Genomic DNA, 111,680 nt, shown 5'->3' with positions numbered 1-111,680 from the left:
GGGTCTTATTTTTTGCATGCGTATCCATTCCATTTTTATCCGAATGCAGGGTCTATATGCTCAAGTTATCTGTCCTACGAATGCCACCTATTGATGAAAAAGGCATAAGGAGAGATGAAGAGTGGGGATTGAAGTGAAAAAACGGCTCGTATCGGCTGATAAATATGCGTTAAAATGTCCGAATCCGATGACGCCGGAGTATATTACCATTCATAACACGGCAAACGACGCATCCGCCGCTAATGAAATCAGCTATATGACGGGAAACAGCGAATCAACGAGCTATCATTTTGCGGTTGATGACAAAGAAGTGATCCAGGGAATTCCGTTGGACCGGAATGCCTGGCATTCGGGAGACGGCACGAACGGTACCGGAAACCGAAAGTCGATTGCTATAGAAATCTGTTACAGCAAGTCAGGCGGCGAACGGTACAGAGCCGCAGAAGAACTGGCGATTGCGTTCGCGGCGCAGCTTTTGAAAGAACGAGGCTGGGGGATTGACAGAATCAGAAAGCATCAGGACTGGAACGGAAAGTACTGCCCGCACCGCATTTTGTCTGAAGGCCGCTGGGATGAAGTGAAGGCGAAGATTGAAAAGAAATTAAGCGGAAGTATGCCGGCGAAAAAAGCCTCTATTTCTTCTTCCGCCTCTGAATACCATGTGAAAAAAGGCGACACCCTATCGGAAATCGCCGCATCGCACGGTGTCAGCATAAAATCGCTGCAAAGCATCAACCATATCACCGATCCGAATCACATTACAGTCGGACAAGTGATCAAGCTCGCTCAGACGGGTTCTTCTTCAAAAAGTCAGGCTGTGCCTTCCTATCCGCTTCCATCCGGTGTGATCAAAGTGACGAAACCGCTGACGAAAGGGACAAACGTAAAACAAGTGCAAAACGCTTTATCCGCTCTTTATTTTTATCCCGATAAAGGAGCAAAAAATCATGGGGCGGACGGCGTTTACGGTCCGAAAACGGCAAATGCCGTAAAACGTTTTCAATCCGTCAGCGGATTAACGGCAGACGGAATTTACGGCCCGAAAACGAAGGCGAAAATTGAAGAAAAACTGTAATCAATAAAACGGAAGCTCCCCGGGCTTCCGTTTCTTCTTACATACAAACTGCGGCAAGGGCCTTTTGAATATCATAAATGCTTTCATCTTTTTTAAACTGCTTTGAGACAGCGGGAAGTTCCGCGCCTGAAATCCAAATTTTCAGCTCTGAATCAAGGTCAAAGCGGCCGGCGGTTTCTACGCTGAATCTGGAAATGCTCTTGTACGGAATGGATTGAATCTCCGTTTTCTTCCCCGTGAGTCCCTGTTTATCAACAAGAATAAGACGCTTATCCGTAAAGACAATAATATCTCGGACGAGCTTAAATGCGGCGTTGACATTCTCACCTTCCAGCAGAATACGGGCCAGTTCTGCTTTTGCTTCAGCCGTCGATATTGTCGACGCATTGCCCAGCAATCCATTGATGAACCCCATGATATATCCCCCCTGATACGTATTCTATCAAATCATACTATAAAAAGGTTTCCATTCCCAGATGAGTAGAGTAAACTGATGCTGACTGGAAAAGGAGAGCATGTTACACATGAAAGATAGATATGACAATTTCGCAGCCCTTTCTGCTGCTGAATCGGAATACAGAATTATTTATGAAGAAAAAGTGGGAAGTAAATGTATCGTCCTCGCTCCCCACGGCGGGAGAATTGAACCGGGTGTCAGTGAGCTGGTGCGGGCATTTTCTGACCAAAGCTCAATTTACTTATTTGAAGGGACGAAGCGGTGCAATAACCGTTCTCTCCACTTGACAAGCACACGCTTTGACGAACCCCTGGCTTTAGAAAAAGTGACCGCCCATCATTACGGATTGGCTTTTCACGGGTATCATGATCTGAAAAAGGCAAATACACTCGTCGGGGGCGCGGATCTGGAAAAAGCAAGACTGATTTGTGATCTGCTGCGTGAAGCGGGATTTGATGCCGAGCTGACAGAGAAGAATGATCGGCTGGCAGGTGTAAATCCCGGCAACATTGTCAATCGGACAAAAAGGAAAATGGGGCTGCAATTGGAAGTGAGCACGGCGCAGAGACACGCGCTGTTCAGCAATTTTGGCTGCCGGGGAGAAAAATATACGCCAACCGATCTGTTTTTTCGGTATGTAGAAGCCGTGAAGGCCGGTTTTTATGATAAATGAACAGGGGGCCTGGAGCTATGCGGCGCAAGAAGTGCTTGGCGGGCAGCACGGTGAGAACAGCGTCATGATGCAAAAACCTTTCCTGCGATTTAAAATGATGACATTCTGCCGGCGGAGAATCGCTAATTTTCAATAAAATACGGCGTTTTTTCTTCAGCGGCATGCAAGTGTGTCTGTCCGCTTTCATAATACCCATTCGGCCGCTTGTCGGATAACAGACAAGTGAGCCGCTTCTGAAATTGAATACCTGCTTTACGCCGTTCAAACAGCTCCAGCCTTTTTTCCGCAAATGATGCCGTCACCCGGAAAGCGGCTGCGATTAAAATAACGGCATGGCTTCTCCGCTGGGGAAGCTCCATGTTTAACAGCATAAAGGTCGGCACACAGAAGTGGTACATAAAATGGTTGGCCTGAAATTCCTGCAGTTCCCTGAACAGCTTGTTCATATGAAAATGGTTGCCGGTATGCTTCAGCACATGGCACAGTTCGTGCGCAAAATCCTGCCATTGCTCTTCGGGTGACTTTTTTTGGTTCAGGACGATGCTGTACATGCCGTCCCGCTTCAGCATCATACTGTGCGTATCTTCAAAATGAATCCAAATGTCAAGCTCCTTGGCAATCATCTGCATATCAATATGGAGAGGGGCGGTCATTCCCATGCGGCAATATAAGTTTTTGACGTATTCCTCAAGATGTGTTAAAAAATCGCCCAATTGAATACACCCTTTCGAACATATGTTCTTTTTTAGCGAGAAAGAAAAGCCCTGATCGGACTTTGAATCAATTCCCTTTTCTTTTAAAAATAAACATTCAGCTTTTATATCGGCTGAACGTTAAGCAGTTTAAAGGAAAAGAGCGGATTATTTATGTTTCGGCCTGCGGTTTTTCTCTTTTTCTTTTAAATAATTAATGAATTCAATGGCCTGCTGCTTGCTTTCCGGCGAAAAGTCCTGCATGTCCCGATATGCTATCTGCAGGTCGGGATCGGCAAACATGTCTTCATCTGAAGGTTCTTTTCCGGTTAACAAATAATCAGTCGACACTTTGAAATAATCCGCAAGCTTTTGCAGCGTGTCGTAATCGGGTTCAGATCGGCCGTTTTCATAATGAGAATATCTGGCGCGCGAGACACCGATATGATTTGCGACTTCTTCCTGCGTTTTCTTTCCTCTGAGACTCTTTAATCTTCCGCCTATCATCCGAATGACCTCTCTTTTTTCAACACCCTAAGTTACTTATGATTATAGATACAAAATGTATCAAAATAAAGAGATGATAAAAAAAGTATCAAAAAGGTCTTGATGATACGAAATGTATCGTATATAATCAACATCATAAGGATACAAAATGTATCAAAATACGATAAGAAATTGATCAGGAGGGTGAGAGATGCAGCCGATAATCATCCGTTTCAGCAGCAATCCGGCTGACCAGAGATGTTTAGGGAAAGCAGGCGGTTCGATATCTTTTACCGCTTGCGGACTTCCGGTATTCCGATTTGATAACCGATTGCAGTATGAACGCTATATAAGTCTGAAGAAAAACGGAGACGTCCAATATGAATCGTAAAAGCTACCCGTTTTTCATCTATTCCGGATTATTGAATTCAGAACATTATGAAAAAATAGGGTCCGCCATATGGCTGTTTTTATGGTTCATCAGCTCAACGACAAAGGAACACGTAAAAGACGGCGTAAAGTGGGGGATCGTCCTCGGTCATAAACCCGTAAAAGCAAAAGAAATGGCCGACGTATTTGCCGTCAGCGAAAAAACCGTCAGACGGTGGCTCGAGAGCTTGGAACAGCATGAATATATCAAAACCGTCCGCGCCCCTTACGGACTCATCGTCTCCGTAAAGCACTCGAAAAGATTCACGCCGAAAAAGACATTGACCCGTCCGGAAGTCACAGACCGGACAATATCGGCGGATCACCGGGACAAAAATGTCCGGAGAGAAATAGATATAACAAAAAATCATACTGCTGAAGAAGCGATTAACGACATTGCCGCCCATTTTATCAGATTAAGGTCTGCACAGGAGGGGCGGAGCGTATACCCCTCGCCCCGGGATTATCAGGCCATCGCCCGTATTGTTTCCCTCGGTGCGTCAGCACAAGAAGCAATCAAATGGCTCGGCGAATGCTTTACCGCTTTTGAACAGCGGCGCACCTCTTCAGCTGAAACGATCAAGGCTTTCAGCTATTGCGCCAAGTATATGGAAGACCGCTTGAATGCACGAATTGCGGGAAGGACAATCACAACAAAAAAAGAGAGGAATACGATACATGACAAAACGAACGATCGAGCAGATACTGGCCGACCTGAAAAACGGAAAACGTCCATTACTGGCGGACAGACCGGAAGAATCAGACGAAAGCCGCTTTGACTGTCCGCTCTGTAAAGATCAGGGCGGTTATCTCAAAAACCAGCTGGGAATGGATGTGTGGGTTAAGTGCCGCTGCGCCGCCGAACGAAAAGCAGAGCGCATCCTCAGCGCAAGTGAGATTACAGGCGCCTTTCGGAAGCTGGATTTCAAAGGATTTATCACGCGGGGCAAGCCTCAGGCAGTCGTCGACGCATATGAGTGCGCCCTTGAATATGTTGAAAACTTCGACAAGATTAAAAACTGCCGGAAAAACAGCATTGCCCTTTTAGGGCGTCCGGGATCGGGAAAAACCCATCTTTTGACCGCTCTCAGCAATTATGTCATGAGACAGAAGCAGACACCGGTGCTGTATTTTCCTTTTGTGGAGGGCTTTACGGATTTAAAAAATGATTTTGATCTGCTTGATGCAAAGCTTGGCCGTATGAAACAGGCGGATGTGCTTTTTATTGACGATCTGTTCAAACCGCTGAACGGAAAACCCCGGGCGACCGATTGGCAGATTGAACAAATGTACGCCGTCGTGAATTACCGCTATTTAAATCATAAGCCGGTTCTTATCTCGAGCGAGCTGGCCTGTGACGGACTGGTGCAGGTTGATGAAGCCTTGGGCACAAGAATTTATGAGATGTGCAGCGATTATTTAGTCATCATTAATGGCAATTCATTTGACGTAAACCACAGATTAGAGGGGGCGAGATAATGTGTAAGCTGTGCGGGCCGAAGAAGGTCATTGTGACGGAAACGGGTTTCGGCGCTGTCTTTCACCCTTGCCCGAACTGCAAAACAGGCACTGATTTAACGCCGGTCATTAAACGTCTTGAGCGAATGGTTCAAGACGCAAAAGTGAGGCTTGATGCACGTGTGCAAATATATTAAATGGCTTTTTTGCCTGCTGTTCAGGGCGAAACGGATAGAAAAGCAAATTGAAGCATGGCATGAGGCTGATGGAAAGTGAGGATAACCATTGCAAGAAAAACACAGCCCCGCTCCATGGCGGGCCGTACACAGCGGAGAAGAAAAACCCATTTACATTTATTCCGCTTACAGCGAAGCGGATAAAGAGAAGTTCCCTTATTCAAACGGAAGGCTCATCGCGGCCGTTTTCAACTTAAGTTCATACTCTCAGCAGATCAACGCGGCATTGATGGCGAAAGCCCCGGAACTTTTTGAGGCGGCCGAAACGGCTCTCCGCCTGCTCCGGGGAGAAAGTTCTGAAGAAAAAGAAGCGTTTATAAATCAGCTCGAAAGCCTCATACATGAAGTAAACATCCTGAAAAAGACGGAGGACGTAAAACATGAATCCTAAAAAACTGACCGACATTGAACATACAACATTAAAAAGCCAGCTGGAAGAAGGCAAGGTTCGGGTGATTATTGTAGACGGACTGAAAAAGGAAGCATGGCTCGCCGAAGCGCCGGAGCACGGCAAAACGCTTGTCGAAACGCGAAAAGGGGATCTGGCCCGGGTCGAATATGAAATCGGCTTTAAATTGAATTAAAAACAGAATACGTCCAAGACGGAAAGCCTGCGGACACTGATCAATCGCGCACATGCTGCGCATTGGTTGGTGTCCTTTTTTTGTTCCGAAAAAGAGGAGGATCTACATGGAAGACTTACTATTTGAATATAAACGCACGCTGAAAGAGACGAAAAAGTGGTACAAGCAGCTGGAGGAAGCCGATGAAACGGTGCTTACTTCAGAAGAACTGAAAGATAAAAAAATCATCAGAACAATCATTACAGATGTGGAATATGTCATCGAATGGCTTGAAAAAGGCCGGCAGCCCGGCATAAGAAGAGCGATAGACCGCAGAGACGCTTATCAGAGAATGCTGATTAAAGATCCGAGAATTATAGAAACCTATTCACAGGCGCTGATGTTTGAACCTTCCGCAAATGTGACTGAAGAAGACAGAATCAGACTGCGGGACGCATTAGCCGTTTTAACGGATAGAGAAAAAGAAATGCTGCTGCTCCACAAAGCGGAATGCTTTTCATATGAACGGATCGCCGCCTTGCTGAATGTAAAGAAATCAACCGTACAGACGACGGTCAAACGGGCGCTTCTAAAAATTCAAAAACAGCAAGAACAAAGAAATCAATCGCCTGCTTCATAAGTTGTCATACGTTTGCCACCTAGAAGTGAACAGACGATCACAAAAAGCGGCCCGATTAGAAGCCGCTTTTTATTATAGACAATCATGTCGGAGGTGGCGGTGATGCCGTAGCATGAAAAACGCAAAAAGAGAACAGGCATTTACAATCTATCAGTCTCATCAAGGCCGCATCACAAATCGCGCCCTTGCCGGCAAATCAGGCGTATCCGCAAGAACGATCGGCAGATGGAAAAAAGAAGGGCGCTGGGACGAGGCGCTCCATAAGAACGCGGAAAGCGGCGGAAAAAACAACCCGGGCGAAGGTGATGAGTTAAACGAACGCCAGCGGCTGTTTTGTCTTTATTATGTGAAAAGCTTTAACGATACAAGTCTTTACGATATGATGCTAAAAGCGTTAAAGCAGACAAAAAGCCAGACGGGGCGCAATTATCAGCTCTATTCAGAAAAAGGCAGGCTCGGCTTGCGTGAATGGCCGGAGCCGTCTGACATATGGGTGCTGGAAACAGGAGTTAATATCACAGGGTATCAATACAGCACCTCAATTGATGATACCGCAACCCGTGTCGTCATGCGGCTGCAAAAAGACGATAAAACCGTGAAGGCTTCCGCCTCAGACAGCGCGGGCATGAAAACATTCGGCGTTTTGCAGTATACCGAAACGGTTTCTGCATGTTTCATTTTACCTCTCTTGACAGTGAGGGAAAGGGAACGTTTGGGTATGTCATTGCCGTCGATTATAAAAATAATATGTTCACGAACTATTTGGATTTGAACTTGGGCTGGCAGGGCTGGCGGCGCCTCGTTACTGAACTTGATACTGAGAATGTACCTTGGATAAATGTTCCTTATAAAAATGGCGCTAAATCAGGAGACAGGCCGCTTCAATACCGCAAAGTGGGAAACACCCTTCACCTGAACGGACACGTTCTTACGGACAGAGAAGTGGTATTTGGGAGTGTGCCATCCTCTTGTGCGCCGGCCAAAGGCGTTGTAACGATGGTTGCAGCCAGCGGCACCACCGGTTACAGCAAATTTATTATTTATTCTAATGGAGATATGAAGCTGACGGGAATTATGGCCAATATAGAAAATAACGTGAACGGCTATTATATTGACCTTGTTTTGGCACTCACGTAAAGGAGCGAGAATATGAAATTAATATTTCCGTATGACAATGACAACATTTATACAGGCACTCCGGTTGAGCTTTATCCGGATTCTGAGACAGGAGATTATTTGATGCTGGCTAACGCTGCGGACTTTCCGCCGGAAATAAACGGCGAAGGCATGTGGCGCCCATTTTTTGATGAAGAGAAACAAGAATGGGTGGAAACGGCTGACGAAGTATATAAAGACAGCTTAAAAAAAGATACGGCTCCCGATTCAAACCAGCTTGCAGGCTTCGGCGGACAGCTGGCGAATGAGAAATTGGCCAGAAAAGCAGCCGAACAAGCGCAGCAGTCACTCGGCAGGCAATTAGCGTCTTTAAAATTAGAATTATTAAACGTAAAAGGAGAATGAAAAAATGAAGAGACTTAACTTTTGGGTTTACGCTTTGTTTTATAAGTGGGCCTCAATAGAAATGGTAAAACAGGCTATGGGCTATGATGACTGCTCTGCCGAAGATCTGGCTGAAGGTGTGGCCGCGAAGTATATCACGCCTGAGGAATTTCAAGAAATAACGGGTGAAACATACGAAAACTATAAAAATGCTGTGTCATAAGCCAAACGGCTTTTTTTATTTGTCATTTTTAATAAATGAGAAAAGGAGGACGGCCGATGAAAAAGCATTCATTTGAATTTCCCGCCGATCAACTTGGCAGACCCGGCGCAGTAAAAGCTTATCGCGGTAACAAAAACGATTATGTCACACCGGTTGCTGATTTGTCCGGAATGACAGAGCTTCTTACCAATACGCCGCTAGAAGCGATTGAAGTATACAGCCAATTCGGACAAGACCGTTTAGGAGCCGTCTTAATAGACAGAGCACAGGGGTGGGCTTATTCGGACCGCAGCGGAACTCTTTTTATCGAAGAGAGCGAGGATAACAATTCGTGGACGGCTTCACATTCTGTCGCAGTTAAAGGCGGAGTGCTGACCGCTTCGGGGTGGGTCAGCCTGACAAAAAGATATTATCGGTTCCGTTTTGAAAATGGAAATCAAAAGCAGTCCGAATTTGTTTTATACCAATCTGTCGGTACGGGCGGTGATATGGCGTTTTCATATACAGACGTGATTTTTCATGAAAATGCAGCAGAGGCGGGCGAGGGAAGCATCTTCTCGGCGGGCGCTTGGAAAAAACTTCTCGTCGAAATCACCGGCACGGCTGAGTCGGGCCATGTCGCGTTTTGGGGGAGATCCATCTCGGGAAAAAATGTGCCGATCAGAGGAATCAGGTCTGAAGACGGAACATCAGCCGCCGGTACATCAGGCACAGACGAAGTGTGGTTATTTGATATTGCCGGCTTTAAGGAAATCATCATGGAAATCAAGAGCATTTCCGGCGGGAGCCTTTCTGTCAAAGGCACGGCATTTTCTTAAGAATGAAACTTCCGAAGGGAGGTGAGAACAATGTAAGAGGGGGGAGCGGAAGTGCTTCTGGATGAACAAGCGGTGCAAAAAGAATTCGCAGGCATCAAAGGTGAACAAAAGGTGCTTGAACAGCGGGTGGCCGCATTAGAGCGGGTATCCGACCGGCAGGATCAGCAAATCATGACGCTGAATGAAAAACTGAACAAAATTGACGAAAACACAACATGGATTAAGCGGACCATTACAGGAGCGATCGTGACAGCAATCTGCACGGGCGTCATTGGCGGAGCCATCGCCATCATGTACAATCTGCTGCAAAAGTAGGGGGGAAACCGATATGAAATTCGCGGACAAAGGCACGGTCGTCAGGACGGTGCTTCTTTTGCTTGCTTTATTGAATCAAACTTTGCTGATGTTCGGCAAATCGCCGCTGAATATTCAGGAGGACCAGGTCAGCCAGCTTGCAGATACGCTGTATGCCGCCGGGTCGGCCGTTTTTACAATCATAACGACTGCCGCCGCCTGGTTTAAAAACAATTACGTTACAGCAAAAGGGAAAAAACAGCAGGCTTTATTAAAAATAAACAATTTATCGAAATAGGAGAGATGAGAATATGGTAAAAATCACACAGGATTTTATCCCGGCAGGAAACAATAACCGCCCAGGCTATGCAATGACACCGATTTACATTACGGTGCACAATACAGCCAATACCGCAGTCGGAGCTAACGCCAAAAGTCACGCAAGCTATGTGAAAAATCCCGATACACCGACAAGCTGGCATTTCACAGTCGATGATACGGAAATTTATCAGCATCTTCCGCTGAACGAAAACGGCTGGCATGCCGGTGACGGAAACGGGGACGGCAACCGTAAATCCATCGGTATTGAAATTTGTGAAAACGCAGACGGCAACTTTTCACAGGCCGTGGCAAACGCCCAATGGCTCATCCGCACATTAATGACGTCGCACGGCATCCCGCTTGCGAATGTCGTTGCGCACAAGCATTGGTCAGGAAAGCTTTGTCCGAGAAGACTGTTGGATACATGGGATGAGTTTAAAGCGGGAATCGGTTCTGGGGAAAGACAGACGTATACCGTCCAAAAAGGAGATACGCTGTCAGCGATCGCGCGGAAATTCGGCGTCAGCGTGGCCGATCTGCAGAAATGGAATAACATCGCTGACCCGAACCTGATTAAAGTCGGACAAGTACTGATCGTCAGCCCGCCGGTTGAAGCACTGTATTCTCTTCCGGACGAGGTGATTCAGCTGACAGAGCCGTACACGTCCGGTGAAAAGGTATACCAGGTGCAAAACGCGCTCGCCGCGCTTTATTTCTATCCTGAAAAAGGAGCTGTCAATAATGGCATTGACGGTATCTACGGTCCGAAAACCGCAGATGCCGTGGCCCGCTTCCAATCTGTAAACGGACTGACGTCTGACGGCGTCTACGGTCCCGCTGTAAAAGCGAAAATTCTGATGCAGCTTTAACAAAAAAGGCTGAGTCCCGTTCACATTGCGGGATTCAGCCTTTTTTCTTTTTTAACCGGTTCAATAGCCCGAGATTCCTCGCCCGCATCCTCAGCGAATAAGCGGAAAGCCCGAAGCGTCCGTAATCCACAAACTTTACGCGCCTGACAATTTTCTTCACATCATCACCTGTCGCATCTCTTTGTTAGTTTTATTATATGAAAGATAAGGAAAAAAGGAATAAGGACAAGAGCCGTGTCTCCTGTCCTTAGTGTAATCAAGCTTTTTTTTGTTTATACTTGTCAATCAGCCGCTCGTTTTCTTTGAAAATTCTGGCGGTATGAGGGCTGACCTGGTAACTTGCGATACTTGTCATTGAACGTTTTTTAAACATTTTGAACGGTTTCGCTCTTTTTTCCGGCTGCCCGTTTTGAAATGCCTGCTCCATTTAACCGTCACCTTCCTCTTCTATTGGCAGCATTAAATCATAAATGCTCGTTAGCGATGTGAAAAGCAAATAATCGAATTCCGTCAACAGGTTTTCCGACGTGAGTTTGATCACGTAATGGCGGTTCTGGACTGTAAACGGAATAAGCACAAGCCTGCCTTTTTGATCATAGTAGACGTCTTTACGGTTAAGACGGGACTGAACGTCTGCCGCATCAGGCATATGCTCCGTCAAGCGGTCCTTATCCGATTGTGCGGAATAGTCGCACAAGGAAGCCGTGACATTCATTTTTTCGGCATAAGCGGCCAGCAGTCTGCTGATGCCTTCCGCATAAGCTTCTGTACTTCCATAATATACATGGATCGGTTCATTTTTCAACAGATATTGATAGGTTTTCAGTTTTTCAAGATAGGAGTGAAGCATTTCGTTATTTTCTTCTAAAATTTCCCGCGTATCCGTCTCTAATTCATTGCCGGCGAGCTTTTTGATATACGCGCTCAAAAAGATAAACGCATCAATAAGGGCAAAGCAGACGGCAACAATCAAATATTGTCTCCATGCGGCAAAGAGCGATTCGGGATCATATGTCCAATAGACCATGGAGCCCAGTACAAATAGTAAATACCACGTTTTACGGATGGCAAACATTTTTTCTTTTACCTTTGCCTCATACCGCCAGGATGCGTACACATATAAAATGAGTGCGGCCGCCATCGTCCACACCATAATCTGAAAAAACAAAAGCATGAGCATCCCTCACAATTTGAAAAATGGTCTGCTATGTTCATTCTATGTCATGACATCATTTTCCTGTCACAAAAAAACCGCTTCTGTAAAGAAGCGGATGTCATCAGAAAAACAGATCTAAGATGAAAAAGGCGATGGCGCCGAGTGTACCTGCAATCGGCAGGGTGATGACCCATGTAATGAGCATCCGTTTAGCCGTTCCCCAGTTTACGCCTTTTACGCGGTGGGAAGCGCCCACACCGAGAATGGAAGACGAAATGACGTGTGTCGTGCTGACAGGGAGATGAATAAACGTGGCCCCGAAAATAATGGCTGCGCCGGTTAAGTCGGCAGATACGCCGTTTACCGGACGGATTTTCATAATTTTTCCGCCGACGGTTTTAATGATTTTCCAGCCGCCAATGGATGTGCCGAGACCCATTGCCAGGGCACAAGAGAGCTGCACCCAAAAAGGAATGGCATCACTTTTATGTAAATTGGCCGTCATAAGCGCCATCGTAATGATACCCATCGCTTTTTGCGCGTCGTTCGTTCCGTGTGTATAGGACTGAATGGCAGCCGTCAAAATCTGCACTCTGCGGAAGCGTTTATTTGTTTTCGCCAGATTGCTGTCTTTAAAAATCAGCTTCACGATCGAATATACGATAAAGCCGAGAACAAAGGCGATGATCGGTGATAAAATAAGTGCTTCGATAATTTTAATGAACCCTTTATAATTAAGAGTCGCAAAACCTGACGCTGCAATGGCCGCTCCGGCGATCGCTCCGATAATCGCATGTGAAGAGCTGCTCGGAATGCCGAAATACCATGTGATCAAGTTCCAGGCGATTGCGGCGAGTAGAGCCGCCAGAATGACAACTGACCCGTTGTCTAATGTATAAGGATTCACAATGTCCTTTGTAATGGTTTTCGCCACACCGGTAAATGTCATCGCTCCGAGAAAGTTCATGATGGCGGCCATGACGATTGCGTGCCGCGGCTTCAGCGCTTTTGTCGAAACTGAGGTGGCGATTGCGTTTGCGGTATCGTGAAATCCGTTAATGAAGTCAAATACCAAAGCGCATATGACAATTAATATCGTTAAAAGTAATAGAGTATCCATTATAACCCCTCGTTACGCGTTTTTCATAATAATGGTTTCAAGGTTATTGGCAACGCTTTGGCAAGAGTCGGCAATTTCCTCAAGCGTTTCGTAAATCTCGCGGTACTGAATCACTTTAATCGGATCGGTTTCTGTGCCGAACAGATTTTTTAATGATTTACGGTGCAGGTTATCACAGCTGTGCTCGTATTCCTTAATTTTAATGGCGTGAGGGTGAATGTCCTTCAATCGGTTTTCTGCAAGCAGCTCAATCGTGATTAAAATTTCCTTCGCGCACTCTCTGATGTATCCGCTGAACTTATCGATATGCTCATCGGAAGAAGTGATCGAGAAAATCTCCATCATTGCTGAAAAATGTTCGATTCCGTCAAGCACGTCATCGAGGCTGTTTGTCAGCTCAAGGATGTCTTCACGTTCAATGGGAGTGATAAAAGCTTTGTTCAGCTCTTTAATCATGACATGAACATGATTATCTCCTTTTGTTTCAAACTCTTTTAACGTATCGGCAAATTCCTTTAAAGTCGTCTGGTTCGTCACTTTAAAGTTGACAAAGTATTCTGCGGTTTCGTCTATGTTTTTTGCGATTTCTGTTAAAAGGAGTGAGAACTTATCTTTTTTTCTTTTTATCATTAAAAACCCTCCATTGTTTGAATGAGACAATGCACACATCAAATTATTATATAGCCTTTTGTCGAAAAAAAACAGATAAAGTCGAAAAAAACGCCTCTTGATTTTTTCGTAAAAACGTGTCTCATCCTGTTTTTCTTATGTTACCCACTTCGCCAAAAAAACGTAACATACTTCGAATTCAGACATCTTGCTTAAAAAGTATAACAAAAGATGTGAATTTGCTGTCAACTTTTGCACGTGATTTTGCCAGAAAAAAAACGGCTCCCGTAAAAGGAACCGTTTTTATCAGTTTTTTCTGCCGTTTTTCAGCCAAAAATAAAGCGGCAGCCCGGCGAGGCCGATCAAGAGGGACAGCGCGCAGCTCAGTGTATCTGTAATGATCGTGCTGATCAGCACAAACAGTGAACCCGCGATGGCCAAAACAGGAATGATCGGATACAAAGGCACGCTGTAGGCGCGCGGTTTTCCGCCGCTTTTTTTTCTGAGGATAAACACGGCGAAAAAGGCCATGACGTAAAAAATATAAATCATGAAAATAGAGATTTCAGACAGCTTATCGGGATTGCTGGCGATCATAAAAATAATGGCCAGCGCGATCTGAAATGACACGGCAATCCACGGGGTGCGGAACGTCGGATGAACCCGCGAAATCTGTCCGGCAAACGGCAGCTGTTTCCGTTCCGCCATCGCAAACGAGACACGCGGAAAAGCGAGAATCTTTCCGTTTAAACAGCCGAAGATGCTGACGATGATTCCGACGCTGATCAATTTTCCTCCGATGTCGCCAAACAGCATTCCGGCAGCGGTGCCGGTCGCATTTTCACCGAGTTTGACGATGTCGGTCGCAGGAAGAATGTGCAGCAGCGCAAAGTTAATGAAAAGATAAATGGCGGTGACGACCAGCAGTCCGCCCGTCATCGCTCTCGGGAGCAGCTTTTCCGGATTTTTCATCTCGCCGCCGAGTGCCGCAAGCAGAATCCAGCCGTCATAAGCAAACAAGGTGGCCAGTATGGCAGCGCCGAAATTCATGTCCGACATGCTGCTTGTAACGGCTGTGAAAATATGCTGATCGCCTTTCCAAAGGCCGAACACGATCATGCAGATAATCGGAATCAATTTGCCGACAGTCGTAATTCCCTGTACGATGCCGCCATATTTCGTTCCGATAATATTAATGATGCTTAAAAACAAAACGGCTGAAATCCCGATCAATTTAGACCAGCCGGAATCCCAATTGAACAAGTGCGCCATCAAAGATCCGAAATACAAGCCGATTGCTCCGATAATGGCCGGGCCGTAAATGATAATTTGAACCCATCCGCACAAAAAGCCCCAAAATTCGCCGTACACTTCTTCGAGATATGTATAAAGTCCGCCCGTTTTCGGAATCTGAGTGCCGATTTCCGCAACGGTCAATCCGCCTGCAAGCGTCAAAATACCTCCTAACAGCCACGCGATAAGCGCGGTTTTCGCATCACCGGAGTAGGCAAGCACGGCGCCTGGTTTCATAAATACGCCGGAACCGATGATGGTGCCGATAACAAGTGAGAGGGCGATGGTAAGGCCGATCTCTTTTTTAAGTCCGTTCTCTTCAATCTGCATATCCTTTCCCTCCAGATGTAAAATCGTCATGATGAAAAAACTATTTTCCATATTGTAAACCCTAATTGCTGAAACACGAATAAAATAAATTTTCTGATTTTGTTGTTTTCCCTAAAAGATAAAGGTTTCTGCTTTTGAGAAGGAAAAAATACCGTTTTAAAAGCGAACATTAATGGTTTTTTTATATCAAAGGTTCGTTATTTAGGGAGCGGCAGTCTGCAGACCGTCTGTGAAGCAGATGGGTTGACTTTACGATCCGGATAACATAAATTGTATATATAAATATCTCGAAATCGAGATAATTGACTGGAGGATAACATAATGAAAGTTAATGGAATACACCATGTATCAGCATTGACGGCTGATGCGCAGAAAAATTTAGATTTCTATCGGAACATCCTGGGACTGAAGCTTGTGAAAAAGTCCGTAAACCAAGATGAACCGACGATGTATCATTTGTTTTACGGTGATGAAACAGCCAATCCGGGATCTGAATTGACGTTTTTCGAGATTCCGCGGATTGCGCCGTTTCATGCGGGAACAAACAGTATTTCTTCAATCGGCCTGCGTGTCCCGGATGCACAAGCGCTCCAATATTGGAAAAAACGATTTGAAGAGCATCAGGTCTCTCACAGTGAGATCGTGAAAATAGCGGGCAGGGACACACTCGCTTTTCAGGATCATGAAGGACAGCGGCTTGTGCTGACAGCTGACGAAAAAGGAAAAGACATCGGTGAAGCGGTGAAGCAAAGCGGCATACCGGAAGAATTTTCTTTCCGCGGTCTTGGTCCCGTTGAATTGACCGTCCCGTATGCAGAACCGACGCTGCGTGTGTTAACCGATGTGCTGGGCTTCACTGAAATCGGGAAAGAAACGCATGAAGACCGGGGCACGGTTACGGTGCTCGAATCCGGAAACGGAGGCGCGCGTACAGAAGTCCATCTCATTGAAAGAAACGATCTTCCGCGCGAGCGTCCTGGAAAAGGCAGCGTGCACCATGTGGCCTTCCGCGTCCAGAATGAAGAGGAGCTTGCTTTATGGCACCGCATCATTACGAAAGAAGGTTTCAGCAACTCAGGCATTGTAGAGCGTTATTATTTCAAAGCGCTGTACTTCCGGGAGCCGAACGGAATTCTGTTTGAATTGTCAACGGACGGTCCGGGATTTATGGTTGATGAAAAACCTGAAGAGCTGGGCAAAACGGTTGCGCTCCCGCCTTATCTCGAACACCGCCGTTCTGAAATAGAAGCACGGCTGAAACCGATTCAGTAAATCAGAAATCATGACAGATGCCTCCCGGCTTGACGGGGGCATCTTTTTTTGCTTTTTTACCCGTTTTGTCATTCTTTTTACCTATTTGTAAACGGCAAAATAATTGTCTTTGTTTATTAATAAATTTTTCACATTTGGTTGTTACACTTGTTCAAAGTTAAACAAAAGGAGTGAAAACACAGGTGAAAATGAAAAAACGCGAGATAGACGCAGTCTTAATTCTCATTTTACTCGCTTCCGCATTCTTGAATATGTACAACATCTGGAATGACGATACGGTGAATCCTTATTACACCGCAGCGGTAACGAGTATGCTTCAAAGCTTTCATAATTTCTTTTACGCTTCATTTGACGCAGCCGGGTTTATCACGGTAGATAAACCGCCTGTTACATACCAGATTCAAACGATCAGCGCGCTGATATTCGGTATGCACGGGTGGAGCGTCATCCTGCCTCAGGCATTGGCGGGTGTAGGTTCAGTTCTATTCATGTACTTATTAATAAAGCCGACGTTCGGAAAAACGGCGGCGCGCATCGCCTCATTTGTCATGGCGTGTACACCGATCGCAGTAGCGGTCGCGCGGACGAACAATGTCGATGCTTTACTGGTCTTTTTCCTCTTGTTCGCCACATGGCTTCTCTTTAAAGCGATCAGAAAGGGCAGACTGATCTGGCTTTTGGCGGCATTTTTTGTCGTCGGAGCAGGCTTTAACACAAAAATGCTTCAGGCTTATATGATTTTGCCGGCCTTCTTGCTGTTCTATATGATTGCGGCAAACACCACGATTAAGAAAAAAATCATTTCATTGGTAAGCGCGTTAGCCGTTTTAGCAGCCGTTTCATTGTCATGGCCGCTCATTGTTGACAATATTCCTGCCAGCAAAAGGCCATATGTCGGAAGCAGCCAGACAAACTCCGTATTGGAATTGGCTTTCGGATATAACGGGATTCAGCGGCTGACAGGGCAAAGTTCCGGCGGCGGCCAGGGCGGGCCGGACGGAAACGCATCGAAAGAGATGTCTTCTTCCGGCGGTTCTTCACAAATGCAAAAACCGCCTGGCCAGTCTTCAAGCAGCAGTTCAGCAAGCGGAGACAAATCACAAAACGGCAGTATGACGGCACCTCCATCTAACGGGAAAATGCCAAGCGGCGGCGAAATGCCAAGCGGCGGTCAAGGAGGCCCTCCAAGCGGCGGAGATGGCGGCGGAGGCGGTCCCGGCGGCGGAGGAAAAAGCGGTACAGGCACCGGCTCGAAAATGCAATCAGGTTCAGGAATGTTCGGTACGGGAACCCCTGGTCCGCTGCGCCTTTTCCAAACGGAATTATCTGATCAGATCAGCTGGCTCCTGCCGTTTGCGATTTTTGGAATGGCCGGTTTATTGATCGCCGGGGCGAGAGAAAGAAGACGATTATCAGCAGAACAGAAGGAAACGATCTTTTGGGCAGCGTGGCTTGTGCCGATTGCCGGATTCTTCAGTGTCGCAGAATTTTTCCACCATTATTATCTCATTATGCTGGCGCCTCCGATCGCGGCACTTGTCGGTGCGGGATGGGTCGCCCTCGTTCATCTGTACCGCAAGCAGGCGGGATGGAAAACTTGGCTATTGCCGGCCGCTATTCTTGTGACAACCGGATTTGAGCTGTTTATCCTTAGAAACTACAATGATCAAATCGGCGCAGGCTGGAGCATCGGAGTAGGCGTTATCGGCGCAGTGGCAGCAATCGCTCTGTTCGTATTCAAACAGCGCCAAAAACCGCTCAGTTACTATGTTTCACTTGCAGCCCTTCTCGTCTTGATGGTCATGCCGATTTATTGGGCGAGCACACCGCTTCTGTACGGAGGCAACAGCTCATTGCCTGAAACAGGCCCTCAGCTCGCTTCAACAAGCGGAAAAGGCATGGGAATGGATAACGCATCTGTCAATACAAAACTGATCAACTATTTAGAGAAACACAACGCCGGAGCGGACTATCTATTTGCAACAACCGATTCCAACACTGCGGCGCCTTACATTATTAAAACGAAAAAAGCGGTCATGGCGATCGGCGGATACAGCGGGTCTGACCCGGCCATTACGCTGGCCCAATTTAAAAAGCTCGTAAAAGAAGGGAAAGTAAAATACTTCTTAGCATCCGGAATGGGCAAAGGCGGAAATAACGATATTGTGCAGTGGGTTGAGAAAAACGGAAAGAAAGTATCTTCAGATAAATGGCAATCAAACACAGATCAGAAAACGAAAAATAGTGATGCAGCTGATAAAAAAAGCAGCAAGGCCTCAGGTAAAAACAGCCGAATGAGCGGCGGGCCGGGCGGAATGAATCAATCAGCTTCACTATACGAACTTCAATCTGATGAATAGGAGGAAAAAACATGAGCAGACATATTCAATATTCAATAGTCGTCCCGGTTTATAACGAGGAACTCGTCATTCAGACAACCTATCAGCGTCTGAAAGAAGTGATGGATCAAACAAAAGAGCATTATGAATTGATCTTTGTCAATGATGGAAGCAAAGACCGCAGTATTGAGATTTTAAGAGAGCAAAGTCTGATTGATCCGAGAGTGAAAATTATTGATTTTTCCAGAAACTTCGGACATCAGATCGCGATCACAGCGGGTATGGATTATGCAGAGGGGAATGCAATCGCCGTCATTGACGCCGATTTGCAGGACCCTCCTGAATTAATCCTTGATATGATTGAGCAGTGGAAAGAAGGCTACGATGTGGTGTACGCCGTCAGAACGAAACGAAAGGGAGAAACCTTTTTCAAGAAACAGACGGCCTCTATGTTTTACCGGCTGCTGCGGAACGTGACTGATATTGATATTCCGCTCGACACCGGAGATTTCCGCCTGCTGGACAGAAAAGTCTGTGATGAGATGAAAAAATTAAAAGAAAAAAATCCTTTTGTCAGAGGGCTCGTCAGCTGGGTCGGCTTTAAGCAGACTGCTGTAGAATATGAACGAGATGAGCGGCTTGCGGGGGAAACGAAATACCCGCTTAAAAAAATGCTGAAGCTTTCCATGGACGGAATCACAACGTTCTCTCATAAACCGCTCAAGGCGGCAAGCTATGCGGGAATGATCATGTCCGGAGCGGGTTTTCTCTATATGTTTATTGTTTTATACATGAAGCTGTTTACGAACAGCACCATTACGGGCTGGTCCTCTCTGATTGTGATACAGCTGTTATTCAGCGGCATCGTTCTATTAATGCTCGGAATGATCGGCGAATATATCGGAAGGATTTATGACGAAGCAAAAGACCGTCCGCTCTATATCGTGCAAAAAGCGTACGGCATTAAAAACGAAAAGATTTATCGGGACCAGCACATGTCTTAACCGAAACACCCTGTCCGGCCAGCGGGCAGGGTGTTTTTATATCAGAAATAAAAGCCGCGGGATGACAGAATGTCCCGCGGCTTTTTTTATTCATCTGCGGCCGGTCTGCGTGTGCAGAGAGCGCATGATCAGTCCGGTTCCCGAAAGGTTCAGTAAAATGCTTGCACCAAGCGTCATTCCCCAAGCAGCGTTTTGCTGAGGAAGCTGAATGCTCAGCTGCAGCAAGATCAGACCGGTAACGACAAGCAAAAGTCCGGTTTGTTTCATGTGTATGTATCCTCCTTTGTACACTAAGTCATACGGCTGATCTAGGCCCTAAAGTTTCATCTGTATATAAAAAATCCAAGGCGGCTGCCTTGGATTTTTGTTAAGAAGATGTTTCTTCTTTTTGAGTCAGTTTCATTTTTTTCGTCATTTCCTTGCCGTTTCTGATAATCTTCACGTCAACGGTGCTGCCGACTTTCGTATTCTTGTAGAGAATATTGCGAAGTTCGCTGCCCGTGTCGGTTTCTTTCCCTTTTAAGCTGATAATGATGTCTTCTGCTTTTAATCCGGCTTTGGCTGCAGGTGAGCCCTGCGCCACTTCGCGAATATAAACGCCTTTATTCAGCTGTTTGCCGAAAAGCCCGAGTGTGCCTTCCTGATAGTTTTGCGGCACTTGTTCCAAGTCGATCATGCTCACGCCGATATAAGGGCGCTCCACCTGTCCTTTCGTGAGAAGCTCTTCGGCGATCGGTTTTACATCGTTGCTCGGGATGGCAAAGCCGATGCCTTCTACATCACTTTCGCTGATTTTCATGCTGTTGATGCCGATGATTTTGCCGTCTGTATTCAAGAGCGGTCCGCCGCTGTTTCCGGGATTGATGGCGGCATCGGTTTGGATGACGTTGATGCTTGACTCGCCGGCTGACGTAGAGATCGAGACGGTTCTGTTTAAGCCGCTCACGATGCCCTGTGTGACGGTGCGGGAAAGGTCTTTTCCGAGCGGATCACCGATGGCGATGACGGATTCACCCGTTCTGAGAGCGGATGAGCTGCCGAAGCTTGCCGTTTTTGTCACGTGTTTATCACTGATTTCTAAAACGGCCAAGTCTGTCAGAGAGTCGCTGCCGACGAGTTTAGCTGTTACATCGGTGCCGTCATATAATGACACTTTAAGGGAAGAGGCGCCTTCGACCACGTGGTTATTCGTAATGATATACGCTTTGCCGTTTGCTTTCTTAAAAATAACGCCTGAACCCGATCCCGTTTCCGCATCTTCACCCGATGAATTTGAGTTTGAATCTGAGCTTGATCCGAATCCGAATAAATCGGAACTGCTTTGCTGCTTCTGCAGATTGGTGATTCCGACGATCGCCGGTGAAATGTCTTCCACCATATTCGAAATGCTGCTTGAATTTGCCGATGAGCTGTTTGCCGATTTGCTGCTGCCGGAATCAGAAGATGTCTGCTTGGCGGTTACCGATGACGTTTCCTGAGCGGGAGCCGTATTGGAAGTATCTTGAGTCTGATGGTCTCCAAGCGGCGTAAATGTATAGATGCCGAGGGCGAGCCCTCCGCCGATCACTCCGCCGAGAAGCGGTCTGAACCAGCCGAAGCTTCGTTTTTTCTTGTCCTCGTCCGACGCGGAATATCTGGCCGGCTGCGGGTTTTCTTTTACTAAAAGGACTTCCTGTTCTTTTTGGTCTGTCCGATTTTCATCACGATAGTTATCCATCATGTTCACTCCGTTTCTCTATTTTCATCATAGCATGATTTGCCTATTATTACTGACTCCATCTTAAACAAAAAGTGTGGGATAATAATGAAAAGATTGTGGGAAATTGTGAAAAAGGCGTAATCGGACGGAGGCGCTTTATATTGACAATTTCCATCGGATTTGAAATAATAAATGAGATATTATGTTCAATCCTTCACATGAAAAGATATGAAAAATTCTGTCAAGCTAATGGGGGAAATCTGTTAGCTTTTTCACTTTGTTAAATAGTCAGAAAGGAGTTGTCAAATGAAAGAAAAACATCATTGGATTATTTCTCTGCTCGCTGTATTGGCGGTCGGGCCGGGGCTGATGTCGAATACCGCACTTTCGGCTGTCCAAAGCCTTGTCCGGCAGACGGTCGGCGGGGAAAACTTTGACTCTTTTCATCCGATTATTATCGGTAATATGGCATTTGCCTTATTCGTGCCGGCGGGGCCGTATTTAAGAAAAAGATTCGGCTCCCGGCCTGTCTATATGATTTCGATGGCCGCGGGTGTCATCGGAGCGCTCCTTGCTGCTGTGACAAATGATATTTATCCGCTCGCCGCGGGCCGTTTTTTACAGGGAGCTGCGGCGGGCACTATGCTGATGATTATGATCCCGATGCTGGTGCTTTCGTTTCCGATTGAGCGCCGGAATTACGCATTATTTGTGTTAATCGGCGGATTTTACGGGTCCGTCATTATGGGGACCGTTTTAGGCACGGCGGCGGCAAGCGCCGGCCATTGGCATTGGCTGTTCGGCATTTTTGGCCTGCTGTCTTTTTTCGGCCTCATTTTCAGTTATATGTGGCTGCGGGATGACGCTCATAAAAATGCTGAAAAATCTCCATTTGACGGCATCGGTTTTCTGTTAGCGGGTGTATCAGCCGTGCTGACCGCCTATACATTTATTCATCTGCCGAAATGGGGCTTTTCATCATGGCAGACATTGGCGGGATTTGGAGGAAGCATCGTCATTCTTCTGATCTTGCTGATCATGCAGTACAGAAACGAACATGCGCTGATTTCGATTAAACTTATGCTGATTCCAAAGCCGATTCTGGGTGTTTTCATGATCGCTGCGGGCAGTATTTCCATAGCGGTCAGTCTTTCTGCATTTCACGGGGAGCTTCAGACCGCATATCATATGTCACAAACTCAACTGATATTCCTATATGCGAGCCTTTTGGGAGGCGTGGCCATCGCCGCTGTCATCAGTGCATTAGCATATGATAAAGTCGGTCCGGGCATGCTCGGCATAACAGGCTCTGTTATACTGGTGTTCGTGAATTTCCAATGGATGACGGCGGATCATCATATACCGCTTATTCTATTTGCGGGGCTTTTCGTGATGCTGGCGGCCGGGACAGGGCTTATTGTGGCAGCCGGACTGATGGGAGCCGCGTTGGGCGGACCGCTTCCGGAACTGGTGAAACGCATGACGGCAGTTCAGTTTTTAAGGCTGTTCATTTATATGGGCGCACCTGTTTTAATAGGGTATTTTACGAAAAGAGATGCTTCCGGCATGCTTCGGGGCGCGCGCGGCACACAATCGCCGCATGACCTGCTGATGGGGACATACAGCGATTTGTTTCTTATTGCTTTCATCTTAAGCTTGCTTTTAGTGTGTTTATCATTTGTCATGAATGCGACCGGCATGGGGCATAAGCTGGCGCATAAACCGCATGCCGTCCGTAAGCAGGCTCCTGAACCGATCAGGCATCAGGTCATTCCCGATCGTGAATACAGAAGTGCGGTCAGACAGTTTCAGCGTCATCATATAAGCAAAAACGGTATGTAACTTTTTCTATCAGCAAACCCTTTTCCCGGTGAAAAGGGTTTGTTTTTTCCCATAATAGCAGAATGGTATATTGCATGTTTCATCCTTTTTTAATATAATTTGTTAGAATATTCATAATTTAATATCGAAATTTTAAGTAAAAAAGGAGGCATTACATGAAACTGTATCTATCTGTGGATATGGAAGGGATTTCCGGACTGCCTGATGAAACATTTGTCAATTCCCGCATGCACAATTATGAGCGCGGCAGGGTTCTGATGACCGAAGAAGCAAACTGGTGCATCGCAGAAGCGCTTAATAACGGATGCACGGAAGTGACCGTGAATGACAGCCACTCAAAGATGAATAATCTGCTCGCGGAAAAACTTCACCCTGAGGCAGAGCTGATTACGGGGGATGTCAAGCCGTTTTCCATGATGCAGGGGCTTGATGAATCGTATTCAGGCGTGATGTTTATCGGCTATCATGCGAGAGCGTCGATGCCGGGCGTCATGTCGCACAGCATGATATTCGGCGTCCGCCACTTTTACATAAATGATAAGCCGGTCGGTGAACTGGGGTTAAATGCCTATCTCGCCGGATTTTACGATGTACCGGTCATCATGGCTGCCGGAGATGATTGCGCCGCAAAAGAAGCGGAGGAGCTGATCCCGAATGTGACGACTGCCGCCGTCAAACAAACCATTTCAAGAACCGCGGTCAAATGCCTGTCCCCTCAAAAAGCCGGACGGCTCCTGACGGAAAAAACAGCCTATGCGCTCAAAAATAAAGATAAGGTCAAACCGCTGACTCCGCCTGAAAGACCTGTATTAGGCATTGAATTTGCCAACTACGGACAGGCTGAATGGGCCCATTTAATGCCGGGCACAGAAATCATCCCGGGAACGACAATCGTTCAATTTCAGGCAAAAGACATGCCGGAAGCCTATCAGGCCATGCTCGTCATGACAGAACTCGCCATGAGAACAACATTCTGTTAAAGGGGTGAACGGCATTGCTGCGGTATTTTATCAAACGTTTTATCGCCATGATTATGACCGTCCTCGTCATCACCACTCTGACATTTGTCATGATGAAAGTGATACCCGGCTCGCCTTTTAACGAAGAGCGGGGCACAAACGAAGCGGTCCAGCGAAATCTCGAATCCTACTACCATCTGAACGAACCTCTTATCACTCAATACGCCATCTATCTAAAATCCATTCTTACCTTTGATTTCGGTCCTTCAATTAAAAAACCGTCAGACAGTGTAAACGCCATGCTTGAACGCGGGTTTCCGGTCTCATTTGAGCTTGGGATAACGGCGATCATCATCGCTGTTATTTCCGGTCTCGCGCTCGGCATAATGGCCGCTCTCAGGCGCGGCGGCTTTCTCGATTATGCGGCCATGAGCCTTGCGGTGCTCGGGATTTCCATTCCGAATTTTATTATGGCTACGCTGCTGATTCAGCAATTTGCGGTTCATCTGAAATGGTTTCCGGCAGCTACCTGGACGAGTCCCGTTCACATGGTCCTGCCGACTGTTGCGCTTGCCGTCGGTCCCATGGCCATTATCGCGAGGCTGACAAGATCAAGCATGGCCGAAGTGCTGACTCAGGATTACATCCGCACGGCAAAAGCAAAGGGGCTTTCTCCCGTCAAAATTGTGATCAAACACGCATTAAAAAACGCTCTTATGCCTGTTGTGACAGTACTCGGGACGCTTGCAGCAAGTATTTTAACGGGCAGTTTCGTCATCGAGAAAATTTTTGCCATACCGGGAATGGGCAAATATTTCGTAGAAAGCATCAATCAGCGTGATTACCCGGTCATCATGGGAACGACCGTATTTTACAGTGTGATTCTGATCGTCCTGCTGTTTCTGGTTGATTTGGCATACGGCCTGTTAGACCCGCGCATAAAACTTCATAAGAAAGGGTGATCCTGATGAATCTCCCGCAAGAAACGGTAAAACACACAGAAGTGCCTGATGACTGGTTTCAGCCGGGCGCGGAAAGAAAGGGTGAAACCGAGTCGGTCAAGCGTCCGAGCCTGTCTTACAGTCAGGATGCGTGGCGGCGGCTTAAAAAGAACAAATTGGCGATGGCCGGCCTTGTGATATTATGCTGCCTGTTTCTATCGGCTGTGTTCGGTCCGCTGATATCACCGCACAGCGTGACAAGGCAGACGCTCGCCGAGCAGAATCTTCCGCCGTCTTTTTCACACTGGTTCGGAACCGATGAACTTGGCCGGGACGTGTTTACAAGAACGTGGTACGGAGCGAGGATCTCTTTATTTGTCGGTGTGATGGCGGCGCTGATCGACTTTTTGATCGGCGTTATCTACGGAGGCGTCGCCGGATACAAAGGGGGCCGGACAGACAGCGCCATGATGAGAATCATCGAGGTTCTCTACGGATTGCCGTATCTGCTCGTTGTCATTTTGTTAATGGTGCTGATGGGGCCGGGGCTCAGTTCCATTATCGTCGCTCTGACCGTGACGGGATGGGTCGGCATGGCGCGGATTGTCAGAGGGCAGGTGCTGAGGATGAAGCATGATGAACACGTATTGGCTTCGAAAACGTTTGGAGCGAAAACATTTCGGATCATTAAGAAAAATCTGCTGCCGAATACGATGGGAGCCATTATTGTCCAAATGACGCTTACGGTGCCGGCGGCGATTTTTGCGGAATCATTTTTAAGTTTTCTCGGACTCGGCATTCAGGCGCCGTTTGCAAGCTGGGGCGTCATGGCAAACGACGGGCTGCCGGCGATTTTATCAGGCCATTGGTGGCGGCTGTTTTTCCCCGCTTTTTTCATTTCCTTGACGATGTACGCGTTTAACGTACTTGGAGACGGCTTGCAGGACGCGTTAGACCCGAAACTGAGGAGGTAGGAAAAATGGCGCAGCAAGTTCTTTCCGTTAAAAATCTGCATGTTACTTTTTCAACATACGGAGGCACTGTAAAAGCCGTAAGAGGCGTCAGCTTCGATTTATATAAAGGTGAAACGTTTGCGATCGTCGGTGAATCGGGCTGCGGAAAAAGCGTGACGTCACAAGCCGTGATGGGTCTTCTTCCGAAACATTCGGCAAAGATTGAATCCGGAAGCATACAATTTAAACAGAAAGACCTTTGCCAAATGTCGGATCGGGAAATGCGGGGAATCCGGGGGCGCGATATTTCTATGATCTTTCAGGACCCGATGACGGCGCTCAATCCGACTTTGACCATAGGGGATCAGCTCTCAGAAGCGCTGTTGGAACACCGCGCCATGACAAGAAAACAAGCTGAATCCGAAGTTCTCGCCATGCTGGATCTGGTCGGTATCCCGGACTCGAAATCCCGCCTGAAGCAGTACCCCCACCAATTAAGCGGGGGCATGCGGCAGCGGATCGTGATCGCGATGGCTCTGATCTGCGAGCCGGAAATTATGATCGCCGATGAACCGACAACGGCTCTTGATGTGACGATTCAAGCACAAATCCTTGAATTATTTAAGAAGATTCAAAGAAAAACAGGCGTGTCTATTATTCTGATCACGCATGATCTCGGCGTCGTCGCTCAGACCGCCGACAGAGTCGCCGTCATGTATGCGGGGAAAATCGCCGAAATCGGCACGAGGCATGATATTTTTTACCGTCCGGCTCATCCATACACAAAGGGGCTGCTTCGTTCAGTGCCGCGGCTGGATATGGAGGATAGTGAGCTGTCGCCGATTGACGGGACGCCGCCTGATTTATTCGATCCGCCGCCGGGCTGCCCGTTTGCCGCCCGCTGCCCGGACAGGATGATCGTCTGTGAAAAGGTATACCCGGCAACAACCGTGAAATCCAAAAGCCATATCGTTAACTGCTGGCTTCAGGATCACCGTGCAGAGCGGCTGAAGCAGCAGCTGACGGCAGCAGAGGAAAAAGGGGGATTGAAATGAAAAAGAGATGGGCGATCGGTGTGATTGCTGTTGTTTCGTTTGCTTTGATGGGCTGTACAGCCAATGAACAGGCGGGGACAGAACCCGGCAAAGCAAAAGAACAGGGGGGTGAAACGGTGCTGCGGCTCAATAACGAAAATGAGCCGACCTCACTTGATCCGCCGATCGGATTTAATAATGTTTCCTGGCAGCCGCTGAATAACATCATGGAAGGATTGACGAGGCTCGGAAAAGATAATAAACCCGAACCGGCCATGGCGGAAAGCTGGAAGGTGTCCGCTGATAAGCTGACATATACCTTCAATATCCGTGATAACGCCGAATGGACAAATGGCGATCCCGTTACGGCGGAAGACTTCGTGTACGCCTGGAAACGGATGCTCGATCCGAAAACGGGCGCATCTTCCGCATTTCTCGGCTATATGATCAAAGGCGGGGAGGAATTTAACAGCGGAAAAGGCAAAAAAGAAGACGTGAAAATCACGGCAAAAGATAAAAATACGCTTGTCGTCACATTGGCGGCACCGCAGGATTATTTTCTGAGCGTCGTGTCCAATCCGGCGTATTTCCCGATTAATGAGAAGGTCGCCAAGGCTGATCCGAAATGGTTCACTGAAGCAAAAACCTTTGTCGGCAACGGGCCGTTCAAACTGACGGAATGGAAGCATGACGACAGCATGACGATGGTCAAAAACGAGACGTATTGGGATAAAAAGACGGTGAAACTGGATAAAGTCACATGGGCGATGGTCAGTGATCGGAATACCGACTATCAGATGTTCCAGTCGGGGGATTTGGATACCGCCTTTGTGCCGGCAGAGCTGAGCGAGCAGCTGATGGGAGGAAAAAATGTCCGCACGTGGGATCAGGCCGGACTCTATTTCTATCGTTTTAACGTAAAAATGGAGCCGTTTCAAAATGAGAAGATCAGAAAAGCGTTCGCGGCAGCGATTGATCAGAAAGAAATCACGGATTATGTGACCAAAAACAGTGAAAAGCCGGCACATGCCTTTGTATCCCCGGGATTTACTCAGCCTGACGGGAAAGATTTCCGCGAAGCGGGCGGCAGTTTATTAAATCCGGATGAATCAGAAGCCAAAAAACTGCTGGAAAAAGGCATGGCGGAAGAGCATTATGACAAGCTGCCCGCCGTTACATTGACATACAGCACAAAACCGGAGCATAAGAAAATAGCGGAAGCGGTTCAGCAGAAGCTCAAAAGTGTGCTCGGTATAGACGTTAAGCTCGCCAATATGGAATGGAACGTCTTTTTAGAAGAGCAGAAAGGACTGAAGTTCCAGTTCTCTCAAAGCTCATTTTTACCGGATTACGCAGATCCGATCAGTTTTCTTGAGGCTTTCCAAACGGATAATTCCATGAACCGCACCGGCTGGGGCAGCGCGGCATACGACGGCTGCATCAAGCAGGCAAAACAGGAGGCCGATGCCAAAAAACGTTTTGCGCTCATGCATAAAGCGGAAAAGCTGCTCATGAATGAGGCTCCGATCATTCCGATTTACTTTTACAATCAGGTGCATCTGCAGAACAGCGGCGTGAAGGGCATTGTTCGGCACCCCGTCGGTTACATTGATCTGAAATGGGCGGAAAAGTCCTGATCTTACAGCGGAAACATATGCCGCTCTTTATCCATTAAAGGAGCGGCGTGTTTCACTTTTCAATCCGGAAAGGAGATTGAAAAAGTTATGAACCATAAACCGAAAGCACTGCAAAAAGGCGACACGGTCGGTGTGATTGCGCCCGCAAGCCCGCCTGAGAGCGGGACGCTGCAAACCGCGCTGCTGTTTTTAGAGAATGAGCTTGGCCTTCATGTGAAACTCGGCCGGGCGCTGAAGACCCGTCACGGCTATTTGGCGGGAGAAGACCGGGCGCGTCTCGATGATCTCCATGACATGTTTAGTGATCAGAATGTCAAAGCGGTGATATGCGCGTGCGGAGGATTCGGCACGGGCCGCATTGCCGCCGACATCGATTTCGGCTTAATCCGCCGCAATCCGAAAATTTTCTGGGGATACAGTGATATCACGTTTTTACATACCGCCATTCATCAAAATACAGGGCTCGTCACATTTCACGGCCCGATGCTGAGCACGGATGTCGGGCTTGAAGACGCTGATCCCCTGACAAAAGCGTCGTATCATCAGCTTTTTACAGAAACGGAATTCACCTATACGGAGGACATTTCTCCCTTAGAGGTGCTGACAGGCGGAAGGGCCGAGGGAGAGCTTGCGGGCGGCAATCTGTCGCTCATTACGTCCACACTCGGCACGCCGTTTGAAATCGATACGAAAGACAAATTGCTGTTTATCGAGGATATTGATGAGGAGCCGTATCAAATCGACAAAATGCTGAATCAATTAAAGATGGCAGGAAAACTGTCAGACGCAGCCGGAATCCTGGTCTGTGATTTTCACCAATGCGAACCGAAGCATAAAGAAAAGTCGCTTACTTTAGAGCAAGTGCTGAATGATTACATTGTCAAATCAGGGAAGCCCGCGCTTAAAGGCTTTAAAATCGGCCATTGTTCACCGAGCTTCGCCGTTCCGATCGGAGCCCGCGCGGTTATGGATACGGCGGCCAAAGCGGTAACGATTGAATCGGGGGTTTCCGGAAGGGAGTGATCAGGCGTGAGGATAACAGATATTCAAACGGGACGGATGTCCGTGCCGCTGAAAAAGCCGTTTAAGACCGCTTTACGCACGGTTTACAATGCTGAATCGGTCATTGTGAAGCTCACTTTTGACAACGGTCTGACCGGCTGGGGGGAGGCGCCGCCGACGGTTGTCATTACAGGCGACAGCACGGCCGGTATTGAAAGCGCCGTCCACGATGTGCTGAAGCCCGTTCTCTTGGGGCGGAGCCTTTTCGGCACGGAAGCTGTTCTGTATGATATCAGCCGGCTGTTGGAAAGAAATCAAAGCGCAAAAGCCGCGGTGGATATGGCTGTATATGACGGATGGGCGCAAATGCACGGACAGCCGCTTTACCGGCTTCTCGGCGGCTATCGGAATACACTGGAAACAGATTTTACCGTCAGCGTCAATTCTCCTGAGGAGATGGCGGGGGATGCAGACCGTTATATGAACAAAGGATTTCATATTTTAAAAATAAAAGTCGGCATAGGTGACATATCGGACGATGTTGCCCGGATTCAGGCGATCAGATCACGTGTCGGCGGAAACGTCAAACTGAGATTGGACGCCAACCAAGGCTGGACGCCGAAAGAAGCCGTGACTGCGATCCGAAAGATGGAAGACGCCGGCCTCGGCATTGAGCTGGTCGAGCAGCCTGTTCATAAAGACGATATCGCCGGGCTGAAGCAGGTTACCGATGCCGTAGACACGCCGATTATGGCGGATGAGAGCGTCTTTACCCCTCGTCAGGCCTTTCACGTGCTGCAGACGAGAAGCGCCGATTTAATTAATATTAAGCTGATGAAAGCGGGCGGCATAAAGCAGGCGGAAACAATCAATGCGATGGCCGAAACGTGCGGCGTGGAATGCATGGTCGGCAGCATGATTGAGACCAAGCTCGGCATCACCGCCGCGGCTCATTTTGCCGCGGGCAAACGGAATGTGACAAGGTTTGATTTTGATGCGCCGCTTATGCTGAAAGATGATTTGATTCAAGGCGGCATCACATACAGCGGCAGTCAGATTACGATTCCCGACGAACCGGGTCTCGGCATTACCGGTGTGTCGATACAAGAGGAGGCGAAAAGATGAGAGCAGCCGTTACAGCGGCGGCAGCCAACGTATGGACGCTGCCGTCATCTCCCCGTTCGGATGATGCGCCGATGCTTGAAAACCCGCCGCAGATCAGAAAATGGTTAGCGTTTATGGGATATGAAGAGCGGCTGCAATTATGCACAGACAACCTTGTCCAAACGCAAGCGCTTTTCGGGGAAGAAGTGATCATTCTCAAAGAGGAAGGGGAATGGGCTTTTGTCGCCGTTTCCGGCCAGCCTTCAAACAAGGATGCGCGCGGATATCCGGGCTGGATGAAAAAAAGCCAGCTTTCAAAAGACGGCTTTCATACATCTTCCCCCGCCGTATGGATTACCAAACCGACAGCTTTTTTATATCACACAAACGGCGAACCGGACTTGGAAGTAAGTTTCTTAACGCGTCTTCCGGCATCAGGACGTGAGAAAGGCTTTTTCCGGGTGCTGACGCCCCTCGGAGAACGGTTCGTAAATGAAGCTGACGCAGACGAGTGCCGGCATACGGAAGGACGGGCGGCCGATGTCATCGAAACGGGCATGATGTTTCTCGGGCTTCCGTATTTATGGGGAGGACTGAGCGGTTTCGGGTTTGACTGTTCCGGGTTTATGTATTCGATATTTAAAGCAAACGGCTATACCCTTCCCCGTGATGCAAAGGACCAAGCAAAAGCCGGATGCGGCGCGGCGGTAAACGATATCCGGCCGGCTGACCTTTTGTTTTTCGCCTATGAAGAAGGAAAAGGCGCGATCCACCATGTCGGTTTGGCGCTGGGAGACGGCCGAATGCTGCACTCCCCGAAAACGGGAAAAACAATCGAAGTGCTGTCTTTAGAAGGAACCGTCTATGAAAAAGAATTATGCACCGTACGCCGCTGTATAAGCGAAAAGGGGGAATAGAAAATGACGGCATCTCCGCTCCTTGAAGTCAGCGGGCTGAAAATGCATTTTGACGCAGGAAGAAAGAAAGCCGTAAAAGCAGTCGACGGTGTCAGCTTTCACATTAAAAGAGGGGAAACATTCGGACTTGTCGGAGAATCGGGATGCGGTAAATCGACGCTCGGAAGAGTTATTCTCCGTCTGTATGACCCGACGGCCGGTTCGGTATCATATGAAGGGACGGATATACACCGTGCCGCGGCAGAACAGCGGTCGGTCTTCTTCCGCAAGCTGCAGATGATTTTCCAAGACCCTTACGCCTCGTTAAATCCGCGCCTGACCGTAAGGGAAATTATTATGGAGCCGATGGAAATCCACAATCTTTACAATACAAGAAAAGCCCGTCTGATGATGGCGGATGAACTGCTTGAAGCTGTCGGGCTCCATCCGGATTTCGGCAGCCGGTATCCCCACGAATTCAGCGGCGGACAGAGGCAGAGAATCGGGATTGCCAGAGCGCTCTCTCTGCATCCCGAATTTATCGTGGCGGATGAGCCGATTTCCGCGCTGGATGTGTCGGTACAGGCTCAGGTCGTCAACCTTTTAAAAAGGCTTCAGAAAGAGAAAGGACTGACATTTTTATTTATCGCCCACGATTTATCAATGGTCAAGCATATCAGCGACCGGATCGGCGTAATGTATTTGGGCCGCATGATGGAAATTACAGAAAGCGCTGCGCTTTACCGGGAACCGCTTCATCCTTATACGAAGGCGCTTTTATCCTCAATCCCGATTCCTGATCCGCTTCTTGAGGACAAGCGTGAACGGATTATTCTGAAAGGGGAGCTCCCGAGCCCCCTTAACCCGCCGAGCGGCTGTGTATTCAGGACGCGGTGTCCTGAAGCGATGGAGCTCTGCGGTAAGATAACGCCTGAGCTTGAAGAAGTGAAGGCGGGGCGTTTTGTCGCCTGCCATTTATACAAAAAAGAAAGCTGACAATATAAAGTCAGCTTTCTTTTTTGATTAAACCTGATGCAGAAATGACACGCAGACCGGATACGGAACCGGAATGTCAGATTGAAGCAGAGTCAATTTGCCTGTTTCCGGATCACGTTCAAACAAAACCAGATTTCCCGTTTCTTCGTTTGACGCGACAAGGAATGTCTCGGAAGGGTCAAACGCGAAATCACGCGGCCAGTTTCCTTCTGTCGGCACCCATTCAATCAGAGACAATTCACCGGAATATTGGTTGATCTTATAGATGGCGATGCTGTCATGTCCGCGGTTGGCGGCATAAAGAAATCTGCCGTCTTTAGATATGCGGATCGCGCTGCCTTGCGATTTGTCCGTAAAGCCTTCAGGCAAAGCGGAAATGACCTGCAGCTCTCTGAATTCACCTAAGGTCGGGTTGTATTCAAGCGCGATGACTTCATTACTGATTTCCGTCATGACATAGGCGTATTTTTCCGCCGGATGGAAAACGATGTGGCGCGGCCCTGAACCCGGTGTGAAAGAGTGAGTTTTCACCTCTGTGAGCGAACCGTTTTTCATTTGGTAAGTATAAAGCGTATCCGTCCCTAAATCGACGGCTGCAATGTAGTTATGCTCGGGTGTATAGCCTGCGAAATGGGTATGCGGTTTCTCTTGTCTTTCATGAGGACCTGTTCCCGTATGAGCGGCTTCGGCAGCCGGCTCCCGCAGACTTCCGTCCTCATTGACGGGAAAGGCGTGCACTTTTCCGCTGTGGTAATTAGCGGTTAACACATATTCATGTTTATCATCAATGCTGACGTGGCATGGAGACGGGCCTTCAATCAGCTGGTGGTTCACAAAAGTTAATTCCCCGCTGTTCTGATGAATCTGATAGGCTGCGACGCCGCCTTTTCCGTCTGTCTTTTCAATGGAATACAGCATGCTGTTATCAGAATTCGGAGTGACGTATGTCGGGTTGCCGAGCTTTGCTGCCAGCTTCGGCCGGCTGAGCCGTTTCGCTTCTGTATCAAGTTCAAAACAATAAATGCCTTCGCTTCCGCCTTTTGTATATGTTCCCGCGTATCCTATGTACTTAGCCATTCGGTTTCCCCCTTTAGAGTCTTGTCTTCTCTATATTAACGTATCTTGAAGGAAACTGCCTTGTAAATGTTTAAGATGTTCTGACAAGCGGCAAGGTGCAGCAGCGGAAGGAACCGCCTGATTTAATAATTTCGGAAAACTCGGTTTCAATGACCGTATAACCTCTTTTTCTGAGCTCGCGGTTCGTATGACGGTGCTGCGGCAGGCTGATAATTGTCTGATTGCCGATTGACAGGATATTCGGGCCGAGCGTGAATTGCTCTTCTTCAGGCACTTCTATCATCTCAAAACGTTCGGCGAGAAGATCAATTTCTTTCTGCCGCAAGCCATTTTTGCAGTATAGCGCTTCCGTTTCCGAGATCATATTAAATACACAGTCCAAATGTAAGAAATCCTCCTTGAGAGGGATCGGCACAACCGTCATCTCCGGCAGCGCCTCCTGCAGCTCCCGGACAGCCGCTTTATCCGTACGCTTGCTCAGCCCGGCGTAAACGGTGCCGTCTGCGATCAAGATGTCGCCGCCTTCAATGTTCGCTTTTTTCAGTCGCGTATAAGGGATTTTCTTATTGTCAAGCAGGTCTTGAAACACTGTTTCTTCTCCCTGCCGGACTGAAGCCGCCATGTTTGAAATAAACGCCGTCTCGCCTAATACAAATCCGATATCCCGGGTGAATACCTGCTCAGGCAATGCGGAATCGGCAGGCAGCAGGACGACTTCAATCTGATGAGATCTTAAAATGTCAATAAACTCACTATGCTGTTTGAGGGCAACGGGTATGTTAATATTTTCTTGTTTGAAATGTTTCTGCGTTCCGTTAATAATATCCTTGATGGCCATGTGTTCCGGCCGGCATAAGATGACTGTCTGCAAAGCATCAAACTCACTGCGGCAAGCCGGTTTCCGCGTGGATTTGGGAATGGATACGTCCATGTGATATCCTCCTATCGGTATTCAATGTGCGTTTATTATTCCCGGATGTGGTGAATAATGAAACATTTCTGAGAGAATATCTAACCAACTTAATATTTAAAATTTTAGACAAAACGGTCAAAGTATTGTTTAATAGGGTACAGATGAATGAGTCAAAACGACCAGACACCAAAGGGGAGTTTAAATAATATGAAGTTGCCAGAATCAAGATTTTGCAAAGAAACAAGGGTTGTTAAAACAAGCAGGGTTTTTCCGCTTGATACGAATAATCACAATACGCTGTTTGGCGGAAAGCTGATGAGCTACATTGATGATATCGCTTCAATTTCCGCGGCCCGCCACTGCCGGTGTGAAACAGTCACGGCTTCAATGGATTCTGTAGATTTTTTGCGCCCCATCGGCCAACAGGATTCCGTATGCCTTGAATCTTACGTCACATGGGTCGGCACATCGTCTATGGAGGTGTTTGTCAAAGTCATTAAAGAGCATCTGATGACGGGCGAACGCGAGCTTGCGGCAACGTCGTTTCTGACCTTTGTCGCGCTTGATTCAAACGGGAAATCGGTACCCGTTCCGCGGATCGTGCCGGAAACCGAGGAAGAAATCATGCTTCACAATACGGCCGTTCAGCGCGCCGGAGAACGAAAAAACCGCTTAAAACACAGCAAGGCCCTGGCCGAGGCGCTCGGAACAGATAAACCTTGGTAATCGTCAAACCGCTTTTTAAAAAAGCGGTTTTTTTATGCTGAGAAAGGACTTTTCCTGCCGGATCCATAATCTATTACAGGGAAAGGAGACGTGGCGTGCATGATGGAACATAAGTCTTCCGGCACCATCCTGACAACCGGGCGTATCCGTCTGCGGACTATGCGGGATGACGATGAAGAAAATTTGTACGGGCTGTTTACCGACAGAGAGGTCATGAAATATTATCCTTCTCTCAAAAGCAGACGGGAAACGAGGGAATGGATTGCCTGGAACAAACGATTGGCCGCAGGATACGGCATCAGTCTTTGGATCGCAGAGGATAAAGAGACGGGCGCATTTCTCGGTCAATGCGGAATCGTTCCGCAGACGGTAAACGGAAACACTTTGATGGAAATCGGCTATATGTTTGCCCGCTGCCGCTGGGGCTGCGGCTATGCGACAGAGGCGGCGAATGCCTGTCTGGACTACGGTTTTCATATGCAGCAATACGGACGCATAGCGGCGCTGATTGATCCGGAAAACGCTGCCTCCGTCCGTGTCGCGGAAAAAATCGGCATGGTGCCCGGTGAGACCGTTACCAAATGGGAGAGGCAGCTGACGGTTTTTGACATCACATCTGACGTTGAACGTTTCGGCGAAATGTAGTATGATACAAACAGACATGTTTTCTAGGGTTCCGCATGTTCATACATGGCCTGGTCCGAGAGAAAACACATATGCGGACATATCCCGCATATGCACACGGAGGGAAAAAAGCCCGGGAGAGTCAATCTCATGAGAGACGACTATCCGGGCTTTTTTGTATTGTCCGGATACAGAAAGGGTGAAGAACATGAAATGGGGTTTAGTGGTCATAGCGGCCGTATTTGAAGTGGTATGGGTCACCGGCCTGAAACATGCTGATTCAGCACTGGCGTGGAGCGGCACGATTACGGGAATCATCATCAGTTTTTATCTATTAATCAAGGCGACAGACAGCCTGCCCGTAGGAACGGTATACGCGGTCTTTACCGGACTCGGGACAGCGGGCACCGTGCTCAGTGAAATCCTGCTTTTCAAAGAACAGGCCGATCCGGTGAAAATCGTGCTGATCGGCGTTTTGCTGATCGGTGTCATCGGATTAAAGCTGGTCACACAGGATAAGCCTGAGACGAAGGAGGAGAAGGCGTAATGCATTGGATCAGCCTGATAGCCGCGGGTCTTTGTGAAATGCTCGGGGTCATTTTAATGAATCAATTTCAAAAAGAAAAGAAAGTCAAATGGATTCTTTTCATTATCGCCGGATTTGCGGCTTCTTTTTCCCTGCTTTCTTATGCGATGGAGACGATCGCGATGGGCACGGCCTATGCGATCTGGACCGGTATCGGCACAGCGGGCGGCGCATTAGCCGGCATTCTTTTCTACGGCGAGCAGAAGGATGCGAAGCGCATCTTTTTCATTGCGCTTATTTTATGCGCTGCCGTAGGGCTGAAAATTCTTTCGTAAATTGATTTTTATCAAATCTTCAGTATAATCTATTAGTAAGTTACGAATTATGAAGATACGAGGGATTAAAACAGATGAATTCATATATGACACAGCGGCTGAAAGAATACCGCCGCGGGAATGAGGAAAAAGGGCGCCTGCTTGTCAGCTGCCCCGACCAGCCGGGAATTGTATCGGCCGTGTCGGCGTTTTTGTTTGAACATGGCGCAAACATTATTGAATCAAATCAATACACGACTGACCCTGAAGGCGGACGGTTTTTTCTTAGGATCGAATTCGACTGTAAGGGCATTCGTGAGAAAAAAGAGGACTTACAGCAGGCGTTCGCCTCAATCGCCCAGACATTCGGCATGACATGGAGCCTGTCTCTGGCAAGTGAGCTGAAGCGAGTGGCGATCTTTGTATCGAAGGAGCTGCACTGCCTTCATGAACTGATTTGGGAATGGCAAAGCGGCAATATGATGGCCGAAATTGCGGTCGTCATCAGCAACCACGAAGAGGCCAAAGAAGTGGTCGAACCGCTGAATATTCCGTTCCATTACATGAAAGCTAACAAAGACATCCGCGCCGAAGTGGAGCGGCGCCAGCTTGAGCTGCTGGAGCAGTATAAGATTGATGTGATCGTTCTTGCCCGATACATGCAGATTTTGACGTCTGATTTTGTATCTGCCCATCCGAATCGGATTATTAACATCCACCATTCATTTCTGCCGGCCTTTATCGGCGCTAATCCGTATAAACGGGCTTATGAGCGCGGAGTGAAATTAATCGGCGCGACTTCTCACTATGTGACGGACGATCTTGACGAAGGGCCGATTATTGAACAGGATATTGAACGCGTCGATCACAGAGATCACGCAGAGGATCTGAAGAATATCGGCAGAACGATTGAGCGGAGCGTGTTGGCAAGAGCCGTAAAATGGCATCTGGAAGACCGTGTCATCGTTCACGGAAACAAAACGATTGTATTTAATTAATGACGGTCCGCCGGGGAGGCGGACTGTTTTTTATGGATGAAAATGTCTTGACAAGAACCTGTTTTCTTTGCATAATATAAAAAAATCATTGAGCGTTGAAGAGGATCAGTACGCAGAACTTTCTGTGACAGAGAGCAAAATGGCCCGCTGAAACATTTTGCCGCATGAAACCTGCCGAACCTGCCTTGGAGTCCTGAGGGGAAAACTCAGGCGCGATAACCTGGCGTTACAGGAAAGCGGGACGCGTGAAAAACGCGTTCAAACAAGGTGGTACCACGGAAAGCCCATTTCGTCCTTATTTTTCAGGACGGAATGGGCTTTTTTTATTGACGAGAGCCGGTTTGGATTGATTGCCACGGAGGAGAAATGATGAAAAAACAAAGAATTGTTGTGAAAATCGGGAGCAGCTCGCTCACCAACAGTAACGGAAGTATTGATGAAGCAAAAATCAAGGAACATACGGAAGCCATTTCTTTATTAAAAGAAAACGGGCATGAAGTGATCCTCATTACCTCAGGCGCGGTGGCAGCGGGTTTTTCCGCTCTCGGCTATCCGTCGCGACCCGTTACGATAAAAGGAAAGCAGGCCGCTGCCGCAGTCGGCCAGACGCTTTTAATGCAGCAATATATGGACCATTTAAAAAGATACGGTCTGACGCCGGCACAAATTTTATTAACAAGAAATGATTTCTCAAAAAGAGAGCGGTACAGAAATGCCTATGCCACTGTAATGGAACTGTTGGAGCGTGGCGTCGTGCCGATTATTAACGAGAATGATTCCACATCAGTCGAAGAGCTGACGTTCGGTGATAACGACATGCTGTCGGCGCTTGTGAGCGGGTTGATTCATGCAGACCAATTAATGATTCTCACAGACATTAACGGGCTGTACGATGCCAATCCGAATGAAAACCCGGACGCAAATCGGTTCGACTATCTGAATGACATTACGCCAGAATTGCTCGGGTATGCCGGATCAGCAGGCTCAAAGGTCGGCACCGGAGGCATGAAGTCAAAACTTCTCGCCGCCCAGACCGCATTGTCGCTCGGGGTGAAGGTATTTATCGGAACCGGCTCCGGACGGGAAAAACTGATGGGAATTTTAGACGGAAAAGGCGACGGCACTTATATCGGCGATAAAGACCTGTCCTCAGTGAATAATACACGGCAATGGATCATGTTTCATTCTCCGATATCAGGGGAAATCATCATTGATGGGGGAGCGGAGCAGGCGATGATCCATAACGGGTCAAGTCTCCTCCCGGCCGGTGTCGCCGATGTCTGCGGCAGTTTTCCGAAAGGGGCTGTAGTGGAAGTCAGAGGGCCCGGCGGCATTATCGGCAAAGGGCAGACGCAGTACTCATCCGATGAAATTTTAGAAGCCAAAGGGAAGCGGAGCGACCAGCTTTCAGGAACGAAGCAGGTGGAAGTGATTCACAGAGATGATTGGGTGAATTTATTTGACGAGGGGGAACACAAATGAGTGAAGTATTGCAAAAAGCGGCTTTGGCAAAAGAAGCGGCTGCCGAAATGGTCATGAAAACGACGGCTGAAAAAAACGAAGCGCTCCAATGTATTGCAGACGGACTCAGAAATGAACGCCGGCTGATTTTAACAGAGAATCAGAAAGATATTGAAGCGGGACGGAACAGAGGACTGACACCTGACATTATTGACAGGCTGACTCTTGATGAAAAACGCCTGCTCGATATCGCGGACGCCGTGGAACTATTAATCGGTCTTGAAGATCCCGTCGGTGAATCGCTGGAGACCATTCAAAAAGAGAATGGATTATCCATTGAAAAAATCCGCGTGCCCCTCGGAGTAGTGGGCATGATCTATGAGGCCAGACCGAACGTTACCGTAGACGCGGCCACACTCTGCCTGAAAACCGGAAACGCGGTTGTGCTCAGAGGAAGTTCTTCCGCCATCCACAGCAACATAGCGCTTGTCAGTGTGATGAAACGCGCACTGGGGCTGTCAAAGCTTCCGATTGATGCCGTTCAGCTCATAGAAGATACAAGCAAAGAAACCGCCAAACAGCTCTTTACATTAAATGACGGGCTGGATGTATTGATCCCGCGCGGCGGTAAAAATTTAATTGATCTTGTGGTCAGGGAATCAACCGTACCCGTTTTAGAAACCGGAGCGGGCAATTGCCACGTGTACATAGATGAGTCAGCAGATCCTCAAATGGCAGGCGAGATCGTCATCAATGCCAAAACACAGCGTCCTTCGGTCTGCAACGCGATTGAATCTCTTTTGATTCATGAAAAATGGGCCGAAGAACACGGGCGAAAGCTGCTGAATCAGCTGACAGAAAAAGGGGTGGAGCTCCGGGGAGACCAGGTGATTTGCAGACTGGAGCCTCAAGCGAAACAAGCAGAAGAAGCCGATTGGGGAGCGGAGTACCTGGCGCCGATTCTCAGTGTGAAAACGGTGCAGGACGTACAGGAGGCGGTCCGCCACATTCAGCAGTACGGCACAAACCATTCAGAAGCCATTCTGACGGAGAACGCCGAGCATGCGGCTTACTTCCAGACCGCCGTTGACGCCGCCGCCGTGTATCATAATGCTTCAACCCGGTTTACGGACGGTTTTGAATTCGGATACGGAGCCGAAATCGGCATCAGCACGCAAAAGCTTCACGCGAGAGGGCCGATGGGGCTTCCGGCGTTAACATCTACAAAAATCATCATCAAAGGAAACGGACAAATCCGCGTATAATCTTTTAAGCTTATCCTTCAAAAAGGGTAGGCTTTTTTTATGCGGAAAGATTGACGGTTTCTATTATATTGTGTAAGATTAAATTGTACACAATATAATAGAGGTGAATTCACATGACAAAACCATTATTTACTGCAACCGTATCAGCCGCCGGCGGACGTGAAGGGAAAGTCACGTCTTCTGACGGAGTGCTGAATCTTGATGTTGCCATGCCGGGAACGCCAAGAGCAAAAAAGCTCGAACATGCCACAAACCCTGAGCAGCTGTTTGCCGCAGGATATTCAGCCTGCTTTGACAGCGCTCTTCAGCTCGTAGCGAGAAAAGAGCGTCTGAGTATTGAAACAGAGGTCACTGCACATGTCAGTCTGCTGAAAGATGAAGCAGACCAAGGATATAAACTAGGCGTTACGCTTGAGGTCAAAGCATCCGGCATTGATAAACAGGAGCTTGAAGCCCTTATTCAAAAAGCGCACGGTGTCTGCCCGTATTCAAAAGCGACAGCGGGAAATATTGAAGTGAAGCTTCTGGCAGCAGAATAAAAATAAGGATGCCCATTCGGGGCATCCTTATTTTTTGCCGTGCAGCGTATTCAAAACCTCATAAAGCGACTGCTTTAACTGCTTTAATTCCTCTTTTGACCGTCCCGTCTGTTCCAGCATGGCAATGGGGATATCCGCCGCTGTTTTCTGCAAGGCCCGTCCTTCATCTGTGAGCCTGATCGTCACGGATCGCTCGTCTTCAGCCGACCGCTTTCTCATGATGATTCCGTGCTGCTCCATCCGTTTCAGCATCGGTGTCAGCGTTCCGGAATCCAGGTACAAAAGCTCACCCATCCGTTTCACATTCAGTTCTTCGTGCTCCCATAATAAAAGCAGCGCCAAATACTGGGGATAAGTTACGTTGAGCTTATCAAGCAGCGGTTTGTACCGTTTCGTCATTTCCCTTGAGCTTGCGTACAGCAAAAAACAAAGCTGATTCTCCAGTTTCATATGTTCAAAATCTTTTTCTGCCATTACTTCTTTCACCAACTCTTTGTTTGTTAACGTTACCCCTATTGTAGCCGAAAAACGGTCCATTTCCTATTCCTCATGTTTAAAAATATGAGCAGGGGCAATATATACAGTAAGTACAATGAGGAGGCTGATAATAATGGCATTATTTACTTCAAAAGCGACCGCAGTCGGCGGACGAGCAGGACATATTAAATCCGAAGACGGGGTGCTGGATTTTGACATCATCATGCCGAATGCAAAAAAAGACGGAGAAACCGGCACAAACCCTGAACAGCTCTTTGCGGCAGGGTATGCTGCCTGCTTCGGGGGAGCGCTTGAGCTTGCCGCCCAAAAACAAAAAATCGACATGACCTCTGAAATTGAAGGACAGGTCAGCCTTTTAAAAGATGAGAGTGACGGAGGTTACAAAATCGGCGTAACGCTCGTCATTGATACAAAAGATCTTGACAAAGAAACGGCGGAGAAGCTAGTGCACGCCGCTCACGAGTTCTGTCCGTATTCAAAAGCAACAAGAGGAAATGTAGACGTCAAACTTGAATTAAAATAAATCAACGAACGAATATCCCGGATTTTATATCCGGGATATTTTATTAACGAAAACATCAGTAATGATCTCTTCTCTCCCGGAATAAGAATACGATATAGCACTTTTGCATAATGACACCAAGAGAAAAGAGGGAGAAATCGATGTCTCTTCCAAACATACCGAACATCACCCCCGACATTACACTCTCCAGATGTGAGACCCTGAACCTCCTTCTTTCATCCGTGGCTATGGAAGAAATCGGACTATCCCATATTCTGCAGGCGGAAGCGGAAAGGATTCAAATGTTTCTCGGCGCTTCCGGCGATCCCTCCTTGGAGGAATTGTCATCAATCAATAGAAGCACTGAACGGCTCCTGCGCACCGTCATGAAATCACAACTCCTTTTGCAGACGAAGCTTGAGGACATTATCTTCTTACAGGATTCTGAAGCCTGTATGGACCCGGACGATCCAAGCAATCCGAGTAATCCGGGCGATCCTGATGACCCGTGGAATCCGGACGACCCAAGTAATCCGAGTGATCCGGGCGATCCTGATGACCCGTGGAATCCGGACGATCCCAGTGATCCGGAAGATCCATGCGACCCGTGCTTTCCGAATCCGCATCCTGAAGATCCGTGTGACGGCCTGTTTTACGGCCGCATTGGCTGCTGTGAGTGCGGGGATTGTGAGGACTGCGGTTGGAAGAAGAAAGGCGGGGAGCGTTCATAAAAAAAGAGACGGGTGAAGCATATGCCGTATCCAAGCATCTCAAAAGCGAAACAGACATCTTTTGAAGCCATGCATTGCCTCACGATTGCGCTGTTAAATATATTATCTGTGACCGTGGATAAAAGAAGGGATTCAGATTACAAAGAAGAAATCAGGCTGTTCTCCGCATTGTGCCGCTGTCAGATGGAAACAGGCGGCCGGCTGTTTTTAATGGTCAGCTTGGAAGAAGAGCAGAAGCAGATGTATGAGCGGCACTTTCATGAAATGAAGACAGTTACGGAACGAACGAAAAAATTCATTTTTGAAAGCCCGCGCGAATTCCGGGCGCATCCCATTACGAAGCGGGCTGTCAGGCAGCTTCAGGAATGGGATGCAGAATCAACTGCCGAACCTGCCGTCAGATGGGTGCGGCCTGTCATCATAACGATGAACGGCACTCCTGAACGGCCTTGGTTCAATCAACAACTCCAAAATCGGGAAAGGTGAGAAAATGAGCGGAAATGCTGAATGTAAACTGACTCTTTGCATGATTGTGAAAAACGAGGAGAGATACATCTCCCGTTGTTTATCAAGTGTACAAGACATCGTTGATGAGATCGTCATCGCAGACACCGGATCACAAGATAATACAAAAGATATATGCAAAAGCTTTCAGGCAAGAGTGTTTGATTTCGAATGGGAGAATGATTTCGCAAAGGCCAGAAATTACGCCCTGCAGCATGCCGAAGGAGATTGGATTTTAGTGCTTGACGCGGATGAAGAGCTCGATCAGGAGACGGGCCGCTTTTTAACTTCGCTGCTTCATGACGGATTACCGAGCCGGGGCCTTTTGAAAATCATCAATTATACGGGGAAGCAGCTCGATGAAAACGAAGCGTTTGAAAGCATGCAGCCGAGACTGTTCCGCAATCATAAAGGCCTTCTGTATCAAGGCAGAATTCACGAGAATATCTCGGCTTCCAATGAGGAAGAAAACAATACTTTTTTCACGCTCCCATGTGTGATTCATCACTACGGCTACTTGGAGCAGGAAGAAAAGATCAAGCAAAAACATAAACGGAATATCAGCATTTTAAATGAAGAGCTTTCAGAGGAAAATCCTGATCCGTGGCTTGTCTATCATTTGGCAAGTGAATGCTACAGAATAAAAGACTATGAAAAAGCATTATATCTTGTCAACGGCTCAATTTTTCAATTTTTAAGCGAAAAACGAATGCCTCCGTCTCTCCTGTATTATTTGAAATATACAATATTGCTTGAGCTCAAACGGTATGAAGAAGCCGAACAAGGGATTGAAAAAGTGCTCAAGCTATATCCTGATTACAGCAATCTTCATTATTATAAAGGCCTTGTATTATATCATTTGGAAAAGTACAGAGCGGCAATCAAAGCATTTGAAAACGGAACGCAGGTTGAAGGAGAAAACGCTGATCACTTAATTTTAAAAGGTGCCGCCGATTTCAGAGCCTTTTATTATATGGCGAAATGCCATGCTGAATTAAACCATGATATGACGGCCATCGCTTACGCCAAAAAATCCGTGAAGTTCAATCCTCAATTTAAACCCGCGCAAGAGCTTCTGTCTCAATTAAAAAAGGATCAGCGGACAAACGCCTGATCCTTTTTTTGCATGTTCCATTAAGATAATCGAATAATGTTTAAAGCTGCACCGACGCTTCCTCCAAGCAATGTGGCCGCACCCAATAATCCGAACAGCTGAAGCTGGATGGTGCTGCCTGCTGGCAATGTCACAATAAAGGAGTTATTAAAGTTTGCCAAAGACGCGACCGGGGCGATAATCGAACTTGCAGGAGGAGTGCCGTTGATTAAAATACGCGAACTTACAAGCAGGCCGGCCGTTAAATTAATATGGTAGGAGATATAGTAACGTCCCGCCGGAGCAACGGTAAATACGGTATTAGCGGCATTAGCCGTTATATCCGCCGAAAGGTTTTGTTCATTCGGTAAAGAAATGGTCGTGCCGCCGACAATAACTGCGACAACACCGCCGCCCGTATTGCTTGCATAGCCGGAAGTTGCTGTCAGACTTGTTCCGGTGCTTCCGGTCGGTCCGGTGCCGCCAGTAGCGCCGGTGCTTCCGGTCGGTCCGGTAACGCCAGTAGCGCCGGTAATTCCAGTCGGTCCGGTGCCGCCAGTAGCGCCGGTGCTTCCGGTCGGTCCGGTGCCGCCAGTAGCGCCGGTGCTTCCAGTCGGTCCGGTGCCGCCAGTAGCGCCGGTAAATCCGGTCGGTCCGGTGCCGCCAGTAGCGCCGGTAAATCCGGTCGGTCCGGTTTCGCCAGTAGCGCCGGTGCTTCCGGTCGGTCCGGTGCCGCCAGTAGCGCCGGTAAATCCGGTCGGTCCGGAAACGCCAGTAGCACCGGTAAATCCGGTCGGTCCGGTGCCGCCAGTAGCGCCGGTGCTTCCGGTCGGTCCGGTACCGCCAGTAGCGCCGGTGATCCCGGTCGGCCCGGAAACGCCAGTAGCACCGGTGCTTCCGGTCGGTCCGGTGCCGCCAGTAGCGCCGGTGATTCCCGCCGCAGCTAAAAGTGTATAGTCAGCTGAGGCTCCAGGGGTTCCCGCCGGGCTGTTTACGTTTGCGACGTAAGAGCTGCCGTTGAAAGTAACTGGCTGTCCGGCGGTATAGGCAGCGGCGGCGAGGGGATCAAACGGTACGATGCCTTGCAGTCCGGCGCCCGTGACCCCTGTCGGCCCGGTCGGCCCCGCGGCGGCAAGCAGTGTATAATCCGGCGATGTCCCGGGAATGCCTGAAGGGTTATTGATATTTACGACATAAGAAGCACCCTCATACAATACAACCTGCCCCGCTGTATAAAAAGGTGCAGCAGCGGGATCAAAAGCTGTCAATCCTGTCAATCCGGCTCCTGTAGCGCCTGTTGGTCCGATCGGCCCGGTTGATCCTGCGGCAGCTAAAAGCGTATAATCGGCAGACGTATCCGGAATCCCTGCCGGCGAAGGTGTGTTCACGACATAGGAGCTTCCGTTATACAATACAACCTGTCCGGGTGTATAAGTGGGAGCAATCAGCGGATTAAAAGCAACAATCCCTTGAAGACCCGCACCGGTGACCCCCGTCGGCCCGGTCGGTCCGGTTGGCCCTGTCGCTCCGGCCGGGCCGATCGGCCCGGTTGATCCTGCGGGCCCTCCGGCTGGTCCCGTCGGCCCCGTAGCACCAGTCGGTCCCGCCAGTGTAGGGATATTTGAGATACTGTCCAATTTTGAACCGAGAAGAAGCTCCTGTTTCATTAAGCTGTCAAGCGTATCCCGGACGCTCTCATTCAGGTTCAGAATATCCGCAAGACTTGACGGGGGCCCTGTTAATCCGGGAATCGTTCCGAGCGCGTATTGGATTTTTTCCCCTTCCGCATTCAGAATATGTGCCATTCCCAGCTCTTCCATAGCAATTGACGAAAGAAGAAGGTTAATGGTATCGTCTCTGGAAAGTGTAACGACAGGGGTGATATTAGGCAAATTAGGCTGTGACACAATGTCCCTCCTTATGAGTTGGCTGAAAATCATTTTATTACGAACAAAGTTCCCCGAAATAAGCGTAAGCAGTACTGTATCAGTATATTCACTGACTCTGTCCAAGTTTCTGAACGAATTCCCGCATTAAATTCATCATATATGAAGGAAATACTTTAAATATAGAGAAAATACATCGCACAGCATTCGCAAATCGGTCAAAATGACAGCGGGACATGTGATCGTCTATAAAGCGATGGCTACATATCTTGAGCGTTTCCAGCAAAAACTCTCTTTTTCATTTCAAGTTTTCTGTATAAAAGGGCGAGAAGCATGGATGGGATCGTACAAACAATCATTCCGATAAAGGCATACCGGGGTTCAATTTCATATAAAAAACCTCCGAAAATAGTAAATACCGCAGTGCTCCAGCTGAGAGCAAGCGCTGAATATATGCCTTGGGCTTTCGGGATTTGCGCCGGTGAAATATTCTTAATTAAGTATTTCATAAATGCATAGTGTCCCATCGCGAATGAACAGGCATGCAGCGTCTGCGCAATACAGAAAATGATGACATGCGGAAAGGCAAATACGAGTATCCAGCGTACGGTAGCACCAAGCGCCGCCAAGGCGAGCAAAGAGCCTGCCGTAAATTGATGAAAGTATCGGTCAGCGATTGCAAAGAAGATAATCTCCGCGATAACGGCGATGTTGATGATGATTCCGATGGCATATGCGGGCGCATCGATTTCCTGTAAAAAGAGATAACCGTAATTGTAGTAAGATGCATGTGCCGCTTGCAGTAAGATAACGATTGCGAGCACCAGACCGAAATATTTGATGCGGAATAAGGCAAACATACCCTCTTTTCTTGCGCGGTCTGTTTCCGGCCGTTTCGAGAGAACAGCTGGCGCATGCATAAAGCTGAGGCATGCGAATATCAGGGTGCCCAAAAGCAGTGCCCATAAAATCGCTTGATCTCCGAATATACCTGTAAAGACGGACAGGATGACGCCGGCTGAAACAAAACCCGCGGACCCCCACTGGCGGCTTGTCCCATAAGCCTTTAATTCGTTATGCTGTACAAGGACGCCGCAAGCGCTGTCTAAAGCAGGCATTAAAGCAGGGTAAAACACATGCAGCACTAATGTGACAAGAAGCAGGCTTTGAAAAGAATCAGCGGGAATATAACATAAAAGTGCGAGAAGCGTCCCGATTCTGGCGCCGTTTAATAAGGCTTTGCTGCTGAATTTTCCTGATAAATAAGGGAAGAAAAATAATGTGGAAATCCCTCTTGCCGCCAAGCCCAGGCTCATAATGAAACTGGCTTCGGATACGGAAACCCCTTTTATATGCACCATCCATCCCGTCCAATAGGGCAGAAAAACACCCCATGTCATAAAAAAACTAAAAAAATGCAGACTCATCCAGCGATATGCTTTCATTCCCGTTCCTCCTTTAATTGGCATGTTATCATGTAAAGACATAAAGACAATATGAGATATCTCATATTTTTGGGGTGGACGATGGAAATTTATAAAGGCGAGAAAAAGCGGCATCAGTTAGAAAAACACTCAATCGCGCATTTATTCTCTTTCCCCGCTGAAAAGTTTATGGAAGTGCGCGAATATGAGCGGGACGAATGGATGATTCAAGAGGGCAGGAGGCCTGACTTCCTGTTTTACGTGATTGAAGGAAAAGCGAAAATATATGTAACCCATCAAAACGGGAAAGTTTCTTTAATTAATTTTATCAACAAAAATGATTACATCGGAGAGATGGAACTATTACATGAAGTGTATTACACAAAAGGAATTCAAGCCTCAGCGAAGACTGTTTGTTTTGCTCTGCCTATTTACCGCTGCCGCGCGCAATTGCTGCAGGATGCGAAATTCCTGCGTGAGTTGGCTAAGTTTTTAAGTGCTAAGGCAACGCTTATGGCTTCGAAATATTCACAAAGTCTGGCGTTCCCATTTGAAAACCGGCTGGCTGATTTTATTTTGCAGACGGCTTATGAAGGGGTTTATAAAGAGAAGCACGTAACGGTCTGTGATTATTTGGGTGTATCTTACCGTCATCTCTTGCATGTGCTGACGCAATTCTGCCAAAAAGGGTATTTGCAAAAAGAAGGGAGGGGCTATCAAATTAAGCAGTATGATACACTAAGTGAACTTGCAGAAGCGCTGAAGAATAAGTAGCACGCCCCAGAAAAAACAGCCACCCGCAATTTGCGGATGGCTGTTTTTTTTATACAAGCTGAGCTTGTTTTTTTCGTGCCTGTTTCGCGGCGTCGACCATATTTTTTAATGCCGCAACGGTTTCTTCCTGCTGTCTTGTTTTCAGTCCGCAGTCCGGGTTTACCCAGAAGCGGTCAGTCGGACACACTTCAAGCGCGTCATCAATAATTTGATAGATTTCTTCAGTTGCCGGCACACGCGGGCTGTGAATGTCGTATACACCGAGTCCGAGGCCTTTCACGTAAGGATGTTCTTTCAAGTATTCTAAAAATCCTCCGTGGCTTCTGCTGTGTTCGATTGTAATGACATCCGCGTCAAGATCATTGATCGTATCTACGATATCTTCAAAGTTGCTGTAACACATATGCGTATGAATCTGCGTCTCATTTTGCACAGAAGACGTCGTTAACCGGAATGCTTCTGCGGCCCAAGTTAAATATTCATCCCAATCCTGCGTTTTTAACGGCAGTCCTTCGCGGAGCGCGGGTTCATCCACTTGGATAATTTGGATACCGGCATCTTCAAGCGCTTTTACTTCTTTTCTGAGGGCAAGCCCGATCTGGAAGGCGATTTCTTTTCTTGAAATATCCACACGCGGGAATGACCAGTTTAAGATGGTGACAGGTCCCGTCAGCATGCCTTTCATGTGTTTTTCCGTCAGCGATTGGGCGTAGACCGTATCTTTTACCGTCATCGGTTCGATAAATTCGACATCTCCGAAAATGACAGGCGGACGTACGCAGCGTGAACCGTAAGACTGCACCCATGCATATTTCGTAAAGGCGAACCCAGCCAGTTTTTCACCGAAGTATTCGACCATGTCCGTCCGCTCAAATTCTCCGTGAACGAGCACGTCTAAGCCGATTTCTTCCTGAATGTCAACCCAGCGCTTCGTTTCCGCATTAATAAAGGCTTGGTACTGTTCATCTGTCCAATCTTTTTTCCGCCATTTTTGCCGTGCGCTCCGCACCTCGGCAGATTGAGGGAAGCTTCCGATTGTCGTCGTCGGCAGAAGGGGAAGACCGAGTGATTCATTTTGCAGCGCCAATCGTTCTTCAAAGCTTGCCGGACGGGAGAAATCTTTTTCCGTCAGCTGATTCAGCTCTTCTTTTTGAGCTGAGTTCGCTCCTGTTGCGAATGCTTTTAAAGCCTTAAGTGCCGCTTTTGACTCTTCGATCTGCTCACTGACGGCCGCTTTGCCGGACAGAAGCCCTTCTTTTAAGACGCCGAGTTCCGCCAGTTTTTCTTTAGCGTATGACAGGCCGTTCAGCAAATCCTTTTCAAGGTGCTCGTCAGGGTGTTTTGCCACCGGCACGTGCAGAAGGCTGCTTGAAGGCTGAATCCATAATTCCTCAACGTCAGCGTGGCTGAGGATATCCAGAGCTGCATCAAGGCGTTCTTCAACATCGATTTTCCAAATGTTGCGCCCGTCGATCACACCGGCTGCCAGCACTTTATCTTTCGGGAAGCCGTGCTTTTTCAGCTGCTCAAGGTTTCTGCCTTTATCATGCACAAAGTCAAGCCCGATTCCCTGTACGGGATAAGAAACGAGTTCTTCATATGCATCAACCGAATCAAAGTATGTCTGCAGGAGAACATTCAGTCCTGAAAGCTCTTTTGTGATCGCTTCATAGAGGTCTTTGGCGGCACGGACGTCTTCAGAAGAAGCTGTCACAAGGGCAGGCTCATCAATCTGAACCCATTTGACGCCTTCTGCTTCAAGCTCTTTCAGCAGCTGAACATAAAGAGGAACAAGGCGTTTTTGAATCGCTTTCGCTTCTGATTCTTCGTATCCTTTCGCAAGCGTGACGAATGTGTACGGACCGACGATGACAGGTTTCGTTTCCGCTCCGAATTCTTCTTTGATCCGGCGGTAGTCATCAAGCTGTTTGTTTCTCGTCAGACGGAATTCAATGCTTTCGTCATATTCAGGAACGATGTAATGGTAGTTGGTATTAAACCATTTCGTCATTTCACTGGAAACGGCGTCTTTTACACCGCGGGCAATCGCAAAGTATGTATCAACGGGATCCGTGATGCTGCGGAATCTTTCCGGAATCCAGTTAAAGCTGACGGCTGTATCAAGCACATGGTCATAATGGGTGAAATCAGAGACCGGCACGATATCGATATGTTGGTCAAGCTGTGTTTTGACAGCTGATAAGAATAAACCGTCAAGTTCTTTAAGAAACGTTTCTTTGTCAGTGTTACCTTTCCAATATGCCTCAAGCGCTTTTTTCCATTCTCTGTTCAAGCCGATTCTCGGAAAACCGAGGTTCGAAGTTTTGATTGTTGTCATTAAGTTTCCTCCTTTAAGTGAGATGTAACAAAAAAGCCCCTTTCTCATGAGAGAAAGAGGCTTTAACTTCAAAATGTAAGCCTCTCTCATCTCTCAGATCACGTCTGATGGAATTAGCACCGTGCCTTATGAGACAGTCGTCTCGGCGCAAAAATCACGCGCCCCATTTCACAATGGAATTACGGTCGGTTGCTGTTGGGGTCAAAAGGCCAATCCCTCGCCCAACTCTCGATAAGAGAAAGTATTTCAATTTTTTTGAAAAGTTACATCATTTGTTGGTTATCTTATCAGCTTATTCAGATCACTGTCAATAGAAAATCTCACATTTTAAAAATTGGTGATGTGACAAGCTGATCAATCATTATATGAGAAAAATATCAGAAAGACAGCAGCTGTGCCTGTTCGGCTCTTTCCATCAGCACTTCAGGCGCGTCTAAATACAGAAACCCGTTCCCGGCCAATGTTTTGGCGATGTCCAAAGGAAGGGTCCGCCGCACGAGCTGGGCGTAGACTTCAGCCTCAGAAAGCGTCCGCTGAAACGCGTCCTGTTCAAGCCCTTTTATTAAGGCAAGCGCTCCGCTCACATGCGGGGCGGCCATTGAAGTGCCCGTCAGCTTCCCGTATTTATGGTTGGGAAGGGTGGAGAGAATATTTTCTCCCGGAGCCACCAGGTCAATCTCTTTATTGGCGTTTGAAAATTCAGACGATTTACGGGCGATTGAGACTGATCCGACTGCGATCACTTCGTTGTAAGCGGCCGGATACGACAGTTCCTCTGTACGCTCGTCTCCGTCGCCTTCGTTTCCTGCCGCGCAAACGACCAGAACACCGCTTTTTACCGCATTTGCGACGGCTTCTTTCAATTCAGGCACATCGCTTGGCCCGCCGAGTGACATGGAAATGATATCGGCCTTTTGTTCAACGGCGTAGTTGATGCCGTTAATGATCCATTCGTATTTGCCGCTGCCGTTTTGACCGCCGAGAACTTTAACAATTAAGAGGCTTGCTTCCGGCGCGACACCCGAAATTCCGCCGTTTGAATCATTGGCGGCAATCGTTCCGGAAACGTGTGTCCCGTGTCCGTTATAATCGGAAATCGCGTCTTCTTTGCCTCCGTCATCATCGGTGAAGTTTTTCCCGCCGACAATCCGGTCTTTCAAATCAGGATGATTGATGTCGCAGCCTGTGTCAAGCACCGCGATTTTAATATCCTTGCCTTTAAACCCTTTTGCCCACAACTCTGGCGCCTTAATCACTTTAATACCCTCTGGAAGCTCGTTCACATCCATGATCTGTTCATCCGTGACATAAGGAATCAAATGCATTTCACCATTCATAAAAAAGCCCTCCTTTTTTATGCTTGCGAGTGGATACAAGGGTGTTGCTACTATTTTATGGCAGAGCATGCCGGTCGGAAAGAGTCATTTGAAGCATTTTCATAAAAAAGGCGTAATCTATTGCACTAAAAAATTTCAAATAAATGGATAGTTTAACAGCTTTTATTTTCATTCATGACCCGCTGACGCTATAATTGGAAATGGGAAAGGAGAAGAGATATGAAGATAAATGAAGCATTATACGACTATTTTACAGAACAAGCGGATCAAATTGCGGAAGAGTGGATCGAAACGATGGAAGATTCGGACCCGAATTCGGTTTATTCTTTGGCAAATCCTGTCATCACAGAAGAACTGACGGAGCAGGATAAAGAATTTTACCGGCATATTAATAAAATGTATATCATGCCGGAAAAAGAATTTTTAGAAGAGTTCGAGCAGTGGGTGATTGAGCTCGCGAAAGACCAGAAGCATCTGGATACACCCGTCCAGTATGTGGTCCGTGAATTCATGAGAAACCGGAGGCTATACATCAGTTATTATGATGCGTTTGCCGATAAACATGAATCTTCGTTTGCAGAGGGAGAAAGGAAGAAATGGGAGAATTTAATTGTACGAGTATTTGATTTTACGATTTACACGTTTGTCGATCATGCCGAGCATAACTCGAAAATGCAGCTGAACGCGCAAAGAGAAATGATTTTGGAGTTAAGCTCTCCGGTTATCACGCTGAGCAAACGGACGGCGCTGCTGCCGCTTGTCGGCGATATTGACACGGAGCGCGCCAAATTCATTCTTGAAAATACGCTGAGCACATGTGCCAAACGGCTGATTGAACATCTGTTTATTGACCTATCGGGTGTAGTGGTTGTCGATACGATGGTGGCGCATCAGATTTTTAAATTAATTGAGGCGCTGAAATTGATCGGCGTCACGTCCACTTTATCCGGAATCAGGCCGGAAATCGCTCAAACCGCCGTACAGCTCGGCATTAATTTCTCAGATATTACGATCAAGTCCAATCTCGCTCAGGCTCTCAATTATCATCAATAACATACATAACAAAACAGGCTGCCGAATCACTCCGGCGGCCTGTTTTTATACAAACAACAATGAAATGAGCCAGCTTGCGCCGAATAACAGAAGCACGAGCAGGAAAAAACACCAGTCGGCGCGGCGCACAGTAACAGTTTTGTAAAACGTGCGGTTTCGGCTCCCCGTAAAGCCTTTAGATTCCATCGCGATCGCCGTGCGTTCCGCCTTTCTGATTGCGCCTGCCAATAGCGGAATGGTGAAGCGCCTGAAGGCGGAGAGCTTTCCTTTCAGCCCTGAATCAGACGCCGCGCCCCTGATTCTGTGCGCCTGCCGGATGATCAGGATTTCATCTTTCAGAAGAGGGAGAAACCGGAACCCCGCGATAACGCCGTATGCAAGCTTGGGCGGCAGCTTACACTGCTGAATCAGACTGAGCATGAACAGAATCGGATCGGTTGTGAAAAGAAACATCATCGACAAAGCGGAAAAACATAAAATACGAAACGCGATAGAAATCCCGAGCGCCGCGTTATCACTGTTGACGGCAATCGGCCCGAGCTTAAACAGCAGGTTGCTTCCGGTTGTCGGGACGTTTCCGAATACGGCGGCTGTCCATAAAGAACCGAAGGCCAGAATGACAAACGGAATCGTGAACAGCAGCCATTTTTTCAGCGGCACACGCCCCGCCGAGAGGACGCCTCCCGCAATGATGATATAAAACAAAGCAGGGGTGTACGGATTATAAATAAACGACAGCATAATGACGCATAACAATACAGCCGCCGCCTTTATTGACGGGTTAACAGCCTCCAGCCGCAAGTTCATTTCTCCGCCTCCTGTCGTGTTTCATCCATTCATACCGCAGCGGCAAAGCCAAATGCGCCTGCTCGGCGATCCCGGTGTTATCAGAAAATAAAGCGTCGGGAGTTCCCCGGAATACCAGTTTCGTGCCGCAGAGCACAAGGATCGTGTCGGCATAATCTGAGACGAGTTCCATATCGTGTGTCACCATCAAAACAGCCGTTCCTTCCTTTTGAATCTCACGGAGCATTTGCATACACTCCCGCGCCGTTTTGGCATCCTGTCCGAAAGTCGGTTCATCAAGCATCAAAACGTTCACATTGTGCATAAGCATTGTCGCGACACTGAGCCGGCGTTTTTGTCCTTGGCTTAAAGAAAACGGATGCTGTGAGGCATGGCGTCTCAGGCCGAATCGGGTTAACAGCTGAAGAGCTTTCTCCTTTGCGGGTCTGCTGCTTTCAAAACCGAACATCAGCTCTTGAATGACGGAATCTGTGACAAATTGGTGTTCAGGATTTTGGAAAACATATCCGATCAGCCGCCGCAGCTCTTTTTCAGAATAGGAATCAATCGGTCTGCCGTCTATTTTGATGTCTCCGCTCAGCGGACGGATGAGCTTGGCCGCGGCAGAAAGGAGCGTGGATTTTCCTGTTCCGTTAGGGCCGGCAATCGCGGTGATTGAACCTTTTTTTACGGAAAAGTTCACATCCTGAAAAATGACGTCTGCTCCTCTTGAGAATGACAGCTCGTGAACGCTCAGCGCGTCTTCTGCCGAAAGCGCGGCGGGCCGGGGTTCGGGCAGAGATGGTACAGGTTCGTGAAACAGCTTTTCTTTACACAATGTAAAAGGAATGCTGACGTGCTCCTGCAATGAGAACACACGCGGAATCGGAATGCCGAGCTGCATCAGCTCTTCAATCTTTGTTTCAAAGATAACGTCCGTCTCTCCGTCCATCACCTTCTGACCCATTTCGTCAAGGACAATCGTCCTGTCCATCCACGGCGCCCAATGATCAAGCTGATGTTCGATAACGAGAAGGCCGAAGCCTTTTTTTGCTTGAAGATCTTTGATCAGCCGCACTAATTCACGTGCGGAATATGGATCAAGCTGTGCCGTCGGTTCGTCCAAAATAATGAGTTCCGGTTCCATCGCAATGATACAGGCAAGCGCCACTTTTTGTTTTGAACCGCCTGACAGCGAAGCGATCGTTCGCGTTTTCAAATGAGTGATCTCTAATTTTTCTAAAACGTCATTGATGATTGCGTCCATATCTTCTTTTGTATATTGCAAATTTTCCAAGCCGAAGGCGATTTCATCTTCAACCGTCAGCATGCAAAACTGCTGGTCCGGATCTTGAAACACGACGCCGATGGATCTGGCGGCGGGTTCTGTCAGGTGTGAAAGAGGTGTTCCGTATAAAGAAACGGTGCCCGATTGAACCCCATCGCATGCTTCCGGGTACAGACCGTTTAAACAAAGAGCGAGCGAGCTTTTGCCGCATCCGCTCGGCCCGAGCAATAAAGCCCGCTCTCCTTTGCGGAGCTGAAAGGACACGTTTTGAAGAATCGGCTTTTCATCCTGATCATAAGAAAAGGTAAGACAGCCGGCCGATAGAAGGGGCTCAGATGCCTGCATCTTGGTTCACCTGTTTCTTTTTCTTCTTGAATTGTTTTCCGAGCGCCATGCCGTTCAGCACCCCTGTGTAAGCCAGCGCATCACTGATTGCTTTGCCGAGAAGGCCGGCAAGAAGCGCACCTGAGATCAGACGGACAAGAAGCATGACGGCTAATAAACCCGGATTCAAAACAGAGTATCCGGAAACGAACAAGTCATAAATGAAGCTCGTCACAGAAGACCCCATACCGGATAAAAGAAGCACGGGCAGGGTATAAATCCGCCAGCGTGTCGCAAAAAAGACCGCTTCCGCACCGATTCCCTGTGCGATCCCGATCAGAATCACCATCGGTCCTGACGGATTTCCGAGTAAGCACTCCACAAACGCGGCGATGATTTCAGAAACAAGAGCCGCTCCCGGTTTTTGAATAATGTACGCGGCAATTACCGAGACGATAAACCAGATACCGTAAATCGGTTCGTAGCTCATTCGGCCGAAAAACCCTGCCGCTATATTGCTTGCATGAGTTGATACTAAATAAATGACAGCAAATACAACACTGATGACGGACATGACGACAATTTCTCTCATTTTCCAATTTTTCATTGTGATCTCCTGCTTTCTTATCGGATAGTCGTATGTATGAAAGAGATGATTTTACAGGCGGTTTATATTCAGTTTCATATTGCGGTGTCCTCCCCCGTTTTTTAATGAAAAATAAAAAACTGCATATCCGAGGGAATATGCAGCAGCAGAACGAAAACGCATGGGGAAAAACCCTGCGCTCCGGTCAATCTGCACTTCCCCACGCTGGTATTATCCAGATCGGGTTATAAGGGATCAAAACACGCCTGCCGCATGTTTTATCTCAGCCGATAACAGCACCCCTAGTGCGTTTCCTATACAGTTTTTTATGATGACATCATCATAGTTGATCATGTCTGATTTGTAAACAGCCTTTCTCCAAACAGAGTTTGGAATCGGACCGGATGATCATTCATAAAGATAAGAAGAGCCCTTTTGATCAAAAGGAAACGGAGGACATCTATGTTTGTTCATACAGTGCAGTCTGGCGACTCGTTATTTTCCATCAGCAGAAAGTACGGATACCCTGTTGACAGCATCAGAAGCGTCAACGGGCTTGAGGAAACGAATATCGTTCCGGGGCAGGCGCTTTTAATCCCTCTTAATGAATATACGGTTCAGCCGAATGATACGTATGCCGTTATCGCAGGTAAGGCTTATGTGCCGCAGATGCAGCTGATGCAGGCAAACCCGGATATTCCGCCGAACCGGCTGCGGGCGGGTATGAAAGTGAAGATCCCTGATATCTCTAACTATCTTGCGGGAACCCTGCAATTTTATGTCATTCGGACGCCTGAAGCGGATAGAGAGTTAATTAATGATTTTGCGCCGTATTCTTCGGCGATTTCTTTGTTTGAATATCATTTTGGCCCGAACGGAGATATCATTAACGATTTAAACGACAGAACCGCAATAGAAACCACATGGCAGAACAGAGTGCGCCCGCTTGCCGTTATTACAAATTTGACAGAAGGGGGATTCAGTCCGGAATTAGCCCATCAAGTGCTGCAAAATCCGACGGCACGAACGAATCTCGTCAACAATATCGTCTCCTTAACCGTAAGAAAGGGATACGGCGGTGTAAATATCGATTTTGAACGGGTCAGAGAAGCTGACAGGGACCTCTTCACAGGATTTCTCCGGCAGTTAAAAACCCGGCTTTCAGAGCATCAGCTCGCGTTAACGATATCGGTTCCGGCGAAAACAAGTGATGCAGTGCCGTGGCTGAGGGGATATGATTACGGCGGAATCGGAGCCGTCGTCGATTATATGTTCATTATGGCGTACGACTGGCACCACGCCGGCAGTGAGCCGGGACCCGTGGCGCCTTTGACAGAGGTCAGGCAAACGATCAATTTTGCCATCAGCAGGGTGCCGAGAAGAAAAGTGATTCTCGGTGTTCCGCTGTACGGGTATGATTGGGTGATTCCGTACCGTCCCGGAACGATCGGATCCGCCATCTCCAATCAGCGCGCCATGGAAACGGCCATGAAGCATCAATCAGTGATCCGTTATTCCCAGCAGGAGCGTTCCCCTTACTTCCGGTATACTGATGAAAATGGAAGAACGCATGAAGTGTGGTTTGAGGATGTGCGGAGCATGAGTGAAAAAATGGTTCTCATTCGGGAGTTCGGACTGCAGGCGATCGGCGCGTGGCAATTAACGCTCGGTTTCAAACCGGGCCCGTGGCTGCTTAGGAACTTTTTCACGATCCGAAAAATATAGCTGCATGTCCCCCTCCGCAAGTGATTTTTTTTCCTATGATAACGGGTCTTCTTTTGGACAATCTAAAATTGAACAGGAGGTCTGTCATATGAAGAAAAGGGAAGAGCAGTATATCAACGAGGCTGAGTATGTACCGCATCCGACAAAAGAAGGGGAGTACGCGCTCATGCTGCATGAATCCTATCATTTCCTTTCAGAAGAGGATGAAAGCGATTTGCCGGAATAAGGGCTTTATGCCTTTATTCCGTTTATTTTATAGGCATGTGCTGAAATCACAAATTTAAGGTTGACACATTCCTTTTTTTTCTGTAATCTCAGTGTGTCAATTCAAATAAGAACTTCGTTAGGTGAGGCTCCTGTATGGAGATACGCTGCTGCCCAAAAATGTCCAAAGACGCCAATGGGTCAACAGGAATCATCGACATAAGGTGATTCTTAACGCAGCTGGATGGCTGTCCTATGCCATACAGTGCTAAAGCTCTACGATTGGAGGCCCCGCACGTTTATTTGCCGTGCTTGTTTTCGCCTTCATATCGGAAGGTTTTTTTTATGCCTCAAAACGTACACGACTGAGCATGATAAGGAGGTGCGGAGTATGGATTCTCCCCATTCGAGTATGTCAGAAGAAGTACCCATATACAGCCAGATAACCAGTGACGACATGATGAGGAGACAAACCGCCGCACTTCCCTTGACGGACGGCGCGTCTCCGTAAAGGAGGTACGAGTCCCGATGGTCCAAAACATGACCTATGACGAACTCATATTACGCATTATCATTTTATTGCGGGACGGAAAAATAAAAGAATTCCGAAACATGATAGATGAGCTTCAGCCCTATGACATGGCATTTTTGTTTAAAGAAATGCCGGAAAAGCACCGGGCCCGCTATCTGTCATATATGACGGTTGATGACATCACCGACATGATCGGAGAGCTGGAGCGGGAATTTCAGCTTGCCGTTTTGCATAAAGTCGGTAAAACGAAAGCCACTCTCGCAATGAATAAAATGGATAACGACGATCTCGCCGCATTGCTGGAAGAGATGGATGAAGAACTGAAAGAACAGCTTTTATCCAGCATGGAGGCTGAGGAATCAAAGGCCGTACAGCTTTTGATGAACTATCCGCAAGAATCGGCGGGCCGGATGATGACGAACCGCTTCGTCTGGATTCCGCAGCATTATACAGTAAAAGATGCGGTCGTGAAGCTGAAAAGCTTTGCAGAAATCGCAGAATCAATAAATTATTTGTACGTGATTAATGACAGCAAGCAGCTTGTCGGAGTGCTCTCTTACAGAGATTTAATTCTCGGCGAGCCTGAGGATAAAGTGCAGGATCTCATGTTTACGCGTGTCATCTCGGCCGGGGTGCTCCAAGACCAGGAAGAAGTCGCCCGGCTGATCCAGCGGTATGACTTTTTAGCCATTCCGATCGTGGAAGAAAATCATGTGCTTGTCGGTATTGTCACTGTCGATGATATTATTGACGTCGTGATTAAAGAAGCCGATGAAGATTACGAAAAATTCGCAGCCTCCGGTAAGGCGATTACATTTGATACGAAAGCGTACGTTGCGGCGTACCGCCGTTTGCCGTGGCTCATTCTGCTTTTGTTTATCGGATTGATTTCCGGAAGCATTCTGAATTATTTTGAAGATACATTGCAAAAAGTAGTCGCCCTCGCATTTTTCATGCCGATGATTGCGGGAACGACGGGTAATACAGGCACACAGTCACTCGCCGTCGTCATCAGAGGACTGGCTAAAGAAGAAATGAATAAAAAAACCATCTTTAAACTGATTTTCCGTGAATTAAGAACCGGTATCTATATCGGCATCGTCTGTGCGATCGCGATTACGATTGTCGCAACCGTCTGGCAGAAAGACTTAACGCTCGGTTTTGTCGTCGGTTCATCGCTGCTTGCAACGTTGATTATCGGTACGATGGCCGGAACGATCGTCCCTATTATTCTTCATAAACTGAACATTGACCCGGCGATTGCATCAGGACCGCTGATTACGACGCTGAACGATATTTTGTCCTTATTAATTTATTTCGGCATTGCAACTGCATTTCTTCATGCTTTATAAAAAAGTCCGTCTCACAGGAGGCGGACTTTTTTGATCAGCGGTTTTTATACTTAAAATGAGCATTAAGCTGTCCTTCCAGCATTTTTTTGCGGAGCTGCGGGTCGTTTTTGAGAGCCTGTTCTTTTTTTCGCATGTCTTTTAAAATCTCAGCTGTCTGCACGCCGTCTTCCCGCTTGTTGGCAATATCCATCAGCCGCTCAACGTCCGCGAAGGAATACTTTCTCGTTCCCCGTGATGATCGCTGCGGGTAGATTAATTTCCGTTCTTCATAGTATCTGATCTGTCTGACTGACAATCCGGTTAATTCGCTTACAATGCCGATCGAGATTACTTTTTTATCTTTGTAAGATTGTTCGTCTGCCGTCATTTTTCCACCCCTGGATGTCTTTTACTCATATTATATAAGAAAAAAAGAGAAAAAACCTGACGCTTGTCAGGTTTTCTGACGTGGAATAGAAAATTTTAGAAAAAAAGCGGCAGAAAAATTGACAAGGTTAATGCATGGTCCTTTGCCCCGTTTTATGCTTACTGTACAGACACAATGAGGAGGAAGGATAGGAATGGAGAAAGAAAAAGCGGTTTCGCTGGCAAAAGAAATCATTGAATTAGATATGAAACGCGATGAAATGCTGGAGGCGTTCATGCAGCTTGCCGGGGAACATGCTTTTCCGCTGCTCAGAGCCGTCCAGAACGGACTTTACCGAAAAACATCATAATCCACAGAAGATTTACAATGGCTTTATACGTCTTTGATATAAAAGCGTTATTCTGATCATAGAATAACGGAAAACAAAGGAGGCCGCCATGAGTCGTTTGCTTCAAAATGCATTGGACAAAGAGAGAAACCATTATTCCAAAAAGCTTCTGCAGATCGGAGTCTATACGAAAGAAATACTCAATTCCATGACAATTACGGAGCTGAGAAAGGAATACGCGTATTTTTTTCGGAACATTCCCTATAAAGAACGGAACCCTTATACAAATTAAATGATGTATAAGGGTATTTTTTTATATAAAAAAGAAGGAATTCTGAAAAACGGCACGAATAGAATATAAAACAAAGAACGACTCTTATGAATTGTAAGGGTTTACATTATTTTTTTATAAAAATCTTAAATACGGGGTAGATATGATGAGATTATCATTTAACGAAGAAGAAGTGATGCGTTCGATGAATTTGTACAAAGTTTTTGCAAGGGCTTTCAAGAGTGTGTCTGAACACAGCATCCGCGACAGTAAAGAACACGGTTTTAATCCGACTGAATTTGCCGTTTTGGAGCTGCTCTATACGAGAGGACCGCAAAAGCTTCAGCAAATCGGGTCGCGTCTTTTGCTTGTCAGCGGGAATGTCACCTATGTCATCGACAAGCTTGAAAGAAACGGGTTTTTGGTCAGAGAACAAGACCCGAAGGACAAACGGTCTGTTTACGCCCATTTAACTGATAAAGGAAACGAGTATTTGGATAAAATTTATCCGATTCATTCATTGAGAATTGCGAGAGCGTTTTCAGGACTTATGCCTGAAGAACAGGAACAGCTGATAGCCTTACTGAAAAAAGCGGGAATTCACAGCCAGCATTTGCTTTTCCGTTAAAAGAAAGCGGATACAAACACTCTTCTTCACGAAGAGTGTTTTTTCTGTTCCGGACAGTAGAGCCTGAAGCGGTTTTTGCATAAGCTGATACAGGTCGGCATCATTATTTACCAATCATAATGTGACATGCCCCATGCCAAAATATGAGGGTGCTTTGAATATAAAGAAGGTGAACATGTGAGAAGCTGTCTGCTGTCTATATGGTACTTACTTGATCCGCTTTATTTCTTCTTTACCCGGCTGACGCTGATTGATAAACGGCAATCGAATGTATTCCGCGTCCGTTTGACAAGATATAAAGGAAAAGAAGTCATCCTGAGCGACGGAACCAGAATTAAAAAAAACGACGTGTTAGTTAAGATTCATCTTCATAATGTCAAACTCCTGAAAGAGCTGCAGCCTATTGAAAGCGCGGTCAGAAGGGGGATTATGCTATATCAGAAGGTATATCAATCCATGCCTCATTTAGCGGATTATATTAACCAGCATAAACGGAAAGACGAGATTAAGGGAGTCGTCGGCATTACAATGCTTCATAAAGGAGCGGCGAGACTCGGTTTTGATGTGATAAAACCATCCAGCGGCTGCTACAGGCTGTTTAAGAAAGCGGCCCATATTCCGATTTTATACTTTACTGCAAAACAGCTCACCCTCAAAAACATTCCTTACTCCTGCTATTTATTTATTTCCAAAGAAAAATTGATGTGCACGTATCAGACTGAAAAGAGCTGACAAAAAGCGTCAGCTCTTTCTCTTGATTTGCTCAAGCACGATTGAAAGCGGGCCGTCCTGCGGATTCCGGTAAAAATCATAAAACGGATCTCCCTCTGTCCTGACGCGGTTCACTACTGTATCGATCGTATAATCATCAGGTGTTAAAGAGGAGTTGACTTCGCTCCAATAAAGGGGAGCCGCAACCGTTCCCAATTCGTTGCCCCGGGTCGAATAGGGGGCGATAATGGTTTTCCCTTCGGCATGCTGCAAATAATCTAGGTAGAGCCTGCCGTTTCGGTTTTTGATAAACCGCTCTGTCGTAAAAAGATCCGGGCGCGTCCTGACGCAATAATCGGCGATGAGCATTGTGAACGCACGGGTTTCTTCATAGCTGAATGCTTCCGGTGAAAGCGGGATGTAGAGCTGAATGCCTTTATTTCCGGAGAGCTTCGGGAATGACGTAATGCTGAATGAGTCAAACAGCTGTTTCAGCACATGCGCAGCCTCCACTGCCATGGGAAAATCATTCCTTGACGGAGGATCAAGGTCAATTACAATCTCTGCGGGTCTTTCAGAATGCACTGTCTGAAACGGAACGTGAAATTCAAGCGCCAGCTGATTGGCCAGCCATAGAAGTGACGGTATGCTGCTGCATACGATGTGCTCGTGGCTCCCGTCAAACACGCTTGAGACAAAGTCCGGCGTGTAGTCCGGTTTGTTTTTTTGAAAAAAAGATTCGCCAGGCGCGCCGTGCGGATAACGGATCACCGTGACGGCCCGATCTTTAAGAAAGGGCATAAGAAAATCGCTCATTTTCACCATATAACTAAGGAAATCTGCTTTCGTTTTTTCACGTTTTTTAAAAACGATCTTATCCAGGCTTGTGAACTGCAGCTTCGGCGGCAGCGTTTTAGAGCGGAGGATAAGCTGCTGATACGTGCATTCCGTCCAATCCATTTCAAACTGAAAAGACACAAAAGATACTTCACGCAGCGTGTCCTGCAATATGGTTAAATACTGCACGGTCATGCAGATAGAAGGCTCAAGTATATACTCGCCGCTTGGCAGTTTTTTTCCGTGGGTCTCCATAATGGTTCTGACGGCGTTTTTTTCTTCCGCCTGCATGCCGTGGGAAACGGAAGCGATCGGGACGGCGGTGCCGTCTTTTAAAACAGAGGCTGTTACATACCCGTTCTTCGGATTAAACCCGGTTAATAGCACATGTGCCGTTTTCATATGTTTATACTTTTGCCAGTCGGGAGAGCGTTTATTTTCCGCCCAGCCGCTTGATGCTCTTTTTGCTACGACACCTTCTCCGTCATGGCGGACGACCTTGGCCCAAAGCGCATCAAAGTCAGTGTGTTCCGGAATGTATTGAATCGCTTCTTCCGCTAAGTGATGAGGGCAGGCGGGAAGATTTGCTTCTTTAAACAGTTTGGAAAGGGCGCGCTTCCGTTTCACATACGGTAATGAGACGGTGCCGGCGCCTTCCAGAACGAGGAGATCAAATGCCAGAAAGCGGCACGGCCGTCTATCAGCGGTGCTTTCAATTGCTTCCGTCCGTTTTAAACGTCCGCGGATTTGAAGATGCTCAAAGTCCGCTCTGTACGGATTGATTAAATAGACAAGCTCTCCATCAAGCGTGATGGGGAACCTGTCTTTCATGTGCTGAAAACACCGGGCCGCAAAAGCCGTGATTTCCGGAAATTGATTCGTCAGCGTCTGTCCGTTTCTGCTGGTTAATGTAACGCCGCTTTCGTCTATGCGGAGAAGACAGCGGAATCCGTCATACTTTACCTCATAGCGCCACTCACTGCCTTCAGGCGGTACAGAGGTCAAAATCGGCTGCATCGTCAGCACCATGATTAAGACGTTCCGGCTTTTTGTCTGGTCGTCTTTTGCTTTTTGCCTCCGCCGCCTGCTGACGCGGCGTCTTTTGTCCGCGCCGGTGCAGCCTGTTCGCGATCCGGCCGCTTCGTCCGGTCAATGCTTGCCTGAAGCGCGCTGACAAGATCAATGACATCTTCGCGCGGGCCGGCAGCAACCGGTGTCACGCCCGCTTCTTCATGTTCGAGCTTATCGTTAATTTTAGCGAGAAGGGCTTTCCGGTATGTGTCTTCGTATTGTTCCGGGTCAAACTCGGTTGTCAGTTCATTAATTAACGTAATCGCCGTCTGCAGCTCTTTTTCATTAACGGCTGTCTGCTCGGGAACGCCCGGCACATGTCCGGCATTTCTGACTTCATCCGGATAATGAATGGATTCCATCACGATGCAGTTGTCATACACGCGAAGAATCGCAAGCTGCTGTTTAGAGCGGATCGTAATGGAGGCAATCCCGATTTTACCCGTCGTTCTCAGCGCTTCCCGCAGAAGTGTATAGGCTTTTGTGCCGTTATCTCCCGGCCCGACATAATACGACCGGTTAAAATAAATCGGATCAATTTCCTGCAGCTGGACAAAGTCAACAATCTCAACCGCTTTTTCTTCATGTTCCTGTTTTACGTCTTTCAAGTCTTCGTCTGTCATAATGACGTATTTCCCTTTTACATACTCATAGCCTTTCACGATTTCATCAGGTTCCAGACTTTTTTCACATCCGGTGCAGATTTTTTCGTATTTAATCGGCGCATGGTCTTCTTTATGAAGACTGCGGAATTTTATATCTTTATCTTCAGTGGCCGCAAAGAGCTTGACCGGGATATTGACGAGACCGAAACTGATCGAACCCTTCCACATCGTGTGCATGAATAAAAACTCCTTTTTGTTTTATTGTGGATAAACGGGTCCGTTCCATGTGTAGCAACTTATGGGTGATGCGGCGCTTCATGGAGCGGCTGTTCCATTTCCTCAGGCGGAAATGGTCGGCTGAAAAGCAAATGAATTCTCTATTTACAATCAGTGAATCGGTAAGTTCTTTAAAGCGCTGAAGTCCCTGAAAATCATCAGTGGTAATCAAAAAGATTATACAAAATCATTCCCCGGGAAATGCCCACGCATTCCCATGTAATGCCTGAGAGAATTTCCCGCTCCCATAAAAACAGATCCGGTGATGGAAAAGATCCCGGCAAAACGCAATGCCCATATGCTGAATCCGCGGTCAGCCGCCGCTTCCCGCGAAGGGTAACTTTTCCGGAGATCTTCAGTGATGTAAACGCCGCCAGACAAGCAATCAGGAGACAGGCGGGACGTTGTATTGCTCATGTCATTCCCTCCCGCTATACCGATCTGAAACGACTCACATTTATAACGGGGCATGTCTAAAAGATATTTCAGCCTCAAGGTTTTGTGTTAAAATCATTCTTAAGTTTCGGAATATAGACGTAAGCCGGGAGTGATAGATCATCGAAGATTTCATCATATCAATAATAGAGGCGTTTAAAAGCTTATCTTACGCCGGGATTTTTTTGGCGCTCAGTATAGAATTCATCCCGGCGGAAATTGTTCTTCCGCTTGCGGGCTATTGGGTCTCAAAAGGGGATATGACGCTTGCCGGGACCGTGTTTGCCGGTTCGCTCGGCGGTGTTTCAGGTCCGCTTGTCTTATATGGAATCGGCAGGCTGGGCGGTCGGCCGTTTTTGCTGAAATATGGAAAGTATATATGGATAAAACCCGAATCCCTGCAGAAATCAGATGATTTCTTTCAGAAGCACGGAGGTTTGGTCGCGTTCAGCGGCCGTTTTATACCGGGGGTCAGGACGCTGATTTCTTTGCCGTGCGGCATTGCGAAGATGAATGTCTGGGTGTTCTCTCTATATACATATGCGGCGATGCTGCCGATTACATTTGCTTACGTATACCTCGGAATGAAACTCGGGGAAAATTGGAAAAGCGTCGGTTCCATTCTCGATCAATATATGCTGCCGCTCGGTATATTCATTGTGTTGCTTCTCATTCTTTGGATGTTTTTAAAGAGAAGAAAACAGCGGGCCAAAACAGAAAAAATTTCTCAATTTGTTAAAAAAGTTAAGCGTTGACAAATGATGAAACAGGCTTTATCATGAGCGTATAAACAAATATTTCTTGAAATCCCAAAGGGGAGTAGCGTCCGGATATTCCGGAAACAAAGTCGTCAATTCATGGATCATATCCATCGGCTTTGTTGGCATGCCAATCATTCATGTCTAGCAAGACCTTTGCCTTATATCGGCAAAGGTCTTTTTTGCGTAAAAAACCGCCGGTATAAGCTCGGATGATAGAAAAAAGAAACGGAGGGAATGGATTGGACTTTGCATTATTATTGGAGTATGGATGGGTTCTTCTCGTTTTAATCGGGCTGGAAGGGATTTTGGCGGCGGATAACGCGCTGGTGATGGCTGTGATGGTGAAGCATCTTCCTGAAAAACAAAGGAAGAAGGCTTTATTTTACGGATTGGCGGGTGCATTTATTTTGCGTTTCGGGTCGCTGTTCGCCATTTCTTTTCTGGTGAATGTTTGGCAGGTCCAGGCCGTCGGCGCTTTATATCTGTTTTACATTGCGGTCAGCCATTTGCTGAAGCGGTATGTATTTAAAGATAACGCCGGTCAGAAAACGCAGAAAGAAAGCGGGTTTTGGCAGACTGTCTTGAAAGTGGAGCTCGCGGACATCGCTTTTGCCGTTGACTCCATTTTAGCGGCGGTCGCGCTTGCCGTAACGCTCCCGGGAACTCAGCTTCCTGCCATCGGCGGCTTGGACGGCGGTCAGTTTCTCGTTATTTTAGCCGGCGGCGTAATCGGTTTAATCATTATGCGTTTTGCGGCATCAATGTTCGTATCCTTACTGAAAACCAGGCCGGGCCTTGAAACGGCGGCATTTGTGATTGTCGGATGGGTAGGCGTAAAGCTCGCTCTTTATACATTGGCCCATGAGGAACTCGGTATAATTCCGGCAGATGTCATCCATTCGGCGGCCTGGAAAATCATTTTCTGGGCGGTTCTGGCTGCCATCGCGGTTTGCGGATGGTTTATGTCAGGAGCAAAACAAATAGAGTCTGGCGCGGAATCGGAAAAAAGGGAACACGCGTAAAATGATCAAAAAGGGAGTCTGGCTTTTTAAAAAGCAGGTTCCCTTTTTTTGTTTGAAACGCTTACATTTAAGACATATGATAACAATTTTATAACAGCATTGTTACAAAAAACACAGAGAAAACCCCCTTAATTCTGCATGGGGGCACGAAATCATGTATAGTACGTCTTATTGGCTTGTCATAATTGAGACAAATGAAATCGATTTCTCTTTTTCTTCCTTTGCGAATCCCTACTAAATTAGCTATGATTATGAGTAGTTATAGGGAGGAACTGAGGTGAAACCAGTGCTTAGCCTTTTGTTTAAATTGGGAAAAAAGAAGCAAACGCTTGAAACATCTGTTGAAAAAATACAAAAAGGCGACAAAGATCTGCAGAACGATTTAATACAGCAATATAAGCCTTTTATCGCGAAGACGGTTTCATCCGTTTGTAAACGATATATAGATGAAAAAGACGACGAATTCAGCATCGGGCTGATCGCGTTTAACGAAGCCATTGAAAAGTATTCGGCTGAAAAAGGTAATTCGCTGCTTGCATTTGCAGAGCTGATTATAAAAAGAAAAGTGATAGACTATATCAGAAAAGAAGCAAGAACCGCTCAGCATATCAATATGGATGTGCAGGAAGGCGACGACCAGGAATCTTCGCAGAGCCTTATCGAAGCGAAGCTTTCCATTGATGAATACCGCAAACAAATAGAACAGGAACAGCGCCGGGAAGAAATTCTTTTTTTTCAGAAGCAGCTCAAAGAATACGGGCTGTCTTTTAAAGAGCTGCTGGAACAATCGCCGAAGCATACAGATGCGAGGCAGAATGCGATTAAGGTAGCCTACACGCTTGTTGAAAATGAAGAGCTGGCGTCCATTTTGCACCAGAAAAAACAGCTTCCTGTCAAACAGCTGGAGCAGCTCGTGTCGGTCAGCAGAAAAACGATCGAACGGAACCGAAAATATATCATCGCCATGAGTATTATTATTACCGGTGATTATATTTATTTAAAAGATTATCTTAAAGGGGTGTTGCACTCATGAGAAGAGGGATCATAGTAGAGAAAAATAAAAAATTCGTCACGTTGCTAACCCCTGACGGACAATTTTTAAAAACAAAAAATGATCACCGCACTTGTGAAATCGGAGAGGAAATTACGTTCGAAGGCGAAACGCGTATGGGAAGAAGGGCCAGCTTTTTTGATTTTCTGAAACTGCGCCCTTTTAAATTGGGAGTGTTTACGATGACTGCTATTATTTTGTTTATTTTAATTTTGCTCCCGGTTTTTTCGGATAACAAAGCTTACGCGTATATGACGCTTGACATTAATCCCAGTATTGAAATGGCTTTAAACAGCAAATATGAAGTCATTGAACTGACACCGCTGAACCATGACGCCAAACAGGTCATCAGTGACATCGGAGATTGGAAAAGCAGCGATTTTAAGGAAGTCATCAGTAATATTATTACCGATTGCAGCAAGCATGGATATGTAAAGGAATCAAAAGAGATTTTAATTTCCACGGTTTATGAAAATACAGATGACAATACATATAAAAAAGGCGTTAAAAAACAGCTGGCCGACATGACTGAAAAATATAAGGGCACCTACCAGGTCCAATCGCTTGAATCTGATATGGAAACAAGAGAAAAAGCAAAACAGGAAGGGATGTCAACAGGCAGCTACATAAGAAGAAACGAAAAGAAAACAGAAGAAAAACAGCCTGAAAAGCAAACCGACGGCAATGAAACAGATCAAAAAGATACCGAAACAGACGCTGATCAAAGCGAGCAGCCGGACACAGACAAGCCGGCGGCTGATGAAAAGACAGCTCCTGATGAAGAAAAGGCAGCAGAGAAGCCGGGAAACAATGAAACAACGCCCGGTACGGAAGAAGCGAAGCCGGACAGTCAGGACGGCAATCAGCAAACCGAAAAAAATGCAGCTTCCGGATCAGAGGAAAACACACAGAAGGAACAAGATGGGGAAACAGAGCAGCCCCCAACACAAAATCCTCAGGAAAACGGAAATGACAAAGAGCCTAAGCAAAAGTATTACAATCATTACTGGAATCATGATCGCAATGAACATTGGGAATCCTATCGGCATCATGAAGATTCGTCAGACCGAAGGAATCCGAACGGCTACCGACACGGAAAGGAGAATGCCGATAAATATCAAAATTCGCCGAGAAGTCCCGGCGAATAAGCTGCATTATTGATTTTTCCCGTTTAATTGTGATTGAGCCTGCTGTACAAGACGTTTTGTCATTTCCCCGCCTACAGAGCCGTTTGCGCGTGCTGCTGTATCAGAGCTAAGGTTCACGCCGAATTCTTGAGCCACTTCGTATTTAAATTGGTCAAGTGCCTGCTCAGCCCCTGGAACTAAGAGTTTATTTCTGCTCGCCATCTTTTTCATCTCCTTTTCTCTGGCAAGATGTGTTTTCGCATTTTAGTTTCAAACGGAACGGTATTGATTATGCTGGCAATTGTTGTACAGCAAAAAAACCCCGGCGCAGACACCGGGGCGAAGAAGCGTTATGAATTATAATAAATGGCTGATCATTTTGTAGGCCGAGGCTTGAATATGGAAAGTCAAAACGGAGAGCACCGTGACGGCGATTATGGATCTGATATTGTTCCATTGTCCGCTTCCGAGTTCTTTAAAGCAGCCTTTGAGCTTGTCCGTCTGCTCTTCGACGAGCTCCTGCAGGCTCGTTTCCTTCATCGGCGGGTTTGCCTTATGATGAAGATAATCAATCACTTGGGCGCAGCTTTCATAGTAGCTGATCGGGCTGATGACGTCGTCTGATCTGTCTGTGATCGTGTTAAAAGCGATTTTTAATATGCCGCGTATATGTTCGAAGTCATAAATTGATTTTAAATCACGTACAATGAGAAGGATGACAGCTTGTTCAATTGTATATTTTTTGCCGAGTAAGGGGTGGCCGATTAAATCTTTAATATCGCGCTTCACCCAGTTTTGGACGGCGGTTGATTTTAAAGACGTCAGCTCGCACAGATTTCCCAGCTCGACAATCTCGTTAGTTGAAAGCCCGTATTCCTTTTTCTCTTTTTTTCGTTCGAATCTCGTCAGAAATTCAGGGATATGCAGACGGCTTTCCGCTTCATCCAAGGTCATATCCGCTGAGTGCAATAAGATTTGGAGAGGAGTTGCGTCTCCTTGGCCTTTTAACGCGTAAAGAAGCCGGACCATATCAGTTCGGGTCAGTTTAAACGTGTTCATGGTTCACCTCTGATTGATTACGTGTTCACTTTTTAATATCACTGAGAATTACATTAACATCATACGTCGAAATTGTTGCATTTTCAAACAGATCATTTATAATTTAAGTAAATAAGTTCTTTTGATCTTAAAAAAGACGGAGGTAATTATGGCGAAAAGAATATTTCTGTTTATTTTAACGAACCTTTTGGTCATTACGACAATCGGAATTGTGCTTACGATTATTACAAGCGTTACCGGTGTCGGCTCGTATATACAAAATGGCCGCATTGATCTGATGGCATTGCTCGTGTTCAGTCTTGTCGTCGGTTTTGTCGGTTCTTTTATTTCTCTCGGAATGTCCAGATGGATGGCCAAAACGATGATGGGCGTCCGGGTGTTAAATCCGAAGAAACAGTCGCTCAGCTATGAAGAACAGCAATTGGTTGACCGTGTGCACAGATTGTCCCGTGCCGCAGGGATGACGAAAATGCCTGAAGTCGGCATTTATCATTCCCCGGAGGTCAATGCTTTTGCGACCGGGCCTTCTAAGCGCCGTTCGCTTGTCGCGGTTTCTTCAGGTTTATTGCAGCAGATGGATGATGCTGCGGTGGAAGGGGTTCTTGCCCATGAAGTCGCACACATCACAAACGGTGATATGGTCACGATGACGCTGCTGCAGGGAATCGTCAATACGTTCGTCGTATTCCTTTCCCGAATCGCGGCATGGGTTGCAAGCCGCTTTGTCAAAGAAGACCTCGCACCGGTCGTGCATTTTATCGCGATGATCGTGTTTCAGATTATCTTTTCCATTCTCGGCAGTCTTGTCGTCTTCGCCTACTCGCGCCACAGAGAGTTTCACGCTGACCGCGGCGGTGCAGACCTTGCCGGCAAGGATAAAATGATTCACGCCCTGCGTACGCTGAAGTCTTATACAGGACATGTGAATGAAGAAGACCAGACGGCAGTGCAGACGTTAAAAATTAACGGCAAAAAGCATTCGTCATTGTTCTCCACACACCCTGATCTCGATGAGCGCATTCGCAGGCTGGAAGCAAAATAATCAACAAAACCTCTGACAATCGTTTCAGAGGTTTTTTGTTTAAAGATCGGCAAATTACATAAGGTAATGAAAAATCTTTCTAAAAAGACCTTTAAAAATTCTCCCAATATCATTAGAATAATTACGTACTACATTTGAGAGGCAGAAGGAACTATCTTATGAAATTAAAACTGAAGAAATTCATACAGATCTTGTCGCCAGCACAGCTGATTGCATTATATTATTTTCTTGCTGTGACGGTGGCATTTATTTTGCTAAGTCTGCCGGCCGCCCACAAACAAGGGGCCAGCTGGTCGTTTATAGACGCGCTGTTTACGGCTGTCAGCTCAGTCAGTGTCACCGGTTTAACGGTCGTCAACACGGCTGATACATTCAGCACGGCCGGGATTGTCATTTTGGCTTTCGTGCTTCAATTCGGCGGAATCGGCATCATGACGCTCGGAACATTCGTCTGGCTCATTATGGGCAAACGGATCGGTCTGCGGGAACGGAAGCTCATCATGGTGGATCAGAATCAATCGCAGTTTTCCGGTATCGTCAACCTGATGAAGCAAGTGCTGTTTTTGATTTTATTAATCGAGTTTTTAGGCGGCATCATCTTAGGAACATATTTTTTAACGTATTATGATTCGTTTGAACAGGCGTACTTGCACGGATTCTTTGCGAGCGTCAGCGCCACGACAAACGGCGGTTTTGATATTACGGGAAATTCACTCGTCCCGTTCAGACATGACTATTTCGTGCAGTTTATTACGATGCTTCTGATTATTTTCGGTGCGATCGGTTTTCCGGTGCTCGTTGAAGTAAAGGACTTTTTGTTTTCAAAACAGCGCAGATACTCATTCACGCTGTTTACGAAAATTACGACCGTTACGTTCGGAATGCTCGTTTTGTTCGGAGCCGTGGGCATTTACGCACTTGAAGCAAGCCATGTCATGAAGGGGAAAAGCTGGCATGATGTTTTATTTTTATGTCTCTTTCAATCAACCGCTACGCGAAGCGGCGGGCTTGCGACAATTGATATCAGCCAGCTGTCGGCGCCGACATTATTTTTCATCTGTGCCCTCATGTTTATCGGCGCATCACCGAGCTCGGTCGGCGGCGGAATCCGTACGACGACGTTTGCGCTTAACCTTCTTGCTCTGTTTCATTTTGCCCGGGGGAATAAAGCGGTCAAGGTCTTTAAACGCGAGCTTCACCAGGCTGATGTCATGAAGTCGCTGGTCGTTACGATGATGGCGATTCTGCTCGTGTTCGGATCGACGCTGATTCTGGCCGTGACGGAGAAAAATCAGACGCTGCTCGGACTGCTTTTTGAAGTGTGTTCCGCTTTCGGAACGACCGGCCTGTCGCTCGGGATTACTCCGCATTTAAGCGATATCGGAAAATGCGTGATCATGATTGTCATGTTTATCGGCCGGATCGGCATTTTGACATTCCTTTATTTGATCGGCCGAAAAGAAATCGAAGCAAATTATCACTATCCGAAGGAAAGAATGATTATCGGCTGACACCGCTTTTCAGAAAGCGGTGTTTTTTATTGCCGTAAAATGGATGAGTGGAAACAGTTTCTTTGGAGATTCTACTTGTAAAGAGGTGACGTCATTGTTTGCCGTATTTTGGAAGTCGGTAGTTATGATAGCGGTCGGTACCTTTTTATTGCGGATTGCCGGACGGAAATCAATCAGCCAGCTGTCGGTGACCCAGACAGTCATCATGATTTCGATCGGCTCGATTATTATTCAGCCGTTTATTGAACATAATTTATGGGAAACCATTTTCGCGGCGGCGATTTTTATTGCGGTGTTAATCCTGATGGAATATTTAGAAATCAAATCAAGCTTTTTTGAGTTTTTATTTTCAGGAAAAACCGTCGCCGTTGTCAGAAACGGAAAAATCATCCCGGAAAACTTAATAAAAATGCGTTTTACCGAAGATCAGCTGTCAATGAGGATCAGACAGGAAGGCCTCGGAGACATTCAAGATTTTAAATATGTGCTGCTTGAGCCGAACGGACAGATCGGCTATGAACTCATTGATGAGGCCAAAAACGTGACAGTGCGCGACTTGAAAAAAATGCTTGATGAATTCAAAACAGATTTGCTGACAGAAGGAGGAAATCAAATGAAACGCAAAGCAGCAAAGAATGAAGCTTTAACCAATAACAACACACCGACTGAGAGCATGGACAAAGATGCATACAAAACACAATATGACGGTGATCCCGGACTGAGAGGCGCAAACCGCAAATCAAAACACGGCAAACAAGGAGGCGAGTAACATGACGAAAAAAAACCGCCACAGCAAAGACATGCAAAACCATAAAAAGCCGATGGACCCTAAATTGCTTGAAGAAGAGTTTGCAAGCGAGCTCGGTGATTATAACGCCGGAAAATGGATTGAAACGCTTGAACAGACGAAGCCAAAGAAAAAAGAAGACGGCAAAAAATAAAAAATACCTCTTAGGCGGCAACGCTTAAGAGGTATTTTGCATTATTTCGAATAAGCACCGTTTCTTGTTCCTTTCACCGCTTCAAGCAAGCCGGTTATCCGCAGCTCAATAAACGGCTGTGCGGCCGTTTTCACCGCATTGCTGGAGAGAATGGACGTAAGAGCGGCCGTTAACATTAAGAGTATGACTAAATTCTGATAATCAGACAAGTGATCTTCAAGCCCGATCTGCCGCAGCGTTTTTATAATGAATCCATGCAGCAGATATACGTAAAACGTTCTCGTCCCCCATTTCGTAAAGAAATAACGCTTTTGCGGAACGAGCGCCAAAAAGCTGAAAGTGGCGGCAAAGGCCAAAACATACCAGCCGATGCGCGACAGACCGCTCAACAGCGACACTGTGCCGAATGTGGAATAAGGCTCCGATCCGAACAGCCACGAGTAATCAAAGTCAATGCACCAGCATAACAGGAAAACAATCCCCAGCACGCCCGCGGCAATCTGCCTGCCTCTTTTAGCCCGAAGCAAATCAAAGTGCTGTTTCTTTAAATAAAACCCGACGAGAAACATCGGAAGAAAAACAAACGTCCGTGAAAGACTCAGCGTGCTGCTGATAAAATCAAGATACCCGATCATGACGGCAAGCCCGCAGCTCGCCCCAAGCGCCCACATTTTCGGCAGCTTCGTAAAGGGATAAAGCAGCAGATTCCAAAAGAATAAGCTGACTAAAAACCAGAGAGACCACTGCGGATCAATCGGATTGACGCTTGCCATGCTTTCATCCTGAATCAAATAGTAAAAAACTGAGTAAATGCCCTGAAAAATCAGGTACGGAATAATCAGCTTCACAGCCAGCTTCTTCACATAACCTGTCCGCTTAAAGTTTTTTGCGAAATAGCCGGAAACCAGGATAAAGGCCGGCATATGAAAAGTATAAATGAATTTGTAGAGATGGAGCATAAACTCATTTCCGTTAATAAATGACCGGAGGATATGGCCGAACACCACCAGAAAAATCAAGATAAACTTGGCGTTGTCAAAGTAACTGTCTCGCGATTTTGTCATAGCATCACCTTCTCTTCAAAAATCATCCACTGCATGATTATTTCCTGTTGGTGTTCATTTTAAAATAAAAAACAAAAAATTGAAGGAGGACAAAAGGGATTGTTAGGATGATGTAACGGGGAGGTAAGGATCGTAGAAAAAGACTTTAACTTGTCATATCATTGAAATTTTCTGAAATGTATAGGGCGAATGAAGGAAGATGAGGTATTTTGTAGAAATATTGAAGGATAGGTTTTTGAAGAAGGAGTGTACTGAATGGCTGAAACTCTGGATTTGCAAACAAACGAGTCGCTGAAAGAGCAGCTGAAGCGGATGAAAGAGGAAAATGACCGCCTGAAGAGTGATTTGAACCGGTATCACGTGATTATGAATAACACGCTTGATGCCATTTTTATATGCCGTAAGGAAATGAAAATCGTCCAGGCGAACGAGGCTGCGGCCCGGATGATGCAGATTGAGGCAGAGAACCTCATTAACCGCTCCGTCCTGGATTTTTTATATTCCGTGCCTCAGGAAGAACTGAATAAGGCCGTGAAAAAGTTTTTAAAAAAAGGCCATCTGTGGAAAGAGGTGCCGATTAAGCTTGACAGCGGCGCGACGAAATACATTGAATTCCTCGCCAGAGACGGAATTGGGGAGGATTATTTTTTTGTGGTGATGAGGGATATCTCCTCTAAAAAAATATTAGAGCGCGAATTCTCCATGAACGAGCAGCTGTTTAAAGATTTGTTTGACAGGGCTGTCGACGGCATCGTGCTGTTTGATAAGGACGGCGGGTTTATTGATGCGAACCTCTCTTTTTGCAAAAGCTTTGAGATCGGCCAGAATGAATTGTCCCATCTGTCGCTCCGCCATTTTACCGACGGAGAAAACAAAAAGCATCTGAAAGAAATCTGGGAAACCCTCCGCAGAAAAGGAAACGCCAAAGGAGAACTGCCCGTCAAGCTTCGGTCCGGCGAAGAGAAGCTGTTTGAATTTACGATTACGTCCAACTTAATCAGCGGGTTCTACATGTCCATTATGAGAGACATAACAGAGAAACGGCTGATGGAATTGAAACTCTTTAAAAGCGAAGAGCGATTCCGCGAAATTTTTGAAAACGCCATGGACGCGATTGTCATTTGGTCTGATGACGGAAAGATTGCCAAAGCAAACGAATCGGCGTGCCGCATTTTCGAACTGCCGATGGATAAGCTGGTGGAGACGAATTTATGTACGTTTATCGTTGATCCGCAGAAAAAATACAAGCAGATTAAGAAGAAATATGAAAAATACGGGGAAATCCGTGAAGAAATGCTGTTTCAGATGGCAAACGGCCAATTTAAAGAGCTGGAATTCACATCAAAACGAACCATACTTGAAGGTCAGCATTTAACCATTTTAAGAAATGTCAGCGATCGTAAGCGGATGGAAAAAGAATTGCGGGAAAGCGAGCTGAAATTCAGAAAAGTATTCAACGGCTCAATGGACGGCAAGGTCTTATTTGACAACCAATTCCGCATTATTGACGCGAATCCTCTCGCAAGCCGTATACTTGGTATGCCGGATGAGGAGCTGAGAGCGTACACCGTTCCGGATATTCTTTCTTTATTTGATATTGAAAACGCGGGTGTTCCCGCCAGAAAGATTGATTTAGAAGGAATGGATAATGAAATCCCCTTCCTGTTAAGCAGCAGCGACAGCCGCAAACTGGAATTCTCCTTCAAAAGAAATATCATTCAAAATATGAATCTGGCCATCTTTAAAGATGTCACAGAGGCCAAAGAGCTTGAAGAGAGGCTGCGGAAATCCGATACTCTTCATGTTGTAGGGGAGCTGGCGGCGGGCATCGCCCACGAAATCAGAAACCCGATGACAGCGCTGAAAGGGTTCATTCAGCTTCTTCAAGGAAGCATTGAAGGCGAATATTCTCTGTACTTTAACGTCATTACCTCAGAATTAAAACGCATCGAGTCTATCATCACTGAATTTTTAATTTTAGCGAAACCCCAAGCGATACTATATGAAGAAAAAGACGTGACGCAGATTATGAAAGACACGGCTGATCTTTTGAATGCCCAGGCCAATCTTGTCAATGTGCAGATCCATCTGAACCTGACCGGAAACATCCCGCCGATTTACTGTGAACCGAATCAATTAAAACAGGTGTTTATCAATATTTTAAAAAACGCCATTGAAGTCATGCCGGGCGGCGGCAATATCTACGTGACCATTCAGTCTTCTGATCAAGACCACATTTTGATTTCTATTCAAGATGAAGGAACAGGCATTTCCGAAGACAAATTAAAACGTCTGGGTGAACCATTTTACACGACAAAAGACAGGGGAACGGGCCTCGGCCTCATGGTCAGCTATAAAATCATCGAAGAGCATCAGGGCCGCATTCATGTGGAAAGTGAAGAAGGGAAGGGCACCGTTTTTCATTTGACGCTTCCGATCCGGCAGAATACGGAAGAAAGAAGGAGCGGGGAATGATCTGTTTTACAAGTGTAAGAGCGCCGTTTGGAACCGTCATCGTAACAGAGGAAGAGAGCTTTATTACCGGCCTGTTTCTCACCGGGGAAGATTTTGAGGAATGGCGGAAAGACGCGCCCAGCGTAAAGCCGTGCGAAACCGCTTTGCTGTCGGAGGCGAAACAGCAGCTGGCATCATATTTTTCAGGAGAAAGAAAGCAATTCTCTCTGCCTCTGAGACAAAAAGGCACACCCTTTCAGGAAAGGGTGTGGAACGCGCTGACGATGATTCCTTACGGGGAATCCCGAAGCTACGGCGATATGGCTGAAGCGATCGGAAAACCGAAAGCGGTGCGCGCCATCGGACAAGCCAATAAACGAAACCGGCTGCCGATTTTGATCCCGTGCCATCGGGTAATCGGCAAAAACAGCGCCTTAACGGGATACGCGGGCACGAAGACGGATGTAAAAGCGGTGCTGCTGAACATCGAACAAATATCCTATAAAGAAAAATAAAGCGTATGGCACGTTCCGTTTTTTTGCGTCCGACATATCATTTTATTAAGTGAAAAAAGTTGCCCTGATGAAAAAGGAGGACGAAGCCTGATGAAAGTGAGCCGTCCGCAAAAGATAGCCGGTTATGCAGAGCTGTTTTTTAAAATGCATCTCATTACAGCCGCCCAAAAAGATGAAGTGATTACGTTGTGCAGACAAAAAAACCGCTGACATTGCCTGAGGCAATATCATCAGCGGTTTTTCAGCTCAGCTGGCAGTCAGCGAATAATTGTTCAATTTCTTCCGTGTAAGAACCGGTCACAATTCCTTTCTCGGTTATTATGCCGGAAATCAGGCTGCCCGGTGTGATGTCAAAGGCCGGATTGAAGACCGGAACATCCTCGGGAGCGGTGCGTATGCCGGAGATCTGTCTGACTTCATCCGGATCTCTTTCTTCAATCGGAATCTGATCGCCGTTTTCAATCTGCAAGTCAAATGTCGAAAGCGGTGCGGCCACAAAAAACGGAATTTGAAAGGCGTTTGCCAAAATAGCGAGGCCGTACGTTCCGATTTTGTTGGCCGTATCACCGTTTTTTGCAATTCTGTCAGCGCCGACAATGACCGCAGAAATATGTTTTTCCTTCATTGTATGGGCGGCCATGCTGTCCGTAATGAGCGTGACATCAATTCCGCCCTGCATCAGCTCCCACGCCGTCAGCCGTGATCCTTGAAGAACGGGTCTTGTTTCACATGCGTAGATATGAAGGCCGAGGTCTTTTTGTTTCGCTAAGTAAAAGGGAGCAAGCGCCGTACCGTACCGGCTTGTGGCAATCGAGCCCGCATTGCAGATGGTCATGATCTGATCGCCTTTATTAAAAAGGTGCAGAGCATTTTGGCCGATCATTCGGCATGTTTCTTCATCCTCAATCTGAATTTGAATGGCTTCATGAACGAGCGTTGTCTTCGCTTCATTGATTGAGATCGCATCCCTGATCGAATCCGTAAGTCTGTCAAGCGCCCACGCAAGGTTGACGGCAGTGGGCCTCGAACTGTTTAAATACGCTTTGACATCCGCGAATTGACGTCGGAAATCTGAAAGGTCGCGGGCTTCAAATGACTTGGCGGAGAGCGCGAGTCCGAACGCCGCGGTTATACCGATGGCCGGGGCGCCCCTTACTTTCAGCGTGACAATCGCGTCGAATACATCTTCCTTTGTTTCAAGTTCCACATATTCAGTGACGTCGGGAAGCTTTTGCTGATTTAAAATGCGGATGTAGGTTTCTTTCCATTCTACAGAACGGGGGATGGCAAATTCATTGGTCATGCTGCATCATTCCTTTACACGGAGCTTAAATTGGTCCAGAACCTCGGTGATATGCTTCAGTTTTTTTCTGTTTTCGATATAATAGGCGCCGATGTCAAGCGCCAGCTTCTTCCGTTCGATTCGTTTGTCAAACGGAGTGATTTCATCTAAGTCAGCCACATGGGCGAGTCCGATCGTGCGCCGGATCAATTCGCATCCCGCAAAACCGACCGCTTCCTCAAACGCGTTTTTCAGTGTGTCTTCCAGCAGGTGTCTGCGGGAAGGCAAGCAGTCTTTCTCCCATGCTTCACTGAATGTTTTCACAAATGTATCCCATACGGCAGCGGTGTGGTCATATAACGGCTGTCTGTCGTCACCGTCGCGGCTGAGGGCGTTTAACAGCAGATTGGCGATAAATTGGCCGATGTCAAACCCGATCGGTCCGAAGAAAGCAAACTCGGGATCAATCACCTTTGTTTCATGTTCATCGGCGAAGATGCTTCCCGTGTGCAGATCGCCGTGAACCAATGTTTCCGCGGAATTCAGAAAGATGGCTTTCAATTCGTCAGCGCCTTCTTTCAGCCGGGAATTGTTCCAAACTTTTTCTGCGTATGGGCGCAGCTCCTCTTCAAAATCGTTTGTCTCATGGTCGAGAAACGGTTCTGTAAACACAAGCCTTTCTGTAATATTGCAAAGCTCAGGATTTGTAAACTGCTTTGCGAGCTGCTGCTTTACTTTCGCATCAAGCGCATAATCGGATGAGTAAAAAAGCGTTTTCCCTAAAAATTCACCGATATGAACCGATAAGTTCGGATAATGCTGCCCTTCCAGCAGCCCTTTTCTTGAAATCCGCAAATGGGAGAGGTCTTCCATTACCGTGACGGCCATTTCAGTATCGGAATAGTAAACGGCCGGAACGAGGTGCGGCACGTGTTCGCCCTGGCGGATGAGGGCGCTGCTTTCGATTCTCGCCCGGTCAATGGTAAGCGGCCAGCTTTCACCGACGACTTTCGCGTAAGGGATTGCCTGTTTAATAATCAGTCCTTTTTTGTTTTCTTTATCGTAAACATGAAAGACGTAATTTAAATTGCCGTCGCCGATTTCACGGCATGTCAGAGTGCTTTTGCTTTGGAATAAGCCGAGCTTGACGGCTAACGCGGCGGCGGAGCTTTCTGTTAATTGTTCATAAAGACTTGTTTTAGTTGCTGACATGGATTTACCCTCCAATTATGTAGTGGCAGTAAGAGATCGTGACGGAGAATACGCCCGAAAAAAAACCTCCTTCTCTGAAAGAGAAGGAGGCTGAAACAGTGCAGTCCGCCTCTTATCTCTCAGATAACATCTGATGGAATTAGCACCGTGCCTTATGAGACAATCGTCTCGGCGCAAAATGTACGCGCCCCATTTCACAATGGAATTACGGTCGGTTGCTGTTGGGGTCAAAAGGCCAATCCCTCGCCCAACTCTCGATAAGAGAAAAATATATTGATTTGTATCACAATTCGGATTAATCAGTTGATGAAAATATTAGCAGGTGCCGGATATTCTTGTCAACGTTTTTTTGAAAATTAATATAAATCACGCCGCAAGTCTTGGAAAACCGGAATGGTTCCGCGAACGGCCGCGCTTTCTGACACATCGATTTCCGCCCGGACTGCGCCTTCCGTCCGGTCTCCTTCGGCTAAAATCCGGCCCCACGGGTCAATAATCAGGCTGTGGCCGGCAAATTCATTATCGGGATTGGACCCCGTGCAGTTAGAGGCTGCGACAAAACATTGGTTTTCAATTGCTCTGGCGATAAGCAGGCTTCGCCAATGATCAAGGCGGGGCAGAGGCCATTCAGCAGAGATAAACAGGACATTCGCGCCCTGGGACGTATGCTTTCTGATCCATTCGGGGAAACGGATATCATAGCAGATCAGCCCGGCGCACTTGACACCGTCAAGCTCAAAGGAACCGTCACTGTTTCCTGCTGACAAGTAAAGGTGTTCATCCATCAGCTGAAACAGATGTGCTTTCTGATACCGCTTCACGATCTGTCCACTGTTATCGGCGATGTACATGGTGTTATAGACATTTTCGCCTTCTTTGACCGCAAAAGATCCGGCAACGAGGTGTACGTTGTATGTTTTTGCCGTTTCTTTAAGCCATTGTTCCGAAACTTTGCCGTTTTCATCCGCAAGCTGATCTAGCCGTGTGAGATCATAGCCGGTCGTCCACAACTCAGGAAGCACGATTACATCCGCATGGCGGCTTTCTTGCTCAATCAAAGATTCTGCTTTTTTAAAGTTTTCTGAAGGATTTCCGTATGAAATATCAAATTGCAAACAGGAAACGGTCCATTTCATTTTTTAACACCTCAAGTTTCTCTTTACTTTTTTTATTTAACCATATATGATGATGGACTATCATTTCAAGACATTTTTAGAAGGTGAAAAATATGAACTTTGAAATCTCAGATGTACTCAAACAGCTGCCGGAACAATTTTTCGCATCATTGGTGCAAAAAGTGAATCAAAAGCTGAAAGAAGGCAGAGACGTCATCAATTTAGGGCAGGGAAACCCTGATCAGCCGACGCCTCAGCATATCGTTGAAGAAATGAAGCGCGCCGTCGAAAGGCCGGAAAATCATAAATACTCATCATTCCGGGGCGCTTACAGCTTCAAAAAAGCAGCCGCTGCATTTTATGAAAGGGAGTACGGGGTCACGCTTGATCCGGAAACGGAAGTCGCCGTGCTGTTCGGAGGCAAGGCGGGACTTGTTGAGCTTCCGCAATGTCTTTTAAACCCTGGAGATACCATTCTGGTGCCTGATCCCGGATATCCTGATTACTGGTCAGGCGTCGCCCTTGCGAAAGCGAAAATGGAAATGATGCCGCTGACGGAGGAAAGAGGGTTTCTCCCTGATTACAGCGTAATTCCTGAAAAGGTGCGGAGCGAGGCGAAGCTGCTGTATCTCAATTATCCGAATAATCCGACCGGCGCTGTGGCGACAGAGGCGTTTTTCGAGGAGACGGTCGGTTTTGCGGAACAAAACGGCATTTGTGTCGTTCATGATTTCGCGTACGGAGCCGTCGGTTTTGACGGGCATAAACCGCTGAGCTTTTTGCAGACCGAAGGCGCAAAAGAGACGGGAATCGAAATCTACACCTTGTCTAAAACCTATAATATGGCGGGCTGGCGGGTCGGATTTGCCGTCGGAAACGCTTCTGTCATCGAAGCGATCAACCTTTATCAGGATCATATGTTTGTCAGTTTGTTTCCCGCGGCGCAGCAGGCGGCGGCAGCCGCTCTTTTAGCGGATCAGGCATGCGTCGCAGCGCAAAATGACAGATATGAATCGAGACGCAATGCATGGATTGAAGCCTGCCGCGATATCGGCTGGGATGTGACGGCTCCGGCGGGCTCCTTTTTTGCATGGCTCCCTGTGCCTGACGGTTATACGTCACAGTCGTTTTCAGACTTGCTGCTCGAGAAAGCGGATGTCGCGGTCGCTGCCGGAAACGGGTTCGGAAAATGGGGGGAAGGCTATATAAGAGTCGGTCTTCTGACAAGTGAAGAAAGACTTAAAGAAGCTGCGGAACGGATCGGGAAACTGAATCTTTTCACCCGAAAAAGCATTGACATATCAGGGTAACAATGCGATAATTCAAAATACTTTATAAAATCATTATTCTTATCAAGAGCAGGCAGAGGGACGAGCCCGATGAAGCCCGGCAACCGACTGATAAAGCACGGTGCTAATTCTTGCAGCAGGAGCTGAGAGATAAGATTCGGACATAACACGAAGCCTCTTTCTGCTCATACGGAAGAGGTTTTTTTATGTTTTGCGAAAGAAAGAGAGGCGTTCACGCATGAGCGAATTATTGGCAACATATCTTCTGACAGACACAACGGACAGTGAAAAGCGGGCGGAACAGATTGCGGCGGGGCTGACGGTAGGCTCCTGGACTGACCTGCCCCTGGTGAAGCAGGAACAGCTCAGAAAACATAAAGGGCGGGTCGTAAAAGTTGGGGAGAAAGAAGGAACCTCAGAAAACGAAACACAATCCGTCATCACCATCGCCTATCCTGAGGCGAACTTTTCAAGAGATATTCCGGCCGTCCTGACGACGGTATTCGGAAAGCTGTCACTGGACGGAAAAATAAAATTGACTGATCTTGAATTTTCCGAAGGGTTTAAACGCTCCCTTCCCGGGCCGAAATTCGGTATATACGGCATCCGCAAACTGCTGGGCGAATTTGAAAGACCGCTTCTGATGAGCATATTTAAAGGCGTGATCGGACGGGATCTCGCCGACATTAAAGAACAGCTCAGACAGCAGGCGCTCGGCGGCGTGGATCTTATTAAAGATGACGAAATTTTCTTTGAAAATGAACTGGCTCCGTTTGAAACCCGCATTATCGAAGGAAAACAAGTCCTGAAGGAAACCCGGGAGGAGACGGGGCATAAAACGCTGTATGCCGTAAACCTTACGGGAAGGACCGCCGAATTGCGGGATAAAGCGAGGCGCGCGGCAGAACTCGGGGCGGACGCGCTTTTATTGAATGTGTTCGCTTACGGTTTAGATGTGATGCAGAGCCTTGCTGAAGACAGGGAAATCCCGCTTCCGATCATGGCGCATCCGGCAGTCAGCGGCGCGTTCACATCATCTCCCGTTTACGGCTTGTCGCATGCGCTTTTGCTCGGCAAGCTGAACCGCTATTGCGGCGCTGATTTCAGTTTATTTCCGTCACCTTACGGAACCGTTGCTCTTCCGAAGGAGTCCGCGCTTGCAATCCATGATGAATGTGTAAAAGACGATGTCTTTCATCCGTCGTTTGCCGTCCCGTCAGCAGGCATTCATCCCGGTATGGTGCCATTATTGATGCGCGATTTCGGCATCGATCACATCATCAATGCCGGCGGAGGCATTCACGGCCACCCGAAAGGAGCCGAGGGTGGCGGAAAAGCGTTCCGCGCCGTCATTGATGCGGTGCTTGAAGCGCAGCCGATTGAAGAAAAAGCCGCGTCGTGCAAAGATCTTCAGCTCGCATTAGACAAATGGGGAAGGGTGGAAGCCGTATGACCCGCACACCGCTGATTATTTGTGATTTCGACGGAACGGTCACCATGAACGACAACATTGTCAGCATGATGAAAGAATTCGCGCCTCCTGAGTGGCTTGAATTAAAAGACGGTGTTCTGTCTAAAAGCATATCAATCCAAGAAGGAGTCGGACGGATGTTCGGACTGCTGCCGAGCAGCTTAAAAGAAGAACTGACCGGCTTTATCCTGAAGGATGCGAAAATACGGGACGGCTTTTTTGATTTTGTCTCGTTTGTCCGCTCAAACGACCTCCCGTTTTATATCGTAAGCGGAGGAATGGACTTTTTTGTGCATCCGCTTTTGGAAGGGATCGTAGAAAAGGAGCGGATTTTCTGCAATCATGCATCCTTTGACAATGAATATATTCATATAGACTGGCCGCACGCCTGTGACGGAGACTGCACCAATCAATGCGGCTGCTGCAAACCGTCAGTCATCCGGAAGCTATCCGATCAGCAGAAATTTCTCGTTATGATCGGTGATTCGGTCACGGATGTCGAGGCTGCAAAGTTATCCGATATGTGTTTTGCGAGAGATTATCTTTTGACTGAATGCAAAGAACTCGGCCTCCGGCATCTGCCTTTTCAAGATTTTCATGAGGTGAAAACAGGCATTGAAAACATCGGGGAGGTGCAGGCATGGCTGCAAAAGAAGAACGCTGGCGCGAACTTGCTGAGGTAAAGCGCGAGCTGGCCGAAAGAGACTGGTTCCCGGCAACGAGCGGGAATCTTTCCATCAAAGTATCCGACGGGCCGCTGACTTTTCTCGTTACGGCGAGCGGAAAAGACAAACGAAAAGAAACAGACGAAGATTTTCTCTTAATCGATGAGTACGGGAAGCCCGCTGAGACCGGCCATTCTTTAAAACCTTCAGCGGAAACGCTTCTCCATACTTACTTATACCAAAAGACAGACGCAGGCTGCTGTCTGCATGTCCATACCGTCAATAATAATGTCATCTCAGAGCTTTACGGGGATGAAAAACAAATCACTTTTCAGGGGCAGGAGATGATTAAGGCGCTCGGATTATGGGAGGAAAACGCGTCCGTGACCGTTCCGATCATTGACAATCCGGCGCACATCCCGGCATTGGCCGAAAATTTCGCGCACCATGCGGACGCCGGCTCAGGCGCGGTGTTAATCCGCAATCACGGCATTACGGCATGGGGACGTACCGCATTTGAAGCGAAAAGAGTGCTGGAAGCCTATGAATTTTTATTCAGCTGTCACCTCAAGCTTCTGTCACTTCGTCCGCAGCTGGTAAAATAAAAGGAGGAATAGAAAATGGCGACCATCAGAATTCATGACGAAAAAAATACGATCATTGAACATCAGGAAGAAGTAGCGCGCTTCTTAGATGAACAAGAGGTGATCTATGAGCAGTGGAACATTGAAAAACTTCCGTCTGAGCTTTCGGAAAAATACGATCTAACTGAAGATGAAAAAGAACGGATTCTCGCGGCGTTTGACACGGAGATTCAGGACATTTCAGCCCGGCGCGGATATCAGTCTCAGGATGTCATTTATTTATCAGATACCACGCCGAATCTTGATGAATTATTAAAAAATTTCCAAAGAGAACATCACCACACGGATGATGAAGTCCGCTTTATCGTCAGCGGACACGGCATCTTCGTCATTCAAGGCAAAGACGGCACATTTTTCGACGTCCGTTTAAATCCGGGAGATTTGATTTCAGTTCCGGAGAACATCCGCCACTACTTTACGCTTCAGGAAGACCGCCGGGTCGTCGCAATCCGGATCTTTGTGACGACTGAGGGCTGGGTGCCGATTTACGAAAATGAAAGTGTGCAAAACTGATAGACGCCCGAACCTCTCATGCACCCACCGGCATGAGAGGTTTTTTATTGTAATATAAAGTCAGCTGTGTCTGTTTTTTAATTCCTGAATATGCCGCATTCTGTTTATATCATTACCCGAATGGGTATTATTCTCGTATTCATGCTAAAGATTCCAATATGAAATGAAAAAATAAGTTATTTAGTAAAAAAATGTTTACAAATAAAGTATAATCTGTAATAATGCTCAATAACCCAATCAAACTTGTTTCCTATTCTTTTAGCGGTGAGGGGTGAAGTGAATGGGCAGTTATTCTGAACAAGAAAAATTGCTTGTATCTATTGATAAAAAAAGAAAAATGATGATAGATGCAGCTAACAGGCAAGGGTTTACAGGATATGACACGATCAGGCACAGCCAGGAACTGGACTGTCTGATGAACGCGTATCAGCAGCTGGTAAACCGTGATCGTACACATCACCAAGGAATACAGGGCCTTGTGAAGAAAATAGGCTTGTTCTCCCGCGGTGACGTCATGCCTGCATATGAAGCAAACAAATGATTGATGATAAAACAGATAACGAAGACTGAATGCGCTTCCTGATCAAGCGCCGCATCCGAAAGATGACCGCGTACAGTCAGCAGATTTTTCCGCTGGCACGGCTCACGAAGCGCCTCGTACTATCTGCCGGCTATGATGCCGTTCCTCTGGTATATCCTCTTACACATATTCTTCTTAAGTAAAAAACACCCGATACAGGGTGTTTTTTCATCGAGAAGCGGCAGGGAGGGCAATGGTGACCTCTGTGCCCTTATCGACTTCGCTTTGAATGTCAATCGAACCGCCGTACATCAGCATGATTCGTTTACATACGACAAGGCCGAGGCCGGTGCCTTTTTCCTTTGACGTTACAAACGGAAGAAAAATGTGCTCAAGCATATCTTCAGAAATGCCCATTCCGTTGTCGGCCACCTTAATGACTGCTTTATGATCGCGTGCTTCTAAATAGATGGACAGCCGGCCGCCTTCCTGCATGGATTCCAGCGCGTTTTTCGCGACATTTAAAATCACCTGTTTAATATGGTCTTTCGTGCAGTTGACCTTGAGCGGCCGATTGACGAGAATCTCCACATTCACTTCCACATTATACAGATTCCCTTCAGAATAAATAATCGGCATAATCTCATCAAGAATATCCTGCAGCGAGTTCACTTCCAACCGTTCAGCAGTGGGTTTTCCAAGCACTAAAAACTCACTGACAATCTGATTGATCCGTTTAATCTCCTGCTCAATAATTGAGAAATACAGCTGATCTTCCTCCGATTTGTATTTTTTCTGCAAAAGCTGAATGAAGCCGCTGATCCCTGTAAGCGGGTTGCGGATTTCATGGGCGGTGCTGGCGGCAAGCGTTCCGATCAGCTCCAATTTCTGCGCTTCATTTTGAGCGCGCTCCAGCTGGGTCTTGCGCTTAAGCAGATAATATTGAACGAGGATGAACAGAATATTCAGCAGCACGGCAATACTGGACATCGGCAGCAGCACGCTTTTGGTCAGCTCGTTCAGCTCAACCGGTTTCGGATAAACATTGATATTCCAATTAATATCATCCAGATAGCCGCTGACCGGTTTCACACCTTCTGATTGATCAGCCCGTCCGCTGGCAAATATCACTTTATTCTGATTGGTTGCCTTGACATAAACGTCAGGGCTCAGCATATTGATCATATTTCTCAAATAATCGACTTGTATGGCGGCTACTAAATAATCCGTGACTTCCCGTTTTGCGTCTAACACCGGCACGCAGATCGTGAAGATGCGCTGGCCTGTAATTCTGCTGGAGTAGTCATTTGTGATGACCGTTTTTTTCGTCTTTTTCGCCTTCGTAAAATACGGTCTGTCGGCCAAATTCACCTTTGATTTCAGATCAGTCGTGCTTGCGATGACATCACCTTTGGAATTCAGCATATACAGACCGCTGAATCTGGGTTCATCCTCAAAAGCCTGATCGAGAATGTCAATGATCTTTTCTTCATTGACAGGCTTATCGACAGCGATCGCAAGTGTTGTCATCCGGGCTTTTGTTTCACCGATTAAATAATTGAGCTTATTGCGGTGAAGGTTGAGCATCATACTGGCTTCCTGTATGTGTTTATCGGCTATTTTCTGCTTTTCTTTTTCATAAATGAAAAAGCTGATAATAAGTGCCGGGATGATCACCAATATGAGATAAAGCTTGATCTTTCCCCGGGCACCTTTAAATGTATTCACTCTGCATCGCTCCAACATTACACTTGAATAGAGGTATTATATCATTTTTATACTTCTTTAATAAGAAAAAATAACCAAAATGATAGAAAAACAAATTATTTTATTAAGGTCAGACAAAAAGAAGAGAAATTTTGGAAACATTTTTGTTGACATTTTTCATTTTGTTTATTAATGTTTCTCTGTAACGGTTTCTTTTGTAAAAGGATGATTGAATGTATGACGGATAAAACAGAAAACTCATTGAAATTATTTATTGTACTGTCACGTGCGTACCGATCTATTAACGACCATATGAATAAACATATTCATAAGCACGGCCTGAACCCGACGGAATTTGCGGTGCTTGAGCTGCTGTACCACAAAGGCAACCAGCCGCTTCAGCAGATCGGCGACAAAATTTTATTAGCGAGCGGAAGTATTACATACGTTGTTGACAAATTAGAGAAAAAAGAACTTCTCATCAGAAAAGCCTCGCCGACTGACAGGAGAGTGACTTTCGCACAGATTTCTGAAAAGGGAATCCGTCTTTTGGACGATATTTTCCCTGATCATGCTGAAGAAATTAAAGAAATGATCAGTGTGCTGAGTGATGAAGAGATAGAAATGTGTACGGAAATGCTGAAAAGAGTGGGATTAAACGCTAAACATTTTCATCAGAAATAAAAAAGGAAGCCATTTGAAAGGCTTCCTTTTTTATATTACTGATTTTGGTCAGTCGCGGCGTTTCTAGGCTGTATCAATACCTCGACGCGCCTGTTTTTGCTGCGCCCTTCAGCGGTTTTATTCGACACGGCCGGTTTATACTCTCCGAAACCTTTGGCGCTGAATACTTTTGCGTCAAGTTTCGGGTTTTCTGTCAGAATAGCCATGAAGTTGACGGCCCGCATGACGCTTAAATGCCAGTTAGATTGATATTGTGAGTTTTTAATCGGTACATTGTCCGTATGTCCGCTGATGATAATGTTCCTCGGCGGATTCAGCACAAGGAGATTCGAGATTTCCTTGGCAAGCGGAATATCTTCCTGACGGATATCCGCCCGTCCGGAATCAAAAAAGATACTGTCTTTAATCGTAATTAAGAGTCCTTCTTTAGTCAGCTTTGTTTCAAGCTGAGTTTCAAGCTTTTTATTTTTTATAAATTGATTGACTTGCTTTTGCACGCCTTCAAGTTCTTCGCGGTCGGCTGCTTCTCTTTCTTTCTTTTTCTGTTCTTTATCTTTTTCCTTTTCCTTGTCTTTTTTTAACTGATCAATGCCGTCTTTTTCGTTTTCAGGAGGGGTGACGCTTGAATATTCAAGAACACCCGTGCCTCCGGTAAACACGGCGTTAAATGATTTAGACAGCATTTGGAATTTCGCCGCATCGACCGAGCTCATGGCGAACAATACAATGAACAGAGCCAAAAGAAGGGTGAGCAAATCCGCGTACGGGATCAGCCAAGACTCATCCACATGCTCGTCATCATGCTTCTTCTTCTTTTTTCTCGCCATTGTTTGCCTCTCCTTCTTGTTCAGCGACTTTTGCGCGTTCATTCGCAGGAAGATACATGAGAAGTTTTTGTTCGATCACTTTCGGGGCCTGTCCTTCAAGCACTGACAGAACGCCTTCGATCATGATTTCACGCAGTTTGACTTCCTGCTTTGATTTGCGTTTCAGTTTGTTGGCGAAGGGATGCCAAAGTACATACCCTGTGAAAATCCCGAGAAGGGTGGCGACAAACGCCGCACTGATGGCATGTCCGAGCGCCTCGGTATTGTTCATGTTGGAAAGAGCGGCGATAAGGCCGATGACCGCACCCAAAACGCCGAGTGTCGGCGCATATGTGCCGGCTTGTGTAAAGATGGCTGCGCCGGCCTGGTGTCTGTCTTCCATCGCTTCAACTTCCTCAGTCATAATATCTCTGATAAATTCTGCGCTTTGTCCGTCAACCGCCATGCTCAGGCCGTTTTTCAAAAATGCGTCATCCACGTCTTCAATGCTTGCTTCTAATGCGAGCAGACCTTCACGTCTGGCGATTTGCGCCCATTGAGAGAACATAGGAATTAATTGCGCAATTGTCAGCTGTTTGTTTTCTTTAAACAGCACTTTAAAAAGGGCAGGCACTTTTTTGATTTCTTTTCCGGGGAATGCGATGATCACCGCAGAAATCGTACCGAACAAAATAATCAGAATAGCTGCCGGGTTAGCGAGTGCGCTTAAGCTGACCCCTTTCAGCACCATGCCCACGCTTAAAGCAATCACGGCGAGGATGATACCGATAATCGATGTTTTATCCATAGTTTTCACCAAATCCTTTATACTAGCTTTCTATGGTTAATATCGGTGGCAGTGCATGGAACTTTAGGGTGATTGAGAAATTGTTCCCGAATTCTTCACAGTTTCTCCCTTCCGGCATGGAGAAATAACAAAAAAGCGGCTCCCCGCGAGGAGGGAACCGCTTTTTTGTTATTGTGCCCGGACTTTGATGCCGTCCTCTTCCATTACGACATGGAAGGCTTTGATTTCGTTGTCATCCAATAGAAGATCTGTCATTTCGTCCTCGATCAATTCTTGGATGGTTCTTCTGAGCGGGCGTGCTCCGAAAGCGGGGTGGTAGCCGATTTCAGCGATTTTTTCTTTCGCATCATCGGTGACGCTCAGGCTGATGCCGCGCTCTTTTAATGTGTCTTCAAGCTCTGTGAGAAGCAGGCTGACGATTTTCACGAGATGTTCTTTTTTTAGGGATTGGAATTCAATAATGCTGTCAAACCGGTTTAAAAACTCCGGTTTGAAGAACGCGCTCAGTGAATCAATCAGCGTTTGTTCTTCCATGACGCTCTCTTCAGATTGGAATCCGACTTTCACCTGTTTTTCGCCGGTTCCAGCGTTGCTAGTCATAATCAAAACGGTATCTTTGAAGCTGACCGTTCTGCCCTGGCTGTCTGTCAGACGGCCGTCCTCCATAATCTGCAGAAACATATGCTGGACATCAGGATGGGCTTTTTCAATCTCGTCGAGCAGCACGATGCTGTACGGATTGCGGCGCACTTTTTCCGTTAATTGACCGGCTTCATCGTGTCCGACATATCCCGGCGGTGAACCGATAATTTTTGATACGGCGTGTTTTTCCATGTATTCACTCATATCGAGACGGATAATGGAATCTTTTGTACCGAACAGTTCATCTGCGAGTGTCTTTGATAACTCGGTTTTTCCGACTCCGGTCGGTCCGACAAAGAGGAAGGAGCCGACAGGTCTGTTTTTGGATTTTAAGCCGGCGCGGCTTCGTCTGACCGCTTTCGCCACTTTTTTCACGGCTTTTTCCTGACCGATGACGCGCTGATGAAGATGCTCTTCAAGTTCCTTCATTTTGACTTGTTCATCAGCCTGGAGTTTTCCGACCGGAATGCCTGTTTTCTGTTCAATGATGGCTTGAATATGCTCCGCCCCGATTTCAGGTGAAGAGGCCGGTGTTTCATGCGCCAGCTGCTTTTCCAACGCCGCTTCTTCATCACGCAGTTTCGCGGCAAGCTCATAATTTTCTTCATGAAGCGCTTTTGTTTTCTCCGCGTCAATTGCTTTGAGTCTCTCAGCCGCATCTTCTTCATTTACGGTATCAAGCTCCAGGTTCGCCTTAGAGCCGGCTTCATCTAATAAGTCGATCGCTTTATCCGGCAGGTGGCGGTCCTGAATGTAACGGGATGAAAGCGTAACACAGGCATTTATCGCTTCATTGCTGAATGTGACGCCGTGGTATTTCTCATATTTATCTTTAATGCCTTCCAGAATGCTGATGGCTTGTTCTATTGTAGGCTCGTGAACCATGACGGGCTGGAAGCGTCTTTCAAGCGCCGCATCTTTTTCAATCTGGCGGTACTCTTTCAGCGTTGTCGCCCCGATGACCTGCAGCTCGCCTCTGGCAAGCGCCGGTTTCAGGATGTTCCCGGCATCCATTGATCCCTCGGCAGAGCCGGCGCCTACAAGAAGATGAATCTCATCAATGAACAAGATGACGTTTTTCCGTTCTTTTAATTCGTTCATTAATTGTTTCATTCTTTCTTCAAACTGGCCTCTGATCCCTGTATTGGCGACGAGAGAAGCGACGTCAAGCAGGTAAAGCTCTTTGTTTTTCAATTTGTTCGGCACATCGCCTTCAGCGATTTTAAGCGCGAGGCCTTCTGCAATAGCCGTTTTACCGACGCCCGGCTCACCGATCAGCACCGGATTGTTTTTATTCCGGCGGTTCAAAATTTCAATTACGCGCGCCACTTCATTATCGCGGCCGATCACAGGGTCAATCAGACCTGCTTTTGCGCCGTTTGTGACGTTTTGAGCGAGCTCGTCGAGCAGGCCTTTTTCAGGGCCGGCCTGCTGTTTATTTTGATTGGGAGCGAAACCTTGCTCAAACGGGAATCCGAATGATTGCGGCCCCATGCTCATAGACGGTTTTCGGGTTAATTCTGTATAACATGTTTCACATAAAACGAATTGTTTTTGAATGGAATTGACTTGCATGTTCAGGCGAATCGTCGCCTCGTTTTTCTGACAATGTTGACAACGCATTTGCCAAAACCTCCTTGAAAAATGTTTGATCATCTTTGACCAAATGGATTAGAAAATAAGGTCTTAACTTTGACCTTCTTTGATTAATAGTATACTCTGACCTTCTTTGACTTTCAAGTATTTTGTTTCAAACCCCGAAAAATAAATGTTTACAGCATGATAAGTGATATTTGTGAGGTTTGATTATTTTTGACCAATATAGTCAGAAAGGAAATGAAATGCTTTGACCTTTCTTGATGAAGAGTATACGCCGGCCCTTTTTTTCTTTCAATATTTTTGCTTAGAGGAGAGAGCAGAATCTGTTTTCTCCGGGGAAGGACGATTTGGTCGTCTTTTCGGGCGACTTGTCTCATAAGCATATATAAAGGCCTGGACAAATCTGCGCTTAGCCGGAGGGAGAAATGGGACAAACAAAAGGTTTTGCAAGTCAGCTTGCATTTGTATACGTAGGCACGGTTGTAGGAGCCGGTTTTGCCACGGGACGGGAAATCGTTGAGTTTTTTCTGAAGTTTGGCTGGATCGGTCTGTTCGGTATCGTGGTAAGCGGTCTGATGTTTACATATTTAGGCGCCAAAATCATGATCATTTCCAAACGGATTCACGCAGCATCTTATCAGGAATTGAACACATATTTATTCGGCCAGTCCATCGGCCGCGCCGTGAATATGTTTATGATGTTTATATTGCTGGGAGTGACCTCTGTCATGCTGTCCGGAGCGGGGGCGCTGTTTCATGAACAGCTTGGATGGTCCGCACAAGCGGGGATCCTTTTGACGATCGTACTGAGCTTTGCCGTCATGACAAGCGGCGTTAAAGGTGTGTTCGGCGTCAATATATTGGTTGTGCCGCTTTTAATTTCTTTCTCTTTTATCGTGACAGCTGATTCATTTGTATTTACAAGCACGAGAAACGCGGACGAATGGGTATGGCCTGACAAGTGGAATTGGCTTTTGTCCGCCGTCTCTTACGGCGCGTTAAATTTATCGCTCGCCCAAGCCGTCCTTGTGCCGCTTGCGAACGAAATGTCTTCAGAGAAGGTGATCAGAAAGGGGGCTTATTTAGGCGGCGTTCTGTTGACACTGGTGCTTGCCGCGAGCTTTTTATCATTATCGGTGCTGCCGGATGTGCTGGAGTTTGACATTCCGATGGCTCAAGTTGTCTATTCGTATTCGCGTTCGCTTCATATCATTTATTTGTTTATTATTTTCGGGGAAGTGTTTACGTCAGTCATCGGCAATCTATACGGATTGGAAAAACAATTAAACAGTTTTCTTCATATAAAAAGTACATATATTTACGGCGGCATTTTGGCGTTTGCTTTCATTATCAGCCAAATCGGCTACGGACAGCTGATTTCCACCGTTTACCCGGTGTTTGGGTATGTGAGCCTCGCTTTTATCGGCGCATTGATTTGCAAAAAAATCCCGAAAGAAAAATAAGGATATAAGGAAAATGTCTGTATTTTTTGGGAATTCCCCTTCTTTTTTCCTGACATTTCTGTATAATGAATTGGGAAATGATGGGGAGGAGTAAGAGATGAAAGCTCGACGTGTATTATTGGGATTTATTTTTATTTGTATCGGCATTGCGTTTTTTTTACAGAAGGCGGGAGTTATATATATATCCGCAGGTTCGGCGTGGCCGTTTCTTTTCATTATAATGTCCGCAGGGTTTCACGCGGGATTTATTTTTGCGAAAAAAACGCCTGACCAGGCGGGACTGCTCGTTCCGGGCGGTATGTTTCTTGTGCTGGGCTGCCTGTTTTGTTTTGAAATGGCAACGGGATGGACGTATTCAGGCGTGACGTGGCCTGTTTATATATGGGCGCCTGCTCTCGGTCTGTTTGAGCTGTGGTATTTCGGCGGGAGGAAGTTAGGTGTATTGATTCCTGCTTTCATCCTGACTGCCGTGGGAGCACTATGCTTTGCCGGTATGCTGATGCCGGGGCTGTGGCCGCTTTTGATCATCGCAGCCGCGCTTTTGTTTCACGCCGCTGCCTTTATGCAGCCGAAAAAAAGATCGGGCCTTCTTATTCCGGGCGGCATTTTGCTTGTGACGGGCGGCTTGTTATGGTTTGAAACGCTGACGGATTGGACATACGCAAATGTGACATCTCCTGTCTACCTCTTTGCCGTTGCGTTCGGCCTGTTTGAAGCTTGGTTGTTCGGCAGAAGGAAAAGGGGGCTTTTGACTGCTGCTGCGGTTCTGTGCGCCGCGGGCATTTTCGGCATATTCACCAATGCAAATGAAGTCATCAGCGAACGCGGCTGGCCCGCTCTCATTCTTTTGCTGGGCGCCGCTTTTCACATTCCGATTTTTGGCCCGAAACCTGTCAAAAACGCGGGACTTCTCGTACCGGGCGGCATCTTGTTGATTACGGGGATCTTGTTTGTCTTTGAAACGGCAACCAATTGGTCCTACTCCGGTGTGACATGGCCTGTTTACCTGCTTGCAACGGCATTCGGTTTATTTGAGCTGTGGCTGTTCGGCGGGAAAGAGAAGGCGCTGCTCATCCCGGTTGCGGTGCTGACCTTGACAGCACTTTGCTTTATGATGACGAATCAGCCGATCATTCCGGTTTCTGTTTTCTGGCCTGCTTTATTTGTTCTGATCGGGATTGCGCTGATGGTATTTCCGGGGAAAAAACGCGGGGCCTAATCCCGCTTTTGCAGCCTGACACAGGTTCAGGCTGTTTTTTTATTGTCACGGGAAACAACATTATGGTATGATAGCGAAAGTGAAAAAAGAAGAAAATCCGTATGTATGCGGGAGAGGTTCTAGCTACACCCTCTATAAAAAACTAAGGACGAGCTGTATCCTTGGATACGGTTTTTTTATGTTTTTTTAGGGCGCCTTCTCCGAAAAAGGCGCTTTTTTTATGGAATGATAGATAAGGGAGAGAAAGACATGAAAAAAGAAAAAGCAGTTGTGGTGTTCAGCGGAGGCCAAGACAGCACGACTTGTTTATTATGGGCTTTGCAAAACTTTGAAGAAGTGGAAACCGTTACATTCCATTATAATCAGCGTCACCAAGAAGAAATCGATGTGGCAAAATCGATTGCCGAAAAGCTCGGTGTCAAAAATCACTTGCTTGATATGTCTCTTTTAAATCAGCTTGCGCCGAATGCGCTGACAAGAGATGATATCGAAATTGAAGCGAAGGACGGGGAATTGCCGACAACCTTTGTACCGGGACGCAACCTTGTATTTTTATCCTTTGCATCGATTCTTGCATATCAAATCGGTGCGCGCCACATTATTACCGGTGTTTGCGAGACTGATTTCAGCGGCTACCCGGACTGCCGTGACGAGTTTGTCAAATCCTGCAATGTCACCGTCAATTTGGCGATGGAAAAGCCGTTCGTCATTCATACGCCGCTTATGTGGCTGAACAAAGCAGAAACGTGGAAACTTGCGGATGAGCTCGGCGCGCTTGATTTTGTAAAGAATAATACACTGACTTGCTATAACGGCATCATTGCGGACGGATGCGGCGAATGCCCGGCATGCCTGCTCCGCAATAAAGGATATGATGAATATATGAAAATGAAAGGAGAGCGGAACTAATTGCTTTCTCAAATTTACCCGCAGGTTCAGCATCCTTATTCGTTTGAGTTAAATAAGGACATGCACATTTCAGCCGCGCACTTTATTCCCCGCGAAAGCGCAGGAGCGTGCAGCAGAGTCCACGGGCACACGTATACAGTAAATATTACCGTTGCGGGGGATGAACTGGACGATTCAGGCTTTCTCGTGAATTTCAGCGTGCTGAAGAAATTGGTGCACGGCGCTTATGACCATACATTGCTGAATGACCATGAGGAATTTTCTGATGATGACAGATATTCACTGCCGACGACCGAGGTCGTGGCCAAAACGATTTATGATAAGGTGCAGTCCTACCTCGAAACACTGGAGAATCAGCCGGTCTGCGTGCAGGTTTTTGTCAGGGAAACCCCGACAAGCTATTGCGTATACCGCCCGAAAAAAGGTGATAGGAATGGCTAAAGGAATTCCGGTATTAGAAATTTTCGGACCGACGATACAAGGGGAGGGCATGGTTATCGGCCAGAAAACCATGTTCGTCCGCACGGCGGGCTGCGACTACTCCTGCAGCTGGTGCGACTCCGCTTTTACATGGGACGGCTCAGCCAAAAAAGATATCCGCTGGATGACAGCGGAAGACATTTACCGCGAGCTGAGAGAAATCGGCGGAGACGCCTTTTCTCATGTCACCATCTCAGGAGGAAACCCGGCGCTGTTAAAGCAGCTTGACGCGCTGATTTTGCTGCTGAAAGAGCACGGGGTGCGCGCCGCTTTAGAAACGCAGGGAACGGTCTATCAGGATTGGTTCACAATGATTAACGACCTGACGATTTCACCGAAGCCGCCAAGTTCGGGGATGACAACCGATTTTGCAAAGCTCGATCACATTGTGTCTTCGCTTGATGCGGCAGAAAGGCTTAACGCGGTCAGCTTAAAGGTTGTCATTTTTAATGATGAAGATCTGCAATTTGCGAAAACCGTGCACAAGCGGTATCCGAATATTCCATTTTATCTTCAGGTCGGAAACGATAATGTCCATACGACGGACGACCGGGCATTGATCGCACATCTGCTCGGAAAATACGAAACACTTGTTGATAAGGTTTCTGCCGATTCGGATCTGAATCTCGTCAGAGTCCTGCCTCAGCTGCATACGCTGCTTTGGGGCAATAAACGGGGAGTTTAATAGAAAGGGAGATTTATATGACAAGAAAAGAATCAGAATTAGAAGGAGTTACGCTCCTGGGGAATCAAGGAACAAACTATTTATTTGAATATGCGCCGGAGGTTTTGGAATCATTTCCGAATAAACACGTGAACCGTGATTATTTCGTTAAATTCAACTGCCCGGAATTTACGTCGCTTTGCCCGAAAACGGGACAGCCGGACTTCGCAACTATCTACATCAGCTATATTCCGGATGAAAAAATGGTGGAAAGCAAATCGCTGAAGCTGTATCTTTTCAGCTTCCGCAACCACGGAGATTTCCACGAGGACTGCATGAACATCATCATGAATGACTTGATTGAATTAATGGACCCGCGCTACATCGAAGTATGGGGCAAATTCACGCCAAGAGGCGGAATCTCCATTGACCCGTATACAAACTACGGCAGACCGGGAACAAAATATGAAAAAATGGCCGAACATCGGATGATGAATCATGATATGTATCCGGAGACGATTGATAATCGGTAATTATTCCGCTGTGTGATACGGAGTGTGAAACGAAGTGGAGTTACAGTAAAATCCGAACATTCAGTGCTGATTTTAGCGGAATTGTGACCCGACTGTGACCCGAAGTGACCGGAGTGTGACCCGCACTAAGCTCAATAAAAGTTTGACCTGAGGTGCAACCTGAACTGTGACTTTTATGCAGTGAAAAATTGATAGTACAGAAGCAGATTAAGGCGTACAATTTGTACGTCTTTTCTTTTTTATCCGAAAGAAAAAATGCCTATCTAGAGATCATAGGCATTAAATATGATTATCAATATCTTCATTTATTTTTTGGCTAAGTTTCTGAACCTTCTCTTTAACAATTGAAACAGCTCTTTTTTGAATTTCATCAAAGTTCTCCTGAATATAGTCGATGACACTTCTTATTAGAACTTCACTTTCAAAATTGAATATCTCATTTATTTCTGACTGTTCTTCATCTGTTAGGTGATGGTATTGAAGTTGTTTAGCATTTACTTCAGCAGCTACATCAATCCTAACTTAGTTGTTCTGGTTGTACAATTTCATATTCACCTTCTGCATACTCTTGCTCCGCATAATGGCCTCCCCATTGACAGAGCTCCTGCAAGATAGGTTTAAGAGATTCTCCAAGTTCAGTGGATGAATATTCAACCTTCGGCGGTACTTGATTATACATCTTTCTGCTCACAAGTCCACTGGCTTCAAGCTCTCTAAGTGTTTGAATCAGCATTTTCTGAGTTATATTTGGGATAATGCGCTTTAATTCACTCGTTCTCTTTGGTCCATTCATTAAAAAGTATAATACAAGCCCTTTCCATTTTCCGCCAATAACTTCCTTTGTCACTTCAAACCCGCAGCTAAATTTTTTCATGTCTAAAGCTCTCCATTCCACATTTATTACTTTTTAGTTACTATATCACAAAAAAGTGGGTACTTCCGATAATGTGCTTACTGAAGGATACTATATCTTGTAAGTTGTTCTTCAAGTACTTAAAGGTACTAGACATAAAATAAAATTAATTCTAAAGGAGTGTTAAGTATGGGTAAATTTGAAGGTAAAATAGCGCTTGTAACGGGTGGAACAAGTGGGATTGGTCTTGCTGCAGCACAAAAATTTGTAAACGAAGGTGCATATGTTTATATCACGGGACGCAGACAAAACGAACTTGATAAAGCAGTTAACCAAATTGGCAAGAACGTAACCGGTGTTCAAGGTGATATTTCTAAGCTTGAAGACTTAGACAAACTATATGACATTATAAAGCAGGAAAAAGGTAAGTTGGACATTCTTTTTGCTAATGCAGGCATCGGCAACTTCCTTCCATTAGGTGAAATTACTGAAGAGCAGGTTGATAGAACGTTCGACATTAACGTTAAAGGAACCATCTTTACTGTTCAAAAAGCGTTATCACTATTCCCGGACAAAGCAGGTTCTATTATTGTAACGGGCTCTACTGCTGGATCAATTGGCAACCCAGCGTTTAGTGTATATGGAGCATCTAAAGCAGCATTAAGAGCACTAGTTCGCAACTGGATTCTTGACCTAAAAGGTACTGAAATCCGTGTAAATGTGGTTAGTCCAGGAGCTATTCTTACACCTGCCTACGATGAGCTTTTTGGTGATGCACTTGAAGAAGTAATGGAAAATAGCAGAAATACTGTTCCAGCTGGAAAAGTTGGGACACCTGAAGAAGTAGCAAACGCTGTATCTTTCCTTGCTTCAGACGAAAGCAGTTACTTGACGGGTGTTGAATTGTTCGTAGATGGCGGGCTAGCACAGGTATAATTTCCCTGCGCAGAGATTACAAATAGTCCCCAAAAAAGGTTAAAATCAATCGTTTGGTAAGGTGTGAAATTGGTGTGACTTCATGATTAATGTCTAGAGCAAGTACTTATGGGACAAGACTTTGACCTGCCTTTTCTTCCACGAGGATTGCATGAACATCATCATGAATGACTTGATCGAATAAATGAACCCCCGCTGCATTGAAGTATGGGGCAAATTCACGCCTAGAGGCGGAATCTCCATTGACCCGTATACAAACTACGGCAGACCGGGAACAAAATATGAAAAAATGGCCGAACATCGGATGAGGAATCATGATATGTATCCGGAGACGATTGACAACCGTTAATTTTCAGACGGAGTACGGTCTCGGAATATAACCTAAATACCCCCGCCTTTTAAGCGGGGGTATTTTTCGTCTGTGCCGCGCCGCCAAAAAGGTGCATGATATTTGCACAGAACTTCTATAAGGAAAGGAGAGATCATTTGGAGAAAAGAAAAAGACGAGTAAACCCGGGGGGAGTGTACTCGCCGCTTCAATACGTGACGGGTGCTGGATGGCAGCTCGTCTGTTTTATTATAAAATAGGGAACGTATGTTTGTAAAGACCTGCGCTGTTTTTTCTCATTCGGAGCGGATCAATTGTAAAGGAATGGTCAGCATGATAGCATGTCCTGTAAAAAGAAGGAGTGTTCGTTATGGAGCCGTTAGAGTTAAACGGTGTAAGGCTGAAAATGTATGATTGTAAAGAAAGTGCGGGCAAAAACGGCCGCATGATTTCATTTGTATTGAAGGTGACCTCTGAAACGTATCATGATATTGCCGTCCTTTTGTATGAAAAAACATTTGACATCAAGGCGCCCGAGCGCGGGCTTGAATTCCGCGGTAAAATAACCAACTACTATACATCCGTCACAAATCTTTACAATAAAGATGAGACCGGTGATTTTTATGTAGAAATGACCGAGATCTGAATTCATTTGAAAAAGCTGCCGGGCGGCAGCTTTTGTGCGGGATATGTAAATGGTTCGGATGTTCGGGGGGGTTTAATAGGAGTCTCTGATGATTTTATAATTCTTATGGTTGACGACAGTGAGGGAATCTAATTCAAGGTCACGATAATTATCCATGATGGTTACATCAACGATGACGGAGTTTTCATTTACTTTTTCAACAATACCGGTTAATCCGTTTTTAAATTCAATGACGTTTCCAACCTTAGCAATTTTCACGAGCTTCCTCTCCTTTATCATAAATCCTGTTTGAAAATATTTTGCAGTATTTTCTTTAAGAAGTAAAGCGATATGGGTATCAGCCCGCTCAATCATTGTCCCGGCGGGGGAAAGATGGTATATTGTTTTTCGGGAAAAAGCCGAGAAAAGGAGGCTGTATTCGTTGCTGCCTGAGGAAATTTCAGAACGTATCAACCAAATGCGCACCGGTGAAATCAAAGAATTCAGGGTGCAGAAAGAACATTTTCTTGCATTTCGAGCGGTTTTGTCGAAGCAGGAAGATTTTAAGCATTTCCGCGGTATTGCCCAGCAGGGCGGGGATGTTATATTCCAGTATTTAGAACAGCCAAGAAGCTGACGGCTCCTCGCACTTGAGGAGTCTTTTTTTTGTTTTTTAGTTTCTCATTTCATCTGGCTGTAACAGATGTAAACAAAATGTAAAATCCCTCCGATGGATACTTTTACTGCTATTTGGTTAATGTTGTGAAAATGACGGCTGTTTTCCTGCCAATAACAAGGCTGTTAACGAACTTCTTCCATCATAAAAGCTGATTGGGAGCACTGGAAAATCTTTAACCGTGAATTTGCGCACAGCTCTTGTTAAGGTAGTGAAGTATTTAAGGAGGAAATCGTATGACGACAAAATTTGCTGCCTTGGCTGTCTTTTTTCTATGTTTTATGCCTGCATCAAAAATTGAACATACAGAAGCTCTGTTTACTTTTGCGAAGAAGCCAAAGCAAGAACCCAGCACACTGGTTGCTGATTTAAATAAAAAAAGCTCGGTTCCGAAGCTTTCAAAAACGGATCATAAGCATTCTATCCAACCGATAAAGCTGTCATCTCACCAAGAGAAGAAAGCAAAACCGGAAGAGACGGCTTATCAGCCGCCGAAAAAAACGTATTCCCGCGCTGACAGACAACTTCTGGCACGTCTCGTTCACGCAGAAGCGAAAGGTGAATCTTATAAAGGGAAGGTTGCGGTAGCCAGCGTAGTGCTGAACCGCACTGAAAAAAACGGCTTCCCGGATACCATTCGGGGTGTGATCTATCAAAGGAATGCATTTGAACCGGTAGCAAACGGAAGCATTAATCAAAAGCCGGATAAGGATTCCGTCGCCGCCGCAAATGAGGCGCTTGACCATCCGGGCAGAGAAACGAACGCGTTGTTTTTCTACAATCCGAAAACGGCATCTGACCACTGGATCCGTTCCCGAAAAATTATCGAACGGATCGGCAGACACGTATTTGCGATGTAAGCATAGCGGGATCAAAAATATCCCGGCTATGCTTTTTTCAATTTTGAGAAATCGAAAATATTTTCAGAACTTGTCTCATATGATGATGGAAGAACGAGAGACAAGGAGAGACACCATGAATCGATTTGTGAAAGGGATCATTCTTTTATCCATCGCCGCCTTTTTCGCGGAATGTCTGGAATTTGTCGTGAATATGATACTGGCGCGGGAGCTTGGCGAGCATGGGATGGGGCTTTACATGAGCATCCTGCCCACCATTTTTTTAATTATCGTGATCGCCAGTCTGGAGCTTCCGATCTCTATTTCAAAATTCATCGCGGAATCCAATCAGAAGCTGCATGAAAGCATGCTCCGGCATGCCTTCAGAATGACCGCCGTTTTTACCGCGTTTTCAACCGCGGCCGCAAGCATCGCGCTGCCGTTCATTCCTGTATTCGATACGTATCACCCGTTTATTAAAGGGATTGTCATCGGGCTGATTCCAGTCGTCGCTTTTACATCCATCGCCAGAGGTTATTTTATGGGTGTGCAGCAAATGGGAAAAATCGCGGTTGCGAATGTCTTGAAAAAAATCATTCAAGTGCTTTGTCTGTTTATCTTTTTTCAATGGTACTCTTTTGAAATTGATATGGCCGTGCTCATTTCGTTATTTGTGCTGGTCGCAAGCGATGTTGTGGTGTTCGTTTACTTGTATACGCAGTTTATTTTGGCGCGGAGGGCGCTTTCCGGCCATCAGCACATTCATCTTCGCGGGAAAGACGTGCGGAAACGCCTCCTGGCCGTATCCATCCCGACAACGGGACTTCGTATATTTCATGCGGTGACAAACGCCATTGAACCCTTTTTAGTGAAAGGAGCGCTGCTGGCGTCCGGGGCAGCCGGGACCGCCGCGATTGATCAATACGGCATGCTTGCCGGTGTAGCGATGACAATCGGTTCGTTTCCTGCATTTATCGCCCATTCGCTGATGGTCGTCATGATTCCCAGCATTTCAGAAGCGTATGCGCTGTCCCAATATGATATTGTGCTGAAACGGCTGAGACAAGCGATTTTTATTACATTCGGCTACGGCATTCCGGCAGTCTGGGTCATGTTTCAGTTCGCGGGCCCGCTGACCCATTTGTTTTTTCAGTCTCCGGAAGCGCAGTATTATTTGCAGCTTTTGTGGCCGTTTTTTCTTTTTCACCTGTTTGTGATGCCGCTTCAGGCCTGTCTGATCGGCATCGGCCACGTGAAAACGGCGTTTTATCATAACGTATGGAGCAGCATTGTAGGGCTTTCGATGATGTATGTGCTCGGTTCTATGCCGGAATTGCAAATGCTCGGCATTATACTCGGCATGAATACCGGCATGATTCTTCTGACAAGTTTACATTACGCGACGATCTGCAAAGACCTCGGTGTCTCCGTGTTTTTGACGGGCGGCGGAAGAACAGCGCCCCGGATCGAAAGCTGAAAAGGCTGATACATTTCAATAAGGAAGGGCAAGCTATCCGAAACGCGTGAAAGGAAGATCATATGCATAAAAACCGCCTAATTGTATGTGCAGTCCTTTTGATAGCTGCCGCCGTCTGGATGCCTGAAGCAAACGCCTCATCAGAAAAACAGGCAGTTCCCGCCGTGTTTCTGATGAAGACGATTGAAGGAGACGAGATATCGATTCCGAATAAAGGGCAGAAAACGATATTGCATTTTTGGACATCGTGGTGTCCGCCGTGCAAAAAAGAACTGCCGCAGTTCCAAACGTATTATGAACAGTATCAGTCCGATGATGTAAGCCTTGTAACGGTAAATCTGATGAATGCCGAGCGAAACAAAAATACCGTTCAAAACTTTGTCAGTCAGCACCATCTCACTTTCCCGATTGTTCTTGACACGAAAGGCGAGCTTATGAAGGAATACGATGTCATGACGATTCCCACGTCATTTCTGCTGAATGAAAAAGGAGAAATCGAAAAAAAGATCGTCGGTCCGATGACCGCCTCACAATTAAAAGAATGGTCAGAGAAATAAAAAGGTGCGGGAGGAATTCCTCCCGCACCTTTTTTGCATATAATGAACAGCTGAAGAAACACTAATGATAATTATTATCAAAAAGAAATTAAAACAATTATAATTGAAATCTTCCGCCGGCATGCTATAATAAAGAAAACACTGCGATAACACTGTGAAAATGCTGCCTGTCAGGCGGCTGTTTTGCTTTTATCGGGGAATTGAAGATGATTTGCGTTCTCAATTAGAGAGGAGAATTCATAATGAATGAACAAGTGATGACACAAACCCATTCACAACAGCACATACAAGAAGAGCGGGCCGGAAAAAAGTGGCTCCAGCATGCAGAACTCATTGCGGCGCTCGTATCCGGCGTCCTTATTCTTGCGGCCTGGTTTTTTACCGAAACAAAAGGCCTGTCCGTCACTTTGTATATCCTTGCCTTCCTGATCGGGGGATTTGCAAAAGCGAAAGAGGGAATTGAGGATACCATTGAGACGAAGGCGTTAAATGTGGAACTGCTGATGATTTTTGCGGCTGTCGGCTCCGCCCTGATCGGTTACTGGGCGGAAGGCGCTGTTCTTATCTTTATTTTTTCGTTAAGCGGCGCGCTCGAAACATATACGATGAATAAAAGCAGCCGTGATTTAACCTCTTTGATGAAACTGGAACCGGAGGAAGCGACTCTGCTTGCGGACGGACGGGAAAAGCGGGTGCCGGCTGCTGAACTTAAGATCGGTGACATGATCGTCATTAAGCCGGGCGAACGCGTAGCGGCAGACGGGATCATTGAGTCTGGCGTGACGAGCCTCGATGAATCGGCGCTTACGGGTGAAGCGATGCCGGCGGAAAAAACAGCCGGAGATTCTGTGTTTACAGGAACGGTAAACGGAAACGGCTCCTTAACGGTCCGTGTGACGAAAACAAATGAACAGTCTTTATTCAGAAAAATCATCCGGCTGGTGGAATCAGCCCAAAACAGCGTGTCACCGGCTCAGGCATTTATTGAGCGGTTCGAAAGTGTCTATGTCAAAGGCGTACTGTTAGCCGTGGCTTTGCTTTTATTCGTTCCTCATTTCGCTTTAGGCTGGAGCTGGAGTGAAACCTTTTACCGGGCGATGGTGTTTATGGTGGTCGCCTCCCCGTGCGCGCTTGTCGCTTCTATTATGCCCGCTGCGCTTTCCCTTATCTCAAATGGGGCCCGCAACGGATTATTGGTTAAAGGAAGTGTGTTTTTAGAGCAGCTGGGAAGCGTACGGATGATCGCTTTTGACAAAACCGGCACGGTCACTAAGGGACAGCCGGCAGTCGCGGCATTTCAAGCTGCGGAAAATGTGAGTGAAGATGAGATCATGCAGGCGGTGTATGCGATAGAAAAGCAATCAAGCCACCCGCTTGCAAAAGCGATAGCTGAATTCGCCGAAAGCCGGGGCGCCGCGCCCGCAGGACATTTATCGATTGACGAGACGTCCGGATTCGGTGTTCAGGCTGAAATAGAAGGCGTCAAATGGATGGTCGGAAAAGCGGGATTTGCAGGTGAAGATGCGGCAGATGCTTTTTTGCAAACATCGGGAAAAGAATTAAAGGATAAAGGCTTTACACTGGTCTTTGTTAAAAAAGATGACCGGATTGCGGGCTGCTTCGCCTTAAAGGATCAAATCCGACCTGAAGCCAAAGCCGTGATGGCTGAGCTTGAATCACTGGGCATTAAAACAGCCATGCTCACCGGCGATCAGTCTGAAACTGCGGCTGCCATTGCAAAAGAGGCGGGCATGACGACGGTTGTTGCCGATTGTCTGCCGGACCAAAAGGCAAAAGAAGTGAAGAAGCTGAAAGAAACGTACGGCACAATCGCCATGGTGGGAGACGGCATTAATGACGCGCCCGCTCTGAAAACCGCTGACGTCGGTATTGCGATGGGCGGGGGAACGGACGTGGCTCTTGAAACGGCTGACTTAGTCCTTATGAAAAATGATCTTCACAAGCTTGTGAAAATGTGCAGACTCTCAAGGAAAATGAACCGGATTATTAAGCAGAATATTGTTTTCTCGCTCTCGGTCATCTGCCTTTTGATCTGCGCTAACTTTCTGCAGGTGATGGAACTGCCGTTTGGCGTGATCGGGCATGAGGGGAGCACGATTCTGGTCATATTGAACGGACTGAGATTATTAAAATAAACATGACAGCCGCACACGGGCGGCTGTTTTTTTAATGTTCGTTCACAGCATAAACGCCGGAAAACTGATAGAATGAATAAAGAGTCACTTTGGTAAGGAGGAAAAGCAAAAAATGAACAGATTAAAACGTGTTTCATCTTGGCTGAAAAAAGAAGGACATGATGCGGCGTTTATACATACAAAGGAAAACGTATTTTATTTAACTGATTTTTACACGGATCCGCATGAGCGGTTAATGGGATTGTTCTTGTTTCAGGAACAGGAGCCGTTTTTCGTTTGTCCGGGAATGGAAGCCGGACAAGCCCGAAGCGCCGGGTGGGAGCATGGTATTATCGGCTACGGCGATCACGAAGATCCGTGGGAGCTGATCAAAGCCGAGCTCACAAAACGAAATGTGCGGCTTGATTCCATCGCGGTTGAAAAGGATTCGATCTCTCTTTCCCGCTCAGAACAGCTCAAACAAGCTTCAGGGGGCGCGGCATTTGTTTCGGCAGAAGAAACGCTCAACCAATTCCGTCTCGTAAAAGATGAGAAGGAAATCAGCATTCTCAGGGAAGCGGCAAAACTCGCGGATTACGGAGTTGAAGTCGGTGTCGCGGCGCTTAAAGAGGGTGTGAGTGAAACCGAAGTACTCGCGCAGATTGAGTTTGAGCTGAAGAAAAAAGGCGTGCAGGGCATGTCATTTTCAACGATGGTGCTGTTCGGGGAAAAATCAGGCCAGCCCCATGGAAATCCGGGTGCAGACCGGTTGAAAAAAGGCGATTTCGTTCTGTTTGATCTGGGCGTTATTCTTGACGGCTACTGTTCAGACATTACGAGAACATTCGCATACCAATCAATCAGCCCGAAACAGGAAGAGATTTACGAAACGGTGCTTAAAGCTGAACAGGCGGCGCTTCAATTAAGCAAACCCGGCGTCAGAATCGGCGATCTTGATTTAAAAGCCCGCGGCATTATTGAAAAAGCCGGATACGGAGACTATTTCCCGCACCGCCTCGGCCACGGACTCGGGATTTCGGTTCACGAATATCCATCAATGAGCAGCGCGAACGACACACTCCTCAAAGAAGGCATGGTCTACACGATAGAACCGGGGATTTACGTGCCGGATGTCGGCGGCGTGCGCATTGAAGACGATGTGTTCGTCACAAAAGACGGCGCCGAAGCATTAACGCAGTATCCGAAAGAATTAACGATTCTGAAATAGAAAGCTTTGTGATAAAAAAGGACGGTTCTGGAACGCAGCGTCCTTTTTTATCACCTTTTAAATGAAAAAATCATCAAAATGCTGAAATGGTTTGATGTCATGCTTTTCATTCAGGGGCCGCATGGCAAGGTAACTGCCGCCGACTATGGCCAGACACAAACCGATTAAGCAAAGAATCCCCATCGCTGTTCTTCTCCTTTCAAACGAATAGGCTGTATCTGTTTCTAGCTTACTGTATGAAACGCATTCCAGATCAAGGGAAAAAAGAAAGGGGGGACGCCATGGCTACGATCAGAGACATTGCCGGCGCTGCCGGGGTTTCCGTTACCACGGTATCAAGAGTGTTAAACGATCATCCTTATGTAAGTAAGGACAAAAGAGAAAGAGTGAAAAAAGCGATGCAATCGCTCGGATATACGCGCAACATTCATGCTGTGCATTTATCCAAAGGTTTTTCCGATATGATCGGCGTTGTGCTTCCGTCGGTGAATCTGCCGTATTTTGCAGACCTTGTTGCAGGTATTGCCGAGGCTGCCGAAGCGTCAGGCGTGCATCTTTCTTTATACCAGACAGATTATCAGGAGCAAAAAGAACGTTTTGCTTTATCACAATTACAGGAGCGCCAAGTGGACGGCCTGATTATCTGCTCCAAAGCAATTCCTGATGAGCATCTGCTTACCGTGAAAGAACCGCTCATCCTCTGCCAGTACACTGATGCGGCGGGGCTTTCCTCCATCAGTAATCCGCATCGGGAAGCATTTCGGCACGGTCTGGATTATCTGATAGAAAAGGGACACCGGAAAATAGCGATCAGCCTGGCCAGAAAAAAGGGAAAAAACAGTCAAGTACGCATTGCCGCATACAAAGAGGCGCTGAAGAAGATCGGGCAGCCTTACAGGGAAGAGCTGGTTGTGGAAAAGGCGCTGACGCTGCTTGACGGGAAAGCCCTTTTTCATAGATGGAAGAGCTGGGATGACAAACCGACTGCGCTGTTTGCAGCGAATGATCAAGTATCCGCAGGTCTTTACCTTGAAGCCAAGGCAAACGGGACACGCATCCCGGAAGAGCTTGCGATTTTGAGCATCGACAATCATGATATCAGCAAGATGTTAGGTATTTCCACAATAGATATACAAACAAAAGAAATGGGAAAGCAGGCTTTTCACATGCTTGAGAACCGGATCAGCGGCGGGCCTCCGGCAAGGAAAGTTCTTGATTACCGCCTTATTGAACGATCAACCGTCTAAAAAAAGAATTGACGCGCTTTCCGTTCGTTTTGTACGATATGAGGTATTGAATGACAAAGGAGCTGAGGATCATGAAGGGGTCCTTTACAGTTGAAAAGGTATTAAATAACAATGTGCTCATCGCAACACATGATAGATACAGTGAGGTCGTCTTAATCGGAAAAGGGATCGGCTTTGGAAAAAAACAAGCGGATGTCATTGAAGATAAAGGGTATGACAAGATGTTCATCTTAAAGGATGAAAAAGAACAAAAACAATTTAAAAAGCTCCTCGGTTATGTGGACGAGACACTTGTCGACATCTCCAATGACGTCATTTATCATATCAAGAAGCGGACAAGCCAACCGTTAAATGAGCATATCCATATTGCGCTGACTGACCATATCGCCTTTGCGGTAAAGCGGCTGCAGCAGGGTTTTGACATTAAAAACCCGTTTCTCATGGAAACCGAAACGCTTTATCCGGAAGAATTCCAAATTGCCCGTGAAGTCGTCGGCATGATTAATGAAAAGACGGGAATCTGCCTTCCGGAAGGAGAGATCGGCTTTATCGCTCTGCATATCCATTCCGCCCTGACGAATCGGCCCCTTTCAGAGGTCAATCAGCATTCACAGCTGATGTCCCGCCTCGTTCAGGTGATTGAGGAATCTTTCCAGATGAAAGTGAATAAAGAAAGCGTCCACTATTTGCGGCTGATCCGGCATATCAGATTTACCATAGACAGGATTAATCGGGAAGAGCAGACAAAAGAACCAGAAAAGTTAATGTTATTATTGAAAAATGAATACCCGCTATGCTACAATACTGCTTGGAAACTGATAAAAATCTTGCAGCAAATACTGAAAAAACCAGTTCATGAGGCGGAAGCGGTTTATCTCACGCTTCATTTGTACCGATTAACCAATAAAATTTCATAATTTCAGTTGAAACCTTAAAAACGTGTCACTGATTCGATCAGGCATGAGTGATTGAGGGTAAAAAAACGGGAAGAACGATCCCGTTATTTTGCACACCCTTTTTACTCATGCCTTTTTTGTTGTGTAAAAGGGCAAATGTAAACGGTTAAACTGAAGACTTGCGCCAGTGAATTCGTTGTCATGAATTTTCGCTGTAAGGTCACACTAGCTAACAGAGGAGGTACATCTTTTATGTTTAAAGCATTATTCGGCGTTCTCCAGAAAATCGGCCGTGCTCTTATGCTTCCGGTTGCGATTTTACCGGCTGCAGGGATCTTGCTTGCGTTAGGGAATGCCATGCAGAACAAAGATATGATTCAAGTCATGCATTTCTTAAGCAATGATAACGTTCAGCTTGTGGCGAACGTCATGGAAAGCGCCGGCCAAATCGTATTTGACAACCTGCCGCTTCTTTTTGCAGTAGGGGTTGCGATCGGTCTTGCCAACGGAGACGGTGTTGCCGGAATCGCGGCTATTATCGGATACTTGGTCATGAACGTATCCATGAGCGCCGTGCTTATGGCAAACGGCAGTATTCCGTCTGACAAAATTGAACGGGCAAAGTTTTTTGCGGAAAACCATCCGGCCTATATTAACATGCTGGGGATACCCACTTTGGCGACGGGCGTGTTCGGCGGTATTATCGTCGGGGTTCTGGCCGCGTTATTGTTCAACAAGTTTTATAAAATTGAACTTCCGCAGTACCTCGGATTCTTTGCGGGTAAGCGGTTCGTCCCGATTATCACATCAATTTCCGCATTAATTCTCGGTCTTATTATGTTAGTGATCTGGCCTCCGATCCAGCACGGTCTGAATTCCTTCTCCACGGGTCTTGTGGAAGCGAATCCAACCTTGGCGGCCTTTATTTTCGGGATGATTGAGCGGTCATTGATTCCGTTCGGTCTTCATCACATTTTCTACTCGCCGTTCTGGTATGAATTTTTCAGCTATAAAGATGCCGCCGGAGACATCATCCGCGGAGATCAGCGGATTTTCATGGCTCAGATCAAAGACGGCGTGCAGCTGACGGCGGGAACATTTATGACGGGGAAATATCCGTTTATGATGTTCGGTCTTCCGGCGGCAGCACTTGCAATCTATCATGAAGCGAAGCCTGAAAAGAAAAAACTTGTAGCCGGAATCATGGGTTCTGCCGCTCTGACAAGTTTCTTAACGGGAATTACCGAGCCGCTTGAATTCTCATTCTTGTTTGTGGCTCCTA

Annotated in this window: 122 protein-coding genes, 3 pseudogenes, 7 riboswitches and 1 other annotated feature (1 of these 133 cut by a window edge); of the genes and pseudogenes, 87 read left to right on the top strand and 38 right to left on the bottom strand. The window is 46.7% G+C overall.

Going from position 1 to position 111,680, the window contains the following annotated elements; genetic code table 11:
* Positions 1-121: 121 nt before the first annotated feature.
* The gene (locus CXL14_RS16910) at positions 122-1,075 is read left to right on the top strand and encodes an N-acetylmuramoyl-L-alanine amidase (RefSeq protein ID WP_014417515.1); all 954 of its coding nucleotides are present in this window, start codon (positions 122-124) and stop codon (positions 1,073-1,075) included.
* A 37-nt stretch (positions 1,076-1,112) separates the two neighbouring features.
* Here the strand turns inward: CXL14_RS16910 and CXL14_RS16905 are convergent, their stop codons facing one another.
* A complete protein-coding gene (locus tag CXL14_RS16905; RefSeq protein ID WP_007610770.1) occupies positions 1,113-1,490 on the bottom strand; it encodes a PH domain-containing protein in 378 nt (125 codons plus the stop codon).
* Between the two features lie 109 nt (positions 1,491-1,599).
* On the opposite strand from CXL14_RS16905, the gene CXL14_RS16900 reads away from it, so the two are divergent.
* Positions 1,600-2,205 carry a poly-gamma-glutamate hydrolase family protein gene (locus tag CXL14_RS16900; protein WP_014417516.1) on the top strand — a complete coding sequence of 202 codons (606 nt, stop codon included), beginning with the start codon at positions 1,600-1,602 and terminating at the stop codon, positions 2,203-2,205.
* Entirely contained in the window at positions 2,195-2,341 is a 147-nt protein-coding gene (locus CXL14_RS20245) for a hypothetical protein (protein ID WP_014721040.1), read from the top strand. Before CXL14_RS16900 ends, CXL14_RS20245 begins: the two co-directional genes overlap by 11 nt.
* Here CXL14_RS20245 and CXL14_RS16895 read toward each other — a convergent pair.
* Together CXL14_RS16895 and xre are read right to left on the bottom strand one after the other, a co-directional pair.
* Positions 2,328-2,918: an ImmA/IrrE family metallo-endopeptidase gene (locus CXL14_RS16895; RefSeq protein ID WP_014417517.1), complete on the bottom strand. Its 591-nt coding sequence runs from the start codon at positions 2,916-2,918 to the stop codon at positions 2,328-2,330. The genes CXL14_RS20245 and CXL14_RS16895 overlap by 14 nt on opposite strands.
* 147 nt (positions 2,919-3,065) lie before the next feature.
* Positions 3,066-3,404, bottom strand: a complete 339-nt coding sequence (xre, locus tag CXL14_RS16890) for an HTH-type transcriptional regulator Xre (RefSeq protein ID WP_003154871.1) — start codon at positions 3,402-3,404, stop codon at positions 3,066-3,068.
* Between the two features lie 190 nt (positions 3,405-3,594).
* On the opposite strand from xre, the gene CXL14_RS16885 reads away from it, so the two are divergent.
* From CXL14_RS16885 to CXL14_RS16820, 15 genes and pseudogenes are all read left to right on the top strand, one after another.
* Positions 3,595-3,774 (top strand): hypothetical protein, encoded by a 180-nt coding sequence (locus tag CXL14_RS16885; protein WP_014417518.1) that lies wholly within the window; start codon positions 3,595-3,597, stop codon positions 3,772-3,774.
* On the top strand, positions 3,764-4,591 hold the full coding sequence (locus CXL14_RS16880) for a phage portal protein (protein WP_014417519.1): 828 nt from the start codon (positions 3,764-3,766) through the stop codon (positions 4,589-4,591). Before CXL14_RS16885 ends, CXL14_RS16880 begins: the two co-directional genes overlap by 11 nt.
* Complete coding sequence (locus CXL14_RS16875; RefSeq protein ID WP_014417520.1) at positions 4,491-5,291, top strand: ATP-binding protein; 801 nt, start codon at positions 4,491-4,493, stop codon at positions 5,289-5,291. Before CXL14_RS16880 ends, CXL14_RS16875 begins: the two co-directional genes overlap by 101 nt.
* Entirely contained in the window at positions 5,291-5,467 is a 177-nt protein-coding gene (locus CXL14_RS20240) for a hypothetical protein (RefSeq protein ID WP_014417521.1), read from the top strand. The genes CXL14_RS16875 and CXL14_RS20240 overlap by 1 nt, the downstream gene beginning before the upstream one ends.
* Before the next feature lie 88 nt (positions 5,468-5,555).
* On the top strand, positions 5,556-5,897 hold the full coding sequence (locus CXL14_RS16870; RefSeq protein ID WP_014417522.1) for a hypothetical protein: 342 nt from the start codon (positions 5,556-5,558) through the stop codon (positions 5,895-5,897).
* Entirely contained in the window at positions 5,887-6,090 is a 204-nt protein-coding gene (locus CXL14_RS16865; RefSeq protein WP_003154859.1) for an XtrA/YqaO family protein, read from the top strand. Before CXL14_RS16870 ends, CXL14_RS16865 begins: the two co-directional genes overlap by 11 nt.
* Before the next feature lie 106 nt (positions 6,091-6,196).
* Positions 6,197-6,709: a sigma-70 family RNA polymerase sigma factor gene (locus CXL14_RS16860; protein WP_012117362.1), complete on the top strand. Its 513-nt coding sequence runs from the start codon at positions 6,197-6,199 to the stop codon at positions 6,707-6,709.
* A gap of 112 nt (positions 6,710-6,821) precedes the next feature.
* Positions 6,822-7,376 (top strand): annotated as a pseudogene (locus CXL14_RS16855) (XkdQ/YqbQ family protein); the annotation flags it as partial.
* Between the two features lie 2 nt (positions 7,377-7,378).
* Positions 7,379-7,846, top strand: a pseudogene (locus tag CXL14_RS16850) (hypothetical protein); the annotation flags it as partial.
* A gap of 12 nt (positions 7,847-7,858) precedes the next feature.
* Positions 7,859-8,230, top strand: coding sequence for an XkdW family protein (locus CXL14_RS16845; RefSeq protein WP_014417525.1), 372 nt, complete (start codon positions 7,859-7,861; stop codon positions 8,228-8,230).
* A gap of 4 nt (positions 8,231-8,234) precedes the next feature.
* Entirely contained in the window at positions 8,235-8,432 is a 198-nt protein-coding gene (locus tag CXL14_RS16840; RefSeq protein ID WP_007610833.1) for an XkdX family protein, read from the top strand.
* A 56-nt stretch (positions 8,433-8,488) separates the two neighbouring features.
* Entirely contained in the window at positions 8,489-9,250 is a 762-nt protein-coding gene (locus CXL14_RS16835) for a hypothetical protein (protein ID WP_014417526.1), read from the top strand.
* 51 nt (positions 9,251-9,301) lie between these two features.
* Positions 9,302-9,565, top strand: coding sequence for a hemolysin XhlA family protein (locus CXL14_RS16830; protein WP_003154815.1), 264 nt, complete (start codon positions 9,302-9,304; stop codon positions 9,563-9,565).
* Positions 9,566-9,578: 13 nt separating this feature from the next.
* The gene (locus CXL14_RS16825; RefSeq protein WP_003154813.1) at positions 9,579-9,842 is read left to right on the top strand and encodes a phage holin; all 264 of its coding nucleotides are present in this window, start codon (positions 9,579-9,581) and stop codon (positions 9,840-9,842) included.
* Between the two features lie 13 nt (positions 9,843-9,855).
* Positions 9,856-10,734 (top strand): N-acetylmuramoyl-L-alanine amidase, encoded by an 879-nt coding sequence (locus tag CXL14_RS16820; protein WP_007407257.1) that lies wholly within the window; start codon positions 9,856-9,858, stop codon positions 10,732-10,734.
* 34 nt (positions 10,735-10,768) lie between these two features.
* Here CXL14_RS16820 and CXL14_RS20455 read toward each other — a convergent pair whose 3' ends face one another.
* The 6 genes from CXL14_RS20455 to CXL14_RS16795 all read right to left on the bottom strand — a co-directional run bounded on the left by CXL14_RS20455 (position 10,769) and on the right by CXL14_RS16795 (position 15,242).
* Positions 10,769-10,894: a hypothetical protein gene (locus CXL14_RS20455; protein ID WP_003154809.1), complete on the bottom strand. Its 126-nt coding sequence runs from the start codon at positions 10,892-10,894 to the stop codon at positions 10,769-10,771.
* 96 nt (positions 10,895-10,990) lie between these two features.
* The gene (locus CXL14_RS16815) at positions 10,991-11,161 is read right to left on the bottom strand and encodes a type II toxin-antitoxin system SpoIISB family antitoxin (protein ID WP_014417527.1); all 171 of its coding nucleotides are present in this window, start codon (positions 11,159-11,161) and stop codon (positions 10,991-10,993) included.
* Entirely contained in the window at positions 11,162-11,908 is a 747-nt protein-coding gene (locus CXL14_RS16810) for a type II toxin-antitoxin system SpoIISA family toxin (protein ID WP_007407256.1), read from the bottom strand. It lies immediately after the preceding gene.
* 103 nt (positions 11,909-12,011) lie between these two features.
* Positions 12,012-13,010 carry an inorganic phosphate transporter gene (locus CXL14_RS16805; RefSeq protein ID WP_003154805.1) on the bottom strand — a complete coding sequence of 333 codons (999 nt, stop codon included), beginning with the start codon at positions 13,008-13,010 and terminating at the stop codon, positions 12,012-12,014.
* A 12-nt stretch (positions 13,011-13,022) separates the two neighbouring features.
* Positions 13,023-13,640 (bottom strand): DUF47 domain-containing protein, encoded by a 618-nt coding sequence (locus CXL14_RS16800; protein WP_003154804.1) that lies wholly within the window; start codon positions 13,638-13,640, stop codon positions 13,023-13,025.
* 285 nt (positions 13,641-13,925) lie between these two features.
* Positions 13,926-15,242, bottom strand: coding sequence for an APC family permease (locus CXL14_RS16795; RefSeq protein WP_007610842.1), 1,317 nt, complete (start codon positions 15,240-15,242; stop codon positions 13,926-13,928).
* A 321-nt stretch (positions 15,243-15,563) separates the two neighbouring features.
* On the opposite strand from CXL14_RS16795, the gene CXL14_RS16790 reads away from it, so the two are divergent.
* From CXL14_RS16790 to CXL14_RS16780, 3 genes are all read left to right on the top strand, one after another.
* Positions 15,564-16,514 carry a ring-cleaving dioxygenase gene (locus CXL14_RS16790; RefSeq protein WP_014417529.1) on the top strand — a complete coding sequence of 317 codons (951 nt, stop codon included), beginning with the start codon at positions 15,564-15,566 and terminating at the stop codon, positions 16,512-16,514.
* Positions 16,515-16,696: 182 nt separating this feature from the next.
* Positions 16,697-18,874 carry an ArnT family glycosyltransferase gene (locus CXL14_RS16785; RefSeq protein ID WP_014417530.1) on the top strand — a complete coding sequence of 726 codons (2,178 nt, stop codon included), beginning with the start codon at positions 16,697-16,699 and terminating at the stop codon, positions 18,872-18,874.
* A gap of 11 nt (positions 18,875-18,885) precedes the next feature.
* Positions 18,886-19,857 (top strand): glycosyltransferase family 2 protein, encoded by a 972-nt coding sequence (locus CXL14_RS16780; RefSeq protein WP_014417531.1) that lies wholly within the window; start codon positions 18,886-18,888, stop codon positions 19,855-19,857.
* A gap of 90 nt (positions 19,858-19,947) precedes the next feature.
* On the opposite strand, the gene CXL14_RS20235 is transcribed toward CXL14_RS16780, so the two are convergent.
* Positions 19,948-20,124 carry a hypothetical protein gene (locus CXL14_RS20235; protein ID WP_014417532.1) on the bottom strand — a complete coding sequence of 59 codons (177 nt, stop codon included), beginning with the start codon at positions 20,122-20,124 and terminating at the stop codon, positions 19,948-19,950.
* Positions 20,125-20,224: 100 nt separating this feature from the next.
* The gene (gene htrA, locus CXL14_RS16775; protein WP_021493818.1) at positions 20,225-21,574 is read right to left on the bottom strand and encodes a serine protease HtrA; all 1,350 of its coding nucleotides are present in this window, start codon (positions 21,572-21,574) and stop codon (positions 20,225-20,227) included.
* Positions 21,575-21,862: 288 nt separating this feature from the next.
* On the opposite strand from htrA, the gene CXL14_RS16770 reads away from it, so the two are divergent.
* From CXL14_RS16770 to CXL14_RS16725, 10 genes are all read left to right on the top strand, one after another.
* On the top strand, positions 21,863-23,398 hold the full coding sequence (locus CXL14_RS16770; RefSeq protein ID WP_014417534.1) for an MFS transporter: 1,536 nt from the start codon (positions 21,863-21,865) through the stop codon (positions 23,396-23,398).
* A gap of 155 nt (positions 23,399-23,553) precedes the next feature.
* On the top strand, positions 23,554-24,378 hold the full coding sequence (locus CXL14_RS16765; RefSeq protein WP_014417535.1) for a M55 family metallopeptidase: 825 nt from the start codon (positions 23,554-23,556) through the stop codon (positions 24,376-24,378).
* A gap of 14 nt (positions 24,379-24,392) precedes the next feature.
* Complete coding sequence (locus CXL14_RS16760) at positions 24,393-25,319, top strand: ABC transporter permease (RefSeq protein WP_007610853.1); 927 nt, start codon at positions 24,393-24,395, stop codon at positions 25,317-25,319.
* 5 nt (positions 25,320-25,324) lie between these two features.
* On the top strand, positions 25,325-26,272 hold the full coding sequence (locus tag CXL14_RS16755) for an ABC transporter permease (RefSeq protein WP_003154782.1): 948 nt from the start codon (positions 25,325-25,327) through the stop codon (positions 26,270-26,272).
* Positions 26,273-26,277: 5 nt separating this feature from the next.
* On the top strand, positions 26,278-27,306 hold the full coding sequence (locus CXL14_RS16750; protein WP_014417536.1) for an ABC transporter ATP-binding protein: 1,029 nt from the start codon (positions 26,278-26,280) through the stop codon (positions 27,304-27,306).
* Positions 27,303-28,922 carry a peptide ABC transporter substrate-binding protein gene (locus CXL14_RS16745; RefSeq protein WP_014417537.1) on the top strand — a complete coding sequence of 540 codons (1,620 nt, stop codon included), beginning with the start codon at positions 27,303-27,305 and terminating at the stop codon, positions 28,920-28,922. Before CXL14_RS16750 ends, CXL14_RS16745 begins: the two co-directional genes overlap by 4 nt.
* Positions 28,923-29,009: 87 nt before the next feature.
* Positions 29,010-29,945 carry a S66 peptidase family protein gene (locus tag CXL14_RS16740; RefSeq protein WP_014417538.1) on the top strand — a complete coding sequence of 312 codons (936 nt, stop codon included), beginning with the start codon at positions 29,010-29,012 and terminating at the stop codon, positions 29,943-29,945.
* 36 nt (positions 29,946-29,981) lie between these two features.
* On the top strand, positions 29,982-31,049 hold the full coding sequence (locus CXL14_RS16735) for a dipeptide epimerase (protein WP_206695487.1): 1,068 nt from the start codon (positions 29,982-29,984) through the stop codon (positions 31,047-31,049).
* Complete coding sequence (locus tag CXL14_RS16730) at positions 31,046-31,945, top strand: C40 family peptidase (protein WP_014417540.1); 900 nt, start codon at positions 31,046-31,048, stop codon at positions 31,943-31,945. Before CXL14_RS16735 ends, CXL14_RS16730 begins: the two co-directional genes overlap by 4 nt.
* Positions 31,946-31,948: 3 nt before the next feature.
* Positions 31,949-32,920, top strand: coding sequence for an ABC transporter ATP-binding protein (locus tag CXL14_RS16725; protein WP_007610864.1), 972 nt, complete (start codon positions 31,949-31,951; stop codon positions 32,918-32,920).
* A 27-nt stretch (positions 32,921-32,947) separates the two neighbouring features.
* Here the strand turns inward: CXL14_RS16725 and CXL14_RS16720 are convergent, their stop codons facing one another.
* Both CXL14_RS16720 and CXL14_RS16715 read right to left on the bottom strand, forming a co-directional pair.
* Positions 32,948-33,997: a lactonase family protein gene (locus CXL14_RS16720; RefSeq protein ID WP_014417541.1), complete on the bottom strand. Its 1,050-nt coding sequence runs from the start codon at positions 33,995-33,997 to the stop codon at positions 32,948-32,950.
* A gap of 70 nt (positions 33,998-34,067) precedes the next feature.
* The gene (locus CXL14_RS16715; RefSeq protein ID WP_014417542.1) at positions 34,068-34,928 is read right to left on the bottom strand and encodes a dimethylarginine dimethylaminohydrolase family protein; all 861 of its coding nucleotides are present in this window, start codon (positions 34,926-34,928) and stop codon (positions 34,068-34,070) included.
* A gap of 189 nt (positions 34,929-35,117) precedes the next feature.
* Between CXL14_RS16715 and CXL14_RS16710 the strand changes: the two genes are divergently transcribed.
* From CXL14_RS16710 to CXL14_RS16675, 8 genes are all read left to right on the top strand, one after another.
* On the top strand, positions 35,118-35,636 hold the full coding sequence (locus CXL14_RS16710) for an acyl-CoA thioesterase (protein ID WP_003154772.1): 519 nt from the start codon (positions 35,118-35,120) through the stop codon (positions 35,634-35,636).
* A gap of 99 nt (positions 35,637-35,735) precedes the next feature.
* Positions 35,736-36,281 (top strand): GNAT family N-acetyltransferase, encoded by a 546-nt coding sequence (locus CXL14_RS16705; protein WP_014417544.1) that lies wholly within the window; start codon positions 35,736-35,738, stop codon positions 36,279-36,281.
* Between the two features lie 12 nt (positions 36,282-36,293).
* A riboswitch (guanidine-I (ykkC/yxkD leader) is annotated at positions 36,294-36,402 on the top strand.
* Between the two features lie 66 nt (positions 36,403-36,468).
* Positions 36,469-36,807 (top strand): DMT family transporter, encoded by a 339-nt coding sequence (locus CXL14_RS16700; protein ID WP_007407236.1) that lies wholly within the window; start codon positions 36,469-36,471, stop codon positions 36,805-36,807.
* Complete coding sequence (locus CXL14_RS16695; RefSeq protein WP_007407235.1) at positions 36,807-37,121, top strand: DMT family transporter; 315 nt, start codon at positions 36,807-36,809, stop codon at positions 37,119-37,121. The genes CXL14_RS16700 and CXL14_RS16695 overlap by 1 nt, the downstream gene beginning before the upstream one ends.
* 74 nt (positions 37,122-37,195) lie before the next feature.
* The gene (purU, locus tag CXL14_RS16690) at positions 37,196-38,098 is read left to right on the top strand and encodes a formyltetrahydrofolate deformylase (protein WP_003154764.1); all 903 of its coding nucleotides are present in this window, start codon (positions 37,196-37,198) and stop codon (positions 38,096-38,098) included.
* Positions 38,099-38,184: 86 nt separating this feature from the next.
* Positions 38,185-38,398: a binding site (T-box leader), on the top strand.
* A gap of 69 nt (positions 38,399-38,467) precedes the next feature.
* Complete coding sequence (gene proB, locus CXL14_RS16685) at positions 38,468-39,580, top strand: glutamate 5-kinase (RefSeq protein ID WP_032863785.1); 1,113 nt, start codon at positions 38,468-38,470, stop codon at positions 39,578-39,580.
* The gene (proA, locus tag CXL14_RS16680; RefSeq protein ID WP_014417546.1) at positions 39,577-40,824 is read left to right on the top strand and encodes a glutamate-5-semialdehyde dehydrogenase; all 1,248 of its coding nucleotides are present in this window, start codon (positions 39,577-39,579) and stop codon (positions 40,822-40,824) included. Before proB ends, proA begins: the two co-directional genes overlap by 4 nt.
* A gap of 113 nt (positions 40,825-40,937) precedes the next feature.
* Positions 40,938-41,363, top strand: a complete 426-nt coding sequence (locus CXL14_RS16675) for an organic hydroperoxide resistance protein (protein WP_007610880.1) — start codon at positions 40,938-40,940, stop codon at positions 41,361-41,363.
* Positions 41,364-41,390: 27 nt separating this feature from the next.
* Here CXL14_RS16675 and CXL14_RS16670 read toward each other — a convergent pair whose 3' ends face one another.
* Positions 41,391-41,900 carry a MarR family winged helix-turn-helix transcriptional regulator gene (locus CXL14_RS16670; protein ID WP_014417547.1) on the bottom strand — a complete coding sequence of 170 codons (510 nt, stop codon included), beginning with the start codon at positions 41,898-41,900 and terminating at the stop codon, positions 41,391-41,393.
* A gap of 73 nt (positions 41,901-41,973) precedes the next feature.
* Between CXL14_RS16670 and CXL14_RS16665 the strand changes: the two genes are divergently transcribed.
* The 4 genes from CXL14_RS16665 (at position 41,974) to CXL14_RS16645 (ending at position 44,712) form a co-directional block, all read left to right on the top strand.
* On the top strand, positions 41,974-42,384 hold the full coding sequence (locus tag CXL14_RS16665) for an organic hydroperoxide resistance protein OhrB (RefSeq protein ID WP_003154758.1): 411 nt from the start codon (positions 41,974-41,976) through the stop codon (positions 42,382-42,384).
* Between the two features lie 140 nt (positions 42,385-42,524).
* The gene (locus CXL14_RS20450) at positions 42,525-43,094 is read left to right on the top strand and encodes an alpha-helical endospore appendage domain-containing protein (protein ID WP_014417549.1); all 570 of its coding nucleotides are present in this window, start codon (positions 42,525-42,527) and stop codon (positions 43,092-43,094) included.
* 21 nt (positions 43,095-43,115) lie between these two features.
* Positions 43,116-43,580 carry a hypothetical protein gene (locus CXL14_RS16650; RefSeq protein WP_014417550.1) on the top strand — a complete coding sequence of 155 codons (465 nt, stop codon included), beginning with the start codon at positions 43,116-43,118 and terminating at the stop codon, positions 43,578-43,580.
* A gap of 4 nt (positions 43,581-43,584) precedes the next feature.
* On the top strand, positions 43,585-44,712 hold the full coding sequence (locus tag CXL14_RS16645; RefSeq protein WP_014417551.1) for a glycosyltransferase: 1,128 nt from the start codon (positions 43,585-43,587) through the stop codon (positions 44,710-44,712).
* A gap of 20 nt (positions 44,713-44,732) precedes the next feature.
* Here the strand turns inward: CXL14_RS16645 and CXL14_RS20555 are convergent, their stop codons facing one another.
* Together CXL14_RS20555 and CXL14_RS16635 are read right to left on the bottom strand one after the other, a co-directional pair.
* A complete protein-coding gene (locus CXL14_RS20555; protein WP_032863782.1) occupies positions 44,733-46,598 on the bottom strand; it encodes a BclA C-terminal domain-containing protein in 1,866 nt (621 codons plus the stop codon).
* A gap of 239 nt (positions 46,599-46,837) precedes the next feature.
* Positions 46,838-48,022, bottom strand: a complete 1,185-nt coding sequence (locus CXL14_RS16635; RefSeq protein WP_014417553.1) for an MFS transporter — start codon at positions 48,020-48,022, stop codon at positions 46,838-46,840.
* An 81-nt stretch (positions 48,023-48,103) separates the two neighbouring features.
* Here CXL14_RS16635 and yeiL point away from each other — a divergent pair, with 81 nt between their 5' ends.
* Positions 48,104-48,775, top strand: coding sequence for a transcriptional regulator YeiL (gene yeiL, locus CXL14_RS16630; protein WP_014417554.1), 672 nt, complete (start codon positions 48,104-48,106; stop codon positions 48,773-48,775).
* A gap of 49 nt (positions 48,776-48,824) precedes the next feature.
* On the opposite strand, the gene metE is transcribed toward yeiL, so the two are convergent.
* On the bottom strand, positions 48,825-51,113 hold the full coding sequence (gene metE / locus CXL14_RS16625) for a 5-methyltetrahydropteroyltriglutamate--homocysteine S-methyltransferase (protein ID WP_021493799.1): 2,289 nt from the start codon (positions 51,111-51,113) through the stop codon (positions 48,825-48,827).
* 83 nt (positions 51,114-51,196) lie between these two features.
* Positions 51,197-51,351: riboswitch (SAM riboswitch) on the bottom strand.
* Between the two features lie 139 nt (positions 51,352-51,490).
* Positions 51,491-52,450, bottom strand: a complete 960-nt coding sequence (locus tag CXL14_RS16620) for a S8 family peptidase (RefSeq protein ID WP_014417556.1) — start codon at positions 52,448-52,450, stop codon at positions 51,491-51,493.
* A gap of 219 nt (positions 52,451-52,669) precedes the next feature.
* On the opposite strand from CXL14_RS16620, the gene CXL14_RS16615 reads away from it, so the two are divergent.
* Positions 52,670-53,503: an STAS domain-containing protein gene (locus CXL14_RS16615; protein WP_014417557.1), complete on the top strand. Its 834-nt coding sequence runs from the start codon at positions 52,670-52,672 to the stop codon at positions 53,501-53,503.
* Between the two features lie 45 nt (positions 53,504-53,548).
* Here the strand turns inward: CXL14_RS16615 and CXL14_RS16610 are convergent, their stop codons facing one another.
* The 3 genes from CXL14_RS16610 to CXL14_RS16600 are packed head-to-tail and all read right to left on the bottom strand — an operon-like array spanning position 53,549 to position 56,508.
* Positions 53,549-54,310, bottom strand: coding sequence for an energy-coupling factor transporter transmembrane component T family protein (locus CXL14_RS16610; protein ID WP_014417558.1), 762 nt, complete (start codon positions 54,308-54,310; stop codon positions 53,549-53,551).
* Positions 54,285-55,922 carry an ABC transporter ATP-binding protein gene (locus CXL14_RS16605; protein ID WP_014417559.1) on the bottom strand — a complete coding sequence of 546 codons (1,638 nt, stop codon included), beginning with the start codon at positions 55,920-55,922 and terminating at the stop codon, positions 54,285-54,287. The genes CXL14_RS16610 and CXL14_RS16605 overlap by 26 nt, the downstream gene beginning before the upstream one ends.
* Positions 55,909-56,508, bottom strand: a complete 600-nt coding sequence (locus CXL14_RS16600; protein WP_014417560.1) for an ECF transporter S component — start codon at positions 56,506-56,508, stop codon at positions 55,909-55,911. The genes CXL14_RS16605 and CXL14_RS16600 overlap by 14 nt, the downstream gene beginning before the upstream one ends.
* Positions 56,509-56,687: 179 nt before the next feature.
* A riboswitch (TPP riboswitch) is annotated at positions 56,688-56,801 on the bottom strand.
* 148 nt (positions 56,802-56,949) lie between these two features.
* On the opposite strand from CXL14_RS16600, the gene CXL14_RS16595 reads away from it, so the two are divergent.
* The 3 genes from CXL14_RS16595 to mgtE all read left to right on the top strand — a co-directional run bounded on the left by CXL14_RS16595 (position 56,950) and on the right by mgtE (position 60,300).
* Entirely contained in the window at positions 56,950-58,212 is a 1,263-nt protein-coding gene (locus tag CXL14_RS16595; RefSeq protein ID WP_014417561.1) for a glycoside hydrolase family 18 protein, read from the top strand.
* Between the two features lie 88 nt (positions 58,213-58,300).
* Positions 58,301-58,438 carry a transcriptional regulator SplA domain-containing protein gene (locus tag CXL14_RS20100; protein WP_003154740.1) on the top strand — a complete coding sequence of 46 codons (138 nt, stop codon included), beginning with the start codon at positions 58,301-58,303 and terminating at the stop codon, positions 58,436-58,438.
* 106 nt (positions 58,439-58,544) lie between these two features.
* A riboswitch (M-box (ykoK) riboswitch) is annotated at positions 58,545-58,710 on the top strand.
* A gap of 234 nt (positions 58,711-58,944) precedes the next feature.
* Complete coding sequence (gene mgtE, locus CXL14_RS16580; RefSeq protein WP_012117400.1) at positions 58,945-60,300, top strand: magnesium transporter; 1,356 nt, start codon at positions 58,945-58,947, stop codon at positions 60,298-60,300.
* 34 nt (positions 60,301-60,334) lie between these two features.
* Here the strand turns inward: mgtE and CXL14_RS16575 are convergent, their stop codons facing one another.
* Complete coding sequence (locus CXL14_RS16575; protein ID WP_014417562.1) at positions 60,335-60,667, bottom strand: MerR family transcriptional regulator; 333 nt, start codon at positions 60,665-60,667, stop codon at positions 60,335-60,337.
* Positions 60,668-60,860: 193 nt separating this feature from the next.
* On the opposite strand from CXL14_RS16575, the gene CXL14_RS16570 reads away from it, so the two are divergent.
* From CXL14_RS16570 to CXL14_RS16555, 4 genes are all read left to right on the top strand, one after another.
* Positions 60,861-61,016 (top strand): hypothetical protein, encoded by a 156-nt coding sequence (locus CXL14_RS16570; protein ID WP_003154733.1) that lies wholly within the window; start codon positions 60,861-60,863, stop codon positions 61,014-61,016.
* Between the two features lie 88 nt (positions 61,017-61,104).
* Positions 61,105-61,287 carry a Fur-regulated basic protein FbpA gene (locus CXL14_RS16565; RefSeq protein ID WP_003154731.1) on the top strand — a complete coding sequence of 61 codons (183 nt, stop codon included), beginning with the start codon at positions 61,105-61,107 and terminating at the stop codon, positions 61,285-61,287.
* A 142-nt stretch (positions 61,288-61,429) separates the two neighbouring features.
* Entirely contained in the window at positions 61,430-61,894 is a 465-nt protein-coding gene (locus CXL14_RS16560; RefSeq protein WP_007610911.1) for a MarR family winged helix-turn-helix transcriptional regulator, read from the top strand.
* Positions 61,895-62,071: 177 nt separating this feature from the next.
* Entirely contained in the window at positions 62,072-62,626 is a 555-nt protein-coding gene (locus CXL14_RS16555; protein WP_007407215.1) for a YkoP family protein, read from the top strand.
* Between the two features lie 9 nt (positions 62,627-62,635).
* Here CXL14_RS16555 and CXL14_RS16550 read toward each other — a convergent pair whose 3' ends face one another.
* The 3 genes from CXL14_RS16550 to CXL14_RS16540 all read right to left on the bottom strand — a co-directional run bounded on the left by CXL14_RS16550 (position 62,636) and on the right by CXL14_RS16540 (position 65,811).
* Complete coding sequence (locus tag CXL14_RS16550) at positions 62,636-64,471, bottom strand: DNA ligase D (RefSeq protein WP_014721064.1); 1,836 nt, start codon at positions 64,469-64,471, stop codon at positions 62,636-62,638.
* Positions 64,472-64,473: 2 nt separating this feature from the next.
* A complete protein-coding gene (gene ku, locus CXL14_RS16545; protein ID WP_014417564.1) occupies positions 64,474-65,355 on the bottom strand; it encodes a non-homologous end joining protein Ku in 882 nt (293 codons plus the stop codon).
* A gap of 216 nt (positions 65,356-65,571) precedes the next feature.
* Positions 65,572-65,811 carry a hypothetical protein gene (locus tag CXL14_RS16540; RefSeq protein WP_032863779.1) on the bottom strand — a complete coding sequence of 80 codons (240 nt, stop codon included), beginning with the start codon at positions 65,809-65,811 and terminating at the stop codon, positions 65,572-65,574.
* A 137-nt stretch (positions 65,812-65,948) separates the two neighbouring features.
* Between CXL14_RS16540 and CXL14_RS16535 the strand changes: the two genes are divergently transcribed.
* The 4 genes from CXL14_RS16535 (at position 65,949) to CXL14_RS16520 (ending at position 69,811) form a co-directional block, all read left to right on the top strand.
* Complete coding sequence (locus CXL14_RS16535) at positions 65,949-66,584, top strand: DedA family protein (RefSeq protein WP_369878818.1); 636 nt, start codon at positions 65,949-65,951, stop codon at positions 66,582-66,584.
* A gap of 245 nt (positions 66,585-66,829) precedes the next feature.
* A complete protein-coding gene (locus CXL14_RS16530) occupies positions 66,830-67,612 on the top strand; it encodes a TerC family protein (protein ID WP_014417565.1) in 783 nt (260 codons plus the stop codon).
* 277 nt (positions 67,613-67,889) lie between these two features.
* Positions 67,890-68,645 (top strand): RNA polymerase sigma factor SigI, encoded by a 756-nt coding sequence (sigI, locus tag CXL14_RS16525; protein WP_089072427.1) that lies wholly within the window; start codon positions 67,890-67,892, stop codon positions 68,643-68,645.
* The gene (locus tag CXL14_RS16520; protein ID WP_014417566.1) at positions 68,642-69,811 is read left to right on the top strand and encodes an anti-sigma factor domain-containing protein; all 1,170 of its coding nucleotides are present in this window, start codon (positions 68,642-68,644) and stop codon (positions 69,809-69,811) included. Before sigI ends, CXL14_RS16520 begins: the two co-directional genes overlap by 4 nt.
* Before the next feature lie 6 nt (positions 69,812-69,817).
* On the opposite strand, the gene CXL14_RS16515 is transcribed toward CXL14_RS16520, so the two are convergent.
* Together CXL14_RS16515 and CXL14_RS16510 are read right to left on the bottom strand one after the other, a co-directional pair.
* Entirely contained in the window at positions 69,818-70,012 is a 195-nt protein-coding gene (locus tag CXL14_RS16515) for an alpha/beta-type small acid-soluble spore protein (protein ID WP_003154717.1), read from the bottom strand.
* 135 nt (positions 70,013-70,147) lie between these two features.
* Complete coding sequence (locus CXL14_RS16510) at positions 70,148-70,849, bottom strand: DUF1836 domain-containing protein (RefSeq protein ID WP_014417567.1); 702 nt, start codon at positions 70,847-70,849, stop codon at positions 70,148-70,150.
* A 148-nt stretch (positions 70,850-70,997) separates the two neighbouring features.
* On the opposite strand from CXL14_RS16510, the gene htpX reads away from it, so the two are divergent.
* From htpX to CXL14_RS16490, 4 genes are all read left to right on the top strand, one after another.
* Positions 70,998-71,891 carry a protease HtpX gene (gene htpX, locus CXL14_RS16505; protein ID WP_007407207.1) on the top strand — a complete coding sequence of 298 codons (894 nt, stop codon included), beginning with the start codon at positions 70,998-71,000 and terminating at the stop codon, positions 71,889-71,891.
* A 158-nt stretch (positions 71,892-72,049) separates the two neighbouring features.
* A complete protein-coding gene (locus CXL14_RS16500) occupies positions 72,050-73,402 on the top strand; it encodes a TrkH family potassium uptake protein (RefSeq protein WP_007408478.1) in 1,353 nt (450 codons plus the stop codon).
* 94 nt (positions 73,403-73,496) lie between these two features.
* The gene (locus CXL14_RS16495) at positions 73,497-74,171 is read left to right on the top strand and encodes a DUF421 domain-containing protein (protein ID WP_014417568.1); all 675 of its coding nucleotides are present in this window, start codon (positions 73,497-73,499) and stop codon (positions 74,169-74,171) included.
* A 1-nt stretch (position 74,172) separates the two neighbouring features.
* Positions 74,173-74,343 carry a hypothetical protein gene (locus tag CXL14_RS16490; RefSeq protein WP_014417569.1) on the top strand — a complete coding sequence of 57 codons (171 nt, stop codon included), beginning with the start codon at positions 74,173-74,175 and terminating at the stop codon, positions 74,341-74,343.
* A 41-nt stretch (positions 74,344-74,384) separates the two neighbouring features.
* Here CXL14_RS16490 and CXL14_RS16485 read toward each other — a convergent pair whose 3' ends face one another.
* Positions 74,385-75,407 carry an acyltransferase family protein gene (locus tag CXL14_RS16485; RefSeq protein WP_014417570.1) on the bottom strand — a complete coding sequence of 341 codons (1,023 nt, stop codon included), beginning with the start codon at positions 75,405-75,407 and terminating at the stop codon, positions 74,385-74,387.
* A gap of 255 nt (positions 75,408-75,662) precedes the next feature.
* Between CXL14_RS16485 and CXL14_RS16480 the strand changes: the two genes are divergently transcribed.
* Positions 75,663-77,882: a PAS domain-containing sensor histidine kinase gene (locus tag CXL14_RS16480; protein WP_014417571.1), complete on the top strand. Its 2,220-nt coding sequence runs from the start codon at positions 75,663-75,665 to the stop codon at positions 77,880-77,882.
* Positions 77,879-78,376 (top strand): methylated-DNA--[protein]-cysteine S-methyltransferase, encoded by a 498-nt coding sequence (locus tag CXL14_RS16475; protein ID WP_014417572.1) that lies wholly within the window; start codon positions 77,879-77,881, stop codon positions 78,374-78,376. Before CXL14_RS16480 ends, CXL14_RS16475 begins: the two co-directional genes overlap by 4 nt.
* Before the next feature lie 241 nt (positions 78,377-78,617).
* On the opposite strand, the gene mtnA is transcribed toward CXL14_RS16475, so the two are convergent.
* From mtnA to CXL14_RS16460, 3 genes are all read right to left on the bottom strand, one after another.
* On the bottom strand, positions 78,618-79,679 hold the full coding sequence (mtnA, locus tag CXL14_RS16470; protein ID WP_014417573.1) for an S-methyl-5-thioribose-1-phosphate isomerase: 1,062 nt from the start codon (positions 79,677-79,679) through the stop codon (positions 78,618-78,620).
* 6 nt (positions 79,680-79,685) lie between these two features.
* Positions 79,686-80,870, bottom strand: coding sequence for an S-methyl-5-thioribose kinase (gene mtnK, locus CXL14_RS16465; protein ID WP_014417574.1), 1,185 nt, complete (start codon positions 80,868-80,870; stop codon positions 79,686-79,688).
* A gap of 109 nt (positions 80,871-80,979) precedes the next feature.
* Positions 80,980-81,134, bottom strand: a riboswitch (SAM riboswitch).
* A 92-nt stretch (positions 81,135-81,226) separates the two neighbouring features.
* Entirely contained in the window at positions 81,227-82,006 is a 780-nt protein-coding gene (locus CXL14_RS16460) for a carbon-nitrogen family hydrolase (protein ID WP_003154702.1), read from the bottom strand.
* 92 nt (positions 82,007-82,098) lie between these two features.
* On the opposite strand from CXL14_RS16460, the gene CXL14_RS16455 reads away from it, so the two are divergent.
* The 6 genes from CXL14_RS16455 (at position 82,099) to CXL14_RS16430 (ending at position 87,108) form a co-directional block, all read left to right on the top strand.
* The gene (locus CXL14_RS16455) at positions 82,099-83,295 is read left to right on the top strand and encodes a pyridoxal phosphate-dependent aminotransferase (RefSeq protein ID WP_014417575.1); all 1,197 of its coding nucleotides are present in this window, start codon (positions 82,099-82,101) and stop codon (positions 83,293-83,295) included.
* Between the two features lie 36 nt (positions 83,296-83,331).
* A riboswitch (SAM riboswitch) is annotated at positions 83,332-83,431 on the top strand.
* An 81-nt stretch (positions 83,432-83,512) separates the two neighbouring features.
* The gene (gene mtnW, locus CXL14_RS16450; RefSeq protein WP_014721074.1) at positions 83,513-84,727 is read left to right on the top strand and encodes a 2,3-diketo-5-methylthiopentyl-1-phosphate enolase; all 1,215 of its coding nucleotides are present in this window, start codon (positions 83,513-83,515) and stop codon (positions 84,725-84,727) included.
* Complete coding sequence (gene mtnX / locus CXL14_RS16445) at positions 84,724-85,428, top strand: 2-hydroxy-3-keto-5-methylthiopentenyl-1-phosphate phosphatase (protein ID WP_014721075.1); 705 nt, start codon at positions 84,724-84,726, stop codon at positions 85,426-85,428. The genes mtnW and mtnX overlap by 4 nt, the downstream gene beginning before the upstream one ends.
* Entirely contained in the window at positions 85,386-86,015 is a 630-nt protein-coding gene (locus CXL14_RS16440) for a methylthioribulose 1-phosphate dehydratase (RefSeq protein ID WP_014417578.1), read from the top strand. The genes mtnX and CXL14_RS16440 overlap by 43 nt, the downstream gene beginning before the upstream one ends.
* 15 nt (positions 86,016-86,030) lie before the next feature.
* Positions 86,031-86,567: a 1,2-dihydroxy-3-keto-5-methylthiopentene dioxygenase gene (locus CXL14_RS16435; protein ID WP_014417579.1), complete on the top strand. Its 537-nt coding sequence runs from the start codon at positions 86,031-86,033 to the stop codon at positions 86,565-86,567.
* A gap of 280 nt (positions 86,568-86,847) precedes the next feature.
* Entirely contained in the window at positions 86,848-87,108 is a 261-nt protein-coding gene (locus tag CXL14_RS16430) for an aspartyl-phosphate phosphatase Spo0E (RefSeq protein ID WP_003154690.1), read from the top strand.
* Positions 87,109-87,315: 207 nt separating this feature from the next.
* Here the strand turns inward: CXL14_RS16430 and CXL14_RS16425 are convergent, their stop codons facing one another.
* Entirely contained in the window at positions 87,316-88,833 is a 1,518-nt protein-coding gene (locus CXL14_RS16425) for a sporulation kinase KinD (RefSeq protein ID WP_029974827.1), read from the bottom strand.
* Between the two features lie 198 nt (positions 88,834-89,031).
* Here CXL14_RS16425 and CXL14_RS16420 point away from each other — a divergent pair, with 198 nt between their 5' ends.
* Positions 89,032-89,478 carry a MarR family transcriptional regulator MhqR gene (locus CXL14_RS16420; RefSeq protein ID WP_003154686.1) on the top strand — a complete coding sequence of 149 codons (447 nt, stop codon included), beginning with the start codon at positions 89,032-89,034 and terminating at the stop codon, positions 89,476-89,478.
* 35 nt (positions 89,479-89,513) lie between these two features.
* Here CXL14_RS16420 and motB read toward each other — a convergent pair whose 3' ends face one another.
* The 3 genes from motB to clpE all read right to left on the bottom strand — a co-directional run bounded on the left by motB (position 89,514) and on the right by clpE (position 93,357).
* Entirely contained in the window at positions 89,514-90,305 is a 792-nt protein-coding gene (gene motB / locus CXL14_RS16415) for a flagellar motor protein MotB (RefSeq protein WP_014417581.1), read from the bottom strand.
* Positions 90,277-91,092, bottom strand: a complete 816-nt coding sequence (gene motA / locus CXL14_RS16410; protein ID WP_003154684.1) for a flagellar motor stator protein MotA — start codon at positions 91,090-91,092, stop codon at positions 90,277-90,279. The genes motB and motA overlap by 29 nt, the downstream gene beginning before the upstream one ends.
* Before the next feature lie 168 nt (positions 91,093-91,260).
* Entirely contained in the window at positions 91,261-93,357 is a 2,097-nt protein-coding gene (gene clpE / locus CXL14_RS16405; protein WP_014417582.1) for an ATP-dependent protease ATP-binding subunit ClpE, read from the bottom strand.
* Between the two features lie 401 nt (positions 93,358-93,758).
* Between clpE and CXL14_RS16395 the strand changes: the two genes are divergently transcribed.
* From CXL14_RS16395 to queF, 6 genes are all read left to right on the top strand, one after another.
* Positions 93,759-94,796, top strand: a complete 1,038-nt coding sequence (locus CXL14_RS16395) for a YkvI family membrane protein (protein ID WP_014417583.1) — start codon at positions 93,759-93,761, stop codon at positions 94,794-94,796.
* Between the two features lie 97 nt (positions 94,797-94,893).
* Positions 94,894-96,015, top strand: coding sequence for a hypothetical protein (locus CXL14_RS16390; protein WP_014417584.1), 1,122 nt, complete (start codon positions 94,894-94,896; stop codon positions 96,013-96,015).
* A gap of 107 nt (positions 96,016-96,122) precedes the next feature.
* Positions 96,123-96,167: riboswitch (PreQ1 riboswitch) on the top strand.
* A 97-nt stretch (positions 96,168-96,264) separates the two neighbouring features.
* Complete coding sequence (gene queC, locus CXL14_RS16385; protein WP_003154679.1) at positions 96,265-96,924, top strand: 7-cyano-7-deazaguanine synthase QueC; 660 nt, start codon at positions 96,265-96,267, stop codon at positions 96,922-96,924.
* A 60-nt stretch (positions 96,925-96,984) separates the two neighbouring features.
* Entirely contained in the window at positions 96,985-97,365 is a 381-nt protein-coding gene (queD, locus tag CXL14_RS16380) for a 6-carboxytetrahydropterin synthase QueD (RefSeq protein ID WP_228841473.1), read from the top strand.
* Positions 97,358-98,089: a 7-carboxy-7-deazaguanine synthase QueE gene (gene queE / locus CXL14_RS16375; protein ID WP_003154676.1), complete on the top strand. Its 732-nt coding sequence runs from the start codon at positions 97,358-97,360 to the stop codon at positions 98,087-98,089. Before queD ends, queE begins: the two co-directional genes overlap by 8 nt.
* 17 nt (positions 98,090-98,106) lie before the next feature.
* Positions 98,107-98,601: a preQ(1) synthase gene (gene queF / locus CXL14_RS16370; protein ID WP_003154673.1), complete on the top strand. Its 495-nt coding sequence runs from the start codon at positions 98,107-98,109 to the stop codon at positions 98,599-98,601.
* Positions 98,602-99,118: 517 nt separating this feature from the next.
* Here queF and CXL14_RS16365 read toward each other — a convergent pair.
* Positions 99,119-99,475 carry a winged helix-turn-helix transcriptional regulator gene (locus tag CXL14_RS16365; protein WP_014417586.1) on the bottom strand — a complete coding sequence of 119 codons (357 nt, stop codon included), beginning with the start codon at positions 99,473-99,475 and terminating at the stop codon, positions 99,119-99,121.
* Positions 99,476-99,643: 168 nt separating this feature from the next.
* Between CXL14_RS16365 and CXL14_RS16360 the strand changes: the two genes are divergently transcribed.
* The 3 genes and pseudogenes from CXL14_RS16360 to CXL14_RS16350 all read left to right on the top strand — a co-directional run bounded on the left by CXL14_RS16360 (position 99,644) and on the right by CXL14_RS16350 (position 101,364).
* Positions 99,644-100,390, top strand: coding sequence for an SDR family NAD(P)-dependent oxidoreductase (locus CXL14_RS16360; protein ID WP_014417587.1), 747 nt, complete (start codon positions 99,644-99,646; stop codon positions 100,388-100,390).
* Between the two features lie 136 nt (positions 100,391-100,526).
* Positions 100,527-100,739, top strand: a pseudogene (locus CXL14_RS16355) (preQ(1) synthase); the annotation flags it as partial.
* 349 nt (positions 100,740-101,088) lie between these two features.
* On the top strand, positions 101,089-101,364 hold the full coding sequence (locus CXL14_RS16350) for a DUF3219 family protein (RefSeq protein ID WP_014417589.1): 276 nt from the start codon (positions 101,089-101,091) through the stop codon (positions 101,362-101,364).
* Positions 101,365-101,436: 72 nt separating this feature from the next.
* Here the strand turns inward: CXL14_RS16350 and CXL14_RS16345 are convergent, their stop codons facing one another.
* Positions 101,437-101,622: a YkvS family protein gene (locus tag CXL14_RS16345; protein ID WP_003154669.1), complete on the bottom strand. Its 186-nt coding sequence runs from the start codon at positions 101,620-101,622 to the stop codon at positions 101,437-101,439.
* Positions 101,623-101,785: 163 nt separating this feature from the next.
* Here CXL14_RS16345 and CXL14_RS16340 point away from each other — a divergent pair, with 163 nt between their 5' ends.
* From CXL14_RS16340 to CXL14_RS16315, 6 genes are all read left to right on the top strand, one after another.
* Complete coding sequence (locus CXL14_RS16340; RefSeq protein ID WP_014304905.1) at positions 101,786-101,980, top strand: hypothetical protein; 195 nt, start codon at positions 101,786-101,788, stop codon at positions 101,978-101,980.
* A 275-nt stretch (positions 101,981-102,255) separates the two neighbouring features.
* Entirely contained in the window at positions 102,256-102,879 is a 624-nt protein-coding gene (locus CXL14_RS16335) for a cell wall hydrolase (RefSeq protein ID WP_014417591.1), read from the top strand.
* A gap of 115 nt (positions 102,880-102,994) precedes the next feature.
* Entirely contained in the window at positions 102,995-104,335 is a 1,341-nt protein-coding gene (locus CXL14_RS16330; protein WP_003154663.1) for a polysaccharide biosynthesis protein, read from the top strand.
* A gap of 62 nt (positions 104,336-104,397) precedes the next feature.
* Entirely contained in the window at positions 104,398-104,892 is a 495-nt protein-coding gene (gene stoA / locus CXL14_RS16325) for an endospore biogenesis thiol-disulfide oxidoreductase StoA (RefSeq protein WP_014417592.1), read from the top strand.
* Positions 104,893-105,134: 242 nt separating this feature from the next.
* Positions 105,135-107,048, top strand: coding sequence for a heavy metal translocating P-type ATPase (locus CXL14_RS16320; RefSeq protein WP_014417593.1), 1,914 nt, complete (start codon positions 105,135-105,137; stop codon positions 107,046-107,048).
* A 112-nt stretch (positions 107,049-107,160) separates the two neighbouring features.
* Positions 107,161-108,255: a M24 family metallopeptidase gene (locus tag CXL14_RS16315; RefSeq protein WP_014417594.1), complete on the top strand. Its 1,095-nt coding sequence runs from the start codon at positions 107,161-107,163 to the stop codon at positions 108,253-108,255.
* Between the two features lie 57 nt (positions 108,256-108,312).
* On the opposite strand, the gene CXL14_RS20550 is transcribed toward CXL14_RS16315, so the two are convergent.
* Entirely contained in the window at positions 108,313-108,438 is a 126-nt protein-coding gene (locus CXL14_RS20550; protein ID WP_014721086.1) for a hypothetical protein, read from the bottom strand.
* Positions 108,439-108,536: 98 nt separating this feature from the next.
* Here CXL14_RS20550 and CXL14_RS16310 point away from each other — a divergent pair, with 98 nt between their 5' ends.
* From CXL14_RS16310 to ptsG, 3 genes are all read left to right on the top strand, one after another.
* A complete protein-coding gene (locus tag CXL14_RS16310) occupies positions 108,537-109,502 on the top strand; it encodes a LacI family DNA-binding transcriptional regulator (RefSeq protein WP_014417595.1) in 966 nt (321 codons plus the stop codon).
* A gap of 50 nt (positions 109,503-109,552) precedes the next feature.
* Positions 109,553-110,419, top strand: coding sequence for a glucose PTS transporter transcription antiterminator GlcT (glcT, locus tag CXL14_RS16305; RefSeq protein WP_012117426.1), 867 nt, complete (start codon positions 109,553-109,555; stop codon positions 110,417-110,419).
* A gap of 231 nt (positions 110,420-110,650) precedes the next feature.
* Positions 110,651-111,680: the 5' portion of a glucose-specific PTS transporter subunit IIBC gene (gene ptsG, locus CXL14_RS16300; RefSeq protein WP_014417596.1), read on the top strand. 1,067 nt of this gene lie beyond the right edge of the window; only the first 1,030 of its 2,097 coding nucleotides appear in the window; it begins with the start codon at positions 110,651-110,653; the stop codon falls past the right edge of the window.

Source organism: Bacillus sp. SJ-10, from assembly GCF_002843505.1.
Lineage (GTDB): Bacteria > Bacillota > Bacilli > Bacillales > Bacillaceae > Bacillus > Bacillus velezensis.
The sequence above is the reverse complement of the archived record's forward strand: the minus strand, read 5'-3'. Positions and strand labels throughout refer to the sequence as shown.

Bases quoted from the DNA above. Each gene is read 5' to 3' on its own strand.
- CXL14_RS16905 (WP_007610770.1), bottom strand. From the start codon at position 1,490: ATGGGGTTCATCAATGGATTGCTGGGCAATGCGTCGACAATATCGACG.
- CXL14_RS16900 (WP_014417516.1), top strand. From the start codon at position 1,600: ATGAAAGATAGATATGACAATTTCGCAGCCCTTTCTGCTGCTGAATCG.
- CXL14_RS20245 (WP_014721040.1), top strand. From the start codon at position 2,195: ATGATAAATGAACAGGGGGCCTGGAGCTATGCGGCGCAAGAAGTGCTT.
- xre (WP_003154871.1), bottom strand. From the start codon at position 3,404: ATGATAGGCGGAAGATTAAAGAGTCTCAGAGGAAAGAAAACGCAGGAA.
- CXL14_RS16885 (WP_014417518.1), top strand. From the start codon at position 3,595: ATGCAGCCGATAATCATCCGTTTCAGCAGCAATCCGGCTGACCAGAGA.
- CXL14_RS16880 (WP_014417519.1), top strand. From the start codon at position 3,764: ATGAATCGTAAAAGCTACCCGTTTTTCATCTATTCCGGATTATTGAAT.
- CXL14_RS16875 (WP_014417520.1), top strand. From the start codon at position 4,491: ATGACAAAACGAACGATCGAGCAGATACTGGCCGACCTGAAAAACGGA.
- CXL14_RS20240 (WP_014417521.1), top strand. From the start codon at position 5,291: ATGTGTAAGCTGTGCGGGCCGAAGAAGGTCATTGTGACGGAAACGGGT.
- CXL14_RS16865 (WP_003154859.1), top strand. From the start codon at position 5,887: ATGAATCCTAAAAAACTGACCGACATTGAACATACAACATTAAAAAGC.
- CXL14_RS16860 (WP_012117362.1), top strand. From the start codon at position 6,197: ATGGAAGACTTACTATTTGAATATAAACGCACGCTGAAAGAGACGAAA.
- CXL14_RS16845 (WP_014417525.1), top strand. From the start codon at position 7,859: ATGAAATTAATATTTCCGTATGACAATGACAACATTTATACAGGCACT.
- CXL14_RS16840 (WP_007610833.1), top strand. From the start codon at position 8,235: ATGAAGAGACTTAACTTTTGGGTTTACGCTTTGTTTTATAAGTGGGCC.
- CXL14_RS16835 (WP_014417526.1), top strand. From the start codon at position 8,489: ATGAAAAAGCATTCATTTGAATTTCCCGCCGATCAACTTGGCAGACCC.
- CXL14_RS16825 (WP_003154813.1), top strand. From the start codon at position 9,579: ATGAAATTCGCGGACAAAGGCACGGTCGTCAGGACGGTGCTTCTTTTG.
- CXL14_RS16820 (WP_007407257.1), top strand. From the start codon at position 9,856: ATGGTAAAAATCACACAGGATTTTATCCCGGCAGGAAACAATAACCGC.
- CXL14_RS16815 (WP_014417527.1), bottom strand. From the start codon at position 11,161: ATGGAGCAGGCATTTCAAAACGGGCAGCCGGAAAAAAGAGCGAAACCG.
- CXL14_RS16810 (WP_007407256.1), bottom strand. From the start codon at position 11,908: ATGCTTTTGTTTTTTCAGATTATGGTGTGGACGATGGCGGCCGCACTC.
- CXL14_RS16805 (WP_003154805.1), bottom strand. From the start codon at position 13,010: ATGGATACTCTATTACTTTTAACGATATTAATTGTCATATGCGCTTTG.
- CXL14_RS16800 (WP_003154804.1), bottom strand. From the start codon at position 13,640: ATGATAAAAAGAAAAAAAGATAAGTTCTCACTCCTTTTAACAGAAATC.
- CXL14_RS16795 (WP_007610842.1), bottom strand. From the start codon at position 15,242: ATGCAGATTGAAGAGAACGGACTTAAAAAAGAGATCGGCCTTACCATC.
- CXL14_RS16790 (WP_014417529.1), top strand. From the start codon at position 15,564: ATGAAAGTTAATGGAATACACCATGTATCAGCATTGACGGCTGATGCG.
- CXL14_RS16780 (WP_014417531.1), top strand. From the start codon at position 18,886: ATGAGCAGACATATTCAATATTCAATAGTCGTCCCGGTTTATAACGAG.
- CXL14_RS20235 (WP_014417532.1), bottom strand. From the start codon at position 20,124: ATGAAACAAACCGGACTTTTGCTTGTCGTTACCGGTCTGATCTTGCTG.
- htrA (WP_021493818.1), bottom strand. From the start codon at position 21,574: ATGGATAACTATCGTGATGAAAATCGGACAGACCAAAAAGAACAGGAA.
- CXL14_RS16770 (WP_014417534.1), top strand. From the start codon at position 21,863: ATGAAAGAAAAACATCATTGGATTATTTCTCTGCTCGCTGTATTGGCG.
- CXL14_RS16765 (WP_014417535.1), top strand. From the start codon at position 23,554: ATGAAACTGTATCTATCTGTGGATATGGAAGGGATTTCCGGACTGCCT.
- CXL14_RS16755 (WP_003154782.1), top strand. From the start codon at position 25,325: ATGAATCTCCCGCAAGAAACGGTAAAACACACAGAAGTGCCTGATGAC.
- CXL14_RS16750 (WP_014417536.1), top strand. From the start codon at position 26,278: ATGGCGCAGCAAGTTCTTTCCGTTAAAAATCTGCATGTTACTTTTTCA.
- CXL14_RS16745 (WP_014417537.1), top strand. From the start codon at position 27,303: ATGAAAAAGAGATGGGCGATCGGTGTGATTGCTGTTGTTTCGTTTGCT.
- CXL14_RS16740 (WP_014417538.1), top strand. From the start codon at position 29,010: ATGAACCATAAACCGAAAGCACTGCAAAAAGGCGACACGGTCGGTGTG.
- CXL14_RS16735 (WP_206695487.1), top strand. From the start codon at position 29,982: ATGTCCGTGCCGCTGAAAAAGCCGTTTAAGACCGCTTTACGCACGGTT.
- CXL14_RS16730 (WP_014417540.1), top strand. From the start codon at position 31,046: ATGAGAGCAGCCGTTACAGCGGCGGCAGCCAACGTATGGACGCTGCCG.
- CXL14_RS16725 (WP_007610864.1), top strand. From the start codon at position 31,949: ATGACGGCATCTCCGCTCCTTGAAGTCAGCGGGCTGAAAATGCATTTT.
- CXL14_RS16720 (WP_014417541.1), bottom strand. From the start codon at position 33,997: ATGGCTAAGTACATAGGATACGCGGGAACATATACAAAAGGCGGAAGC.
- CXL14_RS16715 (WP_014417542.1), bottom strand. From the start codon at position 34,928: ATGGACGTATCCATTCCCAAATCCACGCGGAAACCGGCTTGCCGCAGT.
- CXL14_RS16710 (WP_003154772.1), top strand. From the start codon at position 35,118: ATGAAGTTGCCAGAATCAAGATTTTGCAAAGAAACAAGGGTTGTTAAA.
- CXL14_RS16705 (WP_014417544.1), top strand. From the start codon at position 35,736: ATGATGGAACATAAGTCTTCCGGCACCATCCTGACAACCGGGCGTATC.
- CXL14_RS16700 (WP_007407236.1), top strand. From the start codon at position 36,469: ATGAAATGGGGTTTAGTGGTCATAGCGGCCGTATTTGAAGTGGTATGG.
- CXL14_RS16695 (WP_007407235.1), top strand. From the start codon at position 36,807: ATGCATTGGATCAGCCTGATAGCCGCGGGTCTTTGTGAAATGCTCGGG.
- purU (WP_003154764.1), top strand. From the start codon at position 37,196: ATGAATTCATATATGACACAGCGGCTGAAAGAATACCGCCGCGGGAAT.
- proB (WP_032863785.1), top strand. From the start codon at position 38,468: ATGAAAAAACAAAGAATTGTTGTGAAAATCGGGAGCAGCTCGCTCACC.
- proA (WP_014417546.1), top strand. From the start codon at position 39,577: ATGAGTGAAGTATTGCAAAAAGCGGCTTTGGCAAAAGAAGCGGCTGCC.
- CXL14_RS16675 (WP_007610880.1), top strand. From the start codon at position 40,938: ATGACAAAACCATTATTTACTGCAACCGTATCAGCCGCCGGCGGACGT.
- CXL14_RS16670 (WP_014417547.1), bottom strand. From the start codon at position 41,900: ATGGACCGTTTTTCGGCTACAATAGGGGTAACGTTAACAAACAAAGAG.
- CXL14_RS16665 (WP_003154758.1), top strand. From the start codon at position 41,974: ATGGCATTATTTACTTCAAAAGCGACCGCAGTCGGCGGACGAGCAGGA.
- CXL14_RS20450 (WP_014417549.1), top strand. From the start codon at position 42,525: ATGTCTCTTCCAAACATACCGAACATCACCCCCGACATTACACTCTCC.
- CXL14_RS16650 (WP_014417550.1), top strand. From the start codon at position 43,116: ATGCCGTATCCAAGCATCTCAAAAGCGAAACAGACATCTTTTGAAGCC.
- CXL14_RS16645 (WP_014417551.1), top strand. From the start codon at position 43,585: ATGAGCGGAAATGCTGAATGTAAACTGACTCTTTGCATGATTGTGAAA.
- CXL14_RS16635 (WP_014417553.1), bottom strand. From the start codon at position 48,022: ATGAAAGCATATCGCTGGATGAGTCTGCATTTTTTTAGTTTTTTTATG.
- yeiL (WP_014417554.1), top strand. From the start codon at position 48,104: ATGGAAATTTATAAAGGCGAGAAAAAGCGGCATCAGTTAGAAAAACAC.
- metE (WP_021493799.1), bottom strand. From the start codon at position 51,113: ATGACAACAATCAAAACTTCGAACCTCGGTTTTCCGAGAATCGGCTTG.
- CXL14_RS16620 (WP_014417556.1), bottom strand. From the start codon at position 52,450: ATGAATGGTGAAATGCATTTGATTCCTTATGTCACGGATGAACAGATC.
- CXL14_RS16615 (WP_014417557.1), top strand. From the start codon at position 52,670: ATGAAGATAAATGAAGCATTATACGACTATTTTACAGAACAAGCGGAT.
- CXL14_RS16610 (WP_014417558.1), bottom strand. From the start codon at position 54,310: ATGAACTTGCGGCTGGAGGCTGTTAACCCGTCAATAAAGGCGGCGGCT.
- CXL14_RS16605 (WP_014417559.1), bottom strand. From the start codon at position 55,922: ATGCAGGCATCTGAGCCCCTTCTATCGGCCGGCTGTCTTACCTTTTCT.
- CXL14_RS16600 (WP_014417560.1), bottom strand. From the start codon at position 56,508: ATGAAAAATTGGAAAATGAGAGAAATTGTCGTCATGTCCGTCATCAGT.
- CXL14_RS16595 (WP_014417561.1), top strand. From the start codon at position 56,950: ATGTTTGTTCATACAGTGCAGTCTGGCGACTCGTTATTTTCCATCAGC.
- CXL14_RS20100 (WP_003154740.1), top strand. From the start codon at position 58,301: ATGAAGAAAAGGGAAGAGCAGTATATCAACGAGGCTGAGTATGTACCG.
- mgtE (WP_012117400.1), top strand. From the start codon at position 58,945: ATGGTCCAAAACATGACCTATGACGAACTCATATTACGCATTATCATT.
- CXL14_RS16575 (WP_014417562.1), bottom strand. From the start codon at position 60,667: ATGACGGCAGACGAACAATCTTACAAAGATAAAAAAGTAATCTCGATC.
- CXL14_RS16570 (WP_003154733.1), top strand. From the start codon at position 60,861: ATGGAGAAAGAAAAAGCGGTTTCGCTGGCAAAAGAAATCATTGAATTA.
- CXL14_RS16565 (WP_003154731.1), top strand. From the start codon at position 61,105: ATGAGTCGTTTGCTTCAAAATGCATTGGACAAAGAGAGAAACCATTAT.
- CXL14_RS16560 (WP_007610911.1), top strand. From the start codon at position 61,430: ATGATGAGATTATCATTTAACGAAGAAGAAGTGATGCGTTCGATGAAT.
- CXL14_RS16550 (WP_014721064.1), bottom strand. From the start codon at position 64,471: ATGGTGCTGACGATGCAGCCGATTTTGACCTCTGTACCGCCTGAAGGC.
- ku (WP_014417564.1), bottom strand. From the start codon at position 65,355: ATGCACACGATGTGGAAGGGTTCGATCAGTTTCGGTCTCGTCAATATC.
- CXL14_RS16540 (WP_032863779.1), bottom strand. From the start codon at position 65,811: ATGAGCAATACAACGTCCCGCCTGTCTCCTGATTGCTTGTCTGGCGGC.
- CXL14_RS16520 (WP_014417566.1), top strand. From the start codon at position 68,642: ATGAGAAGAGGGATCATAGTAGAGAAAAATAAAAAATTCGTCACGTTG.
- CXL14_RS16515 (WP_003154717.1), bottom strand. From the start codon at position 70,012: ATGGCGAGCAGAAATAAACTCTTAGTTCCAGGGGCTGAGCAGGCACTT.
- CXL14_RS16510 (WP_014417567.1), bottom strand. From the start codon at position 70,849: ATGAACACGTTTAAACTGACCCGAACTGATATGGTCCGGCTTCTTTAC.
- htpX (WP_007407207.1), top strand. From the start codon at position 70,998: ATGGCGAAAAGAATATTTCTGTTTATTTTAACGAACCTTTTGGTCATT.
- CXL14_RS16500 (WP_007408478.1), top strand. From the start codon at position 72,050: ATGAAATTAAAACTGAAGAAATTCATACAGATCTTGTCGCCAGCACAG.
- CXL14_RS16490 (WP_014417569.1), top strand. From the start codon at position 74,173: ATGACGAAAAAAAACCGCCACAGCAAAGACATGCAAAACCATAAAAAG.
- CXL14_RS16485 (WP_014417570.1), bottom strand. From the start codon at position 75,407: ATGACAAAATCGCGAGACAGTTACTTTGACAACGCCAAGTTTATCTTG.
- CXL14_RS16480 (WP_014417571.1), top strand. From the start codon at position 75,663: ATGGCTGAAACTCTGGATTTGCAAACAAACGAGTCGCTGAAAGAGCAG.
- CXL14_RS16475 (WP_014417572.1), top strand. From the start codon at position 77,879: ATGATCTGTTTTACAAGTGTAAGAGCGCCGTTTGGAACCGTCATCGTA.
- mtnA (WP_014417573.1), bottom strand. From the start codon at position 79,679: ATGACCAATGAATTTGCCATCCCCCGTTCTGTAGAATGGAAAGAAACC.
- mtnK (WP_014417574.1), bottom strand. From the start codon at position 80,870: ATGTCAGCAACTAAAACAAGTCTTTATGAACAATTAACAGAAAGCTCC.
- CXL14_RS16460 (WP_003154702.1), bottom strand. From the start codon at position 82,006: ATGAAATGGACCGTTTCCTGTTTGCAATTTGATATTTCATACGGAAAT.
- CXL14_RS16455 (WP_014417575.1), top strand. From the start codon at position 82,099: ATGAACTTTGAAATCTCAGATGTACTCAAACAGCTGCCGGAACAATTT.
- mtnW (WP_014721074.1), top strand. From the start codon at position 83,513: ATGAGCGAATTATTGGCAACATATCTTCTGACAGACACAACGGACAGT.
- mtnX (WP_014721075.1), top strand. From the start codon at position 84,724: ATGACCCGCACACCGCTGATTATTTGTGATTTCGACGGAACGGTCACC.
- CXL14_RS16440 (WP_014417578.1), top strand. From the start codon at position 85,386: ATGGCTGCAAAAGAAGAACGCTGGCGCGAACTTGCTGAGGTAAAGCGC.
- CXL14_RS16435 (WP_014417579.1), top strand. From the start codon at position 86,031: ATGGCGACCATCAGAATTCATGACGAAAAAAATACGATCATTGAACAT.
- CXL14_RS16430 (WP_003154690.1), top strand. From the start codon at position 86,848: ATGGGCAGTTATTCTGAACAAGAAAAATTGCTTGTATCTATTGATAAA.
- CXL14_RS16425 (WP_029974827.1), bottom strand. From the start codon at position 88,833: ATGTTGGAGCGATGCAGAGTGAATACATTTAAAGGTGCCCGGGGAAAG.
- CXL14_RS16420 (WP_003154686.1), top strand. From the start codon at position 89,032: ATGACGGATAAAACAGAAAACTCATTGAAATTATTTATTGTACTGTCA.
- motB (WP_014417581.1), bottom strand. From the start codon at position 90,305: ATGGCGAGAAAAAAGAAGAAGAAGCATGATGACGAGCATGTGGATGAG.
- motA (WP_003154684.1), bottom strand. From the start codon at position 91,092: ATGGATAAAACATCGATTATCGGTATCATCCTCGCCGTGATTGCTTTA.
- clpE (WP_014417582.1), bottom strand. From the start codon at position 93,357: ATGCGTTGTCAACATTGTCAGAAAAACGAGGCGACGATTCGCCTGAAC.
- CXL14_RS16395 (WP_014417583.1), top strand. From the start codon at position 93,759: ATGGGACAAACAAAAGGTTTTGCAAGTCAGCTTGCATTTGTATACGTA.
- CXL14_RS16390 (WP_014417584.1), top strand. From the start codon at position 94,894: ATGAAAGCTCGACGTGTATTATTGGGATTTATTTTTATTTGTATCGGC.
- queC (WP_003154679.1), top strand. From the start codon at position 96,265: ATGAAAAAAGAAAAAGCAGTTGTGGTGTTCAGCGGAGGCCAAGACAGC.
- queD (WP_228841473.1), top strand. From the start codon at position 96,985: ATGCACATTTCAGCCGCGCACTTTATTCCCCGCGAAAGCGCAGGAGCG.
- queE (WP_003154676.1), top strand. From the start codon at position 97,358: ATGGCTAAAGGAATTCCGGTATTAGAAATTTTCGGACCGACGATACAA.
- queF (WP_003154673.1), top strand. From the start codon at position 98,107: ATGACAAGAAAAGAATCAGAATTAGAAGGAGTTACGCTCCTGGGGAAT.
- CXL14_RS16365 (WP_014417586.1), bottom strand. From the start codon at position 99,475: ATGAAAAAATTTAGCTGCGGGTTTGAAGTGACAAAGGAAGTTATTGGC.
- CXL14_RS16360 (WP_014417587.1), top strand. From the start codon at position 99,644: ATGGGTAAATTTGAAGGTAAAATAGCGCTTGTAACGGGTGGAACAAGT.
- CXL14_RS16350 (WP_014417589.1), top strand. From the start codon at position 101,089: ATGGAGCCGTTAGAGTTAAACGGTGTAAGGCTGAAAATGTATGATTGT.
- CXL14_RS16335 (WP_014417591.1), top strand. From the start codon at position 102,256: ATGACGACAAAATTTGCTGCCTTGGCTGTCTTTTTTCTATGTTTTATG.
- CXL14_RS16330 (WP_003154663.1), top strand. From the start codon at position 102,995: ATGAATCGATTTGTGAAAGGGATCATTCTTTTATCCATCGCCGCCTTT.
- stoA (WP_014417592.1), top strand. From the start codon at position 104,398: ATGCATAAAAACCGCCTAATTGTATGTGCAGTCCTTTTGATAGCTGCC.
- CXL14_RS16320 (WP_014417593.1), top strand. From the start codon at position 105,135: ATGAATGAACAAGTGATGACACAAACCCATTCACAACAGCACATACAA.
- CXL14_RS16315 (WP_014417594.1), top strand. From the start codon at position 107,161: ATGAACAGATTAAAACGTGTTTCATCTTGGCTGAAAAAAGAAGGACAT.
- CXL14_RS20550 (WP_014721086.1), bottom strand. From the start codon at position 108,438: ATGGGGATTCTTTGCTTAATCGGTTTGTGTCTGGCCATAGTCGGCGGC.
- CXL14_RS16310 (WP_014417595.1), top strand. From the start codon at position 108,537: ATGGCTACGATCAGAGACATTGCCGGCGCTGCCGGGGTTTCCGTTACC.
- glcT (WP_012117426.1), top strand. From the start codon at position 109,553: ATGACAAAGGAGCTGAGGATCATGAAGGGGTCCTTTACAGTTGAAAAG.